The following is a 115,343-nucleotide window of genomic DNA, read 5'->3' on the forward strand; positions in this document are numbered from 1 at the left end:
AAATGCCGCCAGAAGCTTCGCCGCAGACCTGTCCCACGTAAACTCTGCTGCACGTTTACGCCCCTGCTCTGCTAGCACGGCCCGCGCGCTTTCATCGCGAAGCAGTTCGATGATGGTTTGGATATGTGCTTCAGTATCGGTCGGCGACAGAAGCACTCCTGCGTTCCCTGCTACTTCTGGTATGCCAGTTGTATTGCTGCTGATCACGGGTGTGCCACTCGCCATTGCCTCAATCACCGGCATGCCGAAACCATCGTAGAGCGTTGGAAACCATACGAGTGTTGCCGCCTGATATAGCGCGACGAGCTGACGCTCATCCTGGAAGCCAGCAAGTACGCATCGATCACCAAGCGCTCTCGCACGAGGAAGGTAGGTCTCGTCAGCATGATTGATGATGACGAGCACAACGTCAGGAACAGCCGTCGCAATAGTTGGCCACGCATCCAGGATCAGGTCCGCATTTTTTCGGAACTGCAGCCCCCCAGGCGCAAGCACGAACGGCCTGTCCTGCACTCCAAGCTGATGCAGCACTGCCTTTCCTCCATCATCCGCAGGCGCAAAGAAGCTGTCTGACGCGGCGTTTGGCACCACACGTAACCGACTTCTTAGATTCGGGAAAAAGTGAGCCGTTCGTTCCGCAGCGAAGTGGGAAATCATCTGGAGCATATCCACTTCTCGTTCGAGCCGTGCAAACAGCAGACGCCACTTCAACCGCTGTTTCATCAGCCATACACTCTGACGATGAGCTCCAGCTTCGAAATGCTGCGCATCATGGCAGGTGACGACGAGACGGGCCCTCCGCACTGGCACATACGACTCCGCTGTGCAATGAACGAGGTCAACATCGCTCCAGTACTGCTCGGCGGCAGGCCGATTCGTCAGCACCCATCGCAACTGTTGGGCAGAGGTATCAGACTTGAAAAAGTGGTATTGGTACGATTGCCACGGGTTCCCGATGAGCGGAATCACTCGAGAGTGATCCACAGAATCCGCAAGGACGTGCAGATTCACACCGGGTGTTGCATGCAGGCGTTCAGTAAGCTCACGGGAAACTCGTCCAACACCGGTAGACCGATAGATGTTCCGCAGGTGGACGTAGGAAAGAATGTTCACCGATACCCCGTATGCGCGAGAGTAGCCAGCTCATTATAGCTTTGGCTCATTCAATTACAGCCTGCTGTGTACCGGATGAAAGGATCCATCCCAACCAGAGAACCAATTAAAGCCGTTCGACCGGAGTTATCACTTTCAGCGAGCGTTGATGGATAAATTCATTGCGTGCCGCCTCTATGTAACGTAGACTTGCTCGGCCACTCGTCACCCTGATGCCTCAACTCATTCGATCGAGTTACAGCGTCTGCGTGTGCTTTATCTAGTCCGGAAAGACCAGGTTGAGATGGACAGCGTTTCTCATAAAACGGCGGCCGCTTTCTATCGACCTCAACTGGATGTCGTTCGTTTCTTTGCCTTTCTTGCGGTCTTTATCCACCACGCTATCCCGCGCACAGGCTCGGGAAGCGCTAGCGAAATATTCGCTGACTCCATGGGCTTTGGGCTATGCCTGTTTTTCGTCCTCAGTGCATACCTCATAACTCTGTTGCTGGCTCGAGAACATGTGGCCACCGGCTCCATCAACATGGGTGCCTTTTACATTCGCCGCATTCTGCGCATATGGCCGCTCTATCTGCTTGGCCTTTCCATCGGTATCGCCCGAGCATTCCACCATGGTGTGTTACACGACCAAAAGGCATGGTTCATTGCAGCTCTTTTGTTTGCAGGAAACCTTGTATTTCCAGGCAACATCCTCATGTCGCATCTGTGGAGCATCTCCATTGAGGAGCAGTTCTACCTCTTCTTTCCTACATCCTGCAGATTCTTCGGGCGACGTGGCATGTTGGTCATCGCATGCGTCTTGATTCTCCTGGCCAACCTGACCTTAATCCATATGGCACAAGTACACGCAGATCCGGACGTCACTATCTGGTTCAACAGTTTTGTCCAATTCGAAATGTTCGCCACTGGAATTCTGCTTGCACTTGCAGATCGATTACTGCCGCGATGGAGCATCCCAGTCAGTCTTTTAGTCGTCGCCGCCTGTATAGGTGGATGGCTGCTGGCCGCTGGGCATTTTCATTTGAAAACCATGGGGAGCAAGGCGCACTCTGCTGCCTCACTATGCGCTGGTTACGCTCTTGTAGCCGTCGCATGTGGACTGCTAATCGTCGCCTTCCAGCAACTCCCGGCTCCGCGCCCCTTTATCTATTCCGGAAGAATCTCGTACGGACTATATGTATTTCATCTCCCGGTTCTGGCGGCGGTGACTTCGCACGTTCACGGTCTGGTCGGCATTGGCCTGACGTTACTACTGACCTACGTCGTCGCCGCAATCTCCTACCGCTATTTCGAGACCCCATTCCTCCGACTGAAACGGCGGTTCGAGCGTATCAAGACGTTCGCGCCCTAGATGTTCGCTATTAACGCTGCAGGTCTTCTCGTCATGATGGAAGTTGCCGTTCTTAGCGTCGTAAGTCAACCTTGCCCGCAATGGAACTTCGTCAGATGAAAACGCGATCAATGCAAAATCAATCCAGCGCTTGCCTCCATTCAGGTATCCGTTGACATCCCGGGCCTTAGATGAAATGCTGCTCGGTAAATTGATAGCCAGACGCTAAGTGGCGGTTAAACCACCTAACTCAATCCTGGCCGAGCAAGTCGAAATAGATGTCTGCTGCTAGCGTCATCGTGCTGGTGCCATCTTTATGAATCTCGAGTTCGCACCACTGTCGGCCTGCGTTCTGATTTCAGGAGCCTCCGACTTGCTGTCTGCCGCACCTCGCCTTGAAGAGCTCGGGCGACAATGCGGACAAAAAAACGTTGAGGCACAACTTCGTTTTCTGCTTACAGTCCCCTATTTCGGCAATAAGATCCCCCACGCGGTGTTGCTCTATAACCAGGACAATGAGCTCTCGGCCGCGGTAATCGTTCTTGAATATCGTTGGAGACAATTAGGTCTTGGCGTCTTCGCTCCGATGGACCCTGACGGTGATCTCACTGTGCTCTCAGCTCCAGAGCTCCAATCGGCAGCCGCCAGCATGGCCGCGGAATTCTTAATGCAAAAGCAGGCACGCGCCGTATATCTCGTCGCGCGTTTTGGAGCACAGATTGCGGGTACGCAGCCCGTCACCATCCTCCACAGAGATCTGCGGCGGACATTGCCTCTGCTTGGCTCGCTGGACGAAACGCTCGCGTTGATGGGGTCTCGGAGCCGTAGAAATATGCGTAACTTCTCCCGACGTGCAATCAAAGAGTTCGGCGCTGTTTTCTATCCCGACTGCGACATATCCGAAGAGGAACTCATCGAGATAAATCGAGTATGTGCCTACCCGGTCCCGGACTGGGTTTCTTCCTGGCGATATCACAGCACACACACCATTCCGGGTGGGTTTATTGCGGGCTTGCGTTCCGATAAAGGCGAGTGGCTATCCCTCCTTGGAGGTCGCCGTTACGGCGACATCACCATCATTGATTGGCAGATGAATCGTATCGACCTCGGTTCAATCTCCATCGGCACTGCAATGCGCTACTTTCAAACAGAGCACGACATTGCAATGGGTCGCAAATGGTTGCGGTTCAATGGCAGCACGCTGCATTCGATACAGAACGCCTTCCAGCAGGAGACGGTGACAGATCTTCTATGGATGCGTTTTCCGTACAGTCTCAACTTGGTCCGTCATCTCTGCGCAAAACTGCTTCCCGACTCAAATCGACTGAAGGCGATGCTTACGGGCAGCGACACATCCCTGAACATTGCGCCGCATGCAGCGCCAACAGAACCGCAGACTGCCTCATATGAGGAAGACGAACAATCTACATCTTCTGTCGTCAAGAACAGGGCTATTGCCGCTTCGCGATAACAGGATGCACTCAGGCAGTGTTACAAAAACGCTCGGTCCTTGAAGGTTAGGAATCTCCCACTGTAAGGAAACCTGCACATGAAGATCAGCGATGCCGCCGCTCAAGCGAGACGCAGGATATTAGAGCCTCTGAAGGCTCCTCTTCGAAAGCTTCTGGGCAGACCTCAACCGCCAAAGGTAAAAGCGAAACATGACTTCGACGTAAGGTATGGCGTTGACACCAGTGGCCTGGTAGACGGTCGGGATCTCCACTCCGGCCATCAGAACGATCGCTTTATTACTGCCTACTTCGGCGTCCCCCCATCCCGCCTCGCCAACGCATTCGAACTCTGGCAGCGAACAAGTCAGCGACCAACCTCTGAGTACCGCTTTATCGATGTCGGTTGCGGTAAAGGCCGTGCTGTTCTCCTGGCCTCACAATTCGGATTTCGTGATGTCTTCGGAATCGAACTACAGCCGAAGCTCGCCGAAATTGCAAGCGAGAACGTACAACGGTGGCAAGAGCAGAAAAGCGTTCCAATGAATCTTTCGATCCTGTGTGGTGATGGCCCATCCCTGCTTCCGAAACTTCTCGCAGGGCCAGTTTTGATCTACCTCTACAACCCATTTCATGCCCCGGTTCTCAGGGCTTTGCTTGAGGGCATCATCAATCAGAGCGAGACGATTTCTGGCCCCATTGATGTCCTGTATCTCTATCCGGAATATGAAGAGGTGTTCTCTGAATTCCCTCGTTTTCAAAACATATGTCGCGAGGAGATCAGCATTTCCGACGAAGACCGAGACGATGGCCTCTCAGGGCCGCTGGATCCCTGCTCTCTCTATCGCTTTGAGCCGCAGAGGAAGAGCATCTAGAGGTCGCTCATCACTAAGTTGTGATCGCCGCCCCTCTCTAACTTGTGAACACAGCCTCTCGTCTCGATAGCCTTCGCGGCGACTCGCGCTTCAGCATACTAAGAAACCGTGTCGGTTTGCCCACCCCTGCAGACAAATAAGATTCAGTAGACAGAGATCCCACTACGAAATTCTGCATCGGCGCAGCCCTCATCGCCCGAAATAAATCCTGATAAGTCGGCGTCGCCTCAGCAACTGAGATCGCCAGACGAAAAGTTTTTATTCGGCAGATAAGAACCATAGAAGATCGACGTCGTGTGCGAATTTATGATGTTGAGGAGATGATTCGCCCCACTTTAATTTCTGCGCTTCTGCTTCTATGTAGTGGCGCTGTTTCTCGCGCGGCCGTGCTCAGCCCATGTGATGCTGCCACCGCAAATCCTACACAGGTAAGCAAAGGCCAGACGCCCGATGCTCCCACAAAAATTTTATGGGAGCATCGTCTTCGTCCCGCTGTTCTCGAATCTGGCGAGCCGCTGCCTCATTGGTCGTTATGCGAACGTATGGCTTACTACCACGTTCCTGGTGTGGCCGTTGCGGTGATCAGGAATGGGAAAGTCGTGCAAGCCGCTGGCTATGGCGTGCTGGCGGAAGGCAGTAACCAGAAGGTGAATGCCGATACGCTATTTTCCGTCGGCTCAGTCAGCAAGGTGGCTACAGCATCCATCATCCTGCGCATGGCAGCTAAGGGTAAGTTGAATCTCGATAGCAATGTAGATCGTTACCTCAGGAGTTGGCATGTACCCCCAACGAAGGACGTCCCCGATCCCGACGTCACGCTGCGCATGCTGATGTCACACACATCCGGTTTCAACGTCGGCGGCTTTCCCGACTTCATGCCAGACGAGCCTGTTCCCACCCTTATCGAGACACTGGATGGCAAACCGCCAGCCAAACATCATGCCGTCCGCCTAACCTCGGTTCCCGGTACGCGTTACAGCTACTCGGGTGGGGGAATCATGGTAGAGCAGCAACTGCTTGAGGATGTGACAAAGACAAGCTTCGCGGATACAGCGAAGACGTGGTTGCTCAATCCGTTGCATATGGATCGCAGCACATTCGTCAGCCCGCTGCCTGCATCGACGAGCAATGTTGCCAAGGCGCATGACAACGACGGCCACCTCGTCGCCCTGCCACGCGGATGGCAGACATTTCCTGAACAAGCAGCCTCCGGCCTATGGAGCAATGCTCAAGAACTAGGAAGCTGGGTTGCGGCTCTCATCGAGAGCTATCGCGGACAGAACAATTTTCTTCCGCGTGGATTGGCAACGCAGATGATGACTCCGGTCTCACCAAGCCCACAGGGATTGGGACCCGAATTGCTCGGTTCCGGCGACGCGAGAGTCTTTTTTCATAGCGGGTCCAATGACAACTATCGCGCCTGGATCGAGGGCTATCTACAATCCGGCGATGGCTTCGTAATTCTCACTAACAGCAGCAATGGATCACTCCTGCGCCTCGAAATCCGACACGCGCTTTCGGATGCAATCGGTCTTGGCGTCGATCCCGTTTTGCGAACGGTCGATCTGGACATGAACGACCCAGCTTATACCGACTACAAAGGAACCTACCGCCTAGATAGCGATATACCGATGAATATCCGGGGACGGCTCGCGGATGACTTTGACGTCGAGGCGTTCGACGTAGACATCTCGGAAGAGAAAGTTGTGTTGCGCATTCCCGGCGAAGATCACGTCCATCCGCTAAAAGCTCTATCTCCCACTCGGTTCGTAGACCCGGATTCGGGAACCGTGCCCCTGATGCAATTTGAATTTCACAGCGACGCACATGGGAAAGTGGAGGCTGTCAGCGTGACAAGCGGCAACTCGCTCGCATACTACCGTCATGATTTGTCTGCGCGACCCAAGGCCCGATAAGATTCTTGCTTTCGCTAAGAATGAACACATAATCGCCAACTCAATGATTGAGCACCACATAAAGTCGGCTTGTGGGAAGCGACTTCAGCTGACGAGAACTGCGCTCATTTAAGAGCTTTCTTATTGACGGGCAAGTGTGCGGCCCTGCTGGCGTTTTGAGCCCCTGTCGCGAGGCGAGACCGCGATGCTTGAGAGCATTTCCCCAAACTTGATGGCTGCTGCGGCTTTGTCTCCTGCACTCCAAACGAGTCGATACTCGGCTGACGGCAATGCTGGCAGGATCGAGTTCTCCGGGATAATCTTCATTCCAGATTCGACTTCACAGCGCGTCATCACTGTCAGCCCTAACCCAGCAAGAACGGCTGCACGAATTCCATGGTGACTCGGCGATGTATAGACGATGTGCCACTCGATCGTTGATGCATGGATTGCGTCGATTGCCACAAGGCGGTTGACGCACGGTGCCGGGGAAAGAACGAAAGGAAGAGATCCTTGTGGCAGCTCAAACGTGTCAGCCGCTGCCCAGACAAACTGGGTCTTTTGCAGGACGGTGCCCTTCAGCCTGGAATTGGTAGAGATAACAACTCCGAGATCGAGTTCCCCGTTACCAATCATCGCCTCCAAATCAAGATAATTGCTGACGCTGACCTCGAGACGTATCGCTGGAAAGGCGCGGGAGAACTGTGCAATGAGGTGGGGCAGTTGATCACTCATAAACATCTCCGGCACCCCAAAACGCACCACCCCTGAGATCAGAGGCGATTGGAAACGCTGCTTCAGGGAGTCGAATGAGGTCAGGATCTGTTCAGCGTGACGGACAAATTCGTGACCGTCTTCGGTCAATAGAACGCTGCGGGTGGTGCGATGCAGAAGCGGCCTTCCAACCTGCTCCTCGAGACGCCGAATCTGATGGCTGATTGCAGATTGGGTGAGATGGAGTCGCTGGGCTGCGCGGGTAAAGTTTCCTGCGTTTTTCACTGCCACCAATGCACGTAACAGGGTCGGATCGAACTCCATATGCTTGAATTATATATATGACAGATTTTAATGAATATTAAGAAATAGTATCGCTTGTGTCATGAGTGGCGGCCAGCCAGAATAAGCCCTATGAATGGGCTTCGTTTACGAAAAGACACAATTGCATTGATTGCGGTCTGTTTGGCTGCACTGATGGTCGGCCTTGAAATCTCCAGTGTCCCAACCATCCTGCCAACGCTGGAGACGGTGTTGCATACAGGGCTGAAGCAGGTGCAGTGGATCATGAATGCGTACACCATTGCCTGCACCACGGTCTTAATGGCAACAGGGACTCTGGCCGATCGCTTCGGACGGAAGCGCGTGTTTCTTGTGAGCATTGTGCTGTTCGGTGTTACGTCACTTGTTTGTGGTTTGGCACGAACAGCGGCCGTATTGATCGTCAGCCGGTTCTTGCAGGGGATGGGCGGCGGCGCCATGCTGATCTGCCTTATCGCGATCCTTACCCATCAGTTTCGTGACGCGAAGGAACGTAGCCGGGCGTTCGGATGGTGGGGCACTGTGTTTGGCTTTGGGCTGGGCTTCGGGCCACTTGTTGGCGGCATTATTGTTGCTTTATCGAGTTGGCAATGGGTCTTTCTGGTTCATGTGGCAATTGCTGCTGTCACTCTTGCCCTTGCCATCTTCGGCGTTCAGGAATCACGTGATCCACAGGCGAAGCGGCTTGATCTGGCGGGGATTGTTCTGCTGTCTGCTGCGATTCTCGGGCTGACGTGCTTCATCACGCAGGGGCCAGGTCTAGGTTTCACCAGTCTTTCTGCTCTCGCGATTCTTGGCGGTTCAGTTCTCAGCCTTCTGCTCTTTGTTGTGGCCGAACTAATGCAAGTTCATCCGATGTTCGACTTCTCTGTTTTTCGTGTTCGCGATTTTTCCGGAGCCATTTTAGGTTCTATCGGCATGAATTTCAGCTTCTGGCCTTTCATGATTTACTTGCCGCTGTATTTTCAGACTGGCCTTCAATATGGGAGCGTTGCTGCTGGATCGTCACTACTGGCATATACGCTGCCTACATTGGTTGTGCCTCCCTTTGCGGAGCGGCTGGCCCTGCGCTATCGGCCGGGCATTGTGATTCCCGTCGGGCTCTTCGCCATCGGAGCAGGGTTCTTCATGATGGCTTACAGCAGTTGCGGGCCCCATGCAAGCTGGCTGACGATGCTTCCAGGCTCACTCTTATCCGGAGCTGGGCTGGGCTTAACCAATACCCCTGTGACGAACACCACGACAGGAGCTGTGCCTGTTACGCGAGCCGGCATGGCGACTGGTATCGATATGAGCGCGAGGCTTATCACGCTGGCCGTCAACATCGCCATGATGGGCTTCCTGCTGGTTGAGGGGATTAGCGCGTATCTGAAGCAGGCGCTTTCAGAAAGGCTGAGTGCTGCGCAACTGAGTTCTTTGGCAGAAACGATTGCTGGAGGCGAGACCAAGTCTGCTGCCTACCAAACCTATGCTTTGTCCACATCGCAGAGCGACATCTTTCACGCGGCGTTCCTGCATGGCTTTCGTCTGGTGATGCTGTACGGAGGGGTAGGAGTTTTGATATTAGCAATTGCTAGTCTCGTAACATTCCATAAACCAACCAACTCAGCGCTTGCGAAAGCAGCGACGCTCGAAAAGGAATGCGTTAACTCATGAGGTTCTCTACCGGCGTTTAGAAAAACAATAAAGTCAATGAAATCCCATCACGCGTGATCTGATCTGCATCAATGCTGCGCCGGTGCCAGCGCAGGGATCGAGTACCGATGCGCTGTCTGCTGGAAATGAACAAGGTTCCTGAGCCGCTCACTCTCGGGGGGCGAAAGCGGGTACTAGCCCATCTTGATGCGAGCCACACTACGCGTGGGATGTCAGGAAGCAATCTGTTCTACAGATGCACGGGCGGCACGGCCATCGCTGCGGCTGCTGGGTCGGAACCCGGACTTGTTGGCGGACCGTTGATGATGGACACGAGACCTATGATTGCGGCGCTACCTCAAACTCCGCAACAATCTCCACTGGAGCTGGAAACCTTCTCACAGTTTTCGCAATAAACCGAGGCCTCTACCGGAAGGCTTACGGAGTGGCTCTCGGTTCTCAGCAGGTAGACGTTCCTTCCATTCGGCATAAATCCCTCCCAACAACAGGTGGCTTTGCGTTTTTGCCTGCAATGGAGGGGTTTTATGGATACAGCGTTGCATCACTGATCGTGGCAGACTCTCCTGCATAGGCCATCAACTCAAGCAGCTCCGCTTTCAGTTCCTTTGCCTTCGCTGCATATTCTTTGCGGCCAGCTAGATTCACCAATTCGTGCGGGTCGTTTTTCTGGTCATACATTTGCCATTCAAGATAGGTTGGGCTTGCCGCTTTTTTGGCTCCTGAAATATCGGCAACGCAATAGGTCCACTCCTTCGTGCGAAGCGCCCGGGCCGTCATGGACTCGCTGATCTGAATGAGGTGCTTGTTCGGCCATGCCTTACGAGCTTCCATCCCCTCAAGCAATGGAAGCACGCTGTGCCCTTTCCACGACGTTGGAGCGGCCAGCCCCGCGGCTTCAAGCAAGGTTGGAGCGAAGTCGATAATGCCGACAAGTTCGTTGATCTGTTGCGCACGGTTGAACCCAGGACCATCCACAATGAACGGAACACGCACACTGCTGTTGTGCGTGGAACGCTTGTACTCCTGGTTGCGCGTCATGAAATGGCAACCATGATCCGAAAAGAAGACAAAGATCGTGTCGTCTTTCTGCCCAGTCTCTTCCAGTGCTTTTTGCAAACGACCTACTGAAGCGTCAATGCTCTCGCATGCACCGTAGTAGTCTGGCAATTGTTGATGCCAGTCGCCGGGGAAGGCACGAAGATCCGGTGGCACGTAGGCGTTGATGAACCGCTCCGCCGAGCCCTTTGGACCGACCATGCGATTGAGATCATTCTGCTGATGTGGCTCCAACTGCGAGACGAACAGGAAGAATGGCTTCTCATGTTTTTCACGAATGAACTTCTCCGCACGGTCGGTAATGAAGTCAACCCGATACTGATCCTTGTACGTAATTTCTTTGCCATCGCGGTCATAGATAGTGCCATAGTAGGGGTGTGCCGTGTGCTCCAACGCATTGGCGCCCTCCCATAAATCCAGGAAACCTCCACGCCACTGCTCCGGCACCGCGCCGGGACCACCACCCCGCGCTGCACCTGGAGCGAGATGCCATTTACCAATGAGGTTGCTGGTATACCCAGCCTTGCGAAACTCTGCTGCCAGCGTAGGTAGGTCCTGCTTCATGCCCGGGCCGTTGTGCCACACCTCTGTCTCCGTTGCATAACGACTGGTAAACAGCACGGAACGTGACGGCGCACACACGGGTTGATTGGTAACGCAGTGCGTGAAGTTCACACCGCGCTCTGCCATGGCATCAATATGCGGCGTCTTGGTGGAACTGTTCGCTTCATTCGCACCGACAAAATCCCAGCGAAACTGGTCTGACAGAAAGAGGATCACATTGGGACGCTGCTTTGCTGCAGGTGCCGTCTCCCCCTCAGCTGCCGTAGTTAATGCAGCACCTGTGCCCGCGGCCGCAAGACCGCTGTTGCGTAAAAACTCACGACGATTCATTGCACAAATTCCTCTGTTCGCATTGCGGCATTAATAGTAGAACTTCAGGCTCGCTTGCAGTTCGCGCGGATCGTTCGGATTGTCTCGTGTTGCACTGATCTGCGCGAAGGTGCTGGGCGATGTGAAGCTTAACGATCCAGGCTGACCGAAGTTGGGCGTGTTGGTCAGGTTGAAGCTCTCTGCACGGAATTCAAAGTAGCGCGATTCCGTTACGTTGAACCGACGAAATACGGATAGATCGAGGCGGCGGAAGGCAGGGCCGCTGACCTGAGCAGGCGCCCCACCAAGGTTTCCCGTTGCGGGGTTGGCAAACGCGGCCGGATTCAAGAACTGCTTCACACGATTGTTGGTGCTGTATAGCGGCTGGCCCTGAACCTTTAGAGCAAAGCAACCAAGCCCTGCCGCTGTGGTTGTGGTGCAGGAAACGGAGAACGGCTGACCATCCTGCGCCGTAACGATCCAGTTTGCAGACCATCCACCTGCGAGAGCAGCAGCTACGCCACGCTGAAGGAATGCCTTCTTTTTGCCAAAAGGTAACTCATAGCTTCCGCTCGCATGTACAACACGACGAGCATCAATATCGCAGGGCGCATAGTCTGCATTGATGCCCACCCCCGCAACATAGGGTGCGCGATAGCTCCCCACACCATTGTCCAGCAAGTCACGCGCAGTGCCAAGGCACTTGGACCAGGTGAAGTTACCGAGGAAGCTTAGCCCGTTGCTGAAGCGACGTTCGATACCAAGTTGCAGCGAATTGTAATTCGTTGCTGCTGCGCGAGCATTGTAATTTCCACCCGTCGCAAACCCCGGGAAGAATGAAGCATTCTTCACATTGGCAGTGGGCGCAAGAATCTGGTTCACAGTGTTGGTGCTGAAGGACGATTGCACATGACGGCTATTGCTGCCGACATAGCCCGCGAACGCGATCGTGTTCGGAGTCAACTGATATTGCACCTGCAGGTTGTATGCCTGACTATAGGTCGTCTTGGGATTACGTGGTTCACCGAAGAGCGAGATGGCACCGAGAGAAGCGCCGGCAGCGGTGAGAGGCACGTTTGCCAAACCTTGCGAGATTGGGCCCACCGAGTTGTCTGCTGTCACTGGTGCAACAGAACTACCTGCCGTATAGCTGCTCGTGATTTGGAAGGGATAGTTCACCCACGGACTAATGCTCAGCCCGTGATTTTCATACCCTTGGAAGAAGAGGCCATAACCACCACGCACCACCAGAGCAGGCTTGGCCTGGAACGAGAAGCCAATACGCGGTGCAAAATTACCGCGCTGCGCATATCCCATCACGTTGTCATTGATTGGCGTGAAGACAATGCCGTTGGACGCAAGCAGTGTCTGAAATGCAATGGAGACATTCGCAACTTGCTTTGTAGGAATGTAGAAGCGCGACACGTTGTCCTTGGTATCGCCAGTCTGTGCAGGCACAAAATTGGCGAAGCGTCCGTCGCTCTCCGTCGGGATACCTAGGAACTCGTAACGCAGTCCATAGTTCAATGTCAGGTTGGAAAGCACCTTCCAACTATCTTGCGCGTAGGCTCCCATGTACTGGCGCACAAGATTGAAAATGGGCGAATAACTGGATGCTGACACGGTGTTCGATCCCCCGAGGCCAACCAACGTTCCGGCGGTAGGGGTGAGCGGAGCCAACACGAATTGAGCGCGGTCCGTACTGGAGTCCGTGTTCGCGACAATGGAGGTGTAGATACCGCTATTCGTAAAGTTGCCGCGTGATGTGCTTGGCGTCAATGTCGGAAATGCGATGTGTTGATATTCAAAGCCCACACGAATCTGATGTTCGTTCCGGTCAATGGAGACATTGTCCGTGAACTGAAGAATCTTGCTGGATTTATCACTGGGCAGCGTGCCCGGCGTGCCGAGTGCTGATAACTGCCCCATGCTGAACAGTGGCAGACCACCATTCCCCGCAATCTGCGGGATACCGGGGATGCCATATTGTGCTGGGATGCCCAACTGGTTGCCATAAAGCGGCAAACGCACATCACGCACACGGCTATAGCCAATGCGTGCTTCATTCACCAGATGCGACGTAAGGATATGCGTTTCACTCAGCGCAATGTTTTGCGATTGGGTCTTGCCGTTGCCCGGCCGTGATGCAGAACCATCAGCAACGCCGGGGAACGGTCCAGGCACCACCTGGTTCGTATTGACAAAGCTATAGCGCACAAAGGCGGAGTCACGCTGGGAGAACGCGTCATCAAGTCGCACATCGAAGCTGTCTGTTGTTGTGCGATTGATTGGGCTGGTGACAAAGTTATTTTGCAGCGAGGAGCCCGTGGGGGACGGATAAAGATTTAGCAGCGCGACGGCATTGGCCGAGAGACGCGATGCTGGCAATTGGTTCAATAGTGCGCGCTGCGTCGCAGTGTTGAAGTTGGTCGAATTGCCGATTACTCCGTTGTAAAACGGGTCACGAACATAGCCACCTGCAGTACCGCTCAGGCCCGTAACACTATCGACGCCGCTTACCGGGATCAATCGCGTTGTCGCTGGATCAAAGACTGTACCGACGGGAAAGACGCGACCAAGAGCATCTGTGCGTGTGCCAGATTGCAGCGTGATCAAATCCTGCAGGTTGGTGTAGCCACTATTCCGTTCCGCAAGCGTAGGCACCGTGGTGGTGTAGGTACGCCCCTGCGCAATGCGAGTGCCCTGGTAATCACCGAAGAAGAAGGTGCGATTATGCCCGTCATACAGCTTCGGAATCACCACTGAACCACCGATGGTGGCGCCGAATTGATTCTGACGGAAGGCGGGCTTCTTCTGCGTGGGAAGGACGAAATAGTCCTTGGCATCAAGCGCGCTGTTGCGAAGATACTCCCACACGTTGCCATGGAACGTGTTACTTCCAGACTTGGTGCTGACATTCAGCACAGCACCGGCCGAGTGACCAAACTCTGCCGTGTAGGTACTGGTCTGCACGGTGAACTCGCGAAGTGCATCCGGCGGTGGCAACACGACGTACTGCGACTGATTTACAAGGTCAGCAATGGCAGCGTTATCGTCCATGCCGTCGAGCAGATAATTGTTCTGCGTGCGCCGCAAACCATTTGCCGTAAACGATCCGCTGCCCTGCAAGTTGCGGCTATCGTTCTGCGCCATCGTGACACCGGGAGAGAGTTGAGCCAAAAACGTCGCGTTGCGACCGTTCAATGGCAACGCATTAATAGTGCGTTCTTCTACCAGTTGCTGCACGCTGGACGAACGCGTCTCAAGCAAGGGACTACTGCTCGATACGTCCACCACTTCACTTGCCGATCCCACCTCAAGAATCGGAGACGTTTCTAAGCGTGATTGAATGTTCACCTGAAGATGTTGCGTTACGCTCTGCTTAAAACCATCCCCTGTCACGGTCAGCGTATAGGTGCCGATCTTCAGCGGATTAAAGGCAAAACTACCGTCTTTCCCAGCGCGCAAGGTTGCAGTGATTCCAGTGGACTCTTCCCGCAGTGTTACTTCCGCTCCGGGTAGAACGCCGCCGGACTGATCATGCACCACACCTGAAAGCGAGCCCGTATCAACCTGACCGGCAGCAGAGATGACGACGGTTGCAGAAAAGAATACGACCGGAAGAACAGCAGAAAAGCGTGCACCATAACGGTGCAATGCCGAAAAGATAGACATGGTTCGTTTGCCTTGTAGAGTTGTGAGCAATCAGAGCGCAGACATAAACGTGCTGCATGCAAGTACGGAATCGCGAAGGAAGCCGTTCTATTCGCAGAATGCTATCGACAACAACAACAGGCGCCGGCAGGCGCAGCGTCTCGTGCAAACGTCAGGGCGACGTTTGTGGCACTTTCCTTTAGGACAATGGCAACGAGATGCATGGTTGCGATGGTAGCCGAACCATCCATCTCACGCAACTCGCGAAGCTAAGGCTTGACCGAGTGCGTAAGGAGCATCATCATTCGATTCCAATCAACTGGATCACCCGGCGCCCGCAGGTTCGCGTCCGTCCGGAATTCAAGCCTGGAGATGAAGTCTGAAGTAAATCCGATGTGAGTAACCACGAATGGAAAAGCTACTCGTAAGCCGCAAAGAAGCAGCCCTCGCCTTATAGATCAGCCTTCGTGCGATGCCTGCCTGATCGCTGAACGTCGATTGAAGATGCGGAGATCGGGGAAGGGCCCTCATCGCAGTCGAAGAACTTCGGCTCTTTGCCAGCCACGATCAACGCGAGGTTGTTGTGCCACTATGAGCGCTCTTCCGGCGCGTCATTTTGCAACCAAGTTCTCTCGCCTGTATTTGGTGGGGTAACTCCCGCGCGACAAAAACAGGAAACCCTCCAATCGGGAGGTTGAGTTAAAGCATTGATCTTATTGGGGATTTTGGTAGCGATACCGGGGCTCGAACCCGGACTCTTCGCCTTGAGAGGGCGACGTGTTAACCAGTTACACCATATCGCCACTTTGGGGGTGGCCGTCGCTTGCGCGACTTCCCTACTATACCGCAGCTTCGGTCGGATTCCAAATGGTTTGCTGCACTCTACAACTCAAAGATGCCTCGCTCCGACACACCTGATGTTATGCCGGAACAAGGAGTCGATTCTCTTGAAAATCAATACAAACCATTACGGATGAGGACAGGCTAGATTCCCAGCCGCTTCACTTCGTCGTTGTAGTACTTGCGATACAGAATGTCCCACTCCTGCGTGCCTTCCAGAATGATCCGCTGCTGCGACGTAATCTTCTGGCGTGCTGCAGCGTCAATCTTCACTTCTTCCGCGAAAAGCTGTTCCAGAATTTTGCGTGCTTCCTGGCGGATCGTGTTGCGATCTTCGAGGAACTCCGCTTCGTCCGTATCGGCAAGCGTATCAGCGATCACGTGGGCGAGCTTGTTCACTTTGTCGCGTGAAATGCGCATTTACAGCACCGCCTTGTACTGCTGCACCAGGCGCAGCTTAATCTTCTTGAACATCTCGGGGTAGCTGGCGCCAACCTTGCTCATCTCGCCCTGCAACTGCTCCAGGATGAGGCGAGCCTCTTCATTGATGCGATCTTCCAGCGAAAGCTCGTCAATCAGGCCGTTATTGATGCGTTCTACCAGGACGGCGGGCTTATCCGTGCGTACGACCTTTGCTTCCTGAAGCCGGCGCACCACCTGCCGCGAGAGATATCCGACGTAATCCTTTGAGAAGAGCATGGGCAAGAGGAGGATAGCACGCAACTTAGTTGCGCTTCTCTTCCCTTCGCTTCGCATGTGCCAGATTGGCGGGATTGTCGTGCAACAGGCGCTCCACCGGACGGTTATTCAGCAGGTGTTCCTGAACGATTTCTTCGGCGTCCTTGGCCTTCACAAAGCTGTACCAGACGTTGTCCGGGTACACGGCGCAAACGGCGGCATGTTCGCACTGGTCCATGCAACTGGTTTCCAGCACGCGGACGCGGCCTTTCAGCCCGGCATCCTTCACCAGTTCCTTAAGTTCGTCTTTCAGTTTCTTCGAACCCTCGTTACGGCACGAAGGGCGCGAAGCACTGGGATCACGCTCGTTGATGCATACAAGAATCTGCCGTTCAGGAACCGCCATCTTCCCATGCTAACGCCGCGCCGAAGTGAGACAATAGAGCAGAAATGCACCCTGACGATCTGCTCGGCCTTAAAGACGACATGATTGCGTTCATCGCGGGCAACGGCCTGCGGACGGTGAATGCGTACGTTCCGGAAGATGTTCCTTCTGTCATGTTTGAGGAACACGGCCCGGACGCCTGGAAAGACTTTGTCGAACACGCCAAGGCCACCAACGTCGCCTTCGTCACCATGAGTGAAGTGGTGTTGGAAAAGCAGGACATCGAAATGCTGATTGAGCGCACCCGTGTTCATCGCTTTCCCGATGAAGCCGGTCAGGATCTGGATGACGCGCAGTACCTGCTGCAGCACATTGGCAAAACCGGCTATCTGCAGATTGGCTTCGCCTATAACGGCGTCATGTTCCTCTACGAGACGGCAACGGACTGGTACGACCGTTACCAACAGTGGATGGAAGCTGTGGCCGACCTCGGCAGCATCGTTCTGGATGACAGCGACGAAGACTGATCCGGTAATGTCTGAACCAGAAGAAATCGCAACAGCCCGAAACGCACGCTGGGTGCTGCCAGACGAACCTGGCGTAGAAGCCCACGGACTTTCTGCGGCTCTGGAACAACCGCTCTGGTTCGCGCAGGTACTCGTTTCCCGAGAAATAGAAACACCCGCGGATGCGCGCCGTTTCCTTGTCCCGGATATGGCCGCACTGCACGACCCCATGCTGCTCTGTGGCATGAAGGAAGCCGTGGCACGCGTGCTGCAAGCCGTGGCGAAGCGTGAACCCATCCTCATCTACGGCGATTACGACGTAGACGGCACTACCGCCACGGTCCTGCTGAAAACGGCAATCGATCGCATCACCCCCGCAGGCGTGCCATCGCTGGTGCGATATCACATTCCGCATCGCATTCGCGAAGGCTACGGCATGCAATCCAGCGTGCTTGCGGAAGCCGCCACACAGGGCATTCGACTCGTCATCAGTGTGGACACTGGCATCCGCGCCTTCGCTGCAGCAGAAGAGTCGAAGCGCCTGGGCCTTGACCTCATCGTCACGGACCATCATCTTCCCGACGGAATGCAAGGCATTCCAGAGGCAGTTGCGGTCATCAATCCCAACCAGCCGGGCTGCGACTATCCATACAAGGAACTCTGCGGCGCAGCGGTCGCCTTCAAACTCGCCCATGCCCTGCTCCACGCAGCGACCAAGCCAGCGGCTGATCCCAACGATTACCGAGCAGTCGACTTCCTCGCTCTCTGGGACAAGCTGCTGCCCTCGCTGCTGAAGCTCGTAGCCATCGCCACCATTGCTGATTCCGTTCCACTCACCGGCGAAAACCGTGCCATCGTGGCACTTGGCCTGCGCGCACTCCGTGATCAGCGTCAGTCAGGCCTCCGGGCCTTGTTCGATTTCGCCGGCGTCACAACGGATGAAGAACGCGGCCCATCGGCAACTGATATCGCTTTCCGTATCGCCCCACGCATCAACGCTGCTGGACGTATGGACGTGGCAGCCGATGTCGTCCGCATGTTTCTGGCACGCTCGCCGGAAGAAGGAGCTGCGCTCGCCGGAAAGCTCCACCAGCTCAACGAGGATCGCCGCAACGTAGAAGCAAGTGTACTGGCCACGTTGGAAACGCAAATGGAAGCTCTGCGCGCGGATGAATCCGCTCTCAGCACCATGGGCTGTCTTGTGCTGGACGGCGAAGGTTGGCATCGTGGCGTCATCGGCATTCTTGCGTCGCGCGTAGTCGAACGAATGCGGCGTCCCGCACTGGTCATTGCGCATGAAGACGGACAAGCTCACGGCTCAGGTCGCTCCATCTCCGGATTCCATCTTCTCGACGCCATCACCGCCGCACATTCTGAAGCGGAGCCACTCATCTTTGACCGCTTCGGTGGACACGCACACGCCGTAGGCTTCTCCCTGCCCTCGGATCGCGTCCCTCTTCTGCGTGAACGTTTATCGGCATACAGCACAGGCCGGCTTTCCTCGGCCTTGTTGCAGGAACGAATTGCCATTGACGCGGAACTGCCTTCAGCAGAACTTAATACCGACCTGATAAAGAAACTCCATCTACTGGAGCCCTTTGGTCAGGGGAACCGTGAACCCATCTTTCTGTCACGCGATTGCCAGGTGGAAGAAGCGCCAAAGACGTTGAAGGAGAAACACATCAAACTCCGTATCCGTATCTCACCGGAGGCAACAGTAGACTGCCTTGGATGGAGCCGAGAAGTCGCGTGGCCAGAGAGGATTACGGACATGGGAATCACAATGGGTTCTCATGTAGACGTTGTGTATCGAGTGCGTGAAAATCGGCATCCACAGTTTGGTGGAGTGGAGATGGAACTGTGTGATCTGCGGCTAACACCCGCCATGACAACAAATTGAAGCGCCAACCGGGCGAGAGGCGTCCTATACAATGACGATTCGGGCATGAGCGAACAAGCAAGCGGCAACGGCGGCAAAATCGCAATTCGGATTCTGGTTGTGGCAGTGGTCGTTTCGGCCCTTGTCTTTGGCATTCGCTACTTCACTCGTAGCGAAGTGGAGATTCGTGTCGCAAAGGTCAGGTATGCCGACCTGGTGAGCAACACCTCCACTACGGGCAAAGTTGAACCCACGCAGAATTTCCAGGCGCATGCGCAGGAACCCGGCAGTGTCCAAGCCGTCTACGTGCGCAACGGACAGCAGGTTGCCGCAGGCACTCTCCTTCTCAAGATGAACTCTGCCAATGCGGAATCGCGTGTCGAAACGGCACGCTCTGCCATTGCACAGGCACAGGCTGCACAGTCCGATATGCGCAACGGCGGATCGAAGGACGAACGCATCGGCATCATGGGCGATCTGGACCGCGCAAAGCTGCAGGTGCAGCAGTCGCAAAAGGATCTCGCCGCCTTACAGGCACTTCAGGCACGCGGTGCGGCTTCTCCGTCCGAAGTAGCTGCCGCACAGTCCCGTTTATCGTCTGCTCAAAGCTCACTTGCCTCGCTCCAGCAGCGTTCGACGGCACGCTACTCATCTACCGACCTGCAGCGCGTACAGGCACAGTTGAATGACAGCCACGCCGCCCTGGGAGCTGCCGAACAACAACTGGCAGAGGCGATTGTTCGCGCTCCGTTTGCCGGTACGGTTTATTCCCTGCCCGTGAAGGCTTATGACTTTGTGGGTGCTGGCGAAGAACTCATCCAACTCGCCGACCTGAACCACATGCAGGTGCGCGCCTACTTCGATGAGCCGGAGATCGGCAAACTGAAGGTGGATCAACAGGTGACCATCAAGTGGGATGCACGACCGTCTCAGGTTTGGCACGGTCACATCGTCCGCACGCCAACAACCGTCATCACATACGGCACGCGTAATGTCGGCGAATGCCTCATTTCGGTCGATGATGCCACGGGTGATCTGCTTCCGAACACGAACGTGAACGTCAGTGTTACAACCCAGGAAGTCAAGCATGTCCTCAGCGTTCCACGCGAGGCGCTACACACTCAGGGCAGCGCGACGAACTTTGTGTACCTGATCCAAAAGGGGCTTCTGGTGAAGCGGAACGTGGAGATTGGAAACTTCAATCTGCTGAACGTCCAGATCCTCTCCGGCTTGAACGATGGCGACACGGTCGCACTCAACCCGACCAGCAGCTCCGAAGACTTGAAAGAGGGACTTCTGGTCAAGGTTGTCCAATAATGATGCGTTCGCTCCAATTCGCAGCCCCCATTCTGCTGGCCTCCATCTATGCCACGGCACAGGTTTCCGCGTCTGCGAAAGCTGACGCGCACAATGGCCGTGTGGACAGTGCGTTTGCCGCGCTGGGTAATGCGAAGAGTGCTGAAGCCGAGTTCATGCGCTGCGAACTGTATAGCTCCATTGAAGACCGTGACCACGCCATCCAGGCCTGCGAAGCGGCAACCGCCGCCGCACCAAACAACAGCATGTATGAATTGACTCTCGCTCGCGTATACGGAGATAAAGCCGATCACAGCGGAGCCTTCACAGGAATGCGCATGGTGGGCAAGATTCGCGGTGCCTTCGAGAAGGCCGTACAGCTTGACGCTTCTAACGTAGAGGCGCTGAGTGACCTCGGCCAGTTTTACGTAGAAGCTCCGGGCATTGTGGGAGGCGGTACGGACAAGGCAAAAGAACTCGTCGCAAAGCTGCAGCCGCTCTCTCCCGCACGCGCCCACCGTCTGAGCGCCATGATCGCCTCCAAGAGCCACGACGACGCAAAAGCTGAAGCAGAATACAAAGCCGCACTCGCTGCAGGTCGTACACCGGAGGCGTGGGTCGACCTCTCGCGCTATTACCGCGACCGAAAGCAATACGATCCCGCAGAAAGTGCAGCACGGTCCGCAATTCAGATTGACAAGGAACACGGCCCGGACACACTAGATGCAGCAAAGCTGCTTCTGCAGATGCATCGCAGCATTCCCGCCGCGCAAGCCGGTCTACGCAGCTATCTGACGACACCGCAACAGCACGTTGCGGCGTATGCGCAGGCTCACGTAATTCTTGGGGACAGCCTGAAAGAATCCGGCGATACAGACGGCGCACAGAAGGAATATGCCGCAGCTCTGGCGCTGGCACACAACTACGAACCGGCACGGAAGGCCGCCGGCAAATGAAGATTTCTTGTCTCCTACTCTCGTCTGCATTGCTCTGCTCCGCCACTGCGGCGCATGGTCAGGTCTCGTTGTCGACAGCAGTCAACCTCGCTCTGAAAAACAGCCCCAAAGTCCGCGGCGCAAAGGCAGACCTGGACAAGGCAAAGGCAACCAAAAGCGAACTGCGGGATGCCTATATCCCCGCCGTGACCACCACAGCAGGATATGGCCAGTCCACCGGCGCCCCTCTTGGCGTGCCGACAATTTTCTCCATCAACGCGCAGAGCCTGCTCTTCTCTTTCTCACAGAAGGACTACATCCGTTCTGCGAGTGAAGGGATCAGGGCTGCAGAGTTAGTCCTGCACAACGCTGAGATCGAAGTCGCAGAAGATACGACAAACACCTATCTCGCGCTCGATTTCGCCGCGCAACGCCGCGCCGTGCTGCTTCAGTCGCTGAACGTAGCGGACCGTCTGGTCACTGTCACCAGCGATCGCATTACGCTTGGCGTAGATCCGAAGGTAGAAGCACCCAAGAGCCGCCGAACCGCCACACAAATTCGTTTGCAGGCGCTTCAAGTAGACGATGATATCGCCGCGAATCGGACCCACCTCGCACAACTAACGGGTCTACCCGAGGCGTCTCTTATTACGGATATCAACTCCGTACCGGAATACCGTCGGCCCGCAGGGGGTTCTACCTCAGACACCACCAGTATTCAGGACAGTGACGGAGTCCGCGCTGCCTATGCCAGCGCACATGCCCGTCAGTACACCGCTTTCGGCGACAGCCGTTATCTGTTTCGTCCGCAGATCAGCCTCGCCGCCAATTACAGCCGTGTCGCCATCGGCCTGGCCGATTACGCAGCCTATTATCCAAAGTTTGGAGCTCCGGGAAACAGCGAAAACTCCATGAGCTACGGCCTGCAATTCAATATCCCCCTGCTGGATATGGCACACCGTGCCAAGGCCCGCGGCTCCGCCGCCGATGCAGCCCGCGCCTACGCGGATGCCGACTTGCAACGCGCCCTGTACCGCGAAGGCCGCGCAAAGCTGCAGAATGCCGCCCGCGAACTCGACCTGCGCTTCCAGCTTGCCCGCGATGATCGCGAAATTGCCCAGGACCAGCTGGAAACGCTACAACTCCAGTTGAATCAGCAGGATGGAAACAACCAAGGGCCACAGATCACTCCGAAGGACCAGCTCAACGCGCAGCTTCAGGAGCGCCAGAAATACCTCGACGTCCTCGCTGCCGACCTGCAACTACGTCAGACACAAGTAAACGTAATGCGCCAGACGAACACCCTCGGCGACTGGATTTTGAGCGCCGTAGGCGGAAACAGCAGCACACTCACACCGTCAATTCCTCCGGCCGCGGGAAACAACACTCCCGGCGTTCCCGGAAAAGCGCCTTCTGGCGCTTCCACCAGTCCGCTTCCACAAGCCCCTGGTCGCTAAACCCCTCGAAACTCTCACTGCCAGGAACACCTTCGGGTTCCCTTGCCCGGAAAAGATCACTGGGGGTGAAGAAATGGTAAAATCGGAGCTATTGCCATGGTATTGAAGACACTGCTTCTGAACCCGCCCTCCTTCGAAAACTTCGACGGCGGCGCCAGCTCACGCTGGCCCGCGACCCGCGAGATTGAGTCCTACTGGTATCCCGTTTGGCTCGCCTATCCCGCCGGCATGCTCGAAGGCTCGCGCCTGCTCGATGCTCCACCGCACCACATCTCCGCGGACGAGACCATTGAGATTGCTAAGGGCTATGAGTTCCTGGTTCTCTTTACCTCCACTGTGGGCTGGGCGGGCGATCACGCTCTGGCACAGGCCATCAAGAAGGCCAACCCCACCATCAAGATTTGCTTCGTTGGACCGCCGGTCACCACTGACCCTGAGCGCGCTCTGAACGAGTGCAGCGCCATCGACTTCATCTGCCGCCGCGAGTTCGATTACTCCGTCGTGGAGTTCGCGCAGCACAAGCCGTTGAGCGAGATTCTCGGCATCTCCTATCGCAACGCAGACGGCACGATCCAGCACAATGCGGACCGTCCGCAGGTGGAAGACCTGGACGCGATGCCCTGGGCTACCAAGATCTACAAGCGCGATATGGACGTCACGCGTTACAACGTGCCGTTCCTGCTGCACCCCTACATCTCGCTGTACAGCACACGTGGCTGCCCGGCGCAGTGCACCTTCTGCCTGTGGCCGCAGACGCTTTCCGGCCACGCATGGCGCAAGCGCTCGACAGATGACGTTGCTGCTGAATTGAAGTGGGCCAAGGAGAACTTCCCTCATGTGAAGGAGTTCTTCTTCGATGACGACACCTTCAACATTCAGAAGGAACGCACCATCGAGCTCTGCGCAAAGCTGAAGCCGCTCGGCATCACGTGGTCCTGCACCAGCCGTACCACCACGCACCGCGACACGCTGAAGGCCATGAAGGAAGCTGGCTGCCGTCTGCTCATCGTGGGTTTTGAGTCTGGCGATCCGCAGATCCTGAAGAACATCAAGAAGGGTTCCACCGTAGAGCGCGCACGTGAGTTCGTAAAGGACTGCCACGATCTCGGTCTGATCATCCACGCCGACTTCATCCTCGGCCTGCCAGGCGAGACGAAGGAATCCATCCGCAACACCATCAACTTCGCCAAGTCACTCGACTGCGAGACCATTCAGGTTTCCGTGGCCCACGCGTACCCCGGCACAGAATTCTATGAGTTCGCCGAAAAGCATGGTTACATCACCAACGAGACCATGAACGACGGTGGCGGGCACCAGATGGCGCACATCGAGTACCCCGGTCTGCCCACGGAGTACGTCATGGAGATGGTGCACAAGTTCTACGACGAATATTACTTCCGCCCGAAGGCCGCGTTCCGCGTGGTGTGGAAGGCAATCGTGAACCGCGACGTTCCCCGCTTGTACGTTGAGGCAAAGAGTTTCATGAAGCTGCGCAGCCAGCGCAACAAGGCTGCTCGTGCCAAGAAGGAAGAAAACGCGCTGAAGCAGCAGGAATCCGTCAGCATGAACGCGTAAGCATAGCGCTAAGACTAGACAGAAAGCCTCCTTCGGGAGGCTTTTTCTGTTGTCCTGCCAATCCGCCAGTGCTAGCGTACGGCCATGAGATTTCGCAACGATTGGCGGCCAGCAGCCCTTTGGATGGCACTCGCCCCCTTCAACGTTATGCAAGGCGTTCACAGGTTTCACAAAGTTGGCTGGCACAGCAGCTATGCGTGGTTTCAAGTTGTCTGCTGGTCCGTCGTCTTCATCATCTGGGGCATGAAGCTAGCCGAGTCCTGGCAGTTCAAAAGCGACCGGTTAGTTATGAACCGCGTCCTTCTTCCAGCCATAACAATTTCCTACACAAACATCACGTCCATCGACTGGACAACGAATAAAAGCTACATCTCTCTGACGCTTGATGAACCGTCCATCTTCCGCAGAATGAAAAAGCGCTACGTGATGGTGCGCGATACGCCTGGATTCCTCAGCGAGATGGAACACCATGTAATGCCCGACGTCCTTCACATCTAGCCGTGCGTATGCCCGCGACAATGCAGCGTTCATTTCAGCTCAAGCCTGGTTTCGGGCAGCGAACCCAAACTCAAACAATTAAGGTTGCGGTACCGTACACGCCTTAAAATAGAAGCTGGATGTCTTCGCACCGCCTCAAATTCTCGCAGTACCTTATGCTCGTCTTCATCATGCTCGGCGCATCCGTGGGGGATGCTCTGCTCAGCCGTGGCATGCGTGAAGTTGGCCCGGTTAGCTTCAGTCATCTCGGCCTGCTTCTTCATGCCTTGCTGAACCCCTGGGTGATCGCAGGTATTGCAGTACTGATTAGTTTCATGGGCAGTTACATGACAGCGCTGTCGTGGGCCGACCTCACCTTTATTCAGCCCGCCACTGCGTTCGGTAACGTCGTCACCGCACTCATCGGACGCATCTGGTTGCACGAGGCCATCACGCCGACGCGCTGGGCTGGTATCGCCTGCATCGTTATCGGCGTAGGTTTCGTGGCCAACGGCCCATCCAAGACAGAGCATAAACATACGATCGCCTTAACGGGAGGCGAAGGCGCATGACGCATCTCTCTGCCGACACCGTAATCACCATCGTCCTGATGGTTGCAGGCGCCACCGTAGGCGAAACACTGATCTCTGCCGCCATGACACGCGTTGGCGACCTGGATGAGATTCGTGCAAAATCCGGTCTGCCCGGAGCAATCAAAGCGGTCGTCTCCTCGCCTTATCTCATCGGCGGCATCGCCTGCATGGCAATCAGCTTTTTCTCGCTATTGTTTGCACTCTCAGGAGCGGACCTGAGCCTGGTTGCCCCAGCGACCAATTCCCTCACCTTCATTGCAACAGCGATTGCTGCAAAGTTCTTCCTGAAGGAAAACGTCGACCGCCGCCGCTGGCTTGCAGCCATCTTCGTAGCCGCTGGCGTAGCACTACTCACCCGCTAGAAACGAGCCGCGAACCGGGTGCCCCACATCTCAATTCTGAGATGTGGGATTCCACAAATGCCATCATGAAGCACGAACCGATGGGAGCCTCCACCGCTTCTACTGCACCGTGACAGACACGGATGCCGTGTGACGTGCCGCCACAGGCGCATCCACTGCGGCTCCGACAACCTGGAAAGTCAGCGTTCCGAGCGGTGTGCCCGAGTCTGTCGTTCCACCACCATTGCTAGAGGTTGAGTCCTCTCCGCATCCGCCGCTCATCAACCCAACCGCCAACAGAAGCACGAACAGCGCGGCTACACGGCGACGGCGTCCTCCCATCAGCAACAGCGCGAACACGCCAACAGCGGAAGAGCCAAACGCAATGCGACTGGCACTCTTTGAAGATGTCGTCGCCTTGGTCGTGTTGATCGTCATCACAGCAGACGATCCCGTGGTGACGCTCGCAGGTGTAATGGAGCACGTCGTCTCTGTGCCAGCCGGGGGCGTGCATCCCAGCGCAATCATCCCGCTGAAGCTATTCACTCCTGAAACAACAACGTTGATCTGTGCGGAGCCGCCCTGTGAAACAGTCGTCGATGCAGGCAGGAAAGACAACGCGAAGTCGCCCATGTTCACGACGATGGCCGCAGCCGTCTCCTTGTTGAATGCCGTATCGCCGGAATACATCGCGACGATGCTATGAGAACCTGCACGCAGTCCCGTAGTGGAAAGCGCGGCATAAGACGTATTCAAGCCGTTGGAAAGCAACGAGGCGCTTCCAAGATTCACCACAACACCGTTGTACGTGTCGTAGAAGGTCACTGTGCCGGAAGGCACCAGAGTCGCGGTTGAGACGCTGGAAGTAGCTGTGGCAGTCAACGTAATGTTCTGCCCTACGATGCCGTTCGTCGTGCTTGACGTTACGGACACCACCGCATCAAGCGGCAGCGGCACCACGGTGATCGCGTCTGACGTGCTTCCACTCCAGTTCGTATCGCCGCTGTACACGGCCGTCACACTCGTCGTTGTAGCCGAAGTAAAGGTGACCGATGCCGTAGCCACTCCATTCGCGACAGCACCTTTGCCCAGATACTTGTTCCCCGCATAAAAGCTCACGGTTCCGCTATAGGTATACGTACCCGTTCCAGTACCGGAGTTGGCCACGGTCGCAGAGATGCTCACCGGCACACCAGCCTGCGGCGAAGAAGGCGCGCCCGTAATCGTCGTCTTCGTGTACCCCTGCGTTGTGGTGAGACTTACTGATGCTGTATTGCAGGTGATGTTGGTATTGCACGTTATCGTGATGGTGTATTTGCCCGGCGGCGGCACGGGGAAAGAAATGCTCGCTGTAGACGTCGTTGCGCCAGTGCCTGTTGCCGCCAACGTTCCGGTATAAGTGCCGTTGTTGCCGCTAACCGTCGCGGTCACAGTGCCAGCCGGCGCAACGCTGCCGCTGGATGCCGACGCGTTAACAGTAATCGTCGCGTTGTACCCGTAAGGCACCGACCCCGTAGGCGAGATCGTCGCTGTAATCGTCGCCGTCACTGACGTGATCGTGATCGTCACCGCGGGCGAACTTGTCGATGCCGCGTAGTTCGTATCGCCGCTATACGTGGCGGTCAATGCGTGACTCCCCACCGACAATGTGCTGATCACGATGCTCGCCGAGCCACTGCTCAAGGTTCCCGTGCCCACAACTCCGCTGGCATCGCTGATGGTCACAGTGCCACTTGGAGCAGTGCCTGCTGCCACATAACTCGATGGAGTCACCACCACATTCAACGTGAAGCTGGTGCCATAAGCCCCGGTGTATCCCGACGAAGAAGTCAGGGCAGTCGACGTAGTAATAAGAGTCGTCGTGGCATCCGCCGTCACTGCATTCGAAGTTGCCGAATTGAAATTCGTATCGCCGCCGTAGACCGCAGTCAATGTATGCGTCACGGTGGAAGTAACAAACGGACGCACCCTGGCAGAAGAAGAAGCGGAGACACTCGTCGCCAGCGAGCCAGCAAACGTAGCAACACCACTTGCACTCAGCGCTCCACTACCGATCTTCGTGCTTCCGTCCATAAATGCGACGGTCCCCGTTGCAACCGTGGAAGACGTACTCGTCACCGCCGCGCTCAGTCCGACAGTTGCGTCCGTCGCTGACGACGCTGTCTTCGTCAATGTCACCGTCGGCGTTATCTTGCTCGTATCAATCGCATTCGAGGTCGCAGTGTTGAAGTTCGTATCACCCGCATAAACAGCCGTCAGAATGTATCCAACACCGGAGGTGTAACTGCCGGTATACGTTGCAACACCGGAGCTATTCAGTGTTGCAGTTCCCAGGGTCGTGCTGCCGTTCAGAAACTGCACAGTGCCCGTAGGGATGGTGGATGTTCCCAAAGGAGGCGTCACCGTCGCCGACAGACTCGTGCCCGCGGTTACGACGGCAAGCACTACACTCGGCGTCACCTTCGTCGTGGCGTTTGCCGTAGCAGTCGCTGTGTTGTAATTCCCGTCTCCGCCGTACGTCGCCGTCACTGCATGCGTCGTTCCGCTGCCCAACGCACCGGAATAAGTCGCAACACCAGAGCTGTTCAGTGTGCCGTTGCCAATAGCCGTTCCATTATCCAGAAACTGCACCGAGCCTGTAGGAGCAACCGTCCCTGTCCCAGCAGTCGATGGCGCTGTCACCGTAGCAGTCAACGTCGCAGCCGTTGAAGTCCCGGTCTGCGTCAACTTCATCGCCGGAGCGCCCTTGCCAACGGTTACGGAAAAACTGGTGGGCGAATAGCAAGAGAAGCTGGCATCCGTCGTGCAGTTTGCCTGGAAATTGAATGTGCCGGCGTTCGTCGCCGGTACACTTACGCTCGCCGTTGCCTGTGCGCTTGTCGAAGCTCCCAGTGTGCCGGTGAATGAACTGGACGCAATCGCCGTCCCATAGGGCCAAACCGTCACCGTACCGGAAGGCGTACCGACACCACTCGGCGAAGAGACACCCACCGATACCGCCATAGTGGTCCCTACCAGCGGCGTACCATTCACACCCGCTACCACTTTTGCTGCCTCGAGCCCAATCGTCACGGTATCGACATTTGTGGTGCTGCCTGCGTACGTGCTATCGCCGCTGTACGTGCCATAGAAACCGTACTGGCCACCTGCAAGATTGCTGGTGGAATACGTCGCAACGCCGTTTGTCATCGCCGCAGAACCCAGCGTGCCACCCTGCGCACTGGCAAACGTGATCGTGCCCGTCGGTGTTCCCGAACCACCAGTGATGGTCACGGTAAGGGTGAGGTTCTGACCATGCGTTACATCCCGCGAGGATGGCGAAAGGACCGAACTCAGAGGATTCGTCGAACCAACCGCCAACGCCTTCACCAGCTTCGCTACATCCACCGTGCCAAGGCCATCCGCCGTATTCCATGTGCCATCGGCCACCGAAGAATCAGCATGGGTGAACACCCCCGGTTCGGGCGCCACCTGGTAGAAGCGCGCTGCAATCTCACCCTGTCTGCCCGAAGTAGTAGTGACAGAGGTCAAACCAGAGGCAAGCGCTGCGACATCTGTCACCGCCGCATCGGGCGTCGCTCGCAATCCATCCGTAGGCAATCCCTGCGCTGCCTGCCAATCCGGTCTCGGCGTTACGTCTTCAGAGTCATCGGCAGCAACCGCCGCCGGTTTCACAACCAACAACGCTCGTTCCGGCACCAGTGAAGACGAAGCACCGGACAGAACAATCGTCTGCCCCTGCGCCGCAGCCTGCTCCAGCACAGCGGTCAATTCCTCAGCAGAAACCGACGTCTTCGTCAGATCCGCAGTCAGTACTGCAGACGTATTCGCATCCACCGAGTCCGCAAGCGCAGCTACCGTATCTGTTGAAGTCGCAGTTACATCCAGACCAGAAACCGACTCGACAACACCGGCCAGCGCATTCGGCACACTCGGCGTTCCCGTCACTGAAACCGCATCGCCTGACGTCAGAGCCATCCGATGCAGCGACACAGCAAAAGCCGTCTCCGTCTGCTGCGCCGTTCCGCTCACGTTCAACCGCATTCCGCCAGCGGCAACCGAGTTCACTTGCAGCCCCTGCGATTGCAGCCAGGTCGTTACCTGCGCAACAGCATCCGAAGAGGGTGCGAACCTCTTTGCGAACGCATCCGGAGTCAGCCACTGATGATACTGACTACTTCCCTTCGTCCGTACGTCTGTCAGGAACGCGTCCAGATCTGCCTGCTGAGCCACTGTGCGCTTCAGCGTGATCGCAATCGACGGCACCTTCTGAGAAGCTGCTACCTCACCTGCATCTGAGCCCCGCACTGCAGCACTCCGCACCTGCGGCAAAGCGGTCCGCCCATCCTGGGCAACGGCAGCGCATGGAAGCATCGCCAGCAACGCCACTCGAAGCAGCACATGAAAATCGGCAGACATAACACGACGGACAAATGGCTTCAATGGCATAAAGGGATGACAACCTAGTTTCCCTTGCCGGTCGGCCTCAAGGCAAGCGCATCGTTTTCAAAGCATTCGTAATCCCACAAATGCGTCCTCCGTCGTAGCATCAGGACATGAACCACTTCGGCATCGTCATTATGGCTGCGGGTAAAGGCACCCGCCTCAAGAGCGCTCTCCCTAAGGTCCTCCACACCGTCGGCGGCAAACCTCTCTTGCTGCATGTCATTGACGCTGCCAAGACCGCTGTCACCGCCGAAAACATTCTCGTGGTCGTGGGACATCAGGCAGACCGCGTGGAAACAGCCGCAGCTCATACGGGCGTGCGGTTCGTCCTGCAGCCGGAACAGCTTGGCACCGGCCACGCGTTGCAATGCGTACAGCAGTGGTTCCATCACAACAAGGTCGCACCGCCTGAGAACCTGTTGGTGCTCTCCGGCGACGTGCCACTCATCCGTCCGGAAACCATCGAAGAGCTGCGCGACATGCACCTGCGCGAACGCGCTGCCATGACGATTCTGACGGCCATCCCCGACGACCCAACCGGCTATGGCCGCGTCCTTCGCAAGCAGGATGGCTCCGATGATGTCGCTGGCATTATCGAGCAAAAGTCACTCTCAGACGACATGCTCGCAACACCGGAACGTCTGCGCGAGATCAACAGCGGCATCTACGCATTCGACACGCAAAAACTCTTCGACCGCCTTGGCCGCTTGCAGAACACAAACTCCTCTGGCGAGTTCTATCTCACGGACGTTGCCGCGATGCTGGTGAACGATGAAGAACGCGTCATCGCCATCCCCGCTGAATCCGTCGACGAAGTACTTGGCGCAAACACCATTGCGGAGATGATGCACCTGGACGCCAGCCTTCGCGAACGCACCACCGCAAAGTTGATGGCGCTGGGAGTCACCATCTTTCGCCCGGAAACCGTCACCATTGATGCCTGTGTTGAAGTCGCCGCAGACACCGTTCTGGAGCCATTCACGCAGCTTCTTGGCAAAACGAAGATCGGCCCCAACTGCCGCATCCGCTCCTACTCGGTCATTGAAAACTGTGTCGTAGGTGAAGGTGTTCTCATCCGCAACGGCAGCATCCTTGCGGATTCCGTCATCGGTGATGGCGCTCAGCTTGGCCCCTACTGCCACATCCGCCCGGAGAGCCACATCGGCGCAAACGCGCACGTCGGAAACTTTGTAGAAACGAAAAAGACCACGCTGGGTGAGGGCTCCAAGGCCAACCATCTTGCCTACCTTGGTGATGCCGTCATCGGCACTGGCACAAACATCGGCGCAGGTGTTATCACCTGCAACTACGACGGCGTAAACAAGCACCGCACCACCATCGGCAATGGCGTCTTTGTTGGCTCTGATTCAACTCTGGTCGCGCCCCTTACCGTGGAAAGCGGAGCATATATCGCAGCCGGAAGCAGCATCACGGAAGACGTCCCGGCAGATGCACTCGCGCTCGCACGCGCTCGCCAGGTAACCAAACCAGACTGGGCCAAGCGCAAGCGAGAGGCCTTGCAGGAAGCACGCAAGGCCCACACCTAAAACCAGCGAAATTGAACTTTGAGGATGGCACGGCAAGGTTCGCTCAGCGAACCTCCAGGGGACGAAGTTCGTCATCCTGAACGAAGCGAAGCGGAGCGCAGTCGAAAGACCTGCATCCTTCTCGCGCGTCTACGGATTGTTCTGGAAGCGTCTTGGCTTAAAGCGAAGTCATAGGCTCTTCGCTGACGAATGTCGTTCCATCCGGCAACTCCGAGACAATCCACACACCACGAAACGCTCCGCGCAGCTCCGGATAAGCGGCCACAATAGCCTTTGCCGCAGCAGCATTCCGAGCACGCGATGCCACGGGATCGTTTAGCGCTGTGTCTGCCTTCACGTGAGCCAGCACATCCAAACCTGCGTTCGCCGGAGCATTCTCCGCACCTAATGACGTCACTCGGACCTCTCCACCTTTTCCATCGCCAATGACCAACGGCTGCTGCTCACTGATCCCGGAAGACAACGCCGGCGGCGCAGCCTTGCTCCGCTCCTCCTGCAACTTGTCCAGGTGCGTACTTGAAACAAACGAAACCGGCTTCAGCAACTGCTCAGCAGCCGAGTAATACACGTACGCATTCCACGCCTGTTTCTTTGCCGCGTAGTCTCGCGCCGCTTTCCAATACCAGAGCCCATCGTGACCAGCTACTGTCGTGGCACGCGGAAACAGGCCACCCAACTGCCACTGTCCCGGCGCGCTCTCCCGCATCAGCAGCGACACCTGCCAGGGTTCTGCAACACCCACCGTATTCAGCACCACCAGGCCGTATTTCCCCGGCGGCAGCGATGGAATCAGAAAACTTGTCTGCGAAGCCCCACGATTCAGGCTGCAGAAGAACTGCGCATCCTGCGAATCACCACGCAACGACGACGCATCCAGCAGCCACACGGTCTCCGGTGCAAACTTTGCGCCCTGCAGATGGGACGCTGACCGCTGGATCACTCCCGCAATGCCAGAAAAATCACTGGCAAACTGCGGCATCGTCTGCGCTTTCACGCCGTCCGCATTGTTCGCCGCTGCCAACGTCGCAAGACTTTCGGCTGCGCGTACCATCCCATCACGCACACCAGGATCCATAGCCGCCTGCGTTGTACAGGTTTCCGCAAACAAAGGAGCTGCCCCCAGCAGGAGCACCGGCAGCCATCGAACACATCGCATCGTAACTTTCATGGACCTCAGCAACGGCAATCCCACGCCGTGGTTGCTAGTCTAGTACAGACGTTCTTCAAGCCACCGTGTGAGCCAGACGGCCCGGCGAAACGTCTTACCGGAGGAATGGCAATGCGATTCACGGCAATCACGCTCTTCCTCCTCTGCGCCCCAGTCCTTGGTGCACAGACCGCGGCCCCTGTGGCCATCCCGGCAACCGCACCGACACAGTCAGTCTCCGATCTTCCCTCCGCACATCCCAATGCCGTAGCAACGGCTCCCGGCACAGAAAGCAGAATCACTTGGGATGGGTCGCGATTGACCGTGGAATCAAGCGGTGAAGCCATGCCAGAGCTCCTTGGCCGCGTCGCTCGAGCAACCGGCATGAAGATCACAGGCGGCGTCCCCGACGAACGCATCTACGGCAAATACGGGCCCGCCTCCGTGCAAACGGTCCTCGCGCAGCTCTTCGACGGCCTTTCCATCAACATGATGCTGGTCAACGAAACCGCCACCAAACCGAAGGAGTTGCTGCTGACCATGCGTAGCGGCGCGGCGACACCACCCTCCACCCGCCAGGTGGCTAACGATTTCCCGCCGCAGCGACCCAATCCTGCGCCCCCGACGGCTCCGCCACCTTTATTAAACCGCGCGCTACAACAGCCCCAATCCCCACAAAATCCGCCCAGTGGGTCACAGTCGGCCTTCCCGGCGCTGGCACCTCCCCCCGCCGAAAACACTGCGTTCACCAATAATGGCAATTCCACGCCCAGCTCGACCACCGACAGCAACACATCCGCGGGCACAACCGACAGCAGCCAGCCGCAGTCGCCCAACGGCGTGAAAACCCCGGAACAGATTTTCGAAGAGTTAAGAAAGCGCCAGCAGCAGAACACCCAATAGGCGCAGTAAAAGGCGGCTGAGAAGCCGCCCTTCGGGGGATGAAAATCTTTTAGGTTTAAGCCAGGTCCACCGCAGTGGCAGCCGCCATACGCGCCGCCTCACGCTGTGCAATTCTCTGCTGGGCCACCTGAATGGAATGGATCTTAAAGATGTGGAACATGCCCACGCAAAGACCATATGCCAGCAGAACACCAAAGCTAAGACTTGCCAGAACCGCACATACCAACATCAACGTCGTCACTGCCGTCTACTCCTGTCCTGAAAAGTAATGCAATCAAAATGCCAACCTGCGACGGGGGAACTTAGTCTCAGGCAAATCTAGTCATAATCCACAACTGAGATGCATGCGAGTATCAATTCGGATACCCGGCTGCACTTGGCGTTTTATCTTCTCGCGGACACTTCCAGTATGCCGCATTCGCACGACTGGCGCGGATAAAGTACCCTAGAATATGCGGCCTAACACCGCCGCCACACGCTATGAGCATCTCTCAAATTACCGTACGCGGCGCGCGGCACCACAACCTGAAAAACATTGACGTCACCATCCCGCGGAACTCGCTGACGGTGGTCACAGGCCTCTCTGGATCGGGAAAAAGTTCCCTGGCGTTCGATACAATTTACGCAGAGGGCCAGCGGAGATACGTAGAAACTCTCTCCGCTTACGCACGTCAGTTCCTCGATCAGATGGAGCGCCCTGACGTCGATTCCATCGACGGTCTTTCCCCCGCCATCTCCATTGAACAGAAGACGACCTCGCGTTCCCCCCGCTCCACCGTCGGCACCATCACAGAAATCTACGATTACCTGCGACTCCTCTGGGCCAGCGTTGGCAAGCCTCATTGCCCACAATGCGGACACGAGATCAGCCGTCAATCCGCCGACCAGATCGTCGAACGCATCGTCGCTCTCAAACCCGGCGAACGCATCACCGTGCTCGCGCCCATCGTTCGCGGCCGCAAGGGCGAATTCCGTGAAGAATTGGAATCCCTCGATCAGCAGGGCTTCCGCGTCCGCATCGACGGCGAAATCACGGAAGTCACCGAAGGCATGCGCCTGGAGAAGCGCAAAAACCACACCATTGAAGCCATCGTCGACCGCGTCATCCTGAAGCTGGACGCCGAAGACAAGCCCGACACACGCCGCCTCGAATCCAGCGTCCAGAAAGCGCTGCAGATGGCCAACGGCCTCGTCATAATCGCCATCCACGGCCTGGACGAGACGCTCTACTCCACCTCCATGGCCTGCCCGGACTGCGGCATCAACGTGCCCAAGCTGGAGCCGCGTTCCTTCTCCTTCAACTCCACCTACGGCGCCTGCACCGAGTGCAACGGCCTCGGCAGCATTTACGACTTCGACCCCGGCAAGACCATCACCGATTGGTCAAAGCCGCTCCTCGACGGCGCGATGGGCCCCGGCTCCGGCTCGGCCTACCTGCTGCGCCTCATCAAGCTCTTCGCCGACAAAAACAAGATCAACCTCAAAGTCCCCTTCGAAGACCTCTCCGAAGCGCACCAGAAGCTATTGCTCTACGGCCCGCCGCGCGCCGAAGCCGGCCGCACCGGCTTCCACGGCATCTTTGGCTACCTGCGCGACACCCTCGAAGAGTCCAAGTCCGACGCCTTCCGCGAGTACTACATGCAGTACATGTCCGCGACCGAGTGCCCTGCCTGCAACGGCAAACGCCTCCGCCCGGAATCACTCGCCGTCAAAGTCGACAGCCAGTCCATCAGCGATTTCACCTCGCTCGCGCTGGACGAAGCCATGGCCAAGGCAAAAACCTTCCACTTCACCGGTCGCGAGAAGCTCATCGCCGACCGCTTGCAGAAGGAAGTCATCGAGCGCCTTGAGTTCCTGAACGCCGTCGGCCTCAGCTACCTCTCGCTCAACCGCAGCGCCGCAACGCTCAGCGGTGGTGAAGGCCAGCGTATCCGCCTCGCCACGCAGATTGGTTCACGCCTGCGCGGTGTCCTGTACGTCCTCGACGAACCCAGCATCGGCCTGCACCAGCGCGACAACATGCGGCTCATCTCCGCTATGGAGAATCTGCGCGACCTCGGCAACACCGTACTCGTTGTCGAACACGACGAAGACACAATCCGCAAAGCCGACTACGTCCTCGACCTCGGCCCCGGTGCAGGCAAGAACGGCGGTTACCTCATCGGCGCAGGCACGCCGGAGCAGATCGCGGCAAACACCGAATCCGTCACCGGCAAGTACATCTCCGGCGAAATCGATATCCGCAGCAACGACGCACCCCGCGCACTCAGCGGCAAGGAGATCGTTGTCCACGGCGCACGCGGCCACAACCTGAAGAACGTCACCGTTGGCTTCCCTCTCAGCGCGCTCGTCGTTATCACCGGCGTCAGCGGCAGCGGCAAGAGCACGCTGGTCAACGACACGCTCTACCGCGCACTCGCCAAGCATCTCTACCGCAGCAAGGAAGAGCCGCAGCCGCACAATCGCATCACCGGCATTGAACAAATCGATAAGGCGGTTGAGATTGACCAGTCGCCCATTGGACGCACACCGCGCTCCAATCCTGCGACTTACACGGGCGTCTTCACGCAGATCCGTGACTACTTCGCCATGCTGCCCGAAAGCCGTGAGCGTGGATACAAGTCCGGACGCTTCTCCTTCAACGTGCAGGGTGGCCGTTGCGAAGCCTGTCAGGGCGACGGTCAGCGACGTATCGAGATGAACTTCCTGCCGGACGTATATGTGTTGTGCGAGGTCTGCAACGGCCGTCGTTACAACCAGGAAACGCTGTCGGTGAAGCTCAACGGCTATTCCATCGCAGACATCCTCGACCTGGCAATCTCGGACGCGCTCGAAGTTCTTGGCGACATTCCCAACATCAAGCAGAAGCTGCAGACGCTGGTCGATGTTGGCCTTGGGTACATTCACCTTGGCCAGTCGGCAACGACGCTCAGTGGCGGCGAAGCGCAACGCATGAAGCTGGCGAAGGAACTCTCCAAACGCCAGACTGGACGCACCCTTTACCTGCTCGATGAGCCAACAACAGGCTTGCATTTTGACGATGTACGAAAGCTTCTCGAAGTGCTGCAAAAGCTTGTCGATCTTGGCAATTCTGTTCTCGTCATCGAGCACAACCTCGACGTGATCCGCAACGCCGATTACCTCATCGACATGGGGCCTGAAGGTGGTTCGGGTGGTGGTACCGTGGTGGCATCAGGCACACCGGAACAGGTGAGCAAGGTGGCTGCGTCACACACTGGGCAGTTCCTGGCCAAGCTCTATCAGGAACGTCCGAGCAGTGAGCGTGCGCCTGCACCGGCTTATGTGGAGCCTGTGGTAGTGAAGACGGAAGTAGCGAACCCGACCAAGTTCGCCCCCTCGGCAGAGGAACGCGCTGCACGCCGCAAGGCGGCAGCAAAGAAGTCTGCCGAGAAGAGCAAGGCCAAGAAAGCCGCAGCAAAAGCGGCTGAGAAGACGTCTACAAAAACAGTGATAAAGACTAAAGGGAAGAAAGCCGAGTGACGGAACCTCAACCGAATGAACCAGGCGTTACTCACGATGGCTTCCGTCCGGAAGACCACTTCGTCATTCGCTCGCAGAGCGATGAGGCATATTCTGCTTCCGTATTGCGCTCTGACGCATTCCCTAACCCCACCTTCACTCGTTCCCCGGACGATGTGCCGCATGATCTGCTGACGCATCAACCACGCCAGCCCAATCTGGGTTACTCCGCTGCCCTGCTCGGCATCGGAGTTCTGGCGCTCTTCGCTGTCTCCGTTTTCATGGGCATCATTGGCTTCATCACCCACACGAAGCTCATGGCAACCTCTGCATCGATCCCTCTTACCAGCATCCTGATTGAGGCGGTCACCTTCCTTATCACTTACGGCATTGCTTACGTTGCGTTCCCGCGTTTCTGGCAACGTCCATTTGGCCAGGTGATCCACTGGAACCCTTCAGTGGCAAAGGAACATGTGCCGCAACTCATTGGCATTGGTATCGCCCTGAGCGTTGTGGCGCAGGCGCTGGAGAGTCTGCTGACACTGCCGAAGGAGATGCCTGTCGACGCCTTCTTCAAGCAGCCATCAACCCTTTGGATCATCGCCATCTTCGGGACGTTTGTGGCTCCTGTTTGCGAAGAGGTGTTCTTCCGCGGTTTTCTGCTGCGCGGATTCGCCATCTTCTTCGACTGGATTGCGCTGCCGAAGACGGACGAGGCACGCGAGTGGTGGCAATCGACCAGCGGCCTGTCGCAGCGGAGCATGATTCTGAGCGGCGTTCTAACCAGTGGTCTCTTCGCAGCCATGCACGCAGCGCAGTTGGGCTGGGCATGGAACGCGGTTGGCGTGTTGTGGATTGTTGGCGGTGGCCTTACGTACGTCCGTATCCGCTACAACTCAGTCGCCGCCAGTTCCGTAGTTCACGCGGCTTACAACGGTCTGCTCTTTGCGATCATGTTCGTCATCACCGGCGGCTTCCGCCATCTCGATAAACTCGCGAACCACTAGATAAACGGTGCCGATCCGTTGCAGCGGAGATCAGATGCCCCAGATTCGCGAAGCTAACCTGGGTATCGCGCAAGGCGCGATGAAACGGTCAAAGACCGTCATTCTGAGCGCAGCGAAGAATCCCAACGAACTCTCATCCTGCCAAAGGCAGCCCGAAGCTTTCAGCCACAAAACCCAAACCAGCTTCGCCAAACAAAGTTCGTCATCAAGCGAAGCTCATACGATTCGAAGAGTCGTCATCCTGAGCGAAGCCGAAGGACCTGCTTTCCTTCCCCCACTGCCGCGCATCAGTAAAGCAAACTATCGACAAACCCAAAAGGGGTGCCCCACGTCTCGCTTCTGAGACGTGGGATCATCGCGCTTCAGCGTGATCGTACGAACGAAGTTCATCTCCTGCAAAGCTCATACGAACGAAGAATCCTTGACTTCAAAGACTGTCGCTGAGCGAAACCGAAGCCTCGTTTATACCGAAGCCCTTCATACCAATCTTCAGAATCCACTTACAAGGCGGACGATTGCGTTGTCAGCGCTTCGGCATGAGCAAGCTTCCGGGTAAGCAGCACACCAGCGATCAGGAAGTAAATCGCACCGAAGATTGCGTATCCGCCAAGGTCTTTCACGTGAACCTTCCCGCTCAAGCCGCCCAGCAAAAAAGCAATGCCAGCCACACTCGATTGCGCGCCACTCAAAATCATCGCCCACTGCCCGCCAAGCTGCCTGCGGCGGATCAGCCCGGCAACAAGCTGCAACAAGCCTGCTCCAAGCGCCCATGCGCCAAAGGTTGCGATGGCGAACTTCGGTTGGCTGAAGATCGTGAACCCAATCCCGGCAGCGACAGCCGTGCCCAGAACAGCATTCACCACCTGCGATGTCCGCGCGCTTCCATCAGAGTTTGAGGTTGTTAGATCCCATAGCGTGCAGGCCACATCCCAAAGCGGATAAGCGATCAGAAGAACGGCTGCCACACTTGGCTGCGTCCCCGCCGTTGCCAGCACTCCCACAGCCCACAGGATCTGAAACACGGTGCGAACAAAATACAGGTTGCGCAGAGAGCGCGAGGACGTAAGAACATTGGTCTGCATAAATCACCTCTACCTTCTAGTTGGTAGGTTTGACTTCCCACAAGGACACAGTCATTCGTCCTCACACGATTTAGCGTTTAGCGATCCGTTGAAGGGCCGCGCTGGTTACAAGCTGAAAGACCTCGCAGTTGCCAGTCGCGCGTGCGGACAGCATGGCTCCATGCACAATCGCCATCAGCGTCTGCGCTTCGGTCGCCGCGGGAGCCTGTAGACGGATCACGCCGGCTGTAACGCCTTCGTTCAATACCCGCTCCATCCATCCGCTTAACGTCTGGAAATGAAGAGTCACTTCTGCCTGCACTTCCTCCGGCAGAGACGGCAGTTCGGCCGCCAGCAGCGCAGCAATGCAGAACGGAGCCGTGCGATCCCGTATGCACCCTTCCCAGTACTGGACGTAGGCCTCCAGTCGCTTCCAGGGATTCTTGATCTGTGAGTCAATCATCTCCGTCGCTTCCATCAATCTCTTTCGATACGACTTCAGAACCGCAACAACCAGCCCGGCCTTCGTCGGAAAATGATGATGAATACTGGGCTTTCTGATCTTCACGGCATCCGCGATATCGGCATAGCTGAACGCCGAATATCCCCGATCTACCATCAGTGCTTCCGCAGTCTTGAGAATCCGTTCTGCCATTTCACCTTGCACACTGAGATAGACTACCGACTAGTCGGTATGGTCGCAAAACTTTTGAAGAACGCTCTGCCTCCCAAACTCTGTCAAGCCCCACATGCCTTTATCCTCAACGATTCAAAGGAAATAGAGTTGGCAGATAATTTCCGCTCAATCCTTACAATAGGAACAGAGACCAAAAAAAGAGACAGCCACCAAACCTGACTTGCTGACTCACTACCTTGCCAACTCGCTGCCTTACTGACTCGCTGACTCGCCTCTAAACCCCTTAGAAAGACGATTTTGCCTGTAACCTCAATCAAATGACGATTTTGGCGACACCATCCATGTAACCCCAATAGAAAGACGATTTTACAAAAACAGGGGGGAGGGGGGGTACCTCCCGACCAATGCACCGCAACCCTCGCTAACTAATTCCTTAATACCTCGTCTATCACAACAGGACGAATGCCGAGGAACCGCTCCAATACGCTGACCGAAGCCGAGCTGAGGCTGATGCGCCTGCTTTGGCAGATGGGCGAATGCTCGGTACAGGATCTGGTTTCCGCCATGCCGGAAGCACAACGACTGGCGTATACATCTGTTCTCACCACCATCCGCATCCTGGAAACCAAGGGCTACGTGGAGCACCGCCAGGAAGGCCGCGCGTTCGTGTATACCGCCACCGTCGCCGAACAGGATGCACAGCAAAGCGAAGTGCGCCATGTGATGCATCGCTTCTTTGGCAACAGCCGCGAACGGCTGATGTTGGCGCTGCTGGGCGATGGCGATGTGAGCCCCGACGAGTTGGACAAGCTGAAACAGGCAATTGCTGAAGCGGAAGCCGCTGCTGCAAAGCGCGGTGCGGACCAGGAGGAGACGGAATGACTCCTGTGCTGGCACAAGCCTCTTCCCTCCTTGCAACAACATGGGCCACAAGCCTGTGGCAAGGCCTTGCCCTGTCGTTGCTGACAGTGGCTCTACTGCGATTGATGCCCAAAGCATCGCCTGCATTGCGCCACAGCATTCTGCTCGCGGTGTTCGCGGCAGCAACCGTGCTTCCCTTGCTGCGTGTACCAACGCACGTAACCGCGATGACGCCACAAGCGTCCTCCGTAGCCATTCGGATAGCTCCCTGGTTTGCAGCGGCCATTGCAGCGGTGTGGCTTGCTGCTTCCCTCTTCCGTGCGATCAGCCTTGGCATGGCTTGGCTGCATCTACAACAGGTTCGCCGCAACGCCATACCGATTGCGTTAGACACCATGGACACGTTCACCGCAGGGAATCGTCGCGCGACACTGTGCTCCTCTTCGCATGTGAGTTCACCTGCCATCCTCGGCTTCTTTCGCCCAGTGCTGCTACTGCCGGAGTGGCTTGTACCAACGCTATCCGCTGAGGAACTACGCCAGATCGCCGCGCATGAGTGCGAACATCTCCGCCGTCGCGATGACTGGATCAACCTGGGGCTACAGATCGGGTTGGTGCTGATGCCACTGAACCCAGCATTGCTCTGGCTCAACCGCCGCATCGCCGAGCAGCGTGAACTGGCCTGTGACGCAGCAGTAGTCGCATCCACAGCGCAACCGCTGGCCTACGCAGCATCGCTGACACGCATCGCCGAGCAACGGATGCAGCAGAACGGATTACGCCTGGCCCTCGCCGCCCTTGGCCGCAAGTCGGAGCTGGCCCAGCGGGTACACGCCCTCCTGCGCGAACCGGTAGCCGGGTGGTCTCGCAGGCAGTCGGCGGCGGCATGCAGTGTGGCTGCGTTTGCGCTGCTGATGGCTTCTGCAGGATTGAGCCGTGTACCGCGATTGATTCGAGTTGCTCCCACAGAGATAGCTCAGCAGGATGTTGCGGTGACGACACCTGCACATGCGATTGCCTTGTATCACCAGAAGAATGCGGCCCCCGCGCCGGAAGCGCGTATGGTGCCTGCAGAGTATGAAGTGCCACCTGTACAAAAGTCTGCTCGTCCTTCAGCAAAGACGAAGGTGAAGCGTGCCGTGGAGACCACGGGGACTGTTGCTCCGAAGACGATTGCGCCGCGTTTTATTCGCACCGCAACGACTGCTCCACGCAAGCCGCGCGTGATGAACGCGGCGGAGCAGGATGACATGCAGCAGACACGCTTTGTTACCACCGAGTTTATTCAGCCCTACGTGGCCGTCCCCGTTCGCGGTGGGTGGCTGCTCATCGAGTTGTAGTTCCAACCAACGTTACCGGGAGAAGAAGCACCATGTCCGCAACAACTAATTCCTTAGTAGAGAAGAAGAATGTCCGCCGTTTTGCTCTGCCTGGATCGCTTGCCGCAGTCGCGGTGCTGGGTTCTGCAATGGCTTTTCATGGCATGAGTGGTGTGCATGCCGGCGCAGTGACCGCTTCGGCGCTGGATGACCAGAGCGTGTCTTCCCTTTCCGCGCTGGATCAGGATATGGAACGCCTAGCTGCGCGGGTGACGCCTGCCGTGGTGAACGTGGCTGTGACCAGTCGTGGTGGCACTGACGACGATGACGACAACGATGGTGAGGCACAGCAGCAGATTGATCCGTCGCAGATTCCTCCGCAGCTACGCCAGTTCTTCGGCCTTGGCGGTGGCGGTGGTCGCGGACAGGGCCGCATGATGCCGCAGCAACAGCCGCTGCGTCATGGTGTTGGGTCAGGTGTCATCATCTCGTCAGACGGCTACATCATCACGAACAACCATGTGGTGGAAGGCGCAACGCAGATCAAGGTGACACTACATGATCGCCGCGTGCTGAATGGCAAGGTGCTGGGTACGGATAAGCTGACGGACATTGCAGTGATCAAGGTGGATGCGCATGATCTGCCTGCGATTTCTTGGGGCGACAGCGGGAAGCTGCAGCCAGGGCAGACGGTGCTGGCGTTTGGCAGCCCGTTTGGCGTGTTGCAGTTCAGCGTGACACGCGGTATTGTGTCGGCGGTGAACCGGCCTGCTCCGTTCTCGTCGGATTCGCGTACGCCGGGTGGTTTGATTCAGACGGATGCTGCGGTGAATCCCGGCAATAGCGGCGGTCCGCTGGTGAATGCGCATGGTGAGCTTGTGGGCATTAACCAGATGATTGCGACGAACAGCGGCAGCTTTGCCGGTGCGAGTTTCGCGATTCCGTCTTCGACGGCCAAGGCGATTGCGGATCAGATCATCAAGACGGGTGCGGTTCATCACGGCTACCTGGGCATTGCGATGAACGACGTGACGCCTGAGAATGCACAGTTCTTTAACCTGACGGATGCACTTGGAGCCATCGTGTCGCAGGTGACACCGGGGTCGCCCGCTGCGAATGCAGGCATGAAGAACGGCGATGTGATCACCAGCGTGAACGGCAAGCCCGTGGAAAACGGCAGCGCTCTGCAGGTGGATGTGGCACAGATGACTCCGGGAACGAAGATCAACCTGGGCATTAGCCGCAGCGGTCAGCACCAGAGCCTGAATGTAACTCTTGGCGAGTACAACAAGGACAAGGAAGTTGCCAGCAATGACGGCGACGGCGGTGGTAAGCAGGGCAACAGCGGCAAGCTGGGGCTGGCGATGAGCGATCTGACGCCGGATGTTCGGCAGCAGATGAACATTCCTGCGAACGTGAATGGTGCAGCTGTGGCGCAGGTTCGTCCGGGGTCGCCCGCAGAAGATGCGGGGCTGCAGCCGGGCGACGTGATCATGGAAGTAAATCGCAAGCCGACTGCTTCCGCGGATCAGGTGGCGAGCAACATCAAGGCCTCTCCCAATGGCAAGAATCTGCTGTTGCTGGTCTGGTCCAATGGTGGTGCTAGCTATCGCGTGGTGACGCCGAACGCTGGCTAATCATCGAGTAAAAACAGTGAAAAGGGCTGGCTTCGGCTGGCCCTTTCTTTTCCCCGGGCATGAAAGGCGTGCGGGAGGAATGCAGATCCTTCGACTTTGCTCAGGATGACGATTGAGCGATGGAGATTGCAACGATATAGGAGACGAACGCTACACTAGCGAGATGGCAACGCTTTCGATCCGCGATCTCGATCTCCACGGCAAGCGCGTCTTTCTGCGCGTCGACTTTAACGTTCCGCTTTCCAAGGATGGTGGCGAAATCCTGGATGACACACGCATTCGCGAGACGCTTCCTACGATTGAGTATGCCCTGCGGCACAAGGCTCGGCTGATTCTTGCGGCGCATCTGGGTCGTCCTAAGGGTGAGCGCGTGGAGTCGATGAGCTTGCGACCGGTGGTGGATCGTCTGCGCATGCTGCTGGATGCGGACCTGGGCGCTTCGCGCAACGTCGCTTTCTCGCCGGACTGCGTGGGTGAGATTGCTGAAGAACTCGTAGACAAGCTGGAATATGGCCAGGCGCTGCTGCTGGAGAATCTTCGTTTTCACAAGGAAGAGGAAAAGAACGATCCGGCATTTGCGAAGAAGCTGGCGTCGCTGGCGGATATCTACGTAAACGACGCGTTTGGTGCGGCGCATCGCGCGCATGCGTCCACGGAAGGCATTACGCATTATGTGAAGCAGTCAGCCAGCGGATTATTGATGGATAAGGAACTTAACTACCTTGGCAAGGCCCTGGAATCGCCGGACAAGCCTTTTGTGGCCATCATTGGCGGAGCAAAGGTCAGCGACAAGATTGAGGTTATCGACAACCTTCTGAACAAGGTGGACGCCATTATTGTGGGCGGCGGTATGGCTTACACATTCCTGAATGCCCAGGGACAGAAAACGGGCAAGAGCCTGCTGGAAGCCGACAAGATTGATGTGGCTGCAGCCGCGCTGAAGAAGGCCGAGGAGAAGGGCGTGAAGTTCCTTCTTCCCGTGGACCATCTGCTGGCAGACAAGTTTGCGCCCGATGCGAAAACGGAGCTCTTTGACGGCACAGGCGACTTTCCTGCGGACCTGATGGCCCTGGATATTGGTCCGAAGTCGATCAGGCTGTTCACGGATGAGATCAACGAAGCACACACGATTGTGTGGAACGGGCCGATGGGTGTGTTTGAGATGCCCGCGTTTGCGAAGGGCACTATGGCTGTTGCGCATGCTGTGGCCGACAACATTGACGCCACCAGCATCATTGGCGGAGGCGATTCCGTCTCGGCTGCGCACATGGCAGGAGTGACCGACAAGATCACGCATATCTCTACTGGTGGCGGTGCGTCGTTGGAATTCCTGGAAGGCAAGACGCTTCCCGGAGTCGCAGCACTTACGCAGAAGTAACCGTATGGGGTGGCGGAAGGAACCTTTCGCCACCTATTATGCAAGCTGCATTTACGGGAGAGAACACTCGAGTGTCCACACGCAAGAAGATCATTGCCGGCAACTGGAAGATGTACAAAACTCCGCGCGAATCGCTGGAGTTTCTGAACGCGTTTCTGCCGAAGGTCCACGATCATGAACGGGACGAGATCATCATCTTTCCTACGGCGACATCGCTTGCCTTCGTGATTGACCGCCTGCGCGGCACGCATCTGCATGCCGGTGCGCAGACCATGCATTGGCTTAACGAAGGCCCGTACACCGGCCAGACTTCGCCGAATATGCTAACGAGCATTGGAGCGACGCACGTGCTGCTGGGCCACTCGGAGCGCCGCCTGTATGCCAACGAGACGTATGAGCACGTGAACCTGAAGATCAAGGCGGCTATTGCGCACGATCTAATTCCAGTGCTCTGTCTGGGTGAGCAGCTTGTGGACCGGCAGGGCGGGTTTACGCGAGACATCATCATGGCCCAGATGGGTGCCGCACTGTCGAACATCCCTGCGGAGAACGCTACGCAGATTGTGATTGCGTATGAACCGGTCTGGGCCATCGGCACAGGGTCAACGGCGTCGCCGGAGATTGCCAATGAGGTTCACAGCATTATCCGTACACAACTGGAGTGGGTATTCAATGCGGAGATTGCGAACAACGCCCGCATTCTTTACGGCGGTTCTGTGAAGCCGGAAAACAGTGCCGCGTTACTGACGCAGCCGGACATTGACGGGCTTCTGGTGGGTGGCGCCAGCCTTGATCCCGCCTGCTTTGCCAAGATTGTTCACACGAAGTATTGAGCTGGATTTTGAAGTCATAGCAAAAGCCCCGCAGTTTTGCGGGGCTTTTGCTTTCCAAGACTCGATTTAGCGTGCGTGACGATGGGCGTGGTGAGCACGGTGATGGCGGTGGTGGCGTGGCTGCGCGGAAGCGACCGTTCCGGCGACTGTAAGAACGGCAAGGAGAACAAGGGCACTGTGACGAATCATCTTCAAGGGAGAAGCTCCATATTGGCAAAGGCCATTGATGGCATTCTCCGCGAGCAGCGCTAAAGCGCGGTCTATGAAAATGAATTATCTGCGGGAATGTTCCCTGGCTGATTCCCCCTTAACGAGGTTCTTAGTGAACAACGCCAGCCTGATCGAAGGGCCAATACACAAAACTGGCCTTGCCATAGATCAGGGTCCGGTCCACCGGGCCGAAGTCACGGCTGTCTGAAGAAATGGAACGATGATCGCCCATGACGAAGTATTCATTCGCGGGGATAGTCATTTCTGGCTGCGAACGCTCATCGGCAAACCGCAGGGGAACATAAGGCTCTTTCAGTAACTTGTCATTCACGAACACGCGGCCGTGTTCGATGCGCAGGCGGTCACCCGGAAGCGCAATCACGCGCTTGATATAGCTCTTGGTGAGGTCCCGGGGATAGTGGAAGACGACCACATCACTGGGGTGGATCTCTCCCACGTGATAGGCGAGCTTATTAATGAACAGACGATCCTGATCCTGCAACATGGGCACCATGCTGGTGCCTTCCACGCGGACTGGCTGATACAGAAACAGAATGATAAAAACTGAGACTGCAACGGAGGCTAATACGTCTCTCAACCACGCCCAGGAGACGGCTTTGTGTACCGGAGTTGTCTCTTCCACGTTCTGCTGCTCTGTGTCGTTCATTGCCCTGTTACTACTGTATAAGACGGGTAAGGTGACACAATAGTCACAGTTCGGGCGCGATTCATCAGATATCTGAAAGGATTTTCCCGGCATCGAAATAGCTTGGACTAGAATGACGATGGCGAAGGACACAGAAGATCCATGCCTGCACTCATGATCGAAGAACAGAACAAAACGGCCCTGCAAGATAAGCAGGGCATCCGCTCTCTGGCCACCGAGCGGCAAAACGAGGCTTCCGAGGGGTTCGACACCAAGTCGGCCCTTGAGATTGCACGCATCATCAATGCGGAAGATGCGAAAGTCGCTGCGGCAGTGAAGAAGGCGCTTCCCGAGATTGCGCAGGTCATCGACGTGGTGGCGCGCTGTCTTCGCGATGGCGGGCGACTCATCTACGTGGGCGCGGGCTCGTCAGGGCGCATCGCCTCACTGGATGCGGCGGAATGCCCGGCCACCTTCTCCACGCAACCCGCGCAGGTGCAATACATTATGTGCGGTGGCCCCAAGGCACTGGCCAGCGCTGCGGATGTGAATGAAGACTCGCCTGAGATGGGCCAGCGCGACATTGCCAAGCGCCGCCCTACCCGCAAAGACATCGTGATCGGTATCTCTGCTTCCGGGCGTACTCCTTACGTCGTGGGAGCCGTGGAATATGCGCGCCTGCGTGGCGCCCAGACTGCCGCGATTGTCTGCAATCAGGGCACGCGACTGGCTGATGCAGCCGACATCTGCATGGTGGCTGAAGTGGGACCGGAAGTGATCAGCGGTTCGACACGCCTGAAGGCATCGACTGCGCAGAAGATGATCACCAACATGATCACCACGGGTGCGATGACGCGCCTGGGTTATGTGTACGACAACCTGATGGTGAACGTGCACATGAAAAACGAAAAGCTGGTGGAACGCGGCATCAATGTGCTGCAGCGCGTCACCGGTGTCGATCGCGAAACGGCGATTCGTACGATTAAGTCTGCAGGCAAGTCCATTCCGATTGCAGTGGTTATGCTGAAGGCGAATGTCGACAAGATGGAAGCCGTTCGCCGTCTGCAGAAGTCAGATGGAAATGTCCGTCGCGCAATTGAGAATGCACCGCTCGATCTTTAAAGCGAAACTTTGTGTTGTGATAAAGGGCCAGCAATTGCTGGCCCTTTATTTTATTTGGAAGTGGGTTTAGCTGACCGGCACAGCGTCTGGCGTGGAGCTATCCCGTTCGCCGTTGCTCCATGCTTCTTCGGAAACGTCTGGAAAGAACATGAAGAAACAAGTGCCGGAACGCTCGCCTTCACGGGTGCGAAGACGCACGGAACCGCGATGTTTGCGAATGATCTCTTCGCTTACCCAGAGACCGAGTCCCGTACCGGTTGCGTGCTTCGTGGTGAAGAAAGCTTCAAAAACTTTACGTGCTGTCTCTTCCGACATGCCGTGTCCCGTGTCTGCCACGGTCAACAGCACTCCACTGGATGGAATTGATGTGCGGCGTATTCGAATGGAAAGCGCTCCGCCGCCCGGCATGGCGTCCAATGCATTCGCAATGAGATTTGCCAGGAGCTGTCGCATCTCGCCGGCAAAACAGACGAGTGATGTATCTCCACGGCTTTCGCGAACGACGTTGATGTTGGCGCGCAGCAGGCGTGGCTGATAGAGCGCAAACACGGAATCGATGATCTCATTCAGATCAACCCGCGCGCGCGATACCGATTGACGATAGAAACGCAACGTTTGTTGTGTGACCTGTGCGACGCGTGCGAGCTCTTCCTGCGCCATCTCGATGAAGCCCAGAGCGCTCACATCCATAGGTTGATGGTGGCGGAGGATATAGAGAAGGTTGGTGACGGATTCCAGCGGATTATTGATCTCGTGCGCCACACTGGCTGCCAGACGCCCTGCAGCTGCCAGCTTTTCTGTACGCCGAAGTGTCTCTTCTGCCTTTAGGCGCTCCGTGATTTCGCTGCAGACCACGCCCACCCAACGCACATTCTCCGTGGAGGTTCGCACGGGGTAAAACTGCATCAACCACGCGCGCGGCGCGTCCTCACGGCCATCCTTCAACTCGAAATTGCGGATCCCCTGCCCCGTCTTGAAAACTTCTGCCGCGCGAGTCCGCACCTCTGCCGCTAAAGAACCGGCCAGAATGCCACCATGCACGTCTTGCGTGCTGAACATGGTGGAGAAGAAATCGTTCTGGCGCACGATCTCAAACTCCGCATCGAGGAAGGCAAAGCCGATGGGTGCGTTTCCCAGCATGGAATCGAGTAACGCCAGTGTTTCGAGCAGGCCGCTGCGCTGCTCTTCCAGCTCGCGTACCATGGTGTTGAAATTTTCTGTCAACACGCCCGCTTCATTCCGTACCGTGACGGGCAGCGGAAACTCTGGGTTCGGCAGCGTGCCGCGTAATACACCATGCGTTGCTCGGCTCAACGTCCGAATCGGTCTTGTCATGCGGCGCACGATCAAGAAGATGGGCAAGAGATTGGCAAGAAGCGCCAATGCGCCGTAGATGAGCGCCATGCGGACAATCGGACTGATCGCGCTTCCAGAAGAGGGTGTGGGCTCCAGCCATAGCAGAGCTACTGGCTTGCCATTTTCCAGCAGCGGCGTGACTGCCTCTACCTGGCCTTTTTTCGTACGGAAAATATGCTGCCCCGTAACGGTGGGGAGAATCTTCAGCTCTTCGGCATCGAGATCGCGATTCATACCAGACTTGCTGGCAGCAACCGTATTACCGCTGAGATCTGTCAGCCGTGAGGATTGGATGCTGGGCGCGATCTCTGCCAGTTCCAGGAGTTCACGGAGCGTCTCGTAGTCGCCCCGTCGAATCCGTTCGGTAGAGACAGCAGCGAGACGATCAATCTGACTGGAGATGCGCGCTTCGAGATTTCTTTGCGATGTCTTCCTTGTACTGACAACGACGTAGTAGAGATAGCCGCCGAGCGCAAGTGTCTGCGCAAGGATGATTCCAAGCACAAGCTGGGCAAAAAACGTTCGCGGCACAACGCGGCGCATGTACTTGATTATCATGCACGGACAAGCCTACGCCAAAATGCCGCAGGAGAGCACCTCTCCCGTTTCGGGAACTAGTTTCGGGAACTACTTGTTGTTAAACGGCAAACGGCTCCGTCAGAGACGGGCTCTGCGGTGTAAATAAAACACCGCCTGTCGGCGTGACGTGCATGCAATCTTCCAGACGCACGCCGAACTCATTTGGCAGGTAGATGCCGGGTTCGTCGCTGAAGCACATGCCGCTTTCAAGGATGGTCTTGTTGCCTCGTACGAGGTACGGCCATTCATGACCGTCCATACCGATGCCATGACCAAGGCGATGTGTGAAGGTCTTGTAATCCGGGCCGAAGCCGGCTGCTGTGATGATGTCGCGTGCGGCCTTGTCGACGGCCTGACATTCGTTGCCTGCCTTCGCGGCGTCGCGAGCAGCAGCCTGCGCTTTGTGCACGATGTCAAAGACGCGCTTCATCTTGTCGGACGGCGTGCCGTAGACGAAGGTGCGCGAAATGTCCGCGGCGTAGCCTTCGACGGTGCAGCCGTCGTCGATGAGAACGATGTCGTTTTCCTTGATGACCTGCGGTTTGATGGAGCCGTGTGGGAGTGCGCTGTAGATGCCCGTTTCGCAGCTTGAGAAGCCGGGGAATCCACTCTTGACGTAGGCTGCGCCCATCAATGCGCTGAAGTCGGCGGTATTCATACCGGGGTGGCCAGCCTTCCACGCTGCTTCATACACAGAGAGCGTTACCTGATTGGCCAGTGTCAGCAGATCCAGTTCGTGCTTTGTCTTGATGCGGCGGCAACCGGCGGTGATCGGCGTTCCATCGACCACTTGCAAATTCGGATTGGCTTTCGCGATTTCCGATGCGTAAATGTAAGGCGTTTTTTCTTCAATGCCGAGTTTGCCGGTGCGCAGCCCCGCGTCTGCTAATCCTTTCCCCACCAAAGCAAATGGGCTTTCGTCTTCGTGCCATGTGTAGATGCGGACGTTCTGGCCGCCGGGAATGGTGTCCAGACGTTCACGCATGCGGTCTTCTTCAAACGAAGGGCATACGAGGAATGCTGCACCCTTTACGGGGATGATGAAAGCGAACATGCGTTCACTGTTGCCGCTGCGAATGCCAGTGAAATACACCATGGACGTTCCGCCTGCCAGCAGGACACCGGCGTATCCCTGTTTCGCCATCAGCTCTTGCGCGCGAGCGATGCGTTCGCCGCGTTCCGCTACCGTGATTGGCATTGCCTCTGATTTCCGGTTGGGGAGAGCCGCGATGGATGGAGGCAGAGGGCCTTTCACTGGCTCCTGTGTTTCCGGGCGCTGGGCCTCGGCCATGAACGACGTGGGAGCTGCTGCGGCCAGTGCGGCATGCGAGAGAAAATGACGACGGTTCATGGAAATTCTCCTCCGCGCCCCGGCGTATTGACGCGATGACGCTCCCTGCAGAAATGTTTGAGTAACAACAAGGTATCAGTAAGTGGCGTGCACAACAGCAGTCTCGGGAAAAAGTTGCGCGCAACGATTGCGTACAGACGTGTTTGTACCTACAGAGCGAATGCAAAAGCTCGCCGCTCTCGTAAGGAGTAACCCGTCATGAAACAGATCGTCCTGACCTCTGCCCTTCTTCTCTCGTTTGCAGGAACAGCCGCATTCGCGCAAACCGCCGCACCACAAGCGCAGACCGCTGCACCGCAAACGCAGGTAACGCAAAAGCACCATCGTGCGCACAATCCGCACAAGACGGCGCTGAAGATGGGTAAGCAACTTGGCTTGTCACAGGACCAGACAGCGAAGCTGGAGCCTATTCTGGCCGAACGCCAGCAGAAGATGAAGGCACTTCGTACTGACACAACACTGACTGCCGATCAGAAGAAGGATCAGCGCCGCCAGATTCAGGAAAACACGCGCACGGAGATGTCAGGAGTGTTGACCCCGGACCAGATGCAGCAGTTGAAGGCTGCGCGACAGGCGCATCGCCATGCAGCTAAAACCGGTGCTTAATCTGCCTATGAATACGAGAGAGCGCGGCGATACTGCCGCGCTCCTCTCATTTGTCCGCAATCCATGTGTGTTCTGGTAGTGCTCTGCGAAATACCTCTAATTGTGGCTGCAAACGCTTTGCCGCTGCGGGCGATGTCGCGTAGAAAGATACACCGATCGTGGCAATCGGGCTTGCGAAGTATTGCTCTGATTGATGCAGCACACCGAGTTTTATCCAAGCTGGAGGCGGAGGAGCCTTAAACCAGGATTCGTAGATCATGGCAAGCCCAACGTGGTGTTCTTTTGTGACGCGATCCAGCCATGCCGTGTTGCGATTCTTCTCACGCAAGGTTTCAAGGTTTGCCAAGCCAATCAGGTCCAGGATGTAGAACTTCCCATAGGCATTGAAGCTGACCCAGCCGAGGTCGTTCACTGCGATGTTTTCTGAGCCCAGCTGCTGTACGAAGCGATGCATTTCATACTGCTGGCGCGCAATTTGAAGTGAGCCTCCCGGTGATCCCAAGAGTGGTGGCACAAAGGCCACAGCGCTCAGCAGCATGAGGAGCCATACAACAGGCGCAATCACCTTCTGCCCTTTCATTACGTGCAGCAACAGCCCCACTGCAAGAAGCAGAACGAAGATTCGGAGTGCGACATCGTAGCGGAAGTACCAGTCGTATGGCCCGACGAGCGCCATCGCGATTGCCGCCAAGAGGACTGTCAGCATTGGCCACATGACGTAGCGTCGCCGCAGGCAGACGCAACACACTGCAATCGTTGCCATGCAAGCAAAGATCACGCGACGCGACGGTCGCAGGAATAAATCCTGCGCATTGACGATACTCAGCTCCACCAAATGAGCAAGACCGCTTGTGTGGCCACTGCCGGCCTCCATGCCGCCCTTCGCCATCACGGAGTTTGGGAAAGGTGGCAGGCCGTGTGCGTGAAGAAATATCCCTAATACGATGAGTGGTAGCAGACTAACCGCAAAAACGGCCACGGCAGTACCATAGCGCCGTTTGAGCAGCAGTACGACGCAAACGGCTCCCGTATACACCACGTTCTCGTAGCGGACAGCCGGGGCGAGCGCCGCAGCAGCAAGATAGTGCCATGGAATTGAGCCGTCCTCATATCCATGGAAGATTGCGATGACACACGCGACGACTAACAAAACCTGGAGGGAATGCTCCATGCCCGTCATGGTCAGACCCGGCATATTAGCGGCCAGCACCAGGCAGATGGCGAGTCCGGTGATGGACAGGCTGCCGAATCCGGCGGCTCGTAATCGGGGTTCCAGCCAGCGGCCGAGAAGGATGCAGGTTCCGAGCGAAAACACCACATTCAGCGCCAGTGGAACCCATTCGCCTACGATGGTCCGGCTGAGCGGGGCGAGCAGAAATGGCCACAACACGCTGGAAGAGGGAGACGTCGTTTCGGCCGGATTGATGCCGTAATGGCCCGCCGCGATGTTCTGGGCAAGCGCCAGATGGATATAGGGATCGTCAAGCGTGTAGCTGAAATGCGGCGCGCGCAGGAGCACGATCACCAGCATGACGGTCACTGCCGCCAGGTAAGCGCCGATCATGACCGGGGCGAGGAGTCTCTGCCGGGCTGGTAACTCCATGTATTTCGGGCGATGACTCTCCGCCCAGTCAACGGATTTCAACATGCAAAAGGAACCTCTCCCGATAACCTGCAAACCCCGCAACTCTTCCGTAGACTGAGATACATGGATAAGTTTGTTGTCCGTGGTGGCAATCCGTTGCTTGGCACCATTAAGGTTTCCGGCGCAAAGAACTCGGCTCTTCCCTGCATGGCTGCGGCCATCCTGACGGAAGAAGAAGTGGTTCTTGAAAACATCCCCCAGGTCCGCGACATTGAGACCGAACGCAAGCTGCTGGAAAGCATGGGCGCGCACGTAGAGCTGGGTTATGGGCGCGCGCAGCATCGCACCACCATCCAGTGCGCTGTACTGTCCGATCCGGAAGCCAAGTACGAGATCGTGAAGACGATGCGTGCGTCTTCGCTGGTGCTTGGGCCGCTGGTGGCGCGTGCTGGCATTGCCCGCGTGGCGCTGCCCGGTGGATGCTCCATTGGCGACCGCCCCATTGACCTGCACCTGAAGGGGCTGGAGCTGATGGGCGCGAAGATTACGCAGGAGTATGGCTACATTGAAGCCAAGGCGGACCGTCTGCACGGCGCGCATATCTCCTTCGACAAGATCACCGTTACAGGTACGGAAGACCTGCTGATGGCCGCGACGCTGGCCGACGGCGAAACCGTGATGGAAAACTGCGCTCAGGAACCGGAAGTGACCGACCTGGCCGAGATGCTGATTGGCATGGGTGCGCACATTGAGGGTGCTGGCACCTCCACCATCCGCGTGAAGGGTGTTTCGAAGCTGCATGGCGTACGCCATCGCATTAACCCAGATCGCATTGAGGCTGGCACGTTTCTCATTGCCGGAGCGATCTCCGGTGGCGACCTGAATGTGGACTGCCTAAACCCTGCGCATCTGGGTGCTGTGATTGCCAAGCTGGAAGAGTGCGGCGTTCGCATGGATGTGGGCAAGGAAAACATCCGCGTTCGCAGTGAAGGCAGTGGATCACTGAAGGCCGCAGACATTACCACAGTGGAATATCCGGGCTTCCCGACTGACATGCAGGCGCAGTACATGGCGTTGGCCACGCAGGCGGAAGGCACCAGCATCATCACGGAAAACATCTTCGAAAACCGCTTCATGCACGTGCCGGAACTGTCGCGCATGGGCGCAAACATCCGTGTGGAAGGCCGTACGGCCACGGTCCGAGGACGTACACCACTGCAGTCGGCTGCCGTGATGTGCAGCGACCTTCGCGCTTCAGCTTCGTTGGTTTTGGCTGCGCTGATTGCAGACGGCGAAACGATTCTGGACCGTGTGTACCACATCGATCGTGGCTACGAGCGCATTGAAGAGAAGCTCCGCGGTGTGGGCGCGCAGATTCGCCGCATGGGCGAGGTCTTCGGCAAAAAGTAGTTCCACGAAACAAGCACAGCAAAGGCCCGGCCATGCCGGGCCTTTGCATTTTCAATCTGCCAAAGCAGGGATGCCCATGCGCTGCAAGGATGTTCGCAGAGGCATACGGGTCAGGGTCTGACGCTCTACCTTTTTTTCGACAAACTCTTCATGCGGATCATGCGCGCTGAACAGGACCTTAGCGGCTCCTGCGAGAGGCAGAGCAAACATTACGGCAAAGACAAACATGGCGGGTTCGGTCATCGGATCGACTTATCTCCTACGAAATAGGCGTTGGCTGACCTTCTCATCGGCATCCCCGGAAATCCCTTGAGCGAGGTAGTATGGAAGCCACAACACCAATTCCCGCAGGAGTTCTCTGCCCATGCGTCGTTTCTCGCGGCTTGCCGCTACGCTGCTCTGCTTTTCGTTCGCCTCGCTTGCAGCCTCTGCGCAGATTCCCCTGCTGAGTGAGCGCAAGGATTGGTCTGGCCCAGCCGATGCGTGGTGGGCACACGTTTCCTATCTGGCCGATGACAAGCTGGAAGGTCGCCGCGCCGGAACTCCGGGCTATGAAAAGGCCGTGGCGTATGTCGAGGAGCAGTTCAAGACGATTGGCTTGAAGCCTGCCGGTACGAATGGCTATCAGCAGTCGTTTGCGCTGGTGCCCACATCCATTGATGCAGCTGCTTCGTTCTTTCGCGTAAACGTCAATGGTAAGACGGTTGACTTCCCCGTTGGTTCGGATGTGACGTTGGCTCCCGGCATGGAGAACACATCCGTTGCCAACACACCGATGGTCTTTATCGGCTACGGTCTGCGCATTCCGAAGAAGCACATAGACGATCTCGCGGGCACAGATGTAAAGGGCAAGGTTGTTGTCTTTTTCAACGCGCCGCCGATCAACCTGCAGGGGCCACAGCGCGCGTATGCCCGCAGCAACGATCAGCGATGGAAACAGCTTGCGGCAGCCGGTGCGGTGGGCATGATTTCACTGGCATTGGCACCGCCGCAGAACAATACGAACGGCCCTGCACGCGCGGGCGGTGCACGTCTTCTGTTTGAAGATCCCGCACTGAACACCATGAAGGGTTTGCAGGTGAGCGCAACCATCGCCTACAGTGCGGGCGAGAAGCTGTTCGAAGGCAGCGGTCACAGCTACGACGAACTTCGCAAACTGGCCAATGCTGGCGAGACTTTACCGCACTTCGCGCTTCCGGGAACGCTGGACGCCAAGACGACGATCAGCAAAGGTGCGGCAGTTCACATGTCCAATGTGATTGGCTTGCTGGAAGGCTCCGACGCGAAACTGAAGAAGGAATACGTGGTGGTCAGCGCGCATCTGGATCATCTTGGGATTGGTCGCCCGGTGAACGGCGATAGCCTGTACAACGGTGCGATGGACAATGCTTCCGGCTCGGCGTCGGTGATTGAATGCGCCAAGCTGATGTCGAAGTATCCGCATCCGAAGCGGTCGATTCTGTTCATTACGCTTGCGGGTGAAGAGTTGGGCGAGCTTGGTTCGGCTTACTTCGCCAACAAACCCACCGTTCCCAAGAAGGATGTGGTGGCTGACCTGAACATGGATATGTATCTGCCGCTCTTCCCGTTGCGCTTCATCGAAGTGCAGGGTCTGGGCGAGAGCACACTGGGCAACGATGCTCGCGCTGCGTTTCAGTTGAACGATGTTGAAGTTCAGTTTGATAAACAGCCTGATGAGAACCGCTTTGTTCGCTCGGACCAGGTGAATTTCGTTAAACAAGGCATTCCGGCGCTCGCCTTCAAGTTTGGCTGGACGCCCGACTCGCCCGAGCAGAAGATTTTCATGGATTGGGTCAAGAATCGTTATCACAAGCCCAGCGATGACCTGCAACAGCCTGTCGATAAGGCTGCTGCTGCACAGTTCACCGTGGTGCTTGGACAGCTGACCACGCGTGTCGCCAACGGGCCGCGACCGGAATGGTATCCGGAAAGCTCTTTTGCAGATCAGAAATAGCCGGCAACGATCACCACGCACACAAACGCCAGCCAGTATTCATCGGCTGGCGTTACTCTTAAGAGAACAGATATTTCTATAACAACACTCAAAGCAGCGATAAGAAGAGCATGAGCACAGAACTGGAATACGAAAACACACTGCCCCCCGCAGCGATGCCCGGTATCAAGGTGGCAATTCTGGGAACCGGCAAGATGGGCGGCATTCTTCTGCAGGCCTTCCTGAAAAACAACCTGCTGCACGCGGAGCAGATCATTGCGACCGTTGCGCACCCGGAACGCGCCCATGCGCTCTCCGCGCAGTACAGCGTGGAAGTGACCACGGATAACGTGGAAGCAGCGAAGCAGGCGGACGTGATCCTGCTTGGCGTGAAGCCGATCCAGGTACCCGCGCTGATCGAACAGATTCGCCCCGTACTTACTCCACAGAAGATGCTTGTGTCGTTCGCTGCGTCGGTAAAGACATCCGCCATCGAAGACGCCGCCGGTTTTGAGATTTCAGTGGTGCGTTCCATGCCGAACACCCCGGCGATGCTGGGTGCAGGCATTACGGCCCTTTGCCGTGGACGGTTTGTTTCCGAGGATCAGCTGGGCATTGCGCAGCGCATCTTCGGCACGGTGGGACGTACCGTTATCGTGGATGAGAAGCACATGGATGCTGTCACTGGCCTCTCTGGCTCGGGACCTGCATTCATTTACATCATCATTGAGGCGTTGGCGGAAGCGGGTGTCAACGTAGGCTTGCCGCGCGATATCGCAACGCAGCTTGCAGCACAGACCACTTTCGGTTCCGCGCGGATGGTGCTGGAAACCGGCTATCACCCTGCCCTGTTGAAAGATGCGGTGACCACTCCGGCGGGCTGCACCGTGGATGGCATTCTTGAACTGGAAGAAGGCGGCCTGCGTGTGACGCTGATCAAGGCAGTGAAACGCGCAACGCAGCGTGCAAAAGAACTCGCCGCCGGATAACCAGAAGTTAGTTAGGAAAACGAAACATGGATACCGCCGTTGCCACGCCCAGCCAGACACGCTCTTTGAAAGGAGTGCGCCTATGGGCGTGGGCCACGCTTGCGCTCTTCGTTGTGGTGGTACTGCAGGGAGCGGTGGTTCGCGCCACCTCCTCCGGTGCTGGTTGCGGTGCGCATTGGCCGCTGTGCAATGGTGAAGTGCTTCCCCACTTCCGTCGCTTGGCCACGGTGATTGAGTTCATGCACCGATCGCTGACCGGAATTTCTGGCACCATGTTTTTTGTGTTGGCAGGATGGACGTTTTATGCGACTCCCAAACAGCATCCTGCACGCAAGGCAGCGATCTGGTCGCTTTTTTTTCTGATCCTGGAAGCACTACTGGGCGCGGTTCTGGTACTGGGCCACTACGTTGAAAACAACACGTCGAACATGCGCGTGTTCGTGCAGTCCATTCACTTCACGAACACCATGATCCTGTTAGCAGCGACGACTGCAGTTGCAGTTTTGTTGGGAAATGTGAAGGCTTCTGCTTACAACAAGCCGCTGCGACAGGCGGCCTTGTTTACGATTGTCGCTGTTCTGATTACAGGTGCGGCGGGTTCGGTGGCTGCTCTAGCCGATACGATCTTCCCGTCGCATTCACTTCAGGCCGCCATAGCAGCCGATTTTGCGGCGGATTCGCCACTGTTGATCCGTATGCGCTGGATACATCCTGCAGCAACCCTGCTCATCATTGCTGCCACGTTGCTGCTGGCGAAGCGTCTGAAGCAGAACAATGCTGGCCATGCTGCAAACCTGCTCTTTACGAATCTTGCGTTGCAGATGCTGATTGGCATTGCCGATGTGCTGATGCTGGCACCGACGTGGATACAGGTGCTGCATCTGTTCGGAGCAGACCTGTTCTGGATTTCGCTCATTGGCATCAGCGTTCCGCTGTTCCTGCGCGAACCCTCCACCACATAGCTGCACAAACAGAAAACGAGGATGCCGAAGCATCCCCGCTATCTCTGGATAAGTACTACTTGCCGTCAACCTTGTCGGCCATCTTTTCAGTGCCTACCTTGGTTTTGTGAGCAGCAACCTTGGTGCCGTGAGCGGTGGCGTCAGCGGCTTTCACCGTACCTTCCTTGGTCTTCTCGGCGGCTACTTTCGTTCCGTGCGCAGTAGCATGGGCGGCGGTCACTGTGCCGTCCTTCGTTTTTTCGGCGGCAGTCTTGGTGCCATGCTCTGTTGCATGAGCCGCCTTTACGGTGCCTTCCTTGGTCTTGTCGTAGCCAGTCTCTGTTCCCTTGGCAATGGCGTGTCCCGTGTTCTTGGTTGCCTTTGCCGTGTCGTGGCCAGCATCCTTCATATCCTGCTTGGCGGTTTGCGCCATGAGACTGCCCGCGGAAACCACTACTCCTAAAGCCAGCACTGCAAATCCTGTATGTCGCATGCTCTTGCCACTCCCTTATCCGAAAGAACGTCTTAGCGTTTCTTTCTATAGACTCTGAAACACGGATTCCGGTTGGACGTTGCGTGATATTCCGGGTTCGTTCACATAACTCTGATAGCCTTGCGCAGCATAACTGCATCCAAAACAAGAGAAACATGCCGATATCTGCACGCAAAGGAAAACCCGCCACCACTCGCAGCGCAAGCGCAACATCCGCCGATAGCAGCCAGCCGCGCCATCTCTTCTTCAATCGCGACGAATCCTGGCTGCGGTTTAACAGCCGCGTTCTGGAAGAGGCGCAGGACACCACGAATCCGCTGCTGGAGCGCGTTAAGTTTCTTGCGATCACGGCCTCCAATCTGGATGAGTTCATTGAAGTACGGGTGGCCGGTATTCTGCAGCGCATTGAAGACGGCTATCAGCAACCGTCGGGCGATGACGATGACGGCTTAACAGAGCAGGAACGGCTGGATCAGCTTGCCGACCATCTGCATCGTTTCAGCCGCGAACAATACTCCGGCTGGACGCGCGATCTGTTGCCCTCGCTGCGCAAAGCGGGCATCGACATTCTTTCCTGGAAGCAACTGGATGAGGAAGCTCTTCGCCATGCTGCCGAGTTCTACGAACGCGAAGTTGATCCCCTGCTGACGCCAGTCACGATTGATCCGTCGCATCCATTTCCGCGCGTGTTGAACAAAGCTCTTTGCATTGGCTTACTCTTACGGCGCAAAGGAAACAAACGCGACAAGCGCCTACCGGGAGGCAGCACCCTGGGCGTGGTGACCGTGCCGCGCATGTTGCCACGGCTGATTCGGTTGCCCTCTCCTGAGGGAACCTATCGCTTTTTGTTCCTGCATGAACTGATTGAAGAACGCACGCAGCGCCTCTTTCCTGGATACGAGATTCTTGCGCGATCCCCTTTCCGCGTGACACGTAACAGCAATCTGTATCTTCAGGAAGAAGAGTCGCGGTCGCTACTGGAGAGTGTGCGTGCGGAGCTTCATAACCGGCGCAAAGGCGATGTGGTGCGGCTGGAGATCTCTTCGGGAGCGGATGAGGAGTTAATTGACCAGCTTCGAGTCAACTTTCAACTCGACCGCTGGCAAGTCTTCCGCGTCGACGATCCAATCAATCTCACACGGTTGATGGAACTGTACAGCGCAGTTGACCGCCCGGACCTCAAGTTCACGCGCTTTGCCGGACGAGAATTTGTACCGCCGCCGCTATCGGATGGCCGTCGTGGCTGCCTGTTCGACACCATTCGCAACCGTGACATTCTGCTGCATCATCCGTTCGACTCGTTCCGCACCGTCGAGAAATTTATCGAAGCCGGAGCCGAAGACGAATCCGTTATCTCCATCAAGCAGACGTTGTATCGCACCTCTCGCGATTCACCACTCTTTCAGGCGCTGCTGGATGCGGCGCAGACCACAGATGTAACCGTGGTGGTTGAACTGATGGCTCGTTTCGATGAGGACTCCAACATCCGCTGGGCGCGCACGCTGGAAGACGCTGGCGTGCAGGTGTTTCATGGCATTGTTGGTCTGAAGACGCACGCGAAACTTGCGCTGCTGGTGCGTCGTGATCCAGATGGTGTTACGCGTCGCTACGCGCATTTGGGCACCGGAAACTACAACTCCATTACCGCGCGTTTTTATACCGACGTGAGTCTGTTGACTGCGAATGAAGCTGTCACTTCGGCAGTGCAGAAGGTGTTCAACTACCTGACCGCCGATGCTCAGAATGAAAACTTCCGCCCATTGCTTGTGGCGCCCGTTACGCTGGCCGCAGACATTCTGCACCTGATCGAACGCGAAGCGCAGCATGCACGCGCAGGACGTCCCGCACGCATCATTGCGAAGATGAATGCTCTACTGGATGGCAACACGGTGCGTGCGCTGTATGCTGCATCGCAGGCTGGCGTGGAGATTGACCTGATTGTGCGCGGGATGTGCGCGCTGCGTCCCGGTGTGCGCAAGCTGAGTGAACGCATTCGTGTGCGTTCCATCGTTGGGCGCTTTCTGGAACATAGCCGCATCTACTGGTTCCAGAATGGAAGTACAAGCGACAGCGGTGGCCCACATGACCATACCGAGGTGTACTGTGGTTCGGCCGACTGGATGCCGCGTAACCTATTCGAGCGCTGTGAAGCGGTATATCCCGTAACCCAACCGGATCTGAAGCAACGTCTACGGCACGAGATCCTGGAAACTTATCTGGCAGACACGGTAAAAGCGCGTTTCCTGCAGGAAGATGGCAGCTATACGCGGCCTCCGGTGGGCGCACGTCCTGTGAATGCGCAAGAGCGCTTGATGGAACTGGCAGCATTGCCCTGGTCGGATTCTGTGTCTGCTGCGATGCCAGCCACCACGGAGGCAAAGCCAGTTCGAAAGAATCGGCCTATGCAGGCTGAGGGCAAGTCAGCTGCGAAGAAGGCCGCCATCAAGACGACAGCAACGGTTACAAAGAAGTCGACTTCCCCGAAAAAATCTTCGACGAGCAAAAAAACAAGCCGTCCCTGAAAAACAAGCCGTCCCTGAGCTTCTGCTCGGGACGGCGTTGTCTTGTCTTTTTGGAGTTAGAAAGCGGCCAGGTCGACCATGGCTGCGTAGATGTGTTCCGGCTGCGGCAGGATCGCATCTTCCAGGATGGGCTGATAGGCCACGAAGGTATCCATGCCCGCTACGCGGCGCACGGGCGCATCGAGGTCGTGAAAGAGCTCGTCGCTGATGCGCGCAGCAAGTTCCGCGCCGAAGCCCCAGCTACGCATGTCTTCGTGGGCGACGATCACGCGGTTGGTCTTGCGAACGCTTTCCGCGATGGCTTCAAAGTCATACGGTGACAGCGAACGGAGGTCGATGATCTCTGCCGAGATTCCCCTCTCGCGTTCCAGCTTTTGAGCAGCCTGCAATGCACGCGGCACCACTGCGCCGTAGGTGATGACAGTGAGATCGGAACCGGACTTCACGGTCTTCGCCTTGCCAAACGGAATCATGTATTCCGGGCCGGGATTCGGACCGCGACCATAGGATTCGCGGTAGAGACGCTTGTGCTCCAGGAATAGCACCGGGTCATCGCAGCGGATGGCGGTACGCAACAGGCCTGCAAAGTCCTGCGCGGATGACGGCATGACCACGCGAATACCCGGCGTGTGCGTGAAGATGCTTTCACCCGATTGCGAGTGGTAAATGGAACCACCGGTGAGATAGCCGCCGATGGGAACACGGATAACCAGCGGGGCCGAATGATTGCCGTTGGAGCGCCACCGGAAGTTCGATAGCTCATTGCGCATCTGGTGCACGGCGGGCCAGATGTAGTCGAAGAACTGAATTTCAACTACCGGCTTCAAACCGCGTGATGCCATGCCGATGGCGCGTCCGACGATATTCGCTTCTGCAAGCGGCGAGTTGAAGACGCGATCGGAACCGAACTCCGTCTGCAGACCAGCGGTGATCTTGAAGACGCCGCCCTTGCCCTTGAGCGCGCCAGATTTCAAGTGCTTGTCGCGTGTAGCGTCCGCGACATCTTCACCGAAGATGACGATGCGTTCGTCACGCGCCATTTCGTCGCGCAGGGTGCAGTTAACGAGATCGGCAATCGTGTGGTCGACGCTATCGACCGGCTTCAGTTCCGTGGAGAAGACGCTGTCTGTGGGGCTCAGGTCTTCTGAATACACATGCTTCGTAATGCTTGCAATAGTAGGCAGCGCGGCTGCAAGTGCTTCGTCTGCGGCGTGACGGACTTCGTCGTCCACCTCAGTCTTCAGTTTTTGAAGCTGTTCTTCCGTGAGGATGCCTTCGCGCAGCAGCAGAGCTTCTGTCTTGAGGATAGGATCACGCAGAGCATCGGCTTCGAGTTCCGAAGAATGGCGATACCAACGCTCATCGTCGGAAAGCGCGTGCGAGTACGGGCGGATCACATGGCCGTGCACAAAGGCCGGACCTTTGCCGCTGCGGCAGTATGCGACTGCTTCCTGCATCGCTTCATAGCTGGCGATGGGATCTGTGCCATCGATTTCCGCGAAGTGGAAGTTGGGAAAGTTTGCGACGAGGCGCGAGATGTTGCCGCCGGGCGTGTTCGCCTCAACCGGCGTGGAGATAGCGTAGCCATTGTCTTCCACGACGAAAAGCACAGGGAGCTTAGCGTTAGAGGCGGTGTTCAGCGCTTCCCAGAATTCGCCCTGCGAGGTGGAGCCTTCACCCACCGAGGTGTACACCACCTCGTCCGCGTGAAAGTCGACGTCCTTGAAGGCGCGGTAGTCGCCTGGGCCGTAGTTGCCCTTTGCAGATTCAGGATGATGGCTGAAGTAACGGCCTGCTTCCGCGCAACCGACGGCGTGGAGAAGCTGCGTGGCCGTCGCGGAAGAAGGCGACATAAGTCGCAACGCCCTGGAGGTCCAGTGCGACGGCATCTGGCGTCCCCCGCTGCCCGGATCGTCTGCTCCAACTGCCTGCAGAAGCTGGTCCTTCACCGTCTGACCGACAGCAAGGGCGAATGCGCGGTCGCGATAGTAGGGGAAAAACCAGTCGTAACCCGGCTTTAGCGAGAGTCCCGCAGCAACGAGAAGCGCTTCATGGCCAGCGCAGGAGATCTGGAAGAAGATCTTCTGCTGACGCTTGAGCAGGATTTCTCGATCGTCTGTCTTCCGCGAGAGGTACATCAGGCGGAAGAAATGAATAAGCTTTTCTGGCGAGAGCGATCCGAGTGCGCTCTGTGAAGTCTTCTGTGGTGCGTTCGCGCGTGTTGCCATCGCTTTCCGGCCTGCCATCCTTACCTGCTGGAATCAGCGGATCGCCGGCGCGAGGCACAACGTTCCCTGTTGATTGTACTGCTGTTGGGCGACGCGCGCTCAAGCGTGGAAATCGTTGGCCGATAAGGGCAGTGTCGCAATGTGGAACGGCCGTGGCTATTCCATACCCGGCATTTTGACCCTGAATAGCGAGGCACCATGTCCGTTAGAACCGGTTTGCGCCGGGCGATCCCCTCTGCCCTGATGACGTTGATGCTGGCCGCGTGGCTTTCGCCAGCGATGACCGCACAAACGGCCTCCCCACTGGCTGCAACAGCACAGCGGAAGATGCTGGTGGTGTATCGCGACGGCACGATACCGGCAGACGCCGACAACATGGCACTGCGCGCCGGCGGACGGATGCTGCGCAAACACGCCCGCTTTGGAGCAGCTCTCGTAAGCGGTACAGCGGCCTCGGAATCGACCTTGCGAAGCGATCCGAATGTTGAGTATGTGGTGGAGGATCGCCTGGTCACGGCGAGCCAGTTACAGGTGCGAACCACGGATGCAAACCACGTGAATGCGCCAACGGTGCATACTTCCGCTCCCACGATAGCCATGCCGCCAGATGGCCCGGACACCTTCTATACTGACTCGCCACAGGGGTGGGCCGTGCGCGTGGTGGGTGGTTATGGTGGCGGCATTGCTGGTGGCCCTGCTGCGGGGCCATGGGCTACATCGACGGGCAAGGGCGTGCGTATCGCAGTGCTGGACAGCGGAGTGGATCGAACCCATCCAGACGTTGCGCCAAATCTGCTGCTGAACATTAGCGAGATAGACCAAACGCAGCAGCCCAGCGCCTGCGATGATGGCTCGCCTCAGGATCAGAGTGGGCACGGCACCTGGGTGGCGTCGCTTGCCGCGGGGGCTGCCGGAAGTACCACAGGATTAACCGTGGGCGTTGCGCCCGGGGCATCGCTCCTGAATGTAAAAGTGCTGCAACGGATGCCGGGCAGTGGCTCAACAACAGCAGAACAGTGTACGAATGGCCAGCCTTCGGGCATGTTGTCGTGGGTGCTTCAGGGTATCGATGATGCGATTGCGCAGAAGGCGGATGTGATTGTGTTGAGCATGTCCGTCACGCTGGATCTATATAGCGGCGATGCTGCGGGTTTGAAAGCAAGTTTTGACCGCGTGACGCATGCAGCAAGTGATGCTGGCGCAGTGTTAGTCGCAGCGGCAGGCAATGATGCATTTAACTTTGCCAACTCGCGGTATGTTTCTTATCCCGCGCAGTCACGCGATGTCTTAGCGGCAGTCGCCTCGACGAATCCGGATTGCGCGGAAGACCTGACAGCAGGCGATGTGTGTGCCGCAGGACTGGTAACGATGGCGTATTACAGCAACTATGGTGCGCCTTTGAATGCTGTCGCTGCGCCGGGTGGAAGCTATCCTCAGGGAGGCAACTACGCAATTTCAGGATGGGTGCGGGGGGCCTGTTCTACGGGCTTGTCCAACACAACTGACGGGTTGCCTGCGACGAGCGGACGTTCCTTCGGCTGCTTCAACCTTGGACACATCGGATACATGCAGGCCATCGGTACAAGTGCTTCTGCACCGCTGGTTGCGGGTGTGGTGGCGTTGGTGAAGGCGGCGCATCCAGACTGGAGTGCCTCCACGATTGTTGCGGCAGTGCGCGCATCTGCCGTGCCTACGGCGACCATGCCGTATGGCGTGGTGAATGCAGTCGCTGCACTGGCTTACAAACCGTGATGCTTACTGTCGCATCCGGTCTTTTACTGATTTGGCCAGCTTTTCAATCTCATTTGCCTGCCGGATGACATCTACGGAAAGTTCATCCTTGCGGGTCTGATCCACTGCGGCTTTCAACAATTGCGCCTTCGCCAGAAGTTCATCGGCATCCGCCAGCATTTGCTTCTGGCGATCGGTCGCGGCCATCTGGGCCTGTGAGTTCACCATCTTTTTCACTGCGGCACTTTCCATGTTCTGCGCGCGGGCAGAGTTCACGGAAACTGCCATAAGTACTCCCGCGGCAATCGCCACGAAACGAACGTACTTCAACATCCCACACCATCCACACAATGGTCCGTAACGGCGGCACAGCTTCGTCGTCATGCGGTCCCCCAGGCGCGCATGTTAGTTGCGCATCTGGTCCTTCACCTGGCGTGCCAGCCGGGCAATCTCATCGAGTCGCTTCTGATCCTCCGGAGTTGCTTCCCGTCCCTGAAGATCTGCTCGAAGCTGTTGCGTCAGCGCCAGCAGCCGATTGGCGCTGTCCACCATACGCTTCTTTCGCTCCAGTTTGCGAGTTTCATCCCGACGATGAACCAGAGTTGGGTCCAAATCCATGCCGCCTTCGCCCGTGATGTCGCGCGGAAGTCCGCCATTCGCAGGATTTGCGGGGTTATAACCGGTGGAGGGATTCCCTGTTGCGCTCGTCGGATTGTTGTTGCTCTGCGCCATAACAGGCACAGAAAATACAAACGCCAATCCGAATAAGAGCAGCCGTGCCGTTGTCGCCATGGGGACACCTCTCCTACGGGATATGCGGATGGGTTGCAGCGCGGGAGTGCCTGCGCCATCCTTAAGAGATCAGGACTGCTGGTTTTGGCCTGATTGTACCCCCAGCGGCATCTGCCGCAAGAAGGACATTTTGAGCATGATGCCTCTTTTCGCTCTTCTCCTGGCCGCTGCCACGAAAGCTCCCGGCGAGAGCCACCCTCCCGAAACATTCCACGATCTGGGACAGAGCTGGCACAACGACATTGTGGACTTCGTCCGCTCTGACGTGCCGAAACTCGTGGTTATCTTGCTGATGGCGTTTGTACTGCAAAGCATCGTGAAGTTCTTTGTGAAGCGCATGCGCCATATTGCCGACGCCTATCCGGGAACCCAGCGTGCCTCTCAGCTACGCACAATGGCAGCGATCCTTCGTGCCACCTGCTATGGGCTGATCGGTTTCATTGCCCTGCTGCAAATCCTGCAGTTGTTCAACATTGACCTGAAGCCACTGCTGGCCTCCGCAGGCGTGGTTGGTCTGGGTATTTCGTTTGGCGCTCAGAGCATGTTTAAAGACATGCTGAACGGCGTCTTCATCCTGGTGGAAGACCAGTTCAACGTGGGCGACGTAGTCACGATCGCCGGGTTGACCGGTACGGTAGAGGATCTGACGCTTCGCTCTACGACGTTGCGTGCCGGCGATGGCACGCTGAACTTCATTCCAAATTCGCAGATCGCTACCGTATCGAACCTGACGCGCCAATATTCCGTTGCAACCCTTAACGTGGCCGTGGATGCCGCCGCCGATCCAGATCGCGTAATGGCGGTGCTAAAGACTTTGGCGATGGAAGTTCGCAAGGATGACGCGTTTCAAAATATCGCGATTGCAGACCCGGATATCCTTGGCGTCGACAAAATCAACGGGCGCGAGGTGGTATACCCCGTAAACATCCGCGTGAAAGCTAACCAGAAAGACCCAATCCTGCGTGCGTTGCGGCGCAGGGTTCTGCTGGCATTTGAGAAGGAAGGCATTCCGCTCGGGGTTCCAACGAGCACAGTTGTCATGCAGGCGAAGGCCGATCCAACATTGGCGCAACCGCCTGTTTCGATTACAGGAAACTAGTCGGAATAGGGATACAAGGGCGCAGCGAAAGCTGTGCCCTTAGACTTTGCGAGCAAGCACAAGGGTAATGTCGTCAGGCTGTTCCGCGCCGCCAATCCACGCGTCCAGCGCATCCATCACTTCCGTGGAGATGACTTCCAGCGGCTGATCGCGGTTGGCACGGACCACATCCAGCAGGCGGTCTTCGCCAAACTCGCCGAAATCATTTTCCGGCTCCGTGACACCGTCGGAATAGGCAATAAGCAGATCGCCACTCTCCAACTGGATTGTCTCCTGGTCGTAGCGCATACCATCCATCAAACCCACCACGGTGCCCCCTTTATCAAGGGCTCGCACACTTCCATCCAGCTTCATGACAAAGGGTGGAAGCTGGCCTGCATTGGAATACGTGAGACGTCCACTGCGATCGTCGTAGTGTGACAGGAACAGCGTCGCGTACTTTTCAGGTTGCGTCGAGCGGTAGAGATGGCGATTCAGCAGTGCCAGGATGCGTGCGGGCGATTCAAAGAGTTCACCGCATTCCAAAGATTGCTGATGTGTGACGCTGCGGGCTTCTTCGGCGAACAGTTCCTCACTGGCAAAGCGGTAAGCGCGAACCGCCGCATGAAGCGTCGACATCAGCAACGCGGCAGAGATTCCTTTGCCGCTGATATCGCCTAGCGCCAGCCCCATGCCGGTGACCTTCTTGGGCTGATTCGGATCGTCATGGAAGATAAGAAAGTCGTAGTAATCGCCAGAAACAGTACGGGCCGGGCGGCTGATGCCGTGAAGCTGCAGCGACGGAATTCCGGAAAGCGAATGCGGAAAGAGGTTGGCCTGCACTTCATGCGCAATGCTGAGTTCACTCTGCATGCGCTCCTTTTCCTTCTGCTCTTCAATCAGTCGGCTCAATGACCACGCCATGCGATTGAAGGAACGTCCCAGGTCTGCAAGCTGGTCGTCCTGCTGCACATGGATGCGGTGGGAAAGATCGCCGCTATCGATGGATAGCGTTGCTGCGTACAGGTCCTCAACGGAGCCAGTCATAGAGCGCGTGAGCCGCATGGCGACGTAGAACGCAAAAATCTCCAGCAGCGCAAAGATGATGCAGACAGCGATAAAAGCAAATCGAACCGCATCCGTGATGGAACTGGTAAGACCCGTGCCGAAAAGCTGCTGGAAAAGCACCGAGGGCCGCGATGTGACAACTAGCGGCACCGGCCGTATATCGCCACTCTCCCAGTTCAGAACCGGCAGACGCGAACGGAACACCACCTGATAGTCCAGCAGATTGACGGACGATGGTCGGGCGCCTCCGGAAAGCCGTTGCTGCTTTGCGTTGGAACGAACGCTGCCCGACGCGGCATCTTCAACCACTCCCGGAAGTAGCGTCACCACGCCCAATCCCTTGGCTACGGTAGAGAGCAGCGGCTGCGTGACCGGCATGGTACCAATCACGGTAATCATGTGGTCTTTACCCGCTTGATCTTTACCCGCTGCCACACGATCCACCACGGCCATGTACAAGACACCGCCATCTTCCGCGAAGACCTTTAACTGACCGCCACGACGTTGCTTGATCCACGGCGACAGGCGCATGGGGCTGCGAGCATTACCCATGAAATCGCGGAACTCAATCTCCTGGTCGTCCAGATAAACCGAACGCTGTCGAATTACCGGTGGACGTGAAGCCTGAGACGGGGTTGCTCCCGCGGGCTGTCCGGCAGATGGCAGAGTTGTTCCAGCGCGACGTACGGTGCTCGAAGCTGGCTCTCCGTCTCTTCCCTGTCCCAGATCGGCGGCTGTCGCCCCCTCTTCCACACGGTGCGCAAGCGAGAACGCAAAGCCCGCGTCGCTGGTGCCCATGTTGTCCAACTGAAGCTGCAAATGTTGCGATGCCAGATGGACCGCGAACTGTCCTGCTGCTACATAGGCAGAGAGGAAGACCAGCGTACAGAAGAGAACAACCGGCGTTAGACCGATCAACAAGTAAGTGAGAATCAGCTTGTTTCTCAGCCGCCACAGCAGGCCATGTTTCGTTGCCCGGTACAGATAAGGAACCGTAACGATGAGCGTGACGGCCAGCACTCCCCAGCGAAGAAGGAAAGTCTGGTCACCCAGTGTTCCCGGAACGAACGCCAGCGCGATCAGCAGCGCGGTTACGCCCCACAGGATGCGCAGGTACAAAGGAAAATGCGAAACATTACCGGAGAGGGGCACGCTCGTGGTGGCATAGAGCGGGTCCGACACGTTGTTCTGCTGGCGCGGGCGAAGGATCAGCGGCATGCCTTAGGACTCCTTCCGTGCCTGCAAAGCAGCCATATGCATTGCATGCCGCGTCGCCGAGAAATGCGCTCCTGCCAGCAGAAGCAGGCCGCTCAAAAACGCCCAGAGCATCAGGCCTACCGAGATGTAAAACGGTCCGTAGACATTTTCAAGATCGAGGTGCGGCAAGGTGAAGATGTACAGATACTTCGCCCCCTCCCAAAGCAAGCCCGTCACGATTGCCGTAGGCAACACCGCCATGGGAGGAATCTTGCGATTGGGCAGGATCCAGTAAATCAGGAAAAAGATGCCAATGGAACTGATGGTGGCTACAACGCTGAGAAACCCATTCGATAACACGGTATAAAACACGTTGTCGGTGTGACCGAAGAAGACAAAGCCCAGCACAGCCTTCTGCGCCGTAGACATGGCCACCGAAAACATGGCGAGGATGCCCACCGAAATGGCCAGCCCTAGCGAAACAAGCTGGTTGCCAAGATAGCTGCGGTTCTTGGGAGCGCGCCACACATTGTTCAATGCCACTTCCAGCGGCAGAAATACGCCGGTACTGCTGATGAACAGCATGACCACAGAGAAGACCTGCACGCCCTTATGCGGATGCGCCAACAGATTCATGTTGCGCATCACGAAGTCTTGCCCCGTCGGCAGATAGCTGTGCATCAGTTCGCTGACGACATTCGCCATCTGCTGCGAATGGAAAACATTACGCGACAGCGTGAGCAGTAGAACGATAAATGGAAACAGCGACAGGATCACGTTAGCGGCGACAGAAAACGCGTAGGTATGAACGTCTGTCTGTGTCAGATAACGCAGCAGTTCCACGAATTGTGCCGCAGAGCCGCCCTCAACGGGATCAGGCCAAAGCTCGCGTTCGCCAGGGGCTTCACTGACCTTGCTGAGCTTTTCCGCTGCCTCCGCCGGCACGGGTTCGCTTGCGTTTTCCTGCGGCGTAATGAACGGCATAGGGGCTAGTCTGCCGACTCCTGGAAAGGCGGTTGGAACGATGCTAGCAGAGGCAGCATAGCGGATGCTTGCACACCCTCTTTTAGCCGCAAAGCTTTGTGATTGAGACGTGTAAGCGCTCAGGAAAGTCTCCCGTGCCGCCTTCTGACGCGCGAAGGTGATACGCTCGTCGGCACCATGGTTCCCTGCTTGCGCCTTGCGCTCTCCCGCCGTGCGTTCCTTTCAGGAATGGCAGCCGCTGGTTGCGCATTTTCGGTAGACGCATGGGAGCAATCCGCGGAGAGTCTTCATTTCAATGTCGCGGAATACGATCGCGACAACATTCTTGCCACCGCAACCGAAGCTCTGAAACTGGCGCCGCAGACGATTACCGCACTGCCCGCTCCGAAGAAGCTGTCAAATCCTCATCTGTATTTTTCAGAGGACACCGAATGGTTCGCCACAGACGGCGGCCACTTTGAACATCGGCCGGGATATTCCAATCCCGCGGCGTTTTCGGGGCATCGCGATGCGCTCGTCCGAATGAATGGCGTGGTGGCAGCCTGCGTCGCTGCGTGGCGGCTCACATCGGAAGCGAAGTATGCCCAGCATGCCTTGAATCATCTGCGTGCCTGGTTCCTCAGCGCTGATACCCGCATGGAGCCGAACCTTGATCACGCAGCCTGCATTCCACCTTCAGCAGACGGCAGCTATCGCGGGATTGAAGACACCGTGATGCTGGCCGAAACGGCACGTTGCGCAGCATTTCTATGCGCTTACAACAGTGCTGCAACTGAAGATGAAGCTACTGCCCTTCGTCAATGGTTCACCGACTTCACCACATGGATGAATGAGAGCAAGCCGGGTTTCATCGCGCGTGAGATGAAGGACCGCACCGCCATCTGCTGGACACTCCAGGCCGCGGAGATGGCACGCTTCACACGCAACGGAGCGTTGCAACTGGATTGCCTGCATCGCTTCCGCGACAAACTGCTGCGTGAGATGAATTTCGATGGACAGTTCCCGATTGAGCTGCATCGCCCCGATGCTTACGCTGCAGCCATCTTCACGCTGGATTGCCTGTCCATGACATGCGAGGCTGTCTCCTCGCCACTGGATCGGCTGTGGGACTACAACCTGCAGGACGGCCGCGGTATGCGTTCGGCGGCCGCGTGGCTGTTTCCAGTATTGCTCAATCGCGGTGCATGGAAGTTTCCGTCGGACGCGGAACATTTCACGGACTGGCCCGTGCGCCAACCGACTCTGTTGCTTGCAGGGCGCGCCTATAGCCGTTCGGAATACATTGCTCTATGGAAACGCCTGCCTACCGAACCGAAGAAGCCCGAGCTATTGCGGACGTTCCCCATGCGCCAGCCCGCACTCTGGACGGCACGTCCTCCTGCCTAAAGACTGCCAAATCATTTAGTTTGTTTGCATGGCCCTTGCCCCAAAGTTGCGCCGCCTGTCTTTCCCCTGCACCCTGATGTTCAGTGTCACGGCATTCTCGCAGATGGCGTTGATCCCTACGCCGCGCGAGGCAAACGCCGTGCGTGCGATTCCTCTTTCGCAGGGCGTCAGCGTTGTCTGCTCTGCGTGTAATGCAGACGATACGTTTGCCGCAAATGAACTCACACGCCAGCTTCGTGACAGCAACATTGTCGTCACGACATCCGGCTCTGCACACATCACCCTGTTGCGGTATGGCAGCGATGCTGGCCGACAGGCGCTGGCCTCCGCACATCTGGCATGGTCGCCCGAGATGCCGGACGAGGGATATGCCATTGTTCCCGACGCATCCGGCATCAGCGTCGTAGGTGCGACGGCTACAGGCGTGTTCTATGGCGCGATGACGGCAAAGCAACTCATCAGTGGAAGCGGCAACGCAGCGACATTGCAAGCGGCAAGCGTTCGCGATTGGCCGGCGATGAAGTATCGCGGCCTGCATGACGATCTTTCGCGTGGGCCCGTACCGACACTTGCGTTTCAGAAAGAGTTGATCCGCAAACTCGCTTCGTACAAGGTGAATGTCTATTCGCCGTACTTTGAGAACACAATGCAGTACCGCAGCGAGCCGTTGGCCGCGCCGCCGGGCGGCTCCATCACACCCGAACAGGCACGCGAATTAGTTGCCTATGCTGCGCAATATCACATCACCGTGATCCCCGAGCAGGAGGCGTTTGGCCATTTGCATTACATGCTGAACCAGGAGATGTATGCGCCCCTCGCGGAGACTCCGCATGGGCATGTGCTGGCACCGGGACAGCCGGGTTCTGTTGAGCTGACGAAGCGCATGTACACGGAGCTGGCAGCGGATTATCCCTCGCCGCTATTGCACATTGGTGCGGATGAAACCGTTGAACTGGGCAAAGGGCAGACCAAAGCAGCAGTCGATGCGCAGGGTCTTGGCCCTGTGTATCTGGATTACCTGCAGAAGACCGTTGCTGCGCTCAAGCCGCTGAATCGCCGCTTTCTCTTCTGGGGCGATATTGCCATGAAGGAACCTGCGCTGCTGAAGACGTTACCGCCAGACTTCAAGCAACAAACCATCGCAGTGGGTTGGGAATATAACCCGCATACCAGTTTTGCTCCGTGGATCAAGCCGTATACCGATGCGGGTATGGAATGCTGGGTGGCGCCCGGCGTGAATAACTGGAGCCGCGTGTGGCCCAACTTCAACAACGCTCTGCCAAACATTCAGCAGTTCACCGCACAGGGACAGGCCAGCGGATGTACCGGACAACTGAACACGTTATGGGAAGACGATGGTGAAGCGCTGTTCAACAACAACTGGTATGCGTTGTTGTTTGGTGCGCAGGCCGCATGGCATAAGGGTGAAAGTTCCATCCCACAATTTCAGGACACCTTCGGCCAGGTATTCCATGGCGATGCCACCGGCAAGATCAACGAAGCGCAGAAAGAATTGATGGCTGCGCATGCCGTGTTGAAGAACGGTTTCAAGACGAGCGACGCTTCTGACTTGTTGTTCTGGATTGATCCGTGGAGTGCAGATGGACAGATTTATGCGCCAAAGATTCGTCCCTATCTGCACGAACTGCGCATGCATGCAGAACAGGCGATTGTCCTGATTGCACAGGCTCGCAACACGGCCACGCTACGCGAACAGGACGCTCTGGATGCCATGGAACTGGGCGCGCGGCGCATGGATCTGATTGGTCTGAAGTTTCAACTGACCGACGAAATGGCAACTACCTATGCCAATGCCTATCGCTTACAGACGGCGAAGGATAGAGACAGCCGCACCGAAGTATCGCGCGATTTGAATGACATCAACGCCGTGAACGGCAAGTTGCAGGACTTGCGTAATCAGTATTCGCTGATGCGTGATCTGTATGAGGCCGCATGGCTGAAGAGCAATCGTCCATACTTCCTGCGCAATAACCTTGCGCGGTATGACTACACGCTGAACACGTGGCTTAGCCGCATTGATAAGGTGCGTTCCGCGCAACGGCAGTGGGACCGCACACAAACCATTCCTCCGGCATCCGAGATTGGACTGCCCGCGCCGCCTGCGCCAGGAGCTCCGCAATGACTGACGAAACGAAACTCGCATCCGGCACACGCCCGAAAGCCATCGCGGCGAAAACACTGATTACTCCGCACTCTGTTGTGCATGAGCCGCTTCTTATTCTGGAAGACGGCAAGGTGCAACAGGTAACGTCTCTGGAACGCGATGTTCTTCCGGAAGGAACACTGTATCTTCCCGAAGCAACGCTCAGCGCGGGCTTTTTTGATGTCCACGTGCACGGTGCGGGTGGACGCGACGTTATGGAAGGCACGCCCGAAGCCATTGACACCGTGGCACGCACGCTTGCACGTTACGGCACGACGCAGTTTCTTGCAACGACAGTCACCGCAGGTATCGATCACACTTTGCATGCACTCGAATCCATCGCGAACGCGATTGAATCTGCTGCGACGGAACGTGGTGCGGAGATTCTCGGCGTTCACCTGGAAGGACCGTTCCTTTCGCATGAAAAGCGCGGCGTACACAACCCGGAGTTGCTGGAAAAACCCTCAATCGCACTCTTCGATCGTTTTCAGGACGCAGCGCGCGGTCATATCAAACTCATGACCGTTGCCCCCGAATTGCCCGATGCAGAGGAGATGATTGCGCATGCGAGTCAGCAGGGTGTCCGCATCAGCCTCGGACATAGCGATGCTGTGGCCAGGCAGGCACGTGCAGGTATTGCAGCAGGCGCAGTCAGCGCGACACACACCTTCAACGCGATGCGCGGACTGACACAACGTGAACCGGGCATGCTGGGCGTTGTGCTGGACACGAAGGATTTGTATGCGGAGTTGATCTGCGATGGGATCCACACCACGCCGGAGGCTGTGCGTCTGTGGTTTCGCATGAAAGGTGAAGAACGCGCCATACTGATCACCGATGGCATGGCTGCCACCGGCATGCCCGACGGCGAGTACCTACTGGGTGACATGAACGTGCAGGTGAAAGACGGCGTGGCCATGTACGCAGGCGTGCTTGCAGGTTCGGTGCTGACGATGGATCGTGCCGTGGCCAACGTGCAGGCGTTTACCGGCTGCGGGCTGAATACGGCCGTCCGATTAGCGTCACGCAATCCGAAGCAGATGCTGCATCTGCCTTTTGACGAAGCTCAGGCCAGTTTCAATGTCTTCAACGGAACAGGAAGCCGAGTGGGAACCATCCTGCGCGGAGAAGTGTTGTAACACCGCTGTCACCTGTAGACTCGTTGCATGCCGACGCGGCTTCATGCCTTCGACCTTGGACTGATTGTCCTTTACTTGATAGCGATTACCCTGTTTGGCTTGCGCTTCCGCAAGCCCACAGACACATCGCTATCGTCGTACTTTCTTGCAGCGCGCAGCGTGCCGTGGTGGGCCATTGCGCTTTCCATCGTGTCCGCAGAAACCAGCACGCTGACCATCATCAGCGTGCCGGGCATCGCCTTTGGCGGCAACTTCACTTTTCTGCAGCTTGTCTTCGGCTACATGATCGGGCGACTGCTGATCTGCATCCTGTTTCTGCCGCGCTATTTTGATGGTGAGCTATTCACCGCGTATCAGTTGATCGATCGGCGCTTTGGGCCGGTGTTGCACAAGGTCACGGCTGGCCTATTCCTGTTGACGCGCGCAGCAGCGGAAGGCGTGCGCGTCTATGCAGTCAGCATCGTTGTGGGCATTGCAATTGGCACGAATGACATTGCCAGCATCGTCATCATCAGCATGCTCACGCTCGCGTATACGTTTGAAGGTGGCATGGCTGCCGTCATCTGGACCGATGTTGTGCAGATGTTCCTCTATATCGCAGGAACGATCATCGCCCTATTCACGCTGGGCTCAAAGGTAGATGGCGGATGGACAACCGTTCATGCTGTCACGAGCGCGGCGCATAAGTTGCAGCTCTTCGACTTCACTGTGAACTTGACGTCGAACTATACGTTTTGGGCTGGCGTGATTGGCGGCGCATTCCTCACCATGGCCTCGCATGGCACCGATCAGTTGATGGTGCAGCGTTTACTGGCGGCGAAGAACCTTCGCGAGGCGCGCGTCTCACTGTTGGCAAGCGGCGGCATTGTATTTCTACAGTTCACGCTGTTCCTGGTAATTGGCGCGGGCCTGTACGTGTTCTATGGACAGCATCCGGCGCTGTTGACGGTGCATGGTTCTGACCGCCTATTCCCTGCATTCATCGTGCAGCAAATGCCGACAGGCGTTGCGGGATTACTGATCGCAGCGATTCTTGCAGCAGCCATGTCCAACCTTTCCGCTGCATTGAACTCTCTATCGTCAACTACCATCGTCGACTTCTATATGAAGCTGAATCCGAATGCATCCGATGCAAAGCGCAACCTCCTTTCGCGTACAGCTACTTTGCTGTGGGCCGTCGTGCTGGTTGCGATTGCTATCTATTCCGTAAAGGTCGGCGGCAAAGGACACGTGGTCGAGATGGGATTGTCGATTGCATCCGTTGCGTATGGTGCGCTGCTCGGCGTCTTCCTGTTAGGCACACTGACTCGCTATGCAACGCAGTTCGGCGCAACCATTGGCATGATTGCAGGGTTTGCCTTCAACCTTGCGCTATATCTTCCGAAGATCCTTCCTGTTTCACCTATCCACATCGGAGGCTTCTCTCTGTCTGACATTGCATTCACCTGGTATGTGTTGCTTGGCTCCGTTGTGACGTTTGTGATTGGCTCGCTCTTCAGCCTTATCGGCAAACCTCGTCCGAAAGCTGTTGCGGCGCTGTTGGTAGTGGTGCTCTTTAGCACTGCATCCATGCATGCGCAGAGTGCCAACTTCTCCGAGATCGATACGCTGATGGCGCAGGCGCTGAAGGACAAGCTGCTGCCTGGAGGCGTTGTCGCCATTGGCAGCAATGGACGCATCGTCTACGAGAAGTCGTATGGCAATCGTGCGGAAGATCCGGCGATCGAGGCGATGACGGAAGACACCATCTTCGATATGGCGTCGTTGTCCAAGTGCATGTCAACTTCCGTGGCCATTATGCAGTTGTATGAGCAGGGCAAGTTGCAGTTCGATGATCCGGTGGTGAAGTATCTGCCGGAGTTTGCGGCTAACGGCAAGAGCAGCGTAACGATCCGCGAGCTGCTGACGCACTACAGCGGGTTGCGCGAGGATGTGTCGCTCAAGGATGCGTGGAGCGGCAAGACCGAAGGCGTGAAGCGCGCGATGGAGTCTGATCTTTACGGGCCTCCGGGAAAGACGTTCAAGTATTCCGACATCAACTTCATTACGCTCGGCGCGATTGTGGAGAAGATCAGCGGTGAACCGCTGGATGTCTATGCAGCGAAGCATATTTTTTCTCCGTTGAAGATGACAGAGACGGGATACTTCACCCCCCACTGCCCTCACCTGTACTGGGAACCTGCCCCTGCAACGTGCCCTACCGTGTCAAGTGCGGCTATGCGTGCGCGCATTGCTCCCACAGCCCATAACGACGACAAGCCCATGGACGACGACCGCATGTTGCGGGGTGAGGTGCACGACCCCACCACTCGGCGGATGGGTGGTGTTGCCGGGCATGCGGGTGTGTTCTCCACGGTGCACGACACCAGCCTGTTTGCGCAGGCGCTGCTGGATCGCCTGGCAGGGCGTCCGAGCAACTTCCCCCTGAAGCAGGAAACGCTGCGGCTGATGTGTCAGCCCGAGCAGCCTACGGGAGCGAAGGGGCTGCGTGGGTTTGGATGGGATATCGACTCGCCATACTCGCGTCCGAGAGGCACGATCTATCCCGTGGGCAGCTTCGGGCATACGGGATTCACCGGCACTTCAGTGTGGATGGATCCGCGCAGTGATAGCTATGTGATCCTGCTGGCGAATGCCGTACATCCGCGTGGGCGTAAGCCGATTACGCCGCTGCGTGGCACCATCGCCACGGCTGCGGCGAAGGCTCTGGGACTCGATAAGCCGTTGTCCGGTAAGGCAACACTCACAGGCATTGACGTGCTGGAGCAGACCAACTTCCAGGCGTTACATGCACTGACCCCTAAGACAGCGGGGCATCTGCGCGTTGGACTGCTGACCAACAATACCGGCCTCGATCGGACGGGTAAGCGCACTATCGATGTGCTGTACGCGCAGCGCGGTAATGGCATTGAGTTGACCACGCTGTTCGCGCCGGAACATGGGATTCTGGGCGCCGAGGACCATGAGGGTATCGGCAATGCGGTGGACGCCGCAACGCATCTACCAGTGATCTCGTTGTATGGAGCGAAGCTGGCTGACCGCTATCCGAAGGTGGAAGACCTGCAGAAGCTGGACGCTGTGCTGATTGACCTGCAGGATGTTCCGGCGCGCTTCTACACCTACGAGACCGAGATGGGTTACGTGATGGAGTCCGCAGCGAAGGCAGGCACGCAGGTTGTGGTGCTGGATCGACCTGCGATGACGAGTGGCGTGTCCGTCGTTGGACCGGTTGCCGATGCGGGTGTGCAGAGCTACATCGACTACATGCAGGAACCTATGTCACTGGGCCTGACGATGGGTGAACTTGCAGGGTTCTTCAACGGCGAGAAGCATCTTGGAGTGAAGCTCTCCGTCGTGAAGATGCAGAATTGGCAGCGTGGCCTTTGGTATGACCAGACCGGCTTGCCGTGGGTGAATCCTTCGCCCAATCTGCAGAGCATGAGTGCAGCTACGCTCTACACCGGCATCGCATTTGCCGAGTACACAAACCTTTCCGTTGGTCGCGGAACAGATGCAGCCTTTGAGCAGGTGGGTGCTGCATGGATCGCTTCCGATGCCGAGGCGAAGAAGCTGGCCGATACGCTGAACGCTCGTGCCATGACAGGTGTAACGTTTGCGCCGGTGACGTTCACCCCGGCGAAGCCTTATCCGTTTGCCGGACAGGAGATTCATGGTGTGCGTGCGACTGCTACCGATCGCACGCGGCTTGATGCTCCAGCAATGGGCGCGGAGTTGCTGGCTGCGGTGCGTGCACAGTATCCAACGCAGCTCCAGTTGGCGAAGGCTCAACATCTGATCCTGAATGCGGCCACGACGGATGCGTTGGCTGCTGGAAAAGACCCGCATGAGATTGTTACTGCATGGGAACCCGAGCTTTGGAAATTCCGTGAGGCACGACAGAAGTTTCTGCTTTACGGATATCTGCCGGAGTAACGCACTTCGTACCGTTCTCGACGCCTTCAGCGTGACCTCTCTGTCTGAGGCCGTGTGTCTGGACGAGATGGAGTATGCCGTCGTTGACGTGGTCGGGGGTACCCCCTCCCCCGGTTTTTCTAAAATCTTCTTTCTATTAGACTTACGGCGCGAGTGGCGCTAAAATCGTCTGCCCATTGGGGTTAGGGGCAAAATCGTCTTTCTAAACGAGTTAGGGCCGCGCGGTGCGCGGCCCTTTATCTTCCCTGCTTCTATTGTACTGCGGCGCGTATGGGCTCGTGCCAACAAATTTTGGCTGGTAAGTTACGTGGAATGATCGGGTTATTGCGGCTCCGCGCACGCGTGGGGATTGACAGGATAGAGCGGGCCGTTGGCCCTCCGTCTTGCTGCGCATCCCTACCTAGGCCTTCGGCCTAGGCTAATATCTGGTCGCGCCTTTGGCGCTCGTTGGGATGGCTGCTTAAACGCTCTTGCTACCTTTTGCGTTGTAGAGGTTGAGAAGGAATGCAGGTCCTTCGACTTCACTTCGTTTCGCTCAGGATGACGAACTTCGTTCGTATGAGCTTCGCTCTGCGAAGCTGGCCACATGACACAAGCGGCTTGAGGCTCCTGCTTTGGTGGCTGGAAGGGACTTCGCGGTTGTGGGTGTGCGAGAGTTCGTCGGGATTCTTCGCTTTGCTCAGAATGACAGTGGTGGGTGAATGCAGATACTAAGGCTTCGTTCAGGCTGACAGTGATGGGATAAGTACGGACGCTACGGCTGAGCTCTGAATGACAGGGTGGGTGAATGCTAACGCACGGCTCGCTCAGACTGACAGTGATGGGATAAGTGCGGATGCTACGGCTTCGCTCAGAATGACGGAGATGGCGTGAGCGCGGATGCTGAGGCTTCCAGCAATTGTCTTGTGGCTTCGTCCTGCTTGCCTTGCAGCATGGAGGCCATGGCTCGACCGATGAGGATGAGCAGCGGGGCGTGCCCTGGCTCCAGGTTGCCGAAGTCAGCGAGGGTGGCGGCGACGGCCGTTTGCTGCGGTGTGGCGGCTGAGGAGACGGCCACGCAGGGCGTGTCCGCAGAGACGCCGTGGTTGCGCAGATCTTCGGCGAGCGTCTTCAGGTTGCGGCCCGGCATGTAGATGGCCAGCGTTGCATCCTCAGGCAGCGGGCCTTGCCACATGGGAAGCGGATTCGTCTTGTCTGCTGCGTGCGAGCCGCTGATGAGGATGAGCTTGGAGGCGGTGCGGCGGTCTGTGAGCGGGAGTTGCAGCGTGGCTCCCGCGGCAAAGACTGCGGAAACACCGGGGATGACTTCCGCGGGAATGTTGGCTTCGCGGAGAGCATTCAGTTCTTCCGCAGCGCGACCGAAGACGAGAGGGTCGCCACTCTTGAGGCGCACGACGCTTAGGTTGCGACGTGCAGAGTCGATCATGAGTTCGTGAATGCCTGCCTGCGTGATGCGCGGACGCCCGCAGCGCTTGCCCACACTGGTGATGAGCGCGTGTGGGTTGGCAAGAGAGACGATGGCGTCAGGAACAAGGTCGTCGTGCAGGACAACGTCTGCCGTGGCGAGAAGACGTGCGGCTTTGAGCGTGAGGAGGTCGGGGTCGCCCGGGCCTGCTCCTACGAGATAGACCGTTCCCTTCTGCGCATTCATCGAGATACCTCCGCAGGATTTCGTTCGGGGTAGTGCTCGCGGGCATGTTTCCTTGCGATCTGGCGGGAGGGGCAGGCTTCGGCTCCGCAGACTTCGCGCTGGGCGAGTTGGTGCAGGAGTTGTTTGCGCGGTTCGCCGAGCGGCTCCAATTGCAAAACTTCACGGCGGAGGCGGCCTAGTTCTTCCAGCCACGGGCCGATGTCATGCGGCAGCGCTTCATTTAATGCTTTGCGAAGCTGCATGGCGTATGCCGGGCTTTCGCCTGCGGTGGAGATGGCGATCTGGAGGTCGCCGCGGCGCACGATGGATGGAAAGAAGAAATCGCAGTAAGGTGGGTCGTCGACTGCGTTGACGAGGATTCCGCGGGATTGCGATCCGGCGAAGACGGCGCGGTTGACCTCAGGCACGTCCGTTCCGGCTACCGCCAGGTAGATGCCTTCGAGGTCGTTGTCTTCGAAGGGGCGCAGGTGGAGGGTGAGTTCTCCTGCTTCGGCCTGCTGTTGGACTTTTGTTGACGCGCGTGTGGCTACAACGGTGACTTCAGCTTCGGCGTCGAGGAGGGATTGGATTTTGCCTTCCGCAATCGATCCTGCGCCGACGACAAGGCATCGACGGCCGGTGAGCTTCAGGAAGATTGGGAAGAGTGACATTTTGGTTTCCTTCGGCCTTTAGAGCGGGCCTTTGGCCCTTTGGCGGCTGTTCGGGCCTGAACCCTAGGCCTTCGGCCTGGGCTAATATCTTGTCGCGCCTTTGGCGCTTGATGCCGTGGCAGGATTTGAGGTCCTAACCCTTCCGAATGCATCGCATCCGATTTTCTGGCTTCCTTCGACCTCCTAGTGGATGCAGAAGAATGCAGGTCCTTCGACTTCGCTGCGCTTCGCTCAGGATGACGCACTTTGTGCGTTTAAGCTTCGCTTGCCTTAAAGCACCTCAGACAAGCGAAGCTTTATTTCATCCATCCTGAGCGAACGCAGGGTTGATTACATCTCGGCTGGAGGGCGGCCGCTTGGCTTGTCGCGTTCTGCGGCTGCGACCACGGCTCCTGCGAGTTGGCCGCGAAGTTCTTCGTCAGAGAAGCGGGCGAAGTACTGGCGGAGGTTTTCGTTGGGCGTGCGGTCCTTCAGGTACGTCTTCAGCAGACGTTCCATGGCAACCGGAACTTCGGTTGCCGGAGCGCGGTAGCCTACGGCGCGAGCGAAACCAGCATATTCTCCGAGTGCACCGCCGAGACAGAAGTAGAAGGCGTCGACCATCTGGCCTTCGTGCTTGACCTTCTTGCCTTCAAGGCCGATGTCCGCGATCCATGCCTGACCGCAGTTGTTGGGGCAGCCGGTGACGTTGATGCGCAGTTGCTGGTCGAAGTTGGGGACGCGCTCCTGCATCTCGTCGACGAGCCAGCGGGAGAAACTCTTGGTTTCTGCGATGGCGAGTTTGCAGAACTCGGTGCCGGTGCAGGCGACCGTGCCACGCCAGAAATTGGTGGCTTCCACGTGTAGTCCGAGTGCATTGATTTTCTCAACCAATGCTTGAACTTTTTCATTGGGGACGCTGGTAATAATAGCGTTCTGCTGAATCGTGAGCGCTACATTGCCGTCGCCATACTCGTCGGCGAGGTCGGCCAGTGCGTGAAGCTGCTTGGCATCCAGACGACCGCGGAGGACGGTGATGCCGACCGATGAGAGGCCCGGCTGCTGCTGCGGCAGGACGCCGGTGTGGTCGCGGTAGACATCTTCCGGATGGATTTCAGCCGGCGCGGGGTCAAGCTTGTAGCCAAGCTTGCGCTCGAGTTCCGCCAGGAAGGTTTCGGCCGTCCAGCCGTCCTTCATGAACATGTACTTCAGGCGGGCTGCCGTGCGGCTTTCGCGGAGGCTGCCCTGCTGATCACGGTAGATTTCGGCGATCTTGTAGCAGACGTCTTCCGCCTGTTCCGGCTTGACGAAGGCGTTCAGGCGAAGAGCAAGATGCGGCTCCTTGGAGAGACCGCCGCCGACGCGGACGGAATAGCCGACTTCGCGGACACCCTTCACGGTGCGCTCGACGCCGGTGAGGCCGATGTCGTTGATCTCAGGATACGAGCACCATTCGGGGCAACCGGTGATGGTGATCTTGAACTTACGAGGCAGGTTGACGAAGTCGGCGTTGCCGGTGAGGAAGGCGGCGACCTTCTTTGCCAGCGGCGCGGCGTCAATCAGTTCGTGCTTGTGCAGACCAGCGAGCGGGCAGCCGGTGACGTTGCGGACGACGTCGCCGCAGGCTCCCTTGGGCGAGAGGCCAACCTTAGCGAGCGCATCGACGATGATGGGCAACGACTCAATGGTGAGCCAGTGGTACTGAATGTTCTGGCGGGTGGTGATGTCAGCGAGGTCGCGGCCGTGGTCGCGCGCGAGATCAGCGAGGACGCGAGTCTGCTCGCTGGTGAGGAGGCCGTTGGGAATGCCGACGCGCATCATGAAGAATTCCGTGGCCTTGCCTTCGCCACCGACGCCGCCTACGGCACCAATGCCGTCGCCCTGCGTGTAAACGCCCCACCACTTGAAGTAAGCGCCAGCCCAGTCGGGCACGACGGATTCACGGCCTTCTTTTGCGAAGGCGATTACCTCATCCCAGTGCTCCCAGGGGTTCTTTTCAACCTTGAGGCGCTCCATCTTCTGCGCCTTCGTCTCTTTCTTCTCGACGGCGGGCTTTGCTGGGGTTACGGTCTGCGTGGCGTTGCTCTGGACTTCGTCTACCATGATTCCCTTCTACTGCGCCGCGGCTGCGGCAATGTCGTTGTGGCGCACGTCAGAACCGCGCACCCAAAAAATGACGTCTTCGGCGATGTTGGTGGCGTGATCCGCACTGCGTTCCAGATTGCGCGCCACGATGATGGAGTTAAGTGCGTTTTCCGTGATCTCCGGGCGGCGGGCCATCTCATCGCGGAGGGCGGCCTGCGTTTCGTGATTGAGGCGGTCCATCTCGTCATCCATGCTGAGGACTTTTTCTGCGAGAACTGGGTCGCCTTCGAGCAAGGAACGGATGGCGCGACGGATCATTTTGACGGAGAGCGCACCCATCGCGGCAAGGTGGCCGGGAAGGTTTTCGGGGCCCGCGTCGGGGTTTATCTTCTGCAGCTCCGCACAACGTTTGACGATGGCAGCAGCCTGATCGCCAACGCGTTCCAGGTCGCCATTGATTTTGATGACGGCCATGAGAAAACGGAGGTCCATCGCCATGGGCTGCTCCTTGGCCAGGAGCTCGTACGCCATTTCGTCCACGCCACGCTCGGCGGCGTTAATGGCCTGCTCGATGTCGGAAACATGAACGCAAAGTCCTGCGTCGCGCTGGAGATAGGCCTCCACGGACAATTCCAGCGCCTGCTGCGACAGCGCTGCCATAGCAAGCAGCTTGTCCTTGAGCATGGCGAGTTGTTGCTGGAAATGAATACGTGGCATGGTCAGGGGTTCCCTATGCTCTATTGTCGCGGAAAATTGATTTCTGCGCCAACTTTCTAGAGAAAATGGGCAAAAAGTTGAGATTGCGGTTTCCAGTGGTCAGACCAGTTGCGCTTCTGGGGCTGACATCAGCTTAGACGGGTATGTCCTCCACTGAGGCCATGCTCTGCCCCTTGGCCTCCTTGCCCAACCCGGCCAGGAGAGCCACGGCAACCGCAACGATCGCGACTGTCCACGCGAGGACGGGTGTCAGGTCGCCATGGAAGTACTTGCGGGCAAGGGCTGTCTGGAACTTTGCGTTGCGCGAGGAGAGCAGGTTGCCGAGCTGGTAGGCAAGGCCGGGGAAAGTGGCGCGGACAGCGGCGGGCGACAGCTCGTTAAGGTGCGCCGGGACGATACCCCATGCTCCCTGCACCATGAACTGCATCAGGAAGCCGCCAGCGGCCACGATGACGGCTTCGCGGGTGAAGGCCCATACATAAATCATGGGGATGGCAAGCAGCGATGCGATGACGATGGAGCGGCGTCGGCCCCAACGTTCCGACAATGTGCCAAAGGTGATGCCGCCGAGGAGCGCACCGATATGGCCTATGTCGCTGACCCATCCGACACGCGCGGGAGCGAAGCCTTTTGTCTTCTGCAGGAAGGTGGGATACAGATCCTGCGTACCGTGACTGAAGGAGGTGAAGGCCGTCATAAGGAAAACGAGGAAGAGGAACGTGGGCAGGTAGTGTGCGATGTCGCCCAGGTGGATCGTGGGTTTAACGGCTTTGGCCTGACCACTGCGATACGCGGGTGATTCCTCAACCTTGCTGCGGATGTAGAAGACGAGGATGGATGGCAGAGCGCCGATGAAGAACATGACACGCCAGTTCACGAGCATGCCAGTACCGTGAAGATGCGGGAAAACGAGGCCGTAAACCGTTGCCGCAAGCAGGTTGCCGACGACGTAGCCCTCCTGCAACAGACCCGAGAAAAAGCCGCGGCCTTTTTCCGGCAATGTTTCAAAGGCGAGGGCCGCACCTACGCCCCATTCGCCGCCCATGGCGATGCCGAAGAGGGCGCGGAAGACGAGCAGCCATCCCAATGTGGGTGCGAGGCCTGAGGCCACTTCAAAGACGCAGAAACTGATGATGTTAATCATCAGAGTGGGGCGTCTGCCAAACTTTTCTGCCATTGCACCGAAGATCAGTGCGCCAACAGGACGCATGACGAGCGTCCAGAAGAGGGCTTCTGTCACCGTTTCGACGGTGGTGTGGAAGTCGCCCGCGATGGCCGTGATGCAGTAGGTGAGGATGAAGAAGTCAAACGCATCCAGCGCCCAGCCGAGGAAGCAGGCGATAAAAGCATTCTTCTGCGGCGACGTGAGCGCACGCCACTGATGCACGATTCCGGAAGCCATGTGTGAAAGGAATGGTACCGGCTAAAGAGTACTGCAGGCCACAGAAATCTTGCCGAAGATGCATCGCCGCAATTGCTCAATCGAAGAATCTGGTTCTCACACGACTTTTCCAAAAAGCTGCTGGCATTTCCGTTGTCATTCCATCACGCGAGAATGAAGATGGAGATCGGGAATCATACAACCCTACGCCGAAGGTACTCCATGCGCCTAGCTTACTTGCTCATCGTGTTGCATTGTTCTGTTCTCTGCATTGCACAACAGCCTGCGACCACATCGCTGACACCAGAACAACAGGAACTGTTCAACGCGGCGAGGAAGAATTTCAGTGAGCACCACCCAGAACTCGCCCTGGGAAAAATGAAACAGCTTCACGCGATGGTGCCTGAAAATCGAATGATCACAAACGGTACTGCGGAAACGGCCGTCACCCTTGGCGATTATGCCTTCGCTATCTCACTGCTGAAGCAGCAGACCACCACACATCCAGATGACACTTTCGCGCTGGAGTGGCTGGCACGTGCCTATGCGGAATCTGGTGATACATCCGGACGCGATACGACAATTGCTGCTGTTGTGAAGCTCCACGAGATAACAACGAATGAACAGTTTCGACGGGCTGACCGCTTTATCGTGGAACGCGTCAAGCTGGCTAATGGCTATCTGGACATCTATTACGCGCTCGTCCCCTTCAGCCAATATCACATCTACATGCTTGGCCGGCAGATAGATGCAAGTAATGCCTTAATTCGACAGATCACACTCGAAAGCAACGACTTCGATCAACCCGAATTTGTCAAAGAACACCCTGATCTAGTGGCTAAGGGGATGCGCCGTTTCTCGATAGACACCTACAGCGCAAGCCAACCTGGGCCGAACGGCACAATGACTCAGACCCAGGCACTTATCGGGTTTATCGATGGGAAGCCAAGTTATGACGATACAAAAGCGCGCATGCTGAAAGTGGCCAACGGCACCGCTCTTCCCGTAGCAACACGTAGCGGGCTTCCAGTACCTAAGGCGAATTGAGAACCCTTCGTTGCTATCACGGTGTATAGGACGAAAACGTCCTACGGCAGTTGCTGTTCCTGGGGGTAATCCTTCAGCAACTGGTGGTGCATGCAGTAGAGCGCCAGTTCCAGGCGGTCGCTGACACCAAGCTTGTCGTAGATTTTGCGCAGGTAGTTCTTGATGACCTGCTCGGTGGTGCCTACGTGATATGCGATCTCTTTGTTGCGCATGCCGCGTGTGATGCAGGAGATGATCTGCACTTCCTTTGGCGACAGATGCGGCTTGTTGCGCGGGCTCATGATGGCAGCCGCCTGTGCGCGATAGGCCTCAATGACCCAGGAGACGGACTGATTGTCGATCCAGGTTTCACCTGCGGAGATTTTGCGAACGCACTTAACCAGAAGGTCAGGCGAGATGGCGCGTGGCACTACACCGCGTACGCCGCGACGGTAGAGTTCCACCGTGGTGGCCTCGTTCGATTCCGTTACCTGAACGATGATTTTTGCCTGCGGTGCTCGACGGATGAGTTCCGGAATGGCGTCGACAACACCTGCAATGAGATTGCCTTCGAGAATGACGACATCTGCGGGGAAACGCTGCAATGCGGAGTAGAGATTGGACAATGTCTCCGCCTGCGCTACGACGCGAATATCGTCTTCAAGCGCAAAGACTTTGCGGATGCCGACGCGGTAAATTGCCTGTGAATCGGCAAGGATGACTCGGATTCCTTCGTTAGGAATGTGATCTTCTTCGAAACCGTCCTGCAGGGAGCGATCTTTCACTTAGCTCCCCCGGCGATGCGGTAGCTGTCAATGACGACGCCAATCTGCTGGCTACCCTTGCTCGAATTTCTCCAGATGACGCGACCGTTACAGTGGACCACCGTATCCGTGGTGGCCCCCATGGTGTCACGCGGAAGGACCATTGTCCATGAGAGCTGAGCATCGATGGCAGGAGCCTCCGCCTGCGTGCGGAAAAGCACACCGCTTGCAGAAACATCTTCTGTTTCTGCATCGAATGCCCCTTGCTCTGTTTCCACGCGAACCTTCAACCTGAGAGGGAAACGGACGCCGTTCCGCATGGGATCAGCAGGGCTTCCAGATTGTTCCTTCTGTATTTCTGAACCCATGTAAGTTACTGTCGTCACCAGTTACTGTAGTGTAAACCCTTTTCTGACGCTCTATGGCGTAACAAAGAAAGCCTGTTTTTGATGGCGCTTCATTGTATGTTCCGAAACGGAACTATGTGTCGGATCACGGTCTTATGGTTCTGGCTTTACACTCAGGAACGATGAAGTTGAATGCACAGTTCCTGTTGTCGGCGTTTGCGCCGGAACATTTCCCCAACCACGCACGCACTGGCGACGCGCCTGAAGTGGCGTTTCTGGGGCGCTCCAACGTGGGTAAGTCGAGCCTGATTAATGCGTTGCTGGGCGCGGGGATGGCGAAAGTCTCGTCTACTCCGGGGCGGACGCGCTCGATCAACTTCTTTGGTTTGTATCCGGTGACTTCAAGCGGGCAACAGAAGCCGCTGCCGGCGCTGGTGTTTGCTGACCTGCCGGGATATGGCTACGCGAAGATTTCGAAGTCGATTGCGGCGGAGTGGTCAGGCTTTATTGACCCGTATCTGACGGAACGCGAGCAATTAGCGCTGTGCTGCTGCCTGGTGGATACTAATATCCCGCCGCAGCCGAGCGATACGCAACTGATGGACTTTCTGCGGCATGAACAGCGGCCGTTTGTGGTGATCGGGACGAAGAGCGACCGGTTGAGCAATAACACGCTGGCCAAGTCCATTGCTGCATTGAAGCGAGAGCATGGCGTGGATGAGGTGATCCCTGTTTCCGTGGAGCGCGGGAAAAGCGATAAAGGCCTGCGAGCTTTGTGGGAGCGGCTGGAGTCGGTGATTCCCGCTTAAATTGCTTTCCCGCTAGATAGTAGTCAGGGATAAGAAAGCAGGTTTTTCGGCTTCGCTCAGGATGACGATTCTTCGAATCGTGGGAGATTCACTGATTGGCTTATCCAATGCGCCCGGCTCAGGGAGCGCGGAAAGAGAGTCGGAGCCGTGTCGAACCAGCGTTCCTGCAGCTGCTGCGGTAACTCCTGCGGCACGTGATTGCGGAGTTCGCCATCACGTGTGCGTCGGTCCTGCAATGTGGCGGCCGCATCTTCCTCGATGTGCAGCGACAAGGAATCAAGCTGCGATGTTGCTGTTGGAAGTGGCAGGCTGCCCCATTGTTGCAACGTTTGCAGCGATGCTGTCTCTTCTTTTGACGGGGGCTGCGACATGGCGATGGCATAGGGCAGGACACCGCGTTCGACCATTTCATGTAGCCATTGCGCAGGCTCTCCCGCAAGGCCAATGGTGATTCCTCTTCCCTGTCGTATTTCGTTTTTCAATGCGCGCAGGGCTTCATCGAGCGTGGTGACGGCGAAGGTGAGGCAGCCTTCACGGTTGGCTTCGCGAAGTTGTTTGGCATCGGGTTCCAGAAAGAGTGACGCTGCTCCTGCCGCGAGTGATGCGAGCGCCAGCGTGCGGCCTGTTTCGTTCAGACCGAGGCCGAGGAGAAGCTTCCCTGACCAGTCTGCCGTGTGAAGCTGCAGCGCGGTGTAGAGCCGGAGTGTCTCGGTCTGCGAGGGCATGACCGCCGCCTTACCAGGTGGAGTAGAGTGAGCCGTCGAGCGAGGCGGCCTGCGCTCCACTGTGGACGTCGTTGATGCCGGTCTGGGTTTCGTCGACAGAGTTGTAGCTGTCAGTGCGGTCTCCCATCCAGGTGTCTTTGCGGCTGGTGATCGGGTCGACGGGCAGCGCCTTGAGATAGCCCGCGGTGACGAGATCGTCGAGTGTCTGCGGCGCTTTCTGCTTGTCCACGGTGTAGCTGTCGATAGCTTCACGCATGGTGTGCAGATCCTGCTTGAGGACCGCTTCTTTCGCAGCGCGCAGATGGCGCGTGTATGCGGGCACTGCCATGGCGGCGAGTACGCCAATGATGACCATGACGAAGAGAAGTTCCAGCAGGGTGAAGCCTTCGTCGTTCTTCCGTCTTTGCATCATGGCTACCATTCTGAATATTTTGTTCCGTCCAGAGCGGTGCCCTGACTCTTGGAATGTACGTCGAAGACGTTCTGGCCGCCCCATCCGGTGGTGTCTGGTTCGTCCTGCATGGAGCGGAGTTGCCAGTCCGTGTCGCCGGTCATGGGGTCTTTCGGGATACTCCGCAGAAACTTTACCTTCTTGGTTTGGACGTCTACGCCGTCAACCAGTGTTTCCAGATCGGGCGGATAGTTGAAACTATCCAGCTTCGTTTGGAAGGCACCGCGGTCTGCTGCGTCTTTGTAGCGGTCAATCGCAGAACGCATCTGCCACAAGGCAGTGCGCAGTTCCCTTTCCTTCGTCCGCTTGATCTGCCAGCGGGTGACCGGGATCGCGGCACTCGCGAGGATGGCAAGAATGCCGACCACTACGATGAGTTCAACCAGGGTGAAACCGCTGTCGCCGGATTTCGCCGTTCGCATACGCATGGCGAGTCTCCCCCTGTTACTTCACGTGGACCGTGGCCTGCGAACCGACCGCGGGCAGGTTGAGCTGGGTACTGTTCTTCGCGCCGACCTTGCTGAGCGAAACGGTGGAATCACCCGCAGCGTTCGCCTTGAAGGTGAGCACGCACACCGATCCCTGACCATCCACACCGCGCACCGCAGGTGGACGCGAGATGGAAATGGTTGCAGTACCGTTGCCTTCATCGCGATGGACCACGGCAACGGACTGGCCGTCACGCGAGAGGAACTCGCCCGAATCGACGTTGACCAGTGAGAGCACGGCAGGATTGAACTGCACCTGCAGCGGCACGGAGTACAGATCCTTTGCACCGGAGGCGATCACTGCCATCTGGAAGGTGCTGCCAACGGCCTGCGTGGCCTGTCCCGGGGCAACGGAGAAACTTACCGGTTGCGCGCCAGCCGCGGCCTGCGTGGCGGGCTGTGCGACCGGTTGCGAATTCTGTTTCAACGCTGCCGCAGCAGCCTGCGCGGCGGGCGTGTTTTCATTGCCGATCTGGCCGATCATGGCGGATGCGGCCTGCGCTGCCGTGATGGGCGCCGAAGGCGGTAGCTTCTGCGCACGCTGTGCCTGGAAAGCCCCGGTCGTCATGCTGGCAGAGGTGTCACCAGCAAGAGCATCCGCTACGGCCTCGCGGCGGAGTTCAATCGACTGACCGGAACCGGTGTCGATGGCACGCGTGTTCAGTCGTGTAATGAGCGGCTCACGCACGATGTGCGGGATCAGCAGGAAGACCACTTCATCCTGAGAACGGTCGCGGTTGTGCGTGCTGAAGATGTTCTTGAGAATCGGAATTTCTGACAGGCCCGGCGTACCGGAGAGCGAATCCGTCTCCTGCCTCGTGAGGATGCCGGCAAGGATGCTGGGTTCGCCTTCCTTGAGCTGAATAACCTGCTCCACGGTGCGCTGGCCGATAACTGGCTCGGTAACGCCGGAGATGGTGACGTCGCTGGCGTGCGTGGAGATTTCCAGCTTCATCTTGAGCGTGACTTCACGGTCCTGATGCACAGTGGGCGTGAGGTCGATGTTGACGCCGATGTCCATGTAGGTGAACTGCGTGTTCACCAACGATGACACGATGGCCGTAGATGCGCCGGAAGAGTACGAACCAGTGGCCACCGGGATCTTCTGACCAATCTTCAACTGCGCACGCTGCCCGTCGGTGGCGCGGATGCGCGGGTTCTGCAGGATGCGTGTGTCGCTGTCTGAAAGCAGCGCTGCCACTGTCGCATTGCCTACACTGACGGCGAAGTTGCTGGCAGTCAGGTTTGCAAAGGTATTCAGCGTGGGCGATGTGGTTGTCGTTGTCGTGCCGCTGCTGGACGAACCGGACGATGTCGATGTTGTGGCGTTGGCGACCTGCGGCGTAATGGTAACGCTCTGCGGCAGCGTGAGACCAAGGTTGCGCGAATGATCGCGATTGACTTCGAGCACAGCCACGTCCACCACGACTTCGCTATGCGGGCGGTCGAGGTTGTTCAGCAGCTCCTGCGTGAGCATGAGCTGGTCGGGCGTGCCACGTTCCACGATCGCATTCTGGCTGGGAACGAGAAAGATTTTGACATCCTGTTCCAGCACGTTGCGTAACGCGGTCAGCAGTTCGTTCTGGTCAGCCTGTGTGGCGGCGTTGGAGAGATAAAACGTCTGCACGGCGCGCGTCTGCAAGTCCATACGCTTCTGCTGCGTGTTCTGTGCGACGAAGATCGTGTTCGACGTAACCGGCTTATAAAACGTGCCTGCCTGCGTGCCCAGAATGCGCAGGCCGTCAGCCAGCGAAACGTTGTTTAGATCAAGCTGGATACGGCGAGAGGTGTAGTCGGGATCGAAGATGACGTTGAGGCCGGCAGCTTTGCCGATGGCCTGATACAGCACCTTCGTGTCTTCCACCATGTGCAGCGTAAGTGGGTCCGACGAGACAGGCTTGAGGCGTAGCGGCTCGCCCAGGCTGGCAAGCTCTGGCGCAGGCGCCGTGGGGGCGGGCAAGTCCAGATTGCTGGTCGGCGTGTTCGCGAGCATCCGTTCGGTGACGGTGATTTCCTGCTGTGCGGACTGGTTGCTGCCGTCGATGGCAAGGGCACGCTCAAACTCGGTCAGGGCGCCGTGGATGTCTCCGCTCTGGCGAAGGACGCGGCCGCGGTCAACGTGAGCCGCGGCGGCGGAAAAACGTGCGCGCTCAAAATGGGTCTTGTAGCGGAGGTCGTTTGGCTTCAGCAGATGGGCCTGGCGATACGCCTCAAACGCGGCGTCCCAGTCTTCACGGGACTCGGCATCTACGCCACGCTTGGACCATGCCGAAGCGGACTGTGCTTGCGCCGGCGGTGCGGTGAAGGCAGCGGCACTGATGAGCAATGCGGTGGCAGCGCCTGCATGGAATAGGCTACGGCCCAACGTCGTACATGCGCCTCTGCCCGGTTTCTGAATCGTCAACTTCCGCTTCCGCCTCTCAGGTGATTCCTGCCTCCCTAGTTGGACGAATGTAAGCAAGAACCGCTCACAGAAAGCCAAGGACGGAGATATCAAATCTGCCTGTTTTGTGTGAGAAGTGTAACATCGTGAGAAGGACGCTGGATGCTTCCGCTTGGGAGCCTTCCGCATCAGAAAGAACCATGCCGCATTCTCCCGCCGTATTTCAGCAAAACCCCTCAAAAAAACCAGCGCAACGCGACCCTGTCGCGGTGGGCCAGCGGGATGCTGCCGTAAACCGGTCAGCGAGCCATAACTACTTTTTGACTGACCGTTTTGAGTGCGGCATTGCCCTGCGCGGCACCGAAGTCAAGAGCATTCGCGAGGGTAAGGCGCAGTTGAAAGATGCCTATGGGCTAATCAACAACGGTGAGGCATTTCTGTTGAATGCGCACATTGGCGCGTTTTCGCACGGCAACATCATGAACCATGAAGAGACGCGGACCCGTAAGCTGCTGCTGCACAAGGAAGAGTTGCGCAAGCTGACGGCCCGCACTAAGGAAAAGGGCTTCACCCTGATTCCGACGCGTTTCTACTTTAAGAATGGTCGCGTGAAGTGCGAATTGGCGCTTGCGCGCGGTAAGCAGGATTGGGATAAGCGTGAGACCGAACGTAACCGCGAAGCCGATCGCGAAGCACGCTCTGCCATTGCGCGTAGCCAGCGTCGATAGCAACTTTCGCGCGACGATTTTCTTTCATGGTCAGAGCTACACTGTTGGGGCATGAATCCCTCGCTTCAGTTTTCAAACGCCGCCGATTTTGTAACACCCTTGCTCACCGTGTTTGCTGTGGATACAGCCGGCACACCGGATGATGCTCCTTCCCTTTCTCTTCTGACCGCAGAGGAAACAACCCTTGCCGCTGCTGCCCCGTTCCTGAACTCCGGTGAGTTCAAAGCGGAATCCGGCGGCACACTGCTGCTACACGCGCCTGCTGGATTGAAAGCAGAGCGATTGTTGATTGTGGGCGCAGGCAAGGCTGCAAAGCTCTCCACAGCTGAACTTCGCAAGGCTGCGGGAACGGCGATTCGTACCGCGAAAGCGAAGAACATTCGCGATGCCGCGATCGTGTTTCCGAAGCTGGACGCGAACCTGGATACAGCCGCTGTGTCGCGTGCGCTGACGGAAGGTTTTTTGCTGGCGGATTACGATGCAGACACGTATCGCAGCCAACGTGAAGACCGCAGCATGCAGAACGTCGCTTTGCTTGGCGATGCCACGTTGCAGGCTGAGTTGGAAAGTGGATTCCGTGAAGGCGAAGTCTTTGCTGCTGCGCAGAATTTTGCGCGTTCGCTGGTGAATGAGCCGGGCAATGTGCTGACACCGACGGAGCTTGGCAAGCGTGCTGCTGCCATGTGTGAAGCGAGTGGACTGTACTGCGAAGTTCACAGCACGGAGAAGTTGAAGGAACTGGGCATGGGAGCGTTTCTTGGCGTGGCACAGGGTTCCGTGCAACCTCCTGCGCTCATTGTGATGCGCTACAAGCCTGCGAAGGCCGCGAACAGCAACGTGGTGGGCCTTGTGGGCAAAGGCATTACCTTCGACACCGGCGGCATCTCCATTAAGCCGGCCGATGGCATGGACAAGATGAAGTACGACATGGCTGGTGCCGCTGCCATGATTGGTGCGATGCAGGCGATTGCTGCTCTGAAACCTACCGTAGAGGTGATCGGTGTTATCTGCTCTGCGGAAAACATGCCCAGCGGCTCTGCGTATAAGCCGGGCGATGTACTGACTGCAATGAGCGGCAAAACGATTGAGGTGATGAACACTGACGCCGAGGGCCGTCTGGTGCTGGCTGATGGGCTGCACTATGCGAAGACACTCGGTGCGACACATCTGATCAACGCAGCAACACTGACAGGCGCATGTGTTGTTGCACTGGGCAAGTTGAACAGCGGCTTGTTCTCGAACGATGATGCGACGGTTGCGTTGTTCCGCGAGGCAGTGAACAAGACGAACGAAACTTTCTGGCAGCTTCCCTGCACCGACGACTATCGCGACCTGATCAAGAGCGACATCGCCGACATCCGGAATACCGGCATGGATCGCTGGGGTGGCGCGATCACCGCTGCCATGTTCCTGAAGGAGTTTGCAGGCGACACGCCGTGGATTCATCTGGACATTGCAGGACAGGCGTGGATTGACGATGCGCGTTCATACATTGCCAAGGGACCGAGCGGCGTCGCTGTGCGCTCGATTGTGGAATGGGTGCGGGCGCTGTCGCAATGACCTTGGCAGAGAGCAGCATTCTTGTTGTGGACGACGAGCCTGTCCTGCGACTAACGTTTTCGGTACTTCTGCGACGGATGGGAGCGCGCGTTTTCGCCGCTGAAGATGGCGTGGAGGCACTGCGTATCGCAACAGAGAATCATGTTGATGTGATCCTGACCGATAAGCAGATGCCAAACATGGATGGATTGGCGTTGTTACAACAACTGCGCGAACGCGACGTTACAGCGCCTGCCATTTTGTTTGTGAATGGAGTGGTGCCGGAAGATTCAAAAAAGCTGGAACGGCTTGGTGTGAAACGGTCTGTCACCAAGCCGATTCATCCGCAAGAACTCATACTTATGCTGGAAGCGGTGCTGGCTTCAGTTGCTGCTGTGCCCCATGAGCGAGACTCTTAGATTGCAGGCAGGCTTACAGAAACATACTCGTAGCGCGAGAAGAATGCAGGTCCTTCGACTTCGCAGCGCTTCGATCAGGATGACGGCATTTCTAGAAATTTGAGGTCAACACAGAGCTTGCGTTGACCTCATGCTTTTACATCGACAGTGGCACTTCGATGCCGAGCCATCCGAGGACGCGTGTGAGTTCACGCGAAGCCACGGCGGCAGTCGCGAGAAGCAACTTCTTCCTTTCGGGATCGGTTTCGTTCAGCACGTGGTTCCGGTGGTAGAAGTTGTTGAACTCCTGCGCAAGCTGGAAGGCAAAACGCGCGACGATGGCGGGTTCTGCTGCAGCAATTGCCTGCTCCACAATCGTTGTCACACGCGACAGGATGAGCCACATGGCCCACAGGCTGTCACCCGCTTCACCTTCAAAGTAGGGCGCGAGGTCAACGTCAGCAATGTCATGGATGGCATGCTGATCCGTAACGCCTGCCTTCTTCAAAATGTTTGCGGCGCGCACGGCAGAGTACTGCACATAAGGGCCGGTTTCGCCTTCGAAGGAAAGCGCATCGCGGAAATCAAACGCGATGATGGTGTTGCGTGTGTACTTCAGCATGAAGTAACGCAAGGCACCTACTGCAATCTGCTCCGCGGAACGCTGACGCTGCGATTCGGGGTCTTCGGGATGACGTGCATCCACTTCGGATTTGGCGGCAGCGATCAGGCGATCCAGAAGATCATCTGCCTTGACGCCGAAGCCCTTGCGGCCACTGACTTCGAGATACTGCTTTTCCTTGTCAGCATCGCTCAACGTGTAACCGAGATCGACAGCGCAGCGCGGTGTGAGTGCAACCATCGCGTAGTTGATGTGTGTGTAGTTCGCTGCGGCTTCGGTGTAACCCAACGCACGCAGGCTCTCCACTACGTTGGCCTGCGGATCGTTCTGGCGTGAATCAATCACGTTGTAGATGGCAGCGGCCTGACCGTAGTGCGGATGCGGCGTTTCGCCGTGCATGGTGCTGATCCAGCAAGGATGCGTTTCGTATTCGCGGAAGATCTTGTAACCGAAATCACGACCCGGAAGAAGTCCGAACTTCCATAGGTGATACGCGATGTCCTTGCCCACGTAAGTCACGGTGCCGTTGGAACGGATGATGACCTTTGCATCTTCATCGGGGCCTTCCACGACTTCCGCACCGGGGCGACGCATGACCCAGCAGCCCTTGTTCTTGCCCTCTGTTTCCAGATACAGGACACCACGCTCCACCATCAACTGGCGTGCTGCTTCCCAGAAATGCAGGTGAAGGATTTCGCTTTCACGCGGAAGGAAGTCGTACTCAATGCTGAGACGCTCCATGGTTTCCAGATGGCGTTCCAGAACTGCGGTGGCGACAAGGTCGGCGACCTTTGCGATTTCGTTATTGCCTTCTTCAATGTGGTGCAGCGTATCGAGGCGCAGCTTCTTACGCGCTTCCTTCTGATCGGCGTCGCTGTCATACCATTGCGAGACACGCGCGTAGAGATCCCACAGGTAGTAATCGACACGCTCGCCGCGTGCAATCAGATCGCCTATGAGTGCATCCACATCCGCAGGTGACTTCCCTTCCAGCTGAAGAAGGCCGACGACGACATCAGCAACCTGCACGCCGGTGTTGTCGATGTAGTTCTGCACCACCGTGGGGTAGCCGGACTTGTAAGCATCCTTGCGGAGGAGACGGGCGAAGCTGTCGCCGAGGATCGCATTGCGCAGATGGCCAACGTGCGCGGCCTTGTTCGGATTGATGCTGGTGTGTTCGACGAGGCGAAGACCTTCACCACCGATGTCGGAGTGCTCGCCCTTGGCAATGCGTTTTGTGATCGCTGCGCGGTCAAGCTTCACATTAAGGTAGCCTGCACCGGCCACTTCCACTGTTGCAACACCGTCGATCCCGTTGAGTTCACCGGCAAGTTCTGCGGCGATCATCTTCGGTGCTTTGCGCAGACGCTTTGCGAGTTCAAAAGCAACGGGCGTTGCGATTTCGCCCAGAGCGATGTTCGGGGGCAGTTCCGTGGCAATGTTTGCGCCGGTGACTTCGTATTTTGTTTGCAGCACATGTGCTGTAGTTTCCAGCAGTGCCTGTTTGAGTTTGCGATACATAATTCGTTCTTTCTACTTGCGCTGCGCGTGTACGCGGCAGTTCTTCAATACTTGCTTACAGCAGATCAGCCTCAGGCGGAAGTGATTCAATTTCCTGCGAGAGCGTTTTACCGCCATGCTCTTTGCGGTTAATCAGGAAGCCGATGCCACCGACGATGTTGACGATCATAAAGATGACGAAGTGCACAAAGAGTGCGTACAGGATGGCCAGCGACGTAGGCACTCCCTGCGACTCCATGGCAAGCTTGCCAAATGCTTCAAAGGGACCAATACCACCGGGGGCGCTGGGCAGCATAAAGCTCAGATTGCTGAGAATGGACGCCAGCATGGAGCCGTGGAAGGTGTTCAGGCCCAGAAGTTGCGCGGTGGAATAAAAGACCATGCCTTCAAAGAGCCAGACGAAGGCAGTGAGCAGCACAAGCAGAAAACGCACCGGAAATGGAATGTGCACGATGGCATCAAACAACTGCTCCGCCCACTCGCCGAAGCTGCGTGTGCGTGGGTGATTGCCGTAACGCCCGACTAGCTTCTGCACCAGGATGTGCAGGATGTGCGTGCCGAAGAGAAGCAGGCACAGGCACAGAGCCAGTATGACAAGTGCCAGACGAACCGTCTGCGCGATGCCATAGCCGTGGAACGAGAACGCACCGAAGCTGCTCTCCAGTCCTGAAGCAGCCACGGCAAAGAAGCCAAGCAGCATCACCGTATCCAGCAGACGCTCCAACACCACGGTGCTAAGTACGGCGGACGAGGATGCGTTTACGTCCGGAGCATAGGCAAAGATGCGCAGGAAATCGCCAATACGGAATGGCAGGATATTGTTTGCCGCCAGGCTGGTCAACAGCACGCGGAAGCATGCGGTGAAGCGAGCGTTATACCGGCGCAACATGAGCCACCAGCGATAGCTGCGGAGGCCGTAATCCACTGAGATGAAACCCAGTACACCCAGAATCCAGACGGGATGGCCAAAGTGCACATCGCGCAGCTCATCCAGGTGGAATCCGCGGAGTGTCCGCCAAAGGAAAAAGGCAGAGATGAGAAGTCCGGGAATGAGTTTCCAGTAGCGGCTTGCGTTGCTGGACGGCTTTTCGCTCAAACAATGGCTCCTGCTCTGCGGGGATACGGGCGGGAATGAAATTGGGACATGCCTCACCGATTATACGAAGATTGGCAGAAGACGCCGCTGCGCACGGCGGACTCTGCACGTTAGTCTTAGGTGCTCGCACTCACTGCATGGCAACGGTTTCGATTCTTACAGAAGCGCGTTTGCGCTCGATGAATACAGTTGCAGGCAGCAAGCGTACAACGCTGCTGCTTCTGGCGGCATTGTCTCTGGTGGCTGCAGCACTGCTGGGGTACCACCCCTATGCCGAAGATGGCGGTATCTACGCTTCTGCGTTGGCGCTTCGCTTAAATCCATCGCTCTTCCCTGCGTTTCGAGCGTTTGCCGTGGCGCATACCGGCAAGAGTCTCTTTATTCCAGTGGTGGCAGAAGTCGTACAGCGAAGCAGTTTGTCGCAGGAAGTGGTTCTACTTGGGCTGTATTTGTTGTCGATCGCAGCGACCGTGGCCGCAGCGTACCGGATGGCCTGCGTGCTGCTGCCTGAACGTCGGCAGCAGATTTGCTCCACGCTGCTGTTTGCCCTGGCTATGGGCATGCCCGTAGGCGGGACGTCGCTTTATATTGCGGACCCTTATCTCACTTCTCGCTCGTTCTCCACGCCGTTGATTCTGCTGGGGCTAACGGCTCTCTTGCGTCGAAAACATGGCTCTGCTGCTGTGTGCGGAGCCATTTCGTTTGCGGTCCATCCACTGATGACATTGTGGGCTTTGTTGCCTGCGGCTTTTCTACTGCTCTGGCAGAGATCGGCGCGCCGCATGCGGGACTTTGTTCTGCTGGCGCTTGCTGTCGTTGGCGTCATGGTGGCGATACAGATCGTGGCTCCTGTTGATTCCGCTGCGGTGCGTGCGGCTTCCCTGTCGCGGGGATACTGGTTCCCGTCGCAATGGCAATCGTACGAATGGATTGGACTGGTGGCGCCTGTACTCATGCTGTTGGCTATCGCCGGTCTTTCTGGCAAAAGCACAATCATGTCTTCTGCAGCGCAGGCTATGGCGGCGGCGATGGCCGCTTCTATGTTGACTGTGACTGTTGGCGCTCTGCTGCTGATTCACACGAGCGATACGGCATTCCTACTAGCACGCCTGCAGCCCTTGCGATTGCTGCATCTGGTCTCCATCGTTTTTGTGCTGATGATGGGTGGATGGCTGGCAGCTTCTGACGGACGAGCATGGAGACGCGGTGTGTTGTGCTTGTTTGCGTTGGGTGCTGTGGGTGGAATGCTGTTTCTGCAGCGAGAGACCTATCCCCACTCAGCCCACTGGGAAAATCCCTGGGGACGCAGTGGCAACGGATATGAGGAAGCTGCCCTGTGGCTTCGGCAGAATGCGCCCGTAGACGCATTGATTGCTGTTGATGCACATTACACGACCATGCATGGCGAAGATGCGCAGATGGTGCGAGCCATTGCACAACGGAGCACGATTCCCGATGCGGCAAAGGATGGCGGCATTGCCTCTGTTATGCCGGAATTGGCGGATGCGTGGTGGACTGGCAGCCAGGCGCAGGAAGGGCTTGCCGTATTACCCGATGCACAACGTCTTCAGCGGCTGCGTTCTTACGGAGCTACGTGGATTTTGTTGCCTACAGATTCTGACACAGCGTTTGCGTGCCCTTATCGCAATGGGGATGCAAAGGTCTGTCGCCTGCCCTGATGCGGTGCAGCAAAAAAGCACAGCCGAAGCTGTGCTTTTGTTTTTTACGAATGTCTCAGATGGTTATGGAACGCGTAGCGGACGGAGTCCTTCCACCGGGAAGAGACCCGTCGGGTAGTCGTCCGTGGGGTACTGCGCTTTAAACAGGTAGCGCGCAAAGAAGGTGGGCTGCACCATCGTGTAGTTGTTGGTGTTGTTCGCAGCCAGCGCTCCGCCTACGTACCAGTGTTCGGTTACGTGATAACTGAACTCGCCACCGATGTTGAAGTTCGCTCCAGTGGAGGTGCTGCGTGCGTTGTAGGCCGTGGCGCAGGTCTTCTGGGCAATCTCAGTCAACGAGCAGCCAGAGAGCGAACCGTTAAACAATGCCACGCTGGCGGAATCGGACATGGGATAGTACTTCGCCGTGTCCTGCACGAAGGTCTGCACGCCGATAGCACCCGCAATGGTGTAATGCCACTTGTCGCGATAGTGACCATTCCAGGTGATGGGCAACGAACCCAGGAAATAGACTTCAGGGCTGAAGTAACCGCCGTTGCCGTAGGTCAGAGGGATTTCGTTGTGGGCGTAGTGCATGCCGAAGAAGCTGCCGCCCACGTTCAGCGAGCCATATTCCGGCACCTGCCAGACGCGGAAATACGCGCCCATGGTGCCTTCAAACTTCTGGTTGTCCAGCACCTTGTAGCCGTTGACGGTGCCACCGTCACCACTGACGTAAAAGCCCGACTTCTCATCGCCAAAATCGATACGCGCGCCTGCCGTGGTGGAGACAACACCGCCCCAGATATTGCCTGAGTAGACGGGAGTAACAGAACCCGGGTCACGCAGACCGGCGTAGGAAAGCTGCGTATCCTTCACGGAGTCGCGCTCGCCGAAGAGCGTCAGATGATTGAAGAAACGCGCGCGAGCGCGGCCAGTGATGTTGTTCACCAGAAACGAGTAAGGCGTATAGCCAACGGCCAGGCCAAAGTTCGTGGTGCTCATCTGCAGTTCACCGCCAACGCCCGAAGAATACTGAGGCGCAGGCGAGGTGATGGCCGTAGCAGGCAATGTGCCCAGCAGCGGTGTCGCGGTGGTTGCGCCCAGCGTGCCGAGATCGAGCGTTCCGCTATTCAGGAAGACCGCCTTCGGAATGACAGAGAAGCGCACGCGGTTCCCCGCCACGAAGGTGGCTTCTATGGGGGCTTCGTAATCGAAGAGGCGATTGACGCCCGGTGTACCGCTACGGAAACGTACCCAACCGCTGCCACCTACCCAACCGGAGTAGCTGGATTCCAGTGTGGCCAGGTCGAGTTCCGTCTGCTGACGCTCGTTGAGCGGCGGTGCCACCTTTTCGTTCGGATCGTAATAACCACGCAACGGCGGGACGCTACGCGCGACCAGATCGCCATCCGTGGGAATGCGATTGTTGCCGTTGTTGTAAGGCGGCAGATCCGGGTAGGGCTGCGTCGAAAGCTCGCTGGGAGCCGCAGGATAGAAGATAGGTGCTGAAGCCTGGCCCACTCCAGAAATGGATGTAGCCGAACGTGAACGCGTGGTCCGGTGGGCCGTAGTGGTGCCCTTAATCACAGGCCGCGTGGGCTGCGGATACTGCTGTCCATAGCCGTTATCGGCGCTCTGAATGCCGTAGTTGTTGTATGAACGGCCGGGCTGAGTCGTGGTGGTACGCGTGCTGCCCAAGCCCTGACGGTACGTATTGCCGTCATTCGTAACCGAGGTGTCGTACGGCTGCGTATTCGTCGGAGACGTCGCGGGCAAGGAGGATGGTTGGCCAGTTTGTCCGGGGGCCGGTGTCAGCGAGTACTGTGTGCTGCGCGGCGTGCCGTCGGAGATCTCGTCCGGCGGAGTGCTCTGCCCCATCATGCTTCGCGGATCCGACTGGCGGCGACGCTGTGCAGCAGCCTCTGCTGCGGCAATTTCAGGATGCACCGTCTTCCCGCCGCGCTTGCTGTTGCTGACTGCATGGGTAGGAACTCGCACATCGCTGGGCGAGTACGTGATCATCGGCGTTGCATTCTGCTGCGTCGGCGGAACGTAGGGAACGTACGGACCATAGACTTCGCCGTTGAACTGGCCGGTCTGCGCGCCTTCCTTGTACGATCCCGCCAGATAAACAGGTTCCGACGTGTTCGCGGACTGAGCCTGTTCCGTGGAACGGCGAATTTGTTCTTGCTGATACGCCAGCGAGGCGTCCGGTGCGGTTCCCGGCAAGTCCGTCTCCGAGGAGAGCGGCTGCGCGCTTGCGGTCAACGGAGCTTCTTGCACATGGCCGGAGATGTCCGGCATCGCGTAATTTTCCGAGACGCCCGGATACACGATGGCTCCCGCAGCAGGAAGTGTGCCGGAATTAGGAACGTAATCCCGTAGACGCTGCGTGGAAGGCTGCTGGCGCACCGTGGAATTGGGATTTGCCATGTACGACGGCACAGCCGGTTGAGCGGTATTGCTGTTGTAAGGCACCGCATAACCAGAACCCGGAAGCGGCGCTTGCGTACCAATCTGCACGGGTGCCTGACCATACGAGTTCGAGGCATTCGGCAGATACGGATGTGCAGGCGGCTGCGTCATGGGCGTGCCGTCCGGGTTGCGATCTTCCTGACCGGGAGCCAGAAGCTGTGCAAGGCCCTCAGCCTGCGTGGGGCTGGGCAACTGACGCGGGTTCAGCGGCGAAGGCTGGTTCAGGATGTACGCCAGCTCCGAACCGGGGTCAGGCTGCGGCTGGGCGGCGAGTGATGCGCGATAGTAGTCGGCGGCACGCGTGCTATCGCCACGAGCCTGCTCGAAACGCGCAGCAAGATTCAGAATCTGGCCATCACGCGGATACTGATTCAGCGCATAACGCAGCCAGTTTTCGGCGTCCTTGAGATCATTTGCGGCCAGCGCGGAGCCGACGGCAGCCTTGTAATCCGCTGCAGAACCTGTGCTCATGTCCTGCGCTTTGAAAATGGCTACTGCCTGCTTCGCCATTCCGGCGCGGAGATAGCCACCTGCAAGCGCCTTAATGACTCCGGGATTGTCTGGGAAGGCGCGTGCCGTAGCGTTCAGGATGGCAAGCGAACGCTTTTCATTATTTGCTGCGGCGGACTGATTCGCCTTGCGAACCGCCCAGTTCGCCCAGATCACCTGCACCGTGCGGCGCTGCTCGTCAGAAAGATCCTGACGATTGCCGAGCACCAGCAACTGGCGATAGAGACCAACGTCATTCTGCCCGTTGAAGAGCAGCCATGCGTTCTGAATATCAATGTCTGCCGGGGCTACCGTGTGCTGGCTGGCGTAACGCTGCTGCACGCGGTTTAAGAACAGCATGGCCTGCGAAGGCTGGCCGAGGCCGTTGTAGATGTTGCCAACAGTCTGGAGATACTCCACGTCACCTTCGAGCGTTTTGCGCGTGGCCACCGGAATCTGCTGAATCTGCGCCAGCGCCTCGCGGTCACGGCCAGCGGTATGCAATGCGGTAAGTAGTCCCTTCCAGGCATCCACGCGATCCGGATTTTCCGTCAGGATGCGCTGATAGATGGGAAAGGCATGTGCCGCATCGTTGCGCTGAAGATACAGACCAGCCAACTGCAACTGCAGCGGTGCCGGGATGCGCTGGCCTGCGGTATTTTGCTGCGCAATGGCGCGCTCCAACAGGCTCTGGGCTATGTCGTACTTGTTCTGCGACTGGTAGATGGCCGCGGCAGTTCCAAGGAAGCCGGGGTCACGGAGCGCCTGGTCGTAGACAACAGGCGGCATGCTCTCCAGGGTCTGAATCGCGCCCGCATCGTCATGCATGGTGTGCAGGGTATTAACTAATCCCTGCCATGCGAGCGCGTTCGTAGGGTCCCCGGCAAGTACCTGCCGGTACAGGCCAGCGGCCTGATCAAGATGATTTGCCTGCAAGAGCAGACTTGCGTACTGAAGCTGCGTGTCCGCCTTCAGGCCCTGCGCTCCTGTGGGGAAAGGCAGGTCGAGCGCGGACCGCAGAACGCGCTGTGCATCCGCGTCGCGGCCGACGGCAGAATATGCCGATGCCAGCGACCGGAGATAATCCGGGTCACGCATGAGTTGCGTGCGGATCGTCTGCGGCGTACGGCGTTCGGTGTCGAGTGCGGCAGCAGCATGGCCTGCCTGATACTGCGTCATGAACAAACCGCGCCAGCCTTCGATGGCCTGCGGCTTCAGGCGAATATATTCCTGATACGCAGAGGCGGCCGGTTCCGGCTGCTGTGCCTTGGCAAGCGTTCCAGCAAGTCCGAGCAAAGCTTCCGGGCCGCTTGGGCGGATGGAAAGAGCCTGCCGATACTGCTGTTCCGCAGTGGTCAGGTCGTTCTCGTTGAGAGCGATACCGCCCTCTTGAATCGTGTAGAAGTAACGCGCGCTGGAAAGATTCGCGTCAAGGCCCTTGTCTGCTGCGCCCTCCTGCTTTGCCTGCTCGAGGAACGAGATGGCGCCACCGAAGTTCTGCTGATTCATGCGGACGTATCCCATGCCGGCAAGCGCACGGGCATCATTGGGATTCTTCGCCAGCAAGGTCTTGAAGCGCTCTTCCGCCTCTGTGAATCGCTTCGCGTTCAGAGCCGCGTAGGCAGCGCTTTGTTCCGCGTTGTATTGACGGAGCGCTGCATTCTCTGGAGGCTCAACATAGGGCGCTCCAGCGCTCGGTTTGCGGCTCTTTGCCGCAGCACGCTGATTCGCTTCCGTGGTGCGGAGCGCGTCCTGCAACTGCGGGTCTTTGTGTTTCGCGAGATAGCTGCGGATGTCACCCGCAGAAGCGGGATTCTGTGCGTCCCACACCAGCGACTGCTTCAGTGCCTCCACTGCCTGCGGATCGTTGGGATGACGTTCCAGCAGCCTGCGGCCTTCCGCGCGGGTCTTGGGGTTGTAGGTGAGGATGCGGCCGAGTGCGACCTGGTAGCGCGAGTCCGCGGGATAACGATCCATCAACGACCGCAACGCGGCAATCGCGTGCGGACGACCGTCTTCCGTGGCGGCTTCCGTCTCGTAATAAGCCAGTGCCCATTCGCCCTGGGGCGGATTGTTGCCGAAGACGGAGCGGTAGATGCGCACGGATTCGGCGTAATTTCCAGCGGCGGCAAGCTTGCCTGCCTTCTGCAATTCCGCGAGCTGCGCTCCCTGCTGCATCACGCTTTCCGCGCGAGCAATGCCAGGATCGTTCGGGTTAATCGAACGAAGGCGCTGCAGATATGTGTTGGCCAGCGCGTTGTTGCCGGACATCTTGGCGGCACGCGCCAGACCAGCAAGTGCGTCCGTATTGTTCGGATCAGCGAGCAGGACCTGCTGCCAGGTCTGCGCAGCCATATCCATGCGTCCGCGTGACTCCAACGAACGTGCCTTATCCAGCAAAGCCTGCGTGGCTGCGCTGGAAGCGGCGGGTTGCGTCTGCGCGTGCAGGCACAGCTCTGCCGGAGTGCTCAGAAGAACGGCACTCAGGAACAGAAGCGTCCGCCGGTATGGAGCCTTGTATGCCATTCAAATTGCCTCTGCGCTGGTACGCTGCCTGCGCATGCTAAACTCCGCGACCCAAGGGTCAGGTTTGCCAGATTCCCCTCAGAATCTTACCCGTTTCTTACGTACAACACCCACTTTTTTTGGGGTTTACTCTTGATGCAACAGTTATTTACCTTGTTCTACTTCCATTTCAGCTTGAGCCTTCCGTCTCGATCGAAGCGAAAACGGCCCTCTTCCCACCCCGTCGCAAACAGTGCAAGGTTCTGGTCGTAATACAGAGCGGAGTGACCATAAAGGCTGGTGGCGCCGTCCTTGCTGGCTGTAAGGCGGTCGTTCTGAGCCTTTGCCTGGCTCATGCGCCCTGTTGTGACCAGGTAAGGGATCACAGCGGCTGAAAATCCAACGGTACCTTCTGGATTCAGTATCTTTCCCGCGGAATCCACCTGCAGCGGTGGCGTTGGGGCGGTTTGCATGTAGCGCCCCATGCCCTGCAGATATCCCAGCGATTCGGAGACCCCAGCGGTGTTTTTGTCGGACATGCCCAACCAGAGATACACGCGGATGGCCTCATAGGCACCTACCGGCGTGAAGTCGTTCTTGCCGGTAGCAAGCTGTGCCGGGGTTCCGCTGGGGTGTACACCCGATCCTGCGGTGACCCAGTCCATGACGTACCCGGCTGGCGAGCTTCCCTGTATCAACATGGGATAACTTTCCAGCAGCGACGTCCACGGGCCCTGTGGCGAATCTACCCGCAGCCGCGCCACCACCTGTGGCGGCGTGTACGAGGGGTTCAGGATGAAGGTGTTCGGATCGGGATGGAAGCCCTGCGGACCGGGGAGCAACACTGTTCCCAATCCGGGCACGAGCGCGACTTCACTTTGGGCGATGTGACTTGCCAGCACGGTGCCAAGTTTCGCGAGACGATCGTCCTTCCACAAACGGCCGGCCTCGACGAGGTCATAGGCCATCCATAGATCAGCATCGGCTGCAGAGTTAGCATCGAGTGTCTTCCACTGGCCATCCGGCGATTTACCCCAGTTCCATGCGGGGAGGCGCGCCGTCAGATCCCCACCGGCCAGGTTGTCCTCTGTCCAGCGGAGCATCTTGTCAAAGGTCGGACGGTCGTTTGTGACGAGCGCGAAAAACATGCCGTACGCCATGCCTTCGCTGGTGGTGTGGTCATTCGCGTCATGATCGATGACTCGGCCCGATGCATCCACAAACTTCGCACGATAGGCCTGCCACAACGGCCAGGGAACCTCTGCCCGGCAGCCCGTCTGCGACAGCAACGTCACACACGCGATTGCAGCCGCCGCAGTGCGGCGGAAGCAAGCACGCCATCCTTTTCGTACTCCCAGCATTAGTCCTCTCCCTGCAACCGCAGCCGTGCACGACGGCGGAGCGATACGCGGATGAGCGCTGCCAACAAAATGGAGGCCACAATCACCAGCAATACAACGGATGCAGGGAATTCAGAAAAGAACAACTGGAGACGTGTCCAGATTGACAACGAACCGACCTTATAGACGTCGTTGCCAATACGGTAAGAGACAAACTGTGTTCCGTGCAGCACCGAGACAGACTGCGAAATGTCCGACGACGAGCTGACGCGGAGGAAGGTGTTAAGGAACGCCGGGATAACGGAATGATCGCGCAGAGCGATTACAACCACCGACCGATTGGAACGCGCTGGCCACTCCACGCCTTCCACCAATGCGTCAGGAAGACCGCCCGAGACTTCCAGTTCTCCCGTCTTCACGTGATCGGAGGAACGAACCTTCCACCATGCGTGTTCCAGCGGAGCAAAGAAGCCCTGGGTGTCGGAGATTTTGAGACCACCGGTGGAAACCTGCACCGGCAGGCGGTTGTTCAGTTTGGCAAAGGCCGTCTGATCTTCCACGGTGCCCAACACGATGTAGTCCTTCTTGCCGTCGGACTTCAAGCCATCGGGTCCATCCACCGTAACGTCGATAGCGGGATAACCAGTGGCAGCACCGAAGTGGCCCATGAGGGTCAGGAAGGCCTCGATCTCGTCCGCACCGGGGTTATCGGGCAGGATGAACGAGGTTTGCGAAAGGTCCTTATATCGCGTGAACGGGAAGCCGGCATTTGAGAACAGTTCCAGATCCGGCAGGACTGCCAGATGCGGAATGTCACGAATATCCAGATAGGAGTCCTTGATGATGGCTCCCTGCAGGTTGAGCGGTGCCGTGTCCTGGCACTTGTTCTTCTTCGCAATCTGGAAGACGAACTTCAGGCTCATGGTCTGCGAGAACGGACGCATGTCCACGCGTGGGACTGGAATCTCCGTCTCAAGACGTGCCGAGGCGCGATCCGCATGCGGCATGGGCGTGGACGACACGTACGCCGTATTCATGTAGACCTGCAGCGTGCTTTCGTTCGCCAGCGGTACCGGGTTGTACCGGTAGTCCATGTGGAAGATGAGGTTGGCGCGCGAACCATAGTAGAGATCTGGCGGCAGGCGCATAAAGACACCCACGGGGACTGAGCCGTCACCCTGAAGATCGCCGGTCTGCATGAGTTGACCGACGGTCGTCAGACGATCTGTAGGCATCCAACGCGGCGCGTCATCAGGCTCGCTGGGAGCAGGATGCGTCACGGATGCGGATACCTGATTCCCCTGCCACATGTCCTTCTGTAGCGAGAGCGCCTGTGCTGCCAGCACAGCATCAGCAGCGGAGTTTCCGGTGAGTACCAGCACCTTCGAATAGGGGTCGGACGGATTCGTCCTCATGGCGATGGTGGGGCCGCCGGTAGACTGCACATTCAGCGATGCCGGGAGCTCTCCTGCGTTCTCGCTGATCACGATGACGTTGCCCTGCGGGATCTGTCCGAACGACACCGGGAAACGCACCTTGCGGTAGTCCGTGAGTACACCGAAATACGATGCGACGATACCCGCGGCCTGCATCGCTTTGGTCGACGGCTGGTTCAGGAAGACGATGGGCACCACGGGGTGCAGGTTGACCGCTGCGTCATAGAACGGCAGTGGCAACAGCTTCAGATCATCCTGCAGGGGCAGCAGATTGCCGGTGAGTTCAATGGAGCTGTTGTTGTCGACGTGTGACCACAGCGTGGAGTGCGAAGGATCTTCGCACTGGAGCGTGTAATGGCCGATGAACTCAAAGGTGATTTGGTTGTCGCGGACCAGCATGTCCGCAGGCATTTCCAGCGTGGCTTCGAGCAGCGCATTGTTCTCGCCGACGCGTGTGACGGAGAGCTTCTGACTCTCTGCAATCTTCTCTGAAGGTGTCAGATCTGTGGGTGTCTGCTTTGGTTGCTGCGTGACTGGCAGCGTAGCGAAAAGCGTGCCGTTGACGGAAACCTTCAAATGGCTCAGCGCCGGCAAGAGGCCGGGTGAAAAGTGATAGCGCAGATGCAGAGTTGCGGTTTTTACTACCTGCGTCTGAGGGACAGCGAAATAGATCGAGTGATATGCATCCACGCCACGTAGAACGACGGTGTCTGCAACGCCCACATCCTGTAGCGTGAAGACGTTGTCGAACTGTCCCGGGGGCATGACTCGCTGTTGCGGCGCAGAACCGGCTGTCTGTCCAAGTGCACCGACGGCCACATTTGCTGCACCGCTCTGCGGTGCAGGGGGCACCATCATGCCGGGTGTCTGTGCGTGTAGTGAAACGCCACCCAATCCCAACAACATTCCCAGCGTGAGCAGCAGCGCCAGCGGGGCGATTCCCGTACTCAGCGCACCTTTTCCACTACCTGCGTTCTTCTTCATCAGACCTCGGAAGGTTTCTCTCAACCCAATTACTGCAAGACTCAGAATGCGCGCCAGACTCTTCAACGGACGGTCGGCCTCACGAGCTTCTCCCCATCCCAGCCATGTATCCGCACGCGAGTACAGCACCTGCGTCAGCGCCTCTTCTTCTTGAATAGAGAGCGGATCAAACTGTGCACGGAGTTCTGTTCCATTGACCCGAACGATGGTGGCAGGAAGCGACTCCTCGCCGTCCAACACCGGGAAGTGGAGCCGTACTGGTTCCCCGCCCTCCACCATGGCGGCTTCATCGGTTTCCATCATCACGCCACCGCTGGAAACGTCGGCCGTTACACCGGTAAGCATGGTTCCATCCGGCAGCTCCACCGTGACCGGCACCTGCATGGTGACGCGCACCGTTTGACGACGCTGTTGGCTTTCCCATGCCACACCGCAGGCAACGCCGAGGATGAGGATGTTGAAGCACGTCCACATCACATTCATGAGGATCGTTCCGGGATGCGTGCCGTCATACATGTTCGCGAGAACGTTCAACGGCCAGACAAGGCTGCTTCCCGGGAAATGGAAGTACCGCGGAATCGCGCACAGGATGCCCAGGAAGCTAAATGCGAGCATCGTGAGGAACGGCAGCGCGATACGCGAATCGAAGAACCTGCGACTGACCACACCACCCTTTGCCGTTACGTTGAACGAACCCAGCTTGGGGTTGATGATGGCCATGAATGTGGGCAGGAAGATGTACGGCGCCAGCACGGTCTCGTAGATTTCGTTCCAGAACGAATGCCGGTGTTGCCCCTGAATACGCGAGTTCGTCATGGACGACAGCACAAGGTGCGGAAAGGCGTACGCAAGGATGGCTGCCCAGTAACCCGGCACGTTCGTGTGGCCAAGGATCAGATAGATCAAAGGAGCGAAGAGGAAGATGAGACGCGGCAGACCGTAGAGGAAGTGCGTCATCGCGTTGAAGTAGCAGAGCCGCTGCATGGGCTTGAGGCCCGGCGCAAACAGCGGATTGTCTGTACGCATGATCTGGATCATGCCGCGTGCCCAACGGATACGCTGCTTCACGTGACCACTGAGGCGTTCTGTGGCCAAACCTGCCGCCTGCGGAATGTTGATGTAGGCCGTGTTCCAACCATTGATCTGCATACGCAGACTGGTGTGAGCGTCTTCTGTAACGGTTTCGACAGCGATGCCGCCGATTTCATCCAAAGCTTCGCGACGCAGGACCGCGCAGGAGCCGCAGAAGAAGGTGGCATTCCACAGATCATTGCCGTCCTGCACGATACCGTAAAACAGTTCGCCTTCATTAGGGATGGCGCGGAACTGGCCCAGGTTACGCTCAAACGGATCGGGCGAATAGAAGTGGTGCGGCGTTTGCAGCATGCCCAACTTACGATCGCGCACAAACCAACCGACCGTCACCTGCAGGAAGGAGCGGGTGGGAACGTGGTCAGAATCGAAGATGGCTACAAGCGGCGAATTCAGGCGCTTCAGAGCGCGATTAATGTTGCCAGCCTTGGCGTGCGCGTTGTCGTCGCGCGTCATGTAACCGATTCCCGCTTCTTCGCAAAAGACGCGAAACTCTTCGCGCTTGCCGTCATCCAGAACGTAGACGTTCAGCTTGTCCGCAGGCCAATCGATAAGCGTGGCCGCGAGCGCTGTGTAACGAACCACGTTGAGAGGCTCGTTGTACGTCGGAATCAGCAGGTCGACGGCAGGCCAGTCTTCCGGATCATCCGGGAGCGGCACCGGCGTGCGACGCAGCGGCCAGAGTGTCTGGATGTAGCCAAGGTAAAGAATGGAGAACGAATACGCTTCCGCCAGAACCAGCAGGAAGATGAAGAACGCATCCAGGCCGCCCCACTGCGAAGCGGGATCCATGAAGAACTTGATGACCGTGGAGATACGCCAGTAGGCGTAACGAAACGTGGAATAGCAGGACGCCATCATCAGCGTGAGCGTGATGAGGTATGACGAGGAGGAACGGTCCATCCATACCGCGATGAGAACGGTCACCACGCCAAGGATGGCCTGCTGCGGCCACGTGAGTTCCAGCAAGCCGGCATACACCAGAAGACACACACAGCAGAAAACCACTGTGGTGCGCAGGAGAAGCATGGGATAGTTATCGCCGCTTTCAAACTCCTGCCAGAGTCGCGTTTCTGTCATCGTTCACTCCAGCGGATGCTTCGCATACTGTTCTGCGCTGGTGCCGCAAGATTGCGAGCCCACTCCGCCAGATGCATGTAATCCTCTGCAACCGGTGATTCCGGTGCGTAATCCATAACGGTCATACCTTCGGCCAGCGCCTCGGCAACAGCGGGTGAGCGCCGGATCATTACCGGCAACAGGCGATCTCCGAGTTGCTGACGCATCACCTCGCGCACATCCAGATGCAGCGGCAGCGAGGCATCAAACTGGTTCAAAACATAGTACGGACGAACGGGACGTCCCTCCGCATCCTGCGCTCCGGCAAAGAAGCGTTCCATATTCTTGATACCAAGGACAGAATTCATATCCGGCGTAATGGGTACAAGAATCTTGGCATGCTTTTCTGCCAGACGACGACCTAACCATGCACTGGAACCGTTCAGATCAAGCAGAACGCGCTGCGTGCCGCGAGCGTGCCGAGTGATCTCCTCCAACAGGGCTGCCTGACCTTCGTCATTTCCATTCAGCCGCTCCGCCTCGTAATTCACCATGAAGACAGGCGCGTCCTTGCTGTCTGGTGGAGGCGAGAAGGTCCGCACCACATCCGGACGCAGTTCGCGTGCGCCAAAGTAATACGGCAACAACCCGTGTGGCGTGACATCCGCCAGAAGAACTCGTTCCCCCATGGAGGACAGCGTGCGGCCAATGGTGGCCACCATGCTGGTCTTGCCCACACCGCCGGACAAAGACATGACACAGAGCGTTGGCACTGACACTTCCTTGTTGCGCGCAGGGACAGCAGGCTCCGCAGGAGTTTCTGTATTTCCAACAAGACCCTTTAAAGCAAACCAGCGTGCCGCAACACGTTCGCGCGATTGCTGGAGCGTGTCTCCCGACGCACGCGAGGCCGGACGACTCGGCGACTCGCTGGGAACAGGTCTTGCCTGCGGCACTTCCCTGTCCACTACGTATTCAGAAGCAGGTGGCGGGGTTGGTCGAACATCATGGGCAGCGCGGCTGTCCGAGACACGTTCGACACGGCGCGTTTCAGAGATACGAGCAGGAGCATCCTCACTCTGGTCGTTTTCACGTACATGCGTTTCTCCTCGAGATACAGTAAACGCATCCGGCAACGGAGGAAGGTTGAATCCGCCATCCGGAGCAGGTACAAACTGCCCGCGGTGTGCTGATGAACGCGCACGCTGCTCTTCATGGGGATTCTCTTCCCCATAGACGTAGTCGTGCTCACCGCTCGCGAAAGGGTCTGCTATGGGTCGTTGCTGAGGCGATGGAGTCTCAGAAGGCACACGCGCTTCGCGCCCGAGCCATTCTGGACGTTCTTCCGGCGAACGCACAGGCTCATCCCGTTGCTCAGGCGGCAGACTCGCGTCTGACCAGCGCCGATCCGTTGGGAGGCGACGCATGGCCTTCAGGGATTCTGCGCTGTACTCCGCAGCTTCGGACATGCCGGCGGACGGACGGGCGGCGGATTCCTGTCGTGAACGACGGGTCGTGCGTGCGGAAATATCTGTCGCAGATTCACGGCGACGCACGCGCGTGTCCAATCCGTGTGGACTACCGGGCTCTGGATCCTGAGAACGCGTCACGCGGCGTTCGGCCGATACAGATGAGGGACGCGACGAATGGCTACGCGGCGGGATATACAAATCGCTCGCAGCGGAATTCAGATCAGAGGAACTATGCGGGGCAGGTGGAGTTACAGACGAGGCGCTCTTGCGATCAAACTGATGGTCGTAATAGCCGTGATCGTCGATGTCCCGCGCACGCATCTCATCAGAACGATGCAGACGCTCCCACTCATCGGGTCGATTGCGCTCTTGCGAGTCTCCCTGAGTTTCCATGCGACGTTCCGGGTAGGCATAGCTCTCCGTGTAGGGAGAACGCGAACCAGAGGGGCGTGGACGGATGCCAGAAGAAAGCAGTCCATGCGGATCGCGCTCCTGCGGGGTGGCCGCAGGCATTTCAGTACCTTCTTTGGAGCGGTAGTAATTTTCTGCGATCCTGCGCTCTGAGGAGACGCGCTGCGGAACGGAACTGCGGACGCCTTTGCCTGGAGCAAACGCCGTAGGCTCCAAGTGTCCTGCGTAGTAGTAGGGATCGTTGATTTCGCCGGGTAACTGCTGGCGAGTTGAATTCTGATAACGCGCGTCCACCTCAGCGTAACGTGCAGCCTGCTCTTCGACGCGGCGGCGTGCTTCTTCCATCTCGCGCTGCGCGTCTTCCAGAGCACGCTTCAGACTTTCAGCCGTCTCCACATGACGCTGCGCGGCCTGGCGCTCGCGTGTGGCACGTTCCTCAGCAAGCAGACGCGCCTCTTCAGCTTCTCTACGGGCAGCTTCATCGGCGGCATCCTGCTCCCTGAGGCGCGCCTCTTCCAGCTCTCGTGCGGCAGCCTCTTCTCTAGCGTGCGCGGCGTCCAATTCAGCCTGACGCTGCGCCTCCACCATACGGTGGCGTTGCTGTGCGCGGTGCTCGCGACGCTCTGCAGAAAAGTCACGGTACTTCCCACCATGAACATTCGCCCATGTGTACAGCACAGCAACGTCTTCCGGTGTCTCCGGAGTTCCCGTGAGGTGTTCGTCTTCTGCCGGATTCAGGCTGTTATCGTCCATGCTTCCGTTCTCTCCGCCTTACTTCAAGGGCATCCTCAAAACCGGCACAATAACAAAAGCGGCCACAGCGGGCCGTCGCCGGTTCCAGACCGGCAATCGGACGAGGTTTGCACATCAGCTGGTGCGAAATGCACCCTGCTTGAGGAGAGGCTACGTTCCTTACCATCTCAAGTCAACCTACGTATCTGCCACTAAAGTTGCATGGGAATCCAGAGCGGAACGCCCTGCCCCATAACGGGAAACTGTTTGGAAACAATCAGGTGGGAATGGTGAGAGGTCTGGGACTCGAACCCAGGACCAGCGCCTTAAAAGGGCGATGCTCTACCAACTGAGCTAACCTCTCGAACAATTCAAGAATACCTGATTCTGGCCAGAATGTCGGCCTGCCTGGCAGTGGAAGAATGACTCAGATATTCTGCGCGAACCGTTCGCGATACTCCCCGAGCCTTCTGTGCGCCGATTCGCCACGCTCTGCTTTACTTCGTGCAGCCGGCTGTCATCTTTTTCACGATGTTGGTCGTTGAGAAGCCTTCCACGGTGGGCACAATCTCCACGCGGCCACCTGCGGCAAGAACATCTTCATGCCCCACGACAGTCTCCACGGAATAATCGCCACCCTTCACCAGGACATTCGGCTTGAGAGCACGAATTAATTCCAGCGGCGTCTCTTCATCAAAGAGCACCACCAT

General features: G+C 57.4%; 82 protein-coding genes, 2 tRNA genes and 1 pseudogene (2 of these 85 cut by a window edge). 43 read left to right on the forward strand and 42 right to left on the reverse strand.

Annotated features, from left to right (window positions below):
• Positions 1–1,113 carry the 5' portion of a glycosyltransferase family 4 protein gene (locus JAO32_RS04110; protein ID WP_334237771.1) on the reverse strand. Its footprint begins 15 nt before the window's first position, so only the first 1,113 of its 1,128 coding nucleotides appear in the window; it begins with the start codon at positions 1,111–1,113; its stop codon lies off the left edge, out of view.
• Between the two features lie 283 nt (positions 1,114–1,396).
• Here JAO32_RS04110 and JAO32_RS04115 point away from each other — a divergent pair, with 283 nt between their 5' ends.
• From JAO32_RS04115 to JAO32_RS04130, 4 genes are all read left to right on the forward strand, one after another.
• Positions 1,397–2,464 carry an acyltransferase family protein gene (locus JAO32_RS04115; RefSeq protein ID WP_334237773.1) on the forward strand — a complete coding sequence of 356 codons (1,068 nt, stop codon included), beginning with the start codon at positions 1,397–1,399 and terminating at the stop codon, positions 2,462–2,464.
• 295 nt (positions 2,465–2,759) lie between these two features.
• The gene (locus JAO32_RS04120; RefSeq protein WP_334237775.1) at positions 2,760–3,914 is read left to right on the forward strand and encodes a hypothetical protein; all 1,155 of its coding nucleotides are present in this window, start codon (positions 2,760–2,762) and stop codon (positions 3,912–3,914) included.
• A gap of 78 nt (positions 3,915–3,992) precedes the next feature.
• Positions 3,993–4,766, forward strand: a complete 774-nt coding sequence (locus JAO32_RS04125) for a class I SAM-dependent methyltransferase (protein WP_334237776.1) — start codon at positions 3,993–3,995, stop codon at positions 4,764–4,766.
• Positions 4,767–5,308: 542 nt separating this feature from the next.
• A complete protein-coding gene (locus JAO32_RS04130; RefSeq protein WP_334237779.1) occupies positions 5,309–6,682 on the forward strand; it encodes a serine hydrolase domain-containing protein in 1,374 nt (457 codons plus the stop codon).
• Positions 6,683–6,802: 120 nt separating this feature from the next.
• On the opposite strand, the gene JAO32_RS04135 is transcribed toward JAO32_RS04130, so the two are convergent.
• Positions 6,803–7,699 carry a LysR family transcriptional regulator gene (locus JAO32_RS04135; RefSeq protein ID WP_334237781.1) on the reverse strand — a complete coding sequence of 299 codons (897 nt, stop codon included), beginning with the start codon at positions 7,697–7,699 and terminating at the stop codon, positions 6,803–6,805.
• Between the two features lie 90 nt (positions 7,700–7,789).
• Between JAO32_RS04135 and JAO32_RS04140 the strand changes: the two genes are divergently transcribed.
• Positions 7,790–9,352, forward strand: a complete 1,563-nt coding sequence (locus tag JAO32_RS04140; RefSeq protein WP_334237783.1) for an MFS transporter — start codon at positions 7,790–7,792, stop codon at positions 9,350–9,352.
• Between the two features lie 522 nt (positions 9,353–9,874).
• Here the strand turns inward: JAO32_RS04140 and JAO32_RS04145 are convergent.
• The 5 genes and pseudogenes from JAO32_RS04145 to JAO32_RS04165 form a co-directional block, all read right to left on the reverse strand.
• Complete coding sequence (locus JAO32_RS04145; protein WP_334237785.1) at positions 9,875–11,302, reverse strand: sulfatase-like hydrolase/transferase; 1,428 nt, start codon at positions 11,300–11,302, stop codon at positions 9,875–9,877.
• 30 nt (positions 11,303–11,332) lie between these two features.
• Complete coding sequence (locus tag JAO32_RS04150; RefSeq protein ID WP_334237787.1) at positions 11,333–14,956, reverse strand: TonB-dependent receptor; 3,624 nt, start codon at positions 14,954–14,956, stop codon at positions 11,333–11,335.
• Positions 14,957–15,661: 705 nt separating this feature from the next.
• Positions 15,662–15,738: transfer RNA gene (locus JAO32_RS04155), tRNA-Glu, on the reverse strand.
• A 181-nt stretch (positions 15,739–15,919) separates the two neighbouring features.
• Positions 15,920–16,531, reverse strand: a pseudogene (locus JAO32_RS04160) (DUF507 family protein).
• Positions 16,500–16,859, reverse strand: a complete 360-nt coding sequence (locus JAO32_RS04165) for a (2Fe-2S) ferredoxin domain-containing protein (RefSeq protein ID WP_334237789.1) — start codon at positions 16,857–16,859, stop codon at positions 16,500–16,502. Before JAO32_RS04165 ends, JAO32_RS04160 begins: the two are co-directional and overlap by 32 nt.
• A 44-nt stretch (positions 16,860–16,903) precedes the next feature.
• Between JAO32_RS04165 and JAO32_RS04170 the strand changes: the two genes are divergently transcribed.
• The 9 genes from JAO32_RS04170 (at position 16,904) to JAO32_RS04210 (ending at position 25,918) form a co-directional block, all read left to right on the forward strand.
• Positions 16,904–17,365 carry a hypothetical protein gene (locus JAO32_RS04170; RefSeq protein WP_334237791.1) on the forward strand — a complete coding sequence of 154 codons (462 nt, stop codon included), beginning with the start codon at positions 16,904–16,906 and terminating at the stop codon, positions 17,363–17,365.
• A 7-nt stretch (positions 17,366–17,372) separates the two neighbouring features.
• On the forward strand, positions 17,373–19,244 hold the full coding sequence (recJ, locus tag JAO32_RS04175; protein ID WP_334237793.1) for a single-stranded-DNA-specific exonuclease RecJ: 1,872 nt from the start codon (positions 17,373–17,375) through the stop codon (positions 19,242–19,244).
• Between the two features lie 45 nt (positions 19,245–19,289).
• The gene (locus JAO32_RS04180; protein WP_334237794.1) at positions 19,290–20,540 is read left to right on the forward strand and encodes an efflux RND transporter periplasmic adaptor subunit; all 1,251 of its coding nucleotides are present in this window, start codon (positions 19,290–19,292) and stop codon (positions 20,538–20,540) included.
• Positions 20,540–21,475, forward strand: a complete 936-nt coding sequence (locus JAO32_RS04185) for a tetratricopeptide repeat protein (RefSeq protein WP_334237796.1) — start codon at positions 20,540–20,542, stop codon at positions 21,473–21,475. The genes JAO32_RS04180 and JAO32_RS04185 overlap by 1 nt, the downstream gene beginning before the upstream one ends.
• Positions 21,472–22,911 (forward strand): TolC family protein, encoded by a 1,440-nt coding sequence (locus JAO32_RS04190; protein WP_334237797.1) that lies wholly within the window; start codon positions 21,472–21,474, stop codon positions 22,909–22,911. The genes JAO32_RS04185 and JAO32_RS04190 overlap by 4 nt, the downstream gene beginning before the upstream one ends.
• A gap of 96 nt (positions 22,912–23,007) precedes the next feature.
• A complete protein-coding gene (hpnJ, locus tag JAO32_RS04195; protein ID WP_334237798.1) occupies positions 23,008–24,486 on the forward strand; it encodes a hopanoid biosynthesis associated radical SAM protein HpnJ in 1,479 nt (492 codons plus the stop codon).
• Positions 24,487–24,609: 123 nt separating this feature from the next.
• The gene (locus JAO32_RS04200; RefSeq protein WP_334237800.1) at positions 24,610–24,984 is read left to right on the forward strand and encodes a hypothetical protein; all 375 of its coding nucleotides are present in this window, start codon (positions 24,610–24,612) and stop codon (positions 24,982–24,984) included.
• Between the two features lie 119 nt (positions 24,985–25,103).
• On the forward strand, positions 25,104–25,535 hold the full coding sequence (locus tag JAO32_RS04205; RefSeq protein WP_334237802.1) for an EamA family transporter: 432 nt from the start codon (positions 25,104–25,106) through the stop codon (positions 25,533–25,535).
• Positions 25,532–25,918, forward strand: coding sequence for an EamA family transporter (locus tag JAO32_RS04210; RefSeq protein WP_334237803.1), 387 nt, complete (start codon positions 25,532–25,534; stop codon positions 25,916–25,918). Before JAO32_RS04205 ends, JAO32_RS04210 begins: the two co-directional genes overlap by 4 nt.
• A 99-nt stretch (positions 25,919–26,017) precedes the next feature.
• Here JAO32_RS04210 and JAO32_RS04215 read toward each other — a convergent pair whose 3' ends face one another.
• Positions 26,018–30,346 carry an Ig-like domain repeat protein gene (locus tag JAO32_RS04215; protein ID WP_334237805.1) on the reverse strand — a complete coding sequence of 1,443 codons (4,329 nt, stop codon included), beginning with the start codon at positions 30,344–30,346 and terminating at the stop codon, positions 26,018–26,020.
• Positions 30,347–30,453: 107 nt separating this feature from the next.
• On the opposite strand from JAO32_RS04215, the gene glmU reads away from it, so the two are divergent.
• Positions 30,454–31,890, forward strand: a complete 1,437-nt coding sequence (gene glmU, locus JAO32_RS04220) for a bifunctional UDP-N-acetylglucosamine diphosphorylase/glucosamine-1-phosphate N-acetyltransferase GlmU (RefSeq protein WP_334237807.1) — start codon at positions 30,454–30,456, stop codon at positions 31,888–31,890.
• 157 nt (positions 31,891–32,047) lie between these two features.
• On the opposite strand, the gene JAO32_RS04225 is transcribed toward glmU, so the two are convergent.
• Positions 32,048–33,046: a hypothetical protein gene (locus JAO32_RS04225; protein ID WP_334237809.1), complete on the reverse strand. Its 999-nt coding sequence runs from the start codon at positions 33,044–33,046 to the stop codon at positions 32,048–32,050.
• Between the two features lie 123 nt (positions 33,047–33,169).
• Here JAO32_RS04225 and JAO32_RS04230 point away from each other — a divergent pair, with 123 nt between their 5' ends.
• Positions 33,170–33,940 (forward strand): hypothetical protein, encoded by a 771-nt coding sequence (locus JAO32_RS04230; RefSeq protein ID WP_334237811.1) that lies wholly within the window; start codon positions 33,170–33,172, stop codon positions 33,938–33,940.
• 55 nt (positions 33,941–33,995) lie between these two features.
• On the opposite strand, the gene JAO32_RS04235 is transcribed toward JAO32_RS04230, so the two are convergent.
• Positions 33,996–34,181, reverse strand: a complete 186-nt coding sequence (locus JAO32_RS04235; protein WP_334237813.1) for a hypothetical protein — start codon at positions 34,179–34,181, stop codon at positions 33,996–33,998.
• Between the two features lie 239 nt (positions 34,182–34,420).
• Between JAO32_RS04235 and uvrA the strand changes: the two genes are divergently transcribed.
• Both uvrA and JAO32_RS04245 read left to right on the forward strand, forming a co-directional pair.
• The gene (gene uvrA / locus JAO32_RS04240) at positions 34,421–37,441 is read left to right on the forward strand and encodes an excinuclease ABC subunit UvrA (RefSeq protein WP_334237815.1); all 3,021 of its coding nucleotides are present in this window, start codon (positions 34,421–34,423) and stop codon (positions 37,439–37,441) included.
• A complete protein-coding gene (locus JAO32_RS04245; protein ID WP_334237817.1) occupies positions 37,438–38,427 on the forward strand; it encodes a CPBP family intramembrane glutamic endopeptidase in 990 nt (329 codons plus the stop codon). The genes uvrA and JAO32_RS04245 overlap by 4 nt, the downstream gene beginning before the upstream one ends.
• Positions 38,428–38,927: 500 nt before the next feature.
• Here JAO32_RS04245 and JAO32_RS04250 read toward each other — a convergent pair whose 3' ends face one another.
• Together JAO32_RS04250 and JAO32_RS04255 are read right to left on the reverse strand one after the other, a co-directional pair.
• Positions 38,928–39,509 carry a hypothetical protein gene (locus JAO32_RS04250; protein WP_334237819.1) on the reverse strand — a complete coding sequence of 194 codons (582 nt, stop codon included), beginning with the start codon at positions 39,507–39,509 and terminating at the stop codon, positions 38,928–38,930.
• Between the two features lie 70 nt (positions 39,510–39,579).
• Entirely contained in the window at positions 39,580–40,143 is a 564-nt protein-coding gene (locus tag JAO32_RS04255) for a TetR/AcrR family transcriptional regulator (RefSeq protein WP_334237821.1), read from the reverse strand.
• A gap of 444 nt (positions 40,144–40,587) precedes the next feature.
• On the opposite strand from JAO32_RS04255, the gene JAO32_RS04260 reads away from it, so the two are divergent.
• The 6 genes from JAO32_RS04260 (at position 40,588) to JAO32_RS04285 (ending at position 46,405) form a co-directional block, all read left to right on the forward strand.
• Positions 40,588–41,007, forward strand: coding sequence for a BlaI/MecI/CopY family transcriptional regulator (locus JAO32_RS04260; RefSeq protein ID WP_334237823.1), 420 nt, complete (start codon positions 40,588–40,590; stop codon positions 41,005–41,007).
• Positions 41,004–42,326, forward strand: a complete 1,323-nt coding sequence (locus tag JAO32_RS04265) for a M56 family metallopeptidase (protein WP_334237825.1) — start codon at positions 41,004–41,006, stop codon at positions 42,324–42,326. Before JAO32_RS04260 ends, JAO32_RS04265 begins: the two co-directional genes overlap by 4 nt.
• Positions 42,327–42,358: 32 nt before the next feature.
• The gene (locus tag JAO32_RS04270) at positions 42,359–43,942 is read left to right on the forward strand and encodes a Do family serine endopeptidase (RefSeq protein WP_334237826.1); all 1,584 of its coding nucleotides are present in this window, start codon (positions 42,359–42,361) and stop codon (positions 43,940–43,942) included.
• A 163-nt stretch (positions 43,943–44,105) separates the two neighbouring features.
• The gene (locus JAO32_RS04275; RefSeq protein ID WP_334237828.1) at positions 44,106–45,320 is read left to right on the forward strand and encodes a phosphoglycerate kinase; all 1,215 of its coding nucleotides are present in this window, start codon (positions 44,106–44,108) and stop codon (positions 45,318–45,320) included.
• A 71-nt stretch (positions 45,321–45,391) separates the two neighbouring features.
• Positions 45,392–46,153 (forward strand): triose-phosphate isomerase, encoded by a 762-nt coding sequence (gene tpiA, locus JAO32_RS04280; RefSeq protein WP_334237830.1) that lies wholly within the window; start codon positions 45,392–45,394, stop codon positions 46,151–46,153.
• Positions 46,154–46,228: 75 nt separating this feature from the next.
• A complete protein-coding gene (locus JAO32_RS04285; protein WP_334237832.1) occupies positions 46,229–46,405 on the forward strand; it encodes a hypothetical protein in 177 nt (58 codons plus the stop codon).
• Positions 46,406–46,472: 67 nt separating this feature from the next.
• On the opposite strand, the gene lepB is transcribed toward JAO32_RS04285, so the two are convergent.
• Entirely contained in the window at positions 46,473–47,030 is a 558-nt protein-coding gene (gene lepB / locus JAO32_RS04290) for a signal peptidase I (protein WP_334237834.1), read from the reverse strand.
• Positions 47,031–47,171: 141 nt separating this feature from the next.
• On the opposite strand from lepB, the gene murQ reads away from it, so the two are divergent.
• Entirely contained in the window at positions 47,172–48,131 is a 960-nt protein-coding gene (murQ, locus tag JAO32_RS04295; RefSeq protein WP_334237836.1) for an N-acetylmuramic acid 6-phosphate etherase, read from the forward strand.
• 66 nt (positions 48,132–48,197) lie between these two features.
• Here murQ and JAO32_RS04300 read toward each other — a convergent pair whose 3' ends face one another.
• A complete protein-coding gene (locus JAO32_RS04300) occupies positions 48,198–50,030 on the reverse strand; it encodes an ATP-binding protein (protein WP_334237838.1) in 1,833 nt (610 codons plus the stop codon).
• 94 nt (positions 50,031–50,124) lie between these two features.
• Positions 50,125–51,417 carry a M24 family metallopeptidase gene (locus JAO32_RS04305; protein WP_334237840.1) on the reverse strand — a complete coding sequence of 431 codons (1,293 nt, stop codon included), beginning with the start codon at positions 51,415–51,417 and terminating at the stop codon, positions 50,125–50,127.
• A gap of 198 nt (positions 51,418–51,615) precedes the next feature.
• On the opposite strand from JAO32_RS04305, the gene JAO32_RS04310 reads away from it, so the two are divergent.
• Positions 51,616–52,023, forward strand: a complete 408-nt coding sequence (locus tag JAO32_RS04310; RefSeq protein ID WP_334237842.1) for a hypothetical protein — start codon at positions 51,616–51,618, stop codon at positions 52,021–52,023.
• A 46-nt stretch (positions 52,024–52,069) separates the two neighbouring features.
• Here JAO32_RS04310 and JAO32_RS04315 read toward each other — a convergent pair whose 3' ends face one another.
• A complete protein-coding gene (locus tag JAO32_RS04315; protein ID WP_334237844.1) occupies positions 52,070–53,671 on the reverse strand; it encodes a hypothetical protein in 1,602 nt (533 codons plus the stop codon).
• Between the two features lie 60 nt (positions 53,672–53,731).
• On the opposite strand from JAO32_RS04315, the gene murA reads away from it, so the two are divergent.
• Positions 53,732–55,018, forward strand: a complete 1,287-nt coding sequence (murA, locus tag JAO32_RS04320) for a UDP-N-acetylglucosamine 1-carboxyvinyltransferase (RefSeq protein ID WP_334237846.1) — start codon at positions 53,732–53,734, stop codon at positions 55,016–55,018.
• 51 nt (positions 55,019–55,069) lie between these two features.
• Here the strand turns inward: murA and JAO32_RS04325 are convergent, their stop codons facing one another.
• On the reverse strand, positions 55,070–55,261 hold the full coding sequence (locus JAO32_RS04325; RefSeq protein WP_334237848.1) for a hypothetical protein: 192 nt from the start codon (positions 55,259–55,261) through the stop codon (positions 55,070–55,072).
• Positions 55,262–55,382: 121 nt separating this feature from the next.
• On the opposite strand from JAO32_RS04325, the gene JAO32_RS04330 reads away from it, so the two are divergent.
• The 3 genes from JAO32_RS04330 (at position 55,383) to JAO32_RS04340 (ending at position 58,923) form a co-directional block, all read left to right on the forward strand.
• The gene (locus JAO32_RS04330) at positions 55,383–56,993 is read left to right on the forward strand and encodes a M28 family peptidase (protein ID WP_334237850.1); all 1,611 of its coding nucleotides are present in this window, start codon (positions 55,383–55,385) and stop codon (positions 56,991–56,993) included.
• A 110-nt stretch (positions 56,994–57,103) separates the two neighbouring features.
• Complete coding sequence (gene proC, locus JAO32_RS04335; protein ID WP_334237852.1) at positions 57,104–57,961, forward strand: pyrroline-5-carboxylate reductase; 858 nt, start codon at positions 57,104–57,106, stop codon at positions 57,959–57,961.
• A gap of 26 nt (positions 57,962–57,987) precedes the next feature.
• Positions 57,988–58,923 carry a COX15/CtaA family protein gene (locus tag JAO32_RS04340; RefSeq protein ID WP_334237854.1) on the forward strand — a complete coding sequence of 312 codons (936 nt, stop codon included), beginning with the start codon at positions 57,988–57,990 and terminating at the stop codon, positions 58,921–58,923.
• A 55-nt stretch (positions 58,924–58,978) separates the two neighbouring features.
• On the opposite strand, the gene JAO32_RS04345 is transcribed toward JAO32_RS04340, so the two are convergent.
• Positions 58,979–59,395 (reverse strand): hypothetical protein, encoded by a 417-nt coding sequence (locus JAO32_RS04345; protein ID WP_334237856.1) that lies wholly within the window; start codon positions 59,393–59,395, stop codon positions 58,979–58,981.
• Between the two features lie 155 nt (positions 59,396–59,550).
• Here JAO32_RS04345 and ppk1 point away from each other — a divergent pair, with 155 nt between their 5' ends.
• Entirely contained in the window at positions 59,551–61,917 is a 2,367-nt protein-coding gene (ppk1, locus tag JAO32_RS04350) for a polyphosphate kinase 1 (RefSeq protein ID WP_334237857.1), read from the forward strand.
• Between the two features lie 56 nt (positions 61,918–61,973).
• On the opposite strand, the gene JAO32_RS04355 is transcribed toward ppk1, so the two are convergent.
• Entirely contained in the window at positions 61,974–64,145 is a 2,172-nt protein-coding gene (locus JAO32_RS04355; protein ID WP_334237859.1) for an alpha-ketoacid dehydrogenase subunit alpha/beta, read from the reverse strand.
• A 198-nt stretch (positions 64,146–64,343) separates the two neighbouring features.
• On the opposite strand from JAO32_RS04355, the gene JAO32_RS04360 reads away from it, so the two are divergent.
• Complete coding sequence (locus JAO32_RS04360; RefSeq protein WP_334237861.1) at positions 64,344–65,897, forward strand: S8 family peptidase; 1,554 nt, start codon at positions 64,344–64,346, stop codon at positions 65,895–65,897.
• A 3-nt stretch (positions 65,898–65,900) separates the two neighbouring features.
• On the opposite strand, the gene JAO32_RS04365 is transcribed toward JAO32_RS04360, so the two are convergent.
• Together JAO32_RS04365 and JAO32_RS04370 are read right to left on the reverse strand one after the other, a co-directional pair.
• Positions 65,901–66,209, reverse strand: a complete 309-nt coding sequence (locus JAO32_RS04365) for a hypothetical protein (RefSeq protein ID WP_334237863.1) — start codon at positions 66,207–66,209, stop codon at positions 65,901–65,903.
• 72 nt (positions 66,210–66,281) lie between these two features.
• Positions 66,282–66,668 carry a hypothetical protein gene (locus JAO32_RS04370; protein WP_334237865.1) on the reverse strand — a complete coding sequence of 129 codons (387 nt, stop codon included), beginning with the start codon at positions 66,666–66,668 and terminating at the stop codon, positions 66,282–66,284.
• 136 nt (positions 66,669–66,804) lie between these two features.
• On the opposite strand from JAO32_RS04370, the gene JAO32_RS04375 reads away from it, so the two are divergent.
• Positions 66,805–67,767: a mechanosensitive ion channel family protein gene (locus tag JAO32_RS04375; protein WP_334237867.1), complete on the forward strand. Its 963-nt coding sequence runs from the start codon at positions 66,805–66,807 to the stop codon at positions 67,765–67,767.
• A 39-nt stretch (positions 67,768–67,806) separates the two neighbouring features.
• On the opposite strand, the gene JAO32_RS04380 is transcribed toward JAO32_RS04375, so the two are convergent.
• Positions 67,807–70,032, reverse strand: coding sequence for a PP2C family protein-serine/threonine phosphatase (locus JAO32_RS04380; protein ID WP_334237870.1), 2,226 nt, complete (start codon positions 70,030–70,032; stop codon positions 67,807–67,809).
• Between the two features lie 3 nt (positions 70,033–70,035).
• Entirely contained in the window at positions 70,036–70,995 is a 960-nt protein-coding gene (locus tag JAO32_RS04385) for a YihY/virulence factor BrkB family protein (RefSeq protein ID WP_334237871.1), read from the reverse strand.
• 228 nt (positions 70,996–71,223) lie between these two features.
• Between JAO32_RS04385 and JAO32_RS04390 the strand changes: the two genes are divergently transcribed.
• From JAO32_RS04390 to JAO32_RS04405, 4 genes are read left to right on the forward strand one after another with little or no spacing between them, the layout of a single operon-like run.
• Complete coding sequence (locus JAO32_RS04390; RefSeq protein WP_334237873.1) at positions 71,224–72,381, forward strand: alginate lyase family protein; 1,158 nt, start codon at positions 71,224–71,226, stop codon at positions 72,379–72,381.
• 28 nt (positions 72,382–72,409) lie between these two features.
• Positions 72,410–74,524, forward strand: a complete 2,115-nt coding sequence (locus JAO32_RS04395; protein WP_334237875.1) for a glycoside hydrolase family 20 zincin-like fold domain-containing protein — start codon at positions 72,410–72,412, stop codon at positions 74,522–74,524.
• Entirely contained in the window at positions 74,521–75,684 is a 1,164-nt protein-coding gene (gene nagA / locus JAO32_RS04400) for an N-acetylglucosamine-6-phosphate deacetylase (RefSeq protein ID WP_334237877.1), read from the forward strand. The genes JAO32_RS04395 and nagA overlap by 4 nt, the downstream gene beginning before the upstream one ends.
• Positions 75,685–75,711: 27 nt before the next feature.
• Positions 75,712–79,617 (forward strand): sodium:solute symporter family transporter, encoded by a 3,906-nt coding sequence (locus JAO32_RS04405; RefSeq protein WP_334237879.1) that lies wholly within the window; start codon positions 75,712–75,714, stop codon positions 79,615–79,617.
• Positions 79,618–80,467: 850 nt separating this feature from the next.
• Here JAO32_RS04405 and cobA read toward each other — a convergent pair.
• The 5 genes from cobA to JAO32_RS04430 all read right to left on the reverse strand — a co-directional run bounded on the left by cobA (position 80,468) and on the right by JAO32_RS04430 (position 86,101).
• The gene (gene cobA / locus JAO32_RS04410; protein ID WP_334237882.1) at positions 80,468–81,268 is read right to left on the reverse strand and encodes a uroporphyrinogen-III C-methyltransferase; all 801 of its coding nucleotides are present in this window, start codon (positions 81,266–81,268) and stop codon (positions 80,468–80,470) included.
• Positions 81,265–81,918: a precorrin-2 dehydrogenase/sirohydrochlorin ferrochelatase family protein gene (locus JAO32_RS04415; RefSeq protein ID WP_334237884.1), complete on the reverse strand. Its 654-nt coding sequence runs from the start codon at positions 81,916–81,918 to the stop codon at positions 81,265–81,267. The genes cobA and JAO32_RS04415 overlap by 4 nt, the downstream gene beginning before the upstream one ends.
• Positions 81,919–82,248: 330 nt before the next feature.
• The gene (locus tag JAO32_RS04420) at positions 82,249–84,000 is read right to left on the reverse strand and encodes a nitrite/sulfite reductase (RefSeq protein WP_334237886.1); all 1,752 of its coding nucleotides are present in this window, start codon (positions 83,998–84,000) and stop codon (positions 82,249–82,251) included.
• Positions 84,001–84,009: 9 nt separating this feature from the next.
• Positions 84,010–84,699: a phosphate signaling complex protein PhoU gene (gene phoU, locus JAO32_RS04425; protein ID WP_334237888.1), complete on the reverse strand. Its 690-nt coding sequence runs from the start codon at positions 84,697–84,699 to the stop codon at positions 84,010–84,012.
• A 133-nt stretch (positions 84,700–84,832) separates the two neighbouring features.
• Positions 84,833–86,101, reverse strand: a complete 1,269-nt coding sequence (locus JAO32_RS04430; protein ID WP_334237890.1) for an MFS transporter — start codon at positions 86,099–86,101, stop codon at positions 84,833–84,835.
• Between the two features lie 201 nt (positions 86,102–86,302).
• Between JAO32_RS04430 and JAO32_RS04435 the strand changes: the two genes are divergently transcribed.
• On the forward strand, positions 86,303–87,127 hold the full coding sequence (locus tag JAO32_RS04435) for a tetratricopeptide repeat protein (RefSeq protein WP_334237892.1): 825 nt from the start codon (positions 86,303–86,305) through the stop codon (positions 87,125–87,127).
• Between the two features lie 41 nt (positions 87,128–87,168).
• Here JAO32_RS04435 and JAO32_RS04440 read toward each other — a convergent pair whose 3' ends face one another.
• On the reverse strand, positions 87,169–87,891 hold the full coding sequence (locus tag JAO32_RS04440; RefSeq protein WP_334237894.1) for a response regulator transcription factor: 723 nt from the start codon (positions 87,889–87,891) through the stop codon (positions 87,169–87,171).
• Positions 87,888–88,190: a PilZ domain-containing protein gene (locus JAO32_RS04445; protein ID WP_334237896.1), complete on the reverse strand. Its 303-nt coding sequence runs from the start codon at positions 88,188–88,190 to the stop codon at positions 87,888–87,890. The genes JAO32_RS04440 and JAO32_RS04445 overlap by 4 nt, the downstream gene beginning before the upstream one ends.
• 209 nt (positions 88,191–88,399) lie before the next feature.
• On the opposite strand from JAO32_RS04445, the gene yihA reads away from it, so the two are divergent.
• Entirely contained in the window at positions 88,400–89,026 is a 627-nt protein-coding gene (gene yihA / locus JAO32_RS04450) for a ribosome biogenesis GTP-binding protein YihA/YsxC (protein WP_334237899.1), read from the forward strand.
• Positions 89,027–89,082: 56 nt separating this feature from the next.
• Here yihA and JAO32_RS04455 read toward each other — a convergent pair whose 3' ends face one another.
• Genes JAO32_RS04455 through JAO32_RS04470 form a run of 4 tightly spaced genes read right to left on the reverse strand, consistent with a single transcriptional unit; the run spans position 89,083 to position 93,094 of the window.
• Complete coding sequence (locus tag JAO32_RS04455; protein ID WP_334237900.1) at positions 89,083–89,751, reverse strand: hypothetical protein; 669 nt, start codon at positions 89,749–89,751, stop codon at positions 89,083–89,085.
• Between the two features lie 10 nt (positions 89,752–89,761).
• Positions 89,762–90,163, reverse strand: coding sequence for a type II secretion system protein (locus JAO32_RS04460; protein ID WP_334237901.1), 402 nt, complete (start codon positions 90,161–90,163; stop codon positions 89,762–89,764).
• 2 nt (positions 90,164–90,165) lie between these two features.
• On the reverse strand, positions 90,166–90,630 hold the full coding sequence (locus JAO32_RS04465; RefSeq protein WP_334237903.1) for a type II secretion system protein: 465 nt from the start codon (positions 90,628–90,630) through the stop codon (positions 90,166–90,168).
• Positions 90,631–90,646: 16 nt separating this feature from the next.
• The gene (locus JAO32_RS04470; RefSeq protein WP_334237905.1) at positions 90,647–93,094 is read right to left on the reverse strand and encodes a cohesin domain-containing protein; all 2,448 of its coding nucleotides are present in this window, start codon (positions 93,092–93,094) and stop codon (positions 90,647–90,649) included.
• Between the two features lie 179 nt (positions 93,095–93,273).
• On the opposite strand from JAO32_RS04470, the gene smpB reads away from it, so the two are divergent.
• The 3 genes from smpB to JAO32_RS04485 are packed head-to-tail and all read left to right on the forward strand — an operon-like array spanning position 93,274 to position 95,759.
• Positions 93,274–93,801, forward strand: a complete 528-nt coding sequence (gene smpB, locus JAO32_RS04475) for an SsrA-binding protein SmpB (RefSeq protein WP_334237907.1) — start codon at positions 93,274–93,276, stop codon at positions 93,799–93,801.
• A gap of 51 nt (positions 93,802–93,852) precedes the next feature.
• Entirely contained in the window at positions 93,853–95,361 is a 1,509-nt protein-coding gene (locus JAO32_RS04480) for a leucyl aminopeptidase (RefSeq protein WP_334237908.1), read from the forward strand.
• Complete coding sequence (locus tag JAO32_RS04485) at positions 95,358–95,759, forward strand: response regulator (RefSeq protein WP_334237910.1); 402 nt, start codon at positions 95,358–95,360, stop codon at positions 95,757–95,759. The genes JAO32_RS04480 and JAO32_RS04485 overlap by 4 nt, the downstream gene beginning before the upstream one ends.
• Before the next feature lie 136 nt (positions 95,760–95,895).
• Here JAO32_RS04485 and JAO32_RS04490 read toward each other — a convergent pair whose 3' ends face one another.
• Together JAO32_RS04490 and JAO32_RS04495 are read right to left on the reverse strand one after the other, a co-directional pair.
• Complete coding sequence (locus tag JAO32_RS04490; RefSeq protein ID WP_334237912.1) at positions 95,896–97,881, reverse strand: arginine--tRNA ligase; 1,986 nt, start codon at positions 97,879–97,881, stop codon at positions 95,896–95,898.
• Positions 97,882–97,936: 55 nt separating this feature from the next.
• Positions 97,937–98,977 carry a lysylphosphatidylglycerol synthase transmembrane domain-containing protein gene (locus tag JAO32_RS04495; RefSeq protein WP_334237915.1) on the reverse strand — a complete coding sequence of 347 codons (1,041 nt, stop codon included), beginning with the start codon at positions 98,975–98,977 and terminating at the stop codon, positions 97,937–97,939.
• A 179-nt stretch (positions 98,978–99,156) separates the two neighbouring features.
• On the opposite strand from JAO32_RS04495, the gene JAO32_RS04500 reads away from it, so the two are divergent.
• On the forward strand, positions 99,157–100,656 hold the full coding sequence (locus JAO32_RS04500; RefSeq protein ID WP_334237917.1) for a hypothetical protein: 1,500 nt from the start codon (positions 99,157–99,159) through the stop codon (positions 100,654–100,656).
• A 63-nt stretch (positions 100,657–100,719) separates the two neighbouring features.
• Here JAO32_RS04500 and JAO32_RS04505 read toward each other — a convergent pair whose 3' ends face one another.
• The 6 genes from JAO32_RS04505 to hldE all read right to left on the reverse strand — a co-directional run.
• Positions 100,720–106,128: a cellulose synthase subunit BcsC-related outer membrane protein gene (locus JAO32_RS04505; RefSeq protein WP_334237920.1), complete on the reverse strand. Its 5,409-nt coding sequence runs from the start codon at positions 106,126–106,128 to the stop codon at positions 100,720–100,722.
• Positions 106,129–106,286: 158 nt separating this feature from the next.
• Positions 106,287–107,468: a cellulose synthase complex periplasmic endoglucanase BcsZ gene (gene bcsZ, locus JAO32_RS04510; protein WP_334237922.1), complete on the reverse strand. Its 1,182-nt coding sequence runs from the start codon at positions 107,466–107,468 to the stop codon at positions 106,287–106,289.
• Positions 107,468–112,039: a UDP-forming cellulose synthase catalytic subunit gene (gene bcsA / locus JAO32_RS04515; RefSeq protein ID WP_334237924.1), complete on the reverse strand. Its 4,572-nt coding sequence runs from the start codon at positions 112,037–112,039 to the stop codon at positions 107,468–107,470. The genes bcsZ and bcsA overlap by 1 nt, the downstream gene beginning before the upstream one ends.
• Positions 112,036–114,654 carry a cellulose synthase operon protein YhjQ/BcsQ gene (locus JAO32_RS04520; RefSeq protein WP_334237927.1) on the reverse strand — a complete coding sequence of 873 codons (2,619 nt, stop codon included), beginning with the start codon at positions 114,652–114,654 and terminating at the stop codon, positions 112,036–112,038. The genes bcsA and JAO32_RS04520 overlap by 4 nt, the downstream gene beginning before the upstream one ends.
• A gap of 267 nt (positions 114,655–114,921) precedes the next feature.
• Positions 114,922–114,997: transfer RNA gene (locus JAO32_RS04525), tRNA-Lys, on the reverse strand.
• 133 nt (positions 114,998–115,130) lie between these two features.
• On the reverse strand, positions 115,131–115,343 hold the final stretch of the coding sequence (gene hldE / locus JAO32_RS04530; protein ID WP_334237929.1) for a bifunctional D-glycero-beta-D-manno-heptose-7-phosphate kinase/D-glycero-beta-D-manno-heptose 1-phosphate adenylyltransferase HldE. It continues 1,272 nt past the right edge of the window; 213 of the gene's 1,485 nt are visible here — the last part of the coding sequence; its start codon lies beyond the right edge, outside the window; its stop codon occupies positions 115,131–115,133.

Source organism: Terriglobus sp. ADX1 (assembly GCF_036877645.1).
In the GTDB taxonomy this organism is placed as follows: Bacteria; Acidobacteriota; Terriglobia; order Terriglobales; family Acidobacteriaceae; genus Terriglobus.

Bases quoted from the DNA above. Each gene is read 5' to 3' on its own strand.
- JAO32_RS04115 (WP_334237773.1), top strand. From the start codon at position 1,397: ATGGACAGCGTTTCTCATAAAACGGCGGCCGCTTTCTATCGACCTCAA.
- JAO32_RS04120 (WP_334237775.1), top strand. From the start codon at position 2,760: ATGAATCTCGAGTTCGCACCACTGTCGGCCTGCGTTCTGATTTCAGGA.
- JAO32_RS04125 (WP_334237776.1), top strand. From the start codon at position 3,993: ATGAAGATCAGCGATGCCGCCGCTCAAGCGAGACGCAGGATATTAGAG.
- JAO32_RS04130 (WP_334237779.1), top strand. From the start codon at position 5,309: ATGGCTTACTACCACGTTCCTGGTGTGGCCGTTGCGGTGATCAGGAAT.
- JAO32_RS04135 (WP_334237781.1), bottom strand. From the start codon at position 7,699: ATGGAGTTCGATCCGACCCTGTTACGTGCATTGGTGGCAGTGAAAAAC.
- JAO32_RS04140 (WP_334237783.1), top strand. From the start codon at position 7,790: ATGAATGGGCTTCGTTTACGAAAAGACACAATTGCATTGATTGCGGTC.
- JAO32_RS04145 (WP_334237785.1), bottom strand. From the start codon at position 11,302: ATGAATCGTCGTGAGTTTTTACGCAACAGCGGTCTTGCGGCCGCGGGC.
- JAO32_RS04150 (WP_334237787.1), bottom strand. From the start codon at position 14,956: ATGTCTATCTTTTCGGCATTGCACCGTTATGGTGCACGCTTTTCTGCT.
- JAO32_RS04165 (WP_334237789.1), bottom strand. From the start codon at position 16,859: ATGGCGGTTCCTGAACGGCAGATTCTTGTATGCATCAACGAGCGTGAT.
- JAO32_RS04170 (WP_334237791.1), top strand. From the start codon at position 16,904: ATGCACCCTGACGATCTGCTCGGCCTTAAAGACGACATGATTGCGTTC.
- recJ (WP_334237793.1), top strand. From the start codon at position 17,373: ATGTCTGAACCAGAAGAAATCGCAACAGCCCGAAACGCACGCTGGGTG.
- JAO32_RS04180 (WP_334237794.1), top strand. From the start codon at position 19,290: ATGAGCGAACAAGCAAGCGGCAACGGCGGCAAAATCGCAATTCGGATT.
- JAO32_RS04185 (WP_334237796.1), top strand. From the start codon at position 20,540: ATGATGCGTTCGCTCCAATTCGCAGCCCCCATTCTGCTGGCCTCCATC.
- JAO32_RS04190 (WP_334237797.1), top strand. From the start codon at position 21,472: ATGAAGATTTCTTGTCTCCTACTCTCGTCTGCATTGCTCTGCTCCGCC.
- hpnJ (WP_334237798.1), top strand. From the start codon at position 23,008: ATGGTATTGAAGACACTGCTTCTGAACCCGCCCTCCTTCGAAAACTTC.
- JAO32_RS04200 (WP_334237800.1), top strand. From the start codon at position 24,610: ATGGCACTCGCCCCCTTCAACGTTATGCAAGGCGTTCACAGGTTTCAC.
- JAO32_RS04205 (WP_334237802.1), top strand. From the start codon at position 25,104: ATGTCTTCGCACCGCCTCAAATTCTCGCAGTACCTTATGCTCGTCTTC.
- JAO32_RS04210 (WP_334237803.1), top strand. From the start codon at position 25,532: ATGACGCATCTCTCTGCCGACACCGTAATCACCATCGTCCTGATGGTT.
- JAO32_RS04215 (WP_334237805.1), bottom strand. From the start codon at position 30,346: ATGCCATTGAAGCCATTTGTCCGTCGTGTTATGTCTGCCGATTTTCAT.
- glmU (WP_334237807.1), top strand. From the start codon at position 30,454: ATGAACCACTTCGGCATCGTCATTATGGCTGCGGGTAAAGGCACCCGC.
- JAO32_RS04225 (WP_334237809.1), bottom strand. From the start codon at position 33,046: ATGCGATGTGTTCGATGGCTGCCGGTGCTCCTGCTGGGGGCAGCTCCT.
- JAO32_RS04230 (WP_334237811.1), top strand. From the start codon at position 33,170: ATGCGATTCACGGCAATCACGCTCTTCCTCCTCTGCGCCCCAGTCCTT.
- uvrA (WP_334237815.1), top strand. From the start codon at position 34,421: ATGAGCATCTCTCAAATTACCGTACGCGGCGCGCGGCACCACAACCTG.
- JAO32_RS04250 (WP_334237819.1), bottom strand. From the start codon at position 39,509: ATGCAGACCAATGTTCTTACGTCCTCGCGCTCTCTGCGCAACCTGTAT.
- JAO32_RS04255 (WP_334237821.1), bottom strand. From the start codon at position 40,143: ATGGCAGAACGGATTCTCAAGACTGCGGAAGCACTGATGGTAGATCGG.
- JAO32_RS04260 (WP_334237823.1), top strand. From the start codon at position 40,588: ATGCCGAGGAACCGCTCCAATACGCTGACCGAAGCCGAGCTGAGGCTG.
- JAO32_RS04265 (WP_334237825.1), top strand. From the start codon at position 41,004: ATGACTCCTGTGCTGGCACAAGCCTCTTCCCTCCTTGCAACAACATGG.
- JAO32_RS04270 (WP_334237826.1), top strand. From the start codon at position 42,359: ATGTCCGCAACAACTAATTCCTTAGTAGAGAAGAAGAATGTCCGCCGT.
- JAO32_RS04275 (WP_334237828.1), top strand. From the start codon at position 44,106: ATGGCAACGCTTTCGATCCGCGATCTCGATCTCCACGGCAAGCGCGTC.
- lepB (WP_334237834.1), bottom strand. From the start codon at position 47,030: ATGAACGACACAGAGCAGCAGAACGTGGAAGAGACAACTCCGGTACAC.
- murQ (WP_334237836.1), top strand. From the start codon at position 47,172: ATGCCTGCACTCATGATCGAAGAACAGAACAAAACGGCCCTGCAAGAT.
- JAO32_RS04300 (WP_334237838.1), bottom strand. From the start codon at position 50,030: ATGCGCCGCGTTGTGCCGCGAACGTTTTTTGCCCAGCTTGTGCTTGGA.
- JAO32_RS04305 (WP_334237840.1), bottom strand. From the start codon at position 51,417: ATGAACCGTCGTCATTTTCTCTCGCATGCCGCACTGGCCGCAGCAGCT.
- JAO32_RS04310 (WP_334237842.1), top strand. From the start codon at position 51,616: ATGAAACAGATCGTCCTGACCTCTGCCCTTCTTCTCTCGTTTGCAGGA.
- JAO32_RS04315 (WP_334237844.1), bottom strand. From the start codon at position 53,671: ATGTTGAAATCCGTTGACTGGGCGGAGAGTCATCGCCCGAAATACATG.
- murA (WP_334237846.1), top strand. From the start codon at position 53,732: ATGGATAAGTTTGTTGTCCGTGGTGGCAATCCGTTGCTTGGCACCATT.
- JAO32_RS04325 (WP_334237848.1), bottom strand. From the start codon at position 55,261: ATGACCGAACCCGCCATGTTTGTCTTTGCCGTAATGTTTGCTCTGCCT.
- JAO32_RS04330 (WP_334237850.1), top strand. From the start codon at position 55,383: ATGCGTCGTTTCTCGCGGCTTGCCGCTACGCTGCTCTGCTTTTCGTTC.
- proC (WP_334237852.1), top strand. From the start codon at position 57,104: ATGAGCACAGAACTGGAATACGAAAACACACTGCCCCCCGCAGCGATG.
- JAO32_RS04340 (WP_334237854.1), top strand. From the start codon at position 57,988: ATGGATACCGCCGTTGCCACGCCCAGCCAGACACGCTCTTTGAAAGGA.
- JAO32_RS04345 (WP_334237856.1), bottom strand. From the start codon at position 59,395: ATGCGACATACAGGATTTGCAGTGCTGGCTTTAGGAGTAGTGGTTTCC.
- ppk1 (WP_334237857.1), top strand. From the start codon at position 59,551: ATGCCGATATCTGCACGCAAAGGAAAACCCGCCACCACTCGCAGCGCA.
- JAO32_RS04355 (WP_334237859.1), bottom strand. From the start codon at position 64,145: ATGGCAACACGCGCGAACGCACCACAGAAGACTTCACAGAGCGCACTC.
- JAO32_RS04360 (WP_334237861.1), top strand. From the start codon at position 64,344: ATGTCCGTTAGAACCGGTTTGCGCCGGGCGATCCCCTCTGCCCTGATG.
- JAO32_RS04365 (WP_334237863.1), bottom strand. From the start codon at position 66,209: ATGTTGAAGTACGTTCGTTTCGTGGCGATTGCCGCGGGAGTACTTATG.
- JAO32_RS04370 (WP_334237865.1), bottom strand. From the start codon at position 66,668: ATGGCGACAACGGCACGGCTGCTCTTATTCGGATTGGCGTTTGTATTT.
- JAO32_RS04375 (WP_334237867.1), top strand. From the start codon at position 66,805: ATGATGCCTCTTTTCGCTCTTCTCCTGGCCGCTGCCACGAAAGCTCCC.
- JAO32_RS04380 (WP_334237870.1), bottom strand. From the start codon at position 70,032: ATGCCGCTGATCCTTCGCCCGCGCCAGCAGAACAACGTGTCGGACCCG.
- JAO32_RS04385 (WP_334237871.1), bottom strand. From the start codon at position 70,995: ATGCCGTTCATTACGCCGCAGGAAAACGCAAGCGAACCCGTGCCGGCG.
- JAO32_RS04390 (WP_334237873.1), top strand. From the start codon at position 71,224: ATGGCAGCCGCTGGTTGCGCATTTTCGGTAGACGCATGGGAGCAATCC.
- JAO32_RS04395 (WP_334237875.1), top strand. From the start codon at position 72,410: ATGGCCCTTGCCCCAAAGTTGCGCCGCCTGTCTTTCCCCTGCACCCTG.
- nagA (WP_334237877.1), top strand. From the start codon at position 74,521: ATGACTGACGAAACGAAACTCGCATCCGGCACACGCCCGAAAGCCATC.
- JAO32_RS04405 (WP_334237879.1), top strand. From the start codon at position 75,712: ATGCCGACGCGGCTTCATGCCTTCGACCTTGGACTGATTGTCCTTTAC.
- cobA (WP_334237882.1), bottom strand. From the start codon at position 81,268: ATGAATGCGCAGAAGGGAACGGTCTATCTCGTAGGAGCAGGCCCGGGC.
- JAO32_RS04415 (WP_334237884.1), bottom strand. From the start codon at position 81,918: ATGTCACTCTTCCCAATCTTCCTGAAGCTCACCGGCCGTCGATGCCTT.
- JAO32_RS04420 (WP_334237886.1), bottom strand. From the start codon at position 84,000: ATGGTAGACGAAGTCCAGAGCAACGCCACGCAGACCGTAACCCCAGCA.
- phoU (WP_334237888.1), bottom strand. From the start codon at position 84,699: ATGCCACGTATTCATTTCCAGCAACAACTCGCCATGCTCAAGGACAAG.
- JAO32_RS04430 (WP_334237890.1), bottom strand. From the start codon at position 86,101: ATGGCTTCCGGAATCGTGCATCAGTGGCGTGCGCTCACGTCGCCGCAG.
- JAO32_RS04435 (WP_334237892.1), top strand. From the start codon at position 86,303: ATGCGCCTAGCTTACTTGCTCATCGTGTTGCATTGTTCTGTTCTCTGC.
- JAO32_RS04445 (WP_334237896.1), bottom strand. From the start codon at position 88,190: ATGCGGAACGGCGTCCGTTTCCCTCTCAGGTTGAAGGTTCGCGTGGAA.
- yihA (WP_334237899.1), top strand. From the start codon at position 88,400: ATGAAGTTGAATGCACAGTTCCTGTTGTCGGCGTTTGCGCCGGAACAT.
- JAO32_RS04455 (WP_334237900.1), bottom strand. From the start codon at position 89,751: ATGCCCTCGCAGACCGAGACACTCCGGCTCTACACCGCGCTGCAGCTT.
- JAO32_RS04460 (WP_334237901.1), bottom strand. From the start codon at position 90,163: ATGATGCAAAGACGGAAGAACGACGAAGGCTTCACCCTGCTGGAACTT.
- JAO32_RS04465 (WP_334237903.1), bottom strand. From the start codon at position 90,630: ATGCGTATGCGAACGGCGAAATCCGGCGACAGCGGTTTCACCCTGGTT.
- smpB (WP_334237907.1), top strand. From the start codon at position 93,274: ATGCCGCATTCTCCCGCCGTATTTCAGCAAAACCCCTCAAAAAAACCA.
- JAO32_RS04480 (WP_334237908.1), top strand. From the start codon at position 93,853: ATGAATCCCTCGCTTCAGTTTTCAAACGCCGCCGATTTTGTAACACCC.
- JAO32_RS04485 (WP_334237910.1), top strand. From the start codon at position 95,358: ATGACCTTGGCAGAGAGCAGCATTCTTGTTGTGGACGACGAGCCTGTC.
- JAO32_RS04490 (WP_334237912.1), bottom strand. From the start codon at position 97,881: ATGTATCGCAAACTCAAACAGGCACTGCTGGAAACTACAGCACATGTG.
- JAO32_RS04500 (WP_334237917.1), top strand. From the start codon at position 99,157: ATGAATACAGTTGCAGGCAGCAAGCGTACAACGCTGCTGCTTCTGGCG.
- JAO32_RS04505 (WP_334237920.1), bottom strand. From the start codon at position 106,128: ATGGCATACAAGGCTCCATACCGGCGGACGCTTCTGTTCCTGAGTGCC.
- bcsZ (WP_334237922.1), bottom strand. From the start codon at position 107,468: ATGCTGGGAGTACGAAAAGGATGGCGTGCTTGCTTCCGCCGCACTGCG.
- bcsA (WP_334237924.1), bottom strand. From the start codon at position 112,039: ATGACAGAAACGCGACTCTGGCAGGAGTTTGAAAGCGGCGATAACTAT.
- JAO32_RS04520 (WP_334237927.1), bottom strand. From the start codon at position 114,654: ATGGACGATAACAGCCTGAATCCGGCAGAAGACGAACACCTCACGGGA.